General features: G+C 64.3%; 102 protein-coding genes, 7 tRNA genes and 2 pseudogenes (2 of these 111 cut by a window edge). 48 read left to right on the forward strand and 63 right to left on the reverse strand.

What is annotated here, in order from left to right; genetic code table 11:
* Positions 1-1,190, reverse strand: the 5' portion of a protein-coding gene (locus tag ACEN9G_RS01580) for a dockerin (RefSeq protein WP_413340001.1). The gene continues 1,147 nt to the left of window position 1, outside the view; only the first 1,190 of its 2,337 coding nucleotides appear in the window; its start codon is at positions 1,188-1,190; the stop codon falls past the left edge of the window.
* A gap of 186 nt (positions 1,191-1,376) precedes the next feature.
* Here ACEN9G_RS01580 and ACEN9G_RS01585 point away from each other — a divergent pair, with 186 nt between their 5' ends.
* Together ACEN9G_RS01585 and ACEN9G_RS01590 are read left to right on the forward strand one after the other, a co-directional pair.
* The gene (locus ACEN9G_RS01585) at positions 1,377-1,844 is read left to right on the forward strand and encodes a helix-turn-helix domain-containing protein (protein ID WP_413346384.1); all 468 of its coding nucleotides are present in this window, start codon (positions 1,377-1,379) and stop codon (positions 1,842-1,844) included.
* Positions 1,841-2,377, forward strand: coding sequence for an IS630 family transposase (locus ACEN9G_RS01590; RefSeq protein ID WP_483126477.1), 537 nt, complete (start codon positions 1,841-1,843; stop codon positions 2,375-2,377). Before ACEN9G_RS01585 ends, ACEN9G_RS01590 begins: the two co-directional genes overlap by 4 nt.
* A 4-nt stretch (positions 2,378-2,381) precedes the next feature.
* Here the strand turns inward: ACEN9G_RS01590 and ACEN9G_RS01595 are convergent, their stop codons facing one another.
* Entirely contained in the window at positions 2,382-3,485 is a 1,104-nt protein-coding gene (locus tag ACEN9G_RS01595) for a substrate-binding domain-containing protein (protein WP_413343277.1), read from the reverse strand.
* A gap of 788 nt (positions 3,486-4,273) precedes the next feature.
* Here ACEN9G_RS01595 and ACEN9G_RS01600 point away from each other — a divergent pair.
* The gene (locus tag ACEN9G_RS01600) at positions 4,274-5,503 is read left to right on the forward strand and encodes a glycoside hydrolase family 27 protein (protein WP_413343275.1); all 1,230 of its coding nucleotides are present in this window, start codon (positions 4,274-4,276) and stop codon (positions 5,501-5,503) included.
* A gap of 60 nt (positions 5,504-5,563) precedes the next feature.
* Here the strand turns inward: ACEN9G_RS01600 and ACEN9G_RS01605 are convergent, their stop codons facing one another.
* Together ACEN9G_RS01605 and pbpG are read right to left on the reverse strand one after the other, a co-directional pair.
* On the reverse strand, positions 5,564-6,973 hold the full coding sequence (locus tag ACEN9G_RS01605; protein WP_413343273.1) for a DUF389 domain-containing protein: 1,410 nt from the start codon (positions 6,971-6,973) through the stop codon (positions 5,564-5,566).
* A gap of 131 nt (positions 6,974-7,104) precedes the next feature.
* Complete coding sequence (gene pbpG, locus ACEN9G_RS01610; RefSeq protein ID WP_483127612.1) at positions 7,105-8,031, reverse strand: D-alanyl-D-alanine endopeptidase; 927 nt, start codon at positions 8,029-8,031, stop codon at positions 7,105-7,107.
* Positions 8,032-8,273: 242 nt separating this feature from the next.
* Between pbpG and ACEN9G_RS01615 the strand changes: the two genes are divergently transcribed.
* The 3 genes from ACEN9G_RS01615 to ACEN9G_RS01625 are packed head-to-tail and all read left to right on the forward strand — an operon-like array spanning position 8,274 to position 11,397.
* Positions 8,274-9,377, forward strand: coding sequence for a glutamate-cysteine ligase family protein (locus ACEN9G_RS01615; protein ID WP_483127613.1), 1,104 nt, complete (start codon positions 8,274-8,276; stop codon positions 9,375-9,377).
* Positions 9,374-10,036 carry a response regulator transcription factor gene (locus ACEN9G_RS01620; RefSeq protein ID WP_413339939.1) on the forward strand — a complete coding sequence of 221 codons (663 nt, stop codon included), beginning with the start codon at positions 9,374-9,376 and terminating at the stop codon, positions 10,034-10,036. Before ACEN9G_RS01615 ends, ACEN9G_RS01620 begins: the two co-directional genes overlap by 4 nt.
* Entirely contained in the window at positions 10,012-11,397 is a 1,386-nt protein-coding gene (locus ACEN9G_RS01625) for an ATP-binding protein (protein WP_413339941.1), read from the forward strand. Before ACEN9G_RS01620 ends, ACEN9G_RS01625 begins: the two co-directional genes overlap by 25 nt.
* A 177-nt stretch (positions 11,398-11,574) precedes the next feature.
* On the opposite strand, the gene ACEN9G_RS01630 is transcribed toward ACEN9G_RS01625, so the two are convergent.
* Both ACEN9G_RS01630 and ACEN9G_RS01635 read right to left on the reverse strand, forming a co-directional pair.
* Positions 11,575-12,036 carry a DUF305 domain-containing protein gene (locus tag ACEN9G_RS01630; protein WP_413339943.1) on the reverse strand — a complete coding sequence of 154 codons (462 nt, stop codon included), beginning with the start codon at positions 12,034-12,036 and terminating at the stop codon, positions 11,575-11,577.
* Between the two features lie 766 nt (positions 12,037-12,802).
* Positions 12,803-12,958, reverse strand: a pseudogene (locus tag ACEN9G_RS01635) (transposase); the annotation flags it as partial.
* Positions 12,959-13,124: 166 nt separating this feature from the next.
* On the opposite strand from ACEN9G_RS01635, the gene ACEN9G_RS01640 reads away from it, so the two are divergent.
* Genes ACEN9G_RS01640 through ACEN9G_RS01665 form a run of 6 tightly spaced genes read left to right on the forward strand, consistent with a single transcriptional unit; the run spans position 13,125 to position 18,604 of the window.
* Entirely contained in the window at positions 13,125-14,177 is a 1,053-nt protein-coding gene (locus ACEN9G_RS01640; protein WP_413339945.1) for a glycosyltransferase family 2 protein, read from the forward strand.
* Between the two features lie 22 nt (positions 14,178-14,199).
* Positions 14,200-15,192: a hypothetical protein gene (locus ACEN9G_RS01645; RefSeq protein WP_413339947.1), complete on the forward strand. Its 993-nt coding sequence runs from the start codon at positions 14,200-14,202 to the stop codon at positions 15,190-15,192.
* Positions 15,189-15,944, forward strand: a complete 756-nt coding sequence (locus ACEN9G_RS01650) for a hypothetical protein (protein WP_413339948.1) — start codon at positions 15,189-15,191, stop codon at positions 15,942-15,944. The genes ACEN9G_RS01645 and ACEN9G_RS01650 overlap by 4 nt, the downstream gene beginning before the upstream one ends.
* Positions 15,944-17,050 carry a glycosyltransferase family protein gene (locus ACEN9G_RS01655; RefSeq protein WP_413339950.1) on the forward strand — a complete coding sequence of 369 codons (1,107 nt, stop codon included), beginning with the start codon at positions 15,944-15,946 and terminating at the stop codon, positions 17,048-17,050. The genes ACEN9G_RS01650 and ACEN9G_RS01655 overlap by 1 nt, the downstream gene beginning before the upstream one ends.
* On the forward strand, positions 17,047-17,649 hold the full coding sequence (locus tag ACEN9G_RS01660) for a phosphatase PAP2 family protein (protein WP_413339952.1): 603 nt from the start codon (positions 17,047-17,049) through the stop codon (positions 17,647-17,649). The genes ACEN9G_RS01655 and ACEN9G_RS01660 overlap by 4 nt, the downstream gene beginning before the upstream one ends.
* Positions 17,636-18,604 (forward strand): fatty acid desaturase family protein, encoded by a 969-nt coding sequence (locus tag ACEN9G_RS01665; RefSeq protein WP_413339954.1) that lies wholly within the window; start codon positions 17,636-17,638, stop codon positions 18,602-18,604. The genes ACEN9G_RS01660 and ACEN9G_RS01665 overlap by 14 nt, the downstream gene beginning before the upstream one ends.
* 69 nt (positions 18,605-18,673) lie before the next feature.
* Here ACEN9G_RS01665 and ACEN9G_RS01670 read toward each other — a convergent pair whose 3' ends face one another.
* Positions 18,674-20,941, reverse strand: coding sequence for a hypothetical protein (locus tag ACEN9G_RS01670; protein ID WP_413339955.1), 2,268 nt, complete (start codon positions 20,939-20,941; stop codon positions 18,674-18,676).
* Positions 20,942-21,133: 192 nt separating this feature from the next.
* On the reverse strand, positions 21,134-21,499 hold the full coding sequence (locus ACEN9G_RS01675) for a hypothetical protein (protein WP_483127614.1): 366 nt from the start codon (positions 21,497-21,499) through the stop codon (positions 21,134-21,136).
* 174 nt (positions 21,500-21,673) lie between these two features.
* Between ACEN9G_RS01675 and ACEN9G_RS01680 the strand changes: the two genes are divergently transcribed.
* Positions 21,674-22,851, forward strand: a protein-coding gene (locus ACEN9G_RS01680; RefSeq protein WP_483126690.1) for an IS3 family transposase whose coding sequence is annotated in 2 segments (ribosomal slippage) — positions 21,674-21,941 and positions 21,941-22,851 — 1,179 coding nt in all. Because the reading frame shifts where the segments join, the coding sequence is not laid out codon by codon here.
* A gap of 12 nt (positions 22,852-22,863) precedes the next feature.
* Here the strand turns inward: ACEN9G_RS01680 and ACEN9G_RS01685 are convergent.
* Together ACEN9G_RS01685 and ACEN9G_RS01690 are read right to left on the reverse strand one after the other, a co-directional pair.
* Positions 22,864-23,400 (reverse strand): IS630 family transposase, encoded by a 537-nt coding sequence (locus ACEN9G_RS01685; protein ID WP_483127615.1) that lies wholly within the window; start codon positions 23,398-23,400, stop codon positions 22,864-22,866.
* Entirely contained in the window at positions 23,397-23,864 is a 468-nt protein-coding gene (locus ACEN9G_RS01690; protein ID WP_483127616.1) for a helix-turn-helix domain-containing protein, read from the reverse strand. Before ACEN9G_RS01690 ends, ACEN9G_RS01685 begins: the two co-directional genes overlap by 4 nt.
* Before the next feature lie 394 nt (positions 23,865-24,258).
* Between ACEN9G_RS01690 and ACEN9G_RS01695 the strand changes: the two are divergent.
* Positions 24,259-24,489: pseudogene (locus ACEN9G_RS01695) on the forward strand (transposase); the annotation flags it as partial.
* Between the two features lie 238 nt (positions 24,490-24,727).
* On the opposite strand, the gene ACEN9G_RS01700 reads toward ACEN9G_RS01695, so the two are convergent.
* From ACEN9G_RS01700 to cysS, 7 genes are all read right to left on the reverse strand, one after another.
* Entirely contained in the window at positions 24,728-25,234 is a 507-nt protein-coding gene (locus tag ACEN9G_RS01700) for a tyrosine-type recombinase/integrase (RefSeq protein WP_413344359.1), read from the reverse strand.
* A 167-nt stretch (positions 25,235-25,401) separates the two neighbouring features.
* A tRNA-Ser gene (locus tag ACEN9G_RS01705) sits at positions 25,402-25,495 on the reverse strand.
* Between the two features lie 97 nt (positions 25,496-25,592).
* Complete coding sequence (locus ACEN9G_RS01710; protein WP_413344361.1) at positions 25,593-26,840, reverse strand: aspartate kinase; 1,248 nt, start codon at positions 26,838-26,840, stop codon at positions 25,593-25,595.
* A gap of 127 nt (positions 26,841-26,967) precedes the next feature.
* Positions 26,968-28,389: a tRNA lysidine(34) synthetase TilS gene (gene tilS, locus ACEN9G_RS01715; RefSeq protein ID WP_483127617.1), complete on the reverse strand. Its 1,422-nt coding sequence runs from the start codon at positions 28,387-28,389 to the stop codon at positions 26,968-26,970.
* The gene (locus ACEN9G_RS01720; RefSeq protein WP_413341593.1) at positions 28,386-29,363 is read right to left on the reverse strand and encodes an acetyl-CoA carboxylase carboxyltransferase subunit alpha; all 978 of its coding nucleotides are present in this window, start codon (positions 29,361-29,363) and stop codon (positions 28,386-28,388) included. The genes tilS and ACEN9G_RS01720 overlap by 4 nt, the downstream gene beginning before the upstream one ends.
* Positions 29,364-29,424: 61 nt before the next feature.
* Positions 29,425-30,093, reverse strand: a complete 669-nt coding sequence (locus tag ACEN9G_RS01725; RefSeq protein ID WP_413341595.1) for a DNA-3-methyladenine glycosylase family protein — start codon at positions 30,091-30,093, stop codon at positions 29,425-29,427.
* 20 nt (positions 30,094-30,113) lie between these two features.
* Positions 30,114-31,511: a cysteine--tRNA ligase gene (gene cysS / locus ACEN9G_RS01730; protein ID WP_413341597.1), complete on the reverse strand. Its 1,398-nt coding sequence runs from the start codon at positions 31,509-31,511 to the stop codon at positions 30,114-30,116.
* Positions 31,512-31,759: 248 nt separating this feature from the next.
* Between cysS and ACEN9G_RS01735 the strand changes: the two genes are divergently transcribed.
* From ACEN9G_RS01735 to ACEN9G_RS01770, 8 genes are all read left to right on the forward strand, one after another.
* Complete coding sequence (locus ACEN9G_RS01735) at positions 31,760-32,362, forward strand: peptidylprolyl isomerase (protein WP_413341599.1); 603 nt, start codon at positions 31,760-31,762, stop codon at positions 32,360-32,362.
* Between the two features lie 31 nt (positions 32,363-32,393).
* Positions 32,394-32,888 carry a peptidylprolyl isomerase gene (locus ACEN9G_RS01740; RefSeq protein WP_413341601.1) on the forward strand — a complete coding sequence of 165 codons (495 nt, stop codon included), beginning with the start codon at positions 32,394-32,396 and terminating at the stop codon, positions 32,886-32,888.
* A 59-nt stretch (positions 32,889-32,947) separates the two neighbouring features.
* The gene (locus ACEN9G_RS01745) at positions 32,948-33,700 is read left to right on the forward strand and encodes a UDP-2,3-diacylglucosamine diphosphatase (protein WP_413341603.1); all 753 of its coding nucleotides are present in this window, start codon (positions 32,948-32,950) and stop codon (positions 33,698-33,700) included.
* 140 nt (positions 33,701-33,840) lie between these two features.
* On the forward strand, positions 33,841-34,206 hold the full coding sequence (locus tag ACEN9G_RS01750; RefSeq protein ID WP_413341605.1) for a GntR family transcriptional regulator: 366 nt from the start codon (positions 33,841-33,843) through the stop codon (positions 34,204-34,206).
* On the forward strand, positions 34,203-35,072 hold the full coding sequence (locus tag ACEN9G_RS01755) for an ABC transporter ATP-binding protein (protein ID WP_413341607.1): 870 nt from the start codon (positions 34,203-34,205) through the stop codon (positions 35,070-35,072). The genes ACEN9G_RS01750 and ACEN9G_RS01755 overlap by 4 nt, the downstream gene beginning before the upstream one ends.
* Positions 35,069-36,061: a hypothetical protein gene (locus tag ACEN9G_RS01760; RefSeq protein WP_413341609.1), complete on the forward strand. Its 993-nt coding sequence runs from the start codon at positions 35,069-35,071 to the stop codon at positions 36,059-36,061. The genes ACEN9G_RS01755 and ACEN9G_RS01760 overlap by 4 nt, the downstream gene beginning before the upstream one ends.
* A gap of 4 nt (positions 36,062-36,065) precedes the next feature.
* Positions 36,066-36,824, forward strand: a complete 759-nt coding sequence (locus ACEN9G_RS01765) for a hypothetical protein (RefSeq protein WP_413341611.1) — start codon at positions 36,066-36,068, stop codon at positions 36,822-36,824.
* Positions 36,821-37,600 carry a hypothetical protein gene (locus tag ACEN9G_RS01770; RefSeq protein WP_483127618.1) on the forward strand — a complete coding sequence of 260 codons (780 nt, stop codon included), beginning with the start codon at positions 36,821-36,823 and terminating at the stop codon, positions 37,598-37,600. The genes ACEN9G_RS01765 and ACEN9G_RS01770 overlap by 4 nt, the downstream gene beginning before the upstream one ends.
* Here ACEN9G_RS01770 and ACEN9G_RS01775 read toward each other — a convergent pair.
* From ACEN9G_RS01775 to rnr, 4 genes are all read right to left on the reverse strand, one after another.
* Positions 37,560-38,249: a YceH family protein gene (locus ACEN9G_RS01775; protein WP_483127619.1), complete on the reverse strand. Its 690-nt coding sequence runs from the start codon at positions 38,247-38,249 to the stop codon at positions 37,560-37,562. The genes ACEN9G_RS01770 and ACEN9G_RS01775 overlap by 41 nt on opposite strands.
* Before the next feature lie 10 nt (positions 38,250-38,259).
* On the reverse strand, positions 38,260-38,997 hold the full coding sequence (gene cysE / locus ACEN9G_RS01780) for a serine O-acetyltransferase (RefSeq protein WP_413343588.1): 738 nt from the start codon (positions 38,995-38,997) through the stop codon (positions 38,260-38,262).
* A gap of 212 nt (positions 38,998-39,209) precedes the next feature.
* Positions 39,210-39,956: a 23S rRNA (guanosine(2251)-2'-O)-methyltransferase RlmB gene (rlmB, locus tag ACEN9G_RS01785; RefSeq protein ID WP_413343587.1), complete on the reverse strand. Its 747-nt coding sequence runs from the start codon at positions 39,954-39,956 to the stop codon at positions 39,210-39,212.
* A 3-nt stretch (positions 39,957-39,959) separates the two neighbouring features.
* Positions 39,960-42,524 (reverse strand): ribonuclease R, encoded by a 2,565-nt coding sequence (gene rnr, locus ACEN9G_RS01790; RefSeq protein WP_413343585.1) that lies wholly within the window; start codon positions 42,522-42,524, stop codon positions 39,960-39,962.
* A 342-nt stretch (positions 42,525-42,866) separates the two neighbouring features.
* On the opposite strand from rnr, the gene ACEN9G_RS01795 reads away from it, so the two are divergent.
* The 4 genes from ACEN9G_RS01795 (at position 42,867) to ACEN9G_RS01810 (ending at position 43,312) form a co-directional block, all read left to right on the forward strand.
* Positions 42,867-42,951, forward strand: a tRNA-Leu gene (locus ACEN9G_RS01795).
* Positions 42,952-42,980: 29 nt separating this feature from the next.
* Positions 42,981-43,065, forward strand: a tRNA-Leu gene (locus tag ACEN9G_RS01800).
* Positions 43,066-43,104: 39 nt separating this feature from the next.
* Positions 43,105-43,189 (forward strand) — tRNA-Leu (locus tag ACEN9G_RS01805).
* 38 nt (positions 43,190-43,227) lie between these two features.
* A tRNA-Leu gene (locus tag ACEN9G_RS01810) sits at positions 43,228-43,312 on the forward strand.
* Positions 43,313-43,394: 82 nt separating this feature from the next.
* Here ACEN9G_RS01810 and ACEN9G_RS01815 read toward each other — a convergent pair.
* Both ACEN9G_RS01815 and cueR read right to left on the reverse strand, forming a co-directional pair.
* Positions 43,395-44,291, reverse strand: a complete 897-nt coding sequence (locus ACEN9G_RS01815; protein WP_495605517.1) for an alpha/beta hydrolase — start codon at positions 44,289-44,291, stop codon at positions 43,395-43,397.
* 37 nt (positions 44,292-44,328) lie between these two features.
* A complete protein-coding gene (cueR, locus tag ACEN9G_RS01820) occupies positions 44,329-44,733 on the reverse strand; it encodes a Cu(I)-responsive transcriptional regulator (protein ID WP_413337947.1) in 405 nt (134 codons plus the stop codon).
* An 82-nt stretch (positions 44,734-44,815) separates the two neighbouring features.
* On the opposite strand from cueR, the gene ACEN9G_RS01825 reads away from it, so the two are divergent.
* Both ACEN9G_RS01825 and phaP read left to right on the forward strand, forming a co-directional pair.
* Complete coding sequence (locus ACEN9G_RS01825; RefSeq protein WP_413337949.1) at positions 44,816-45,019, forward strand: hypothetical protein; 204 nt, start codon at positions 44,816-44,818, stop codon at positions 45,017-45,019.
* A 59-nt stretch (positions 45,020-45,078) separates the two neighbouring features.
* Positions 45,079-45,636 carry a TIGR01841 family phasin gene (gene phaP, locus ACEN9G_RS01830; RefSeq protein WP_056128124.1) on the forward strand — a complete coding sequence of 186 codons (558 nt, stop codon included), beginning with the start codon at positions 45,079-45,081 and terminating at the stop codon, positions 45,634-45,636.
* Position 45,637: 1 nt separating this feature from the next.
* Here the strand turns inward: phaP and tssA are convergent, their stop codons facing one another.
* The 8 genes from tssA to ACEN9G_RS01870 all read right to left on the reverse strand — a co-directional run bounded on the left by tssA (position 45,638) and on the right by ACEN9G_RS01870 (position 53,122).
* The gene (gene tssA / locus ACEN9G_RS01835) at positions 45,638-46,618 is read right to left on the reverse strand and encodes a type VI secretion system protein TssA (RefSeq protein ID WP_413337951.1); all 981 of its coding nucleotides are present in this window, start codon (positions 46,616-46,618) and stop codon (positions 45,638-45,640) included.
* Between the two features lie 10 nt (positions 46,619-46,628).
* On the reverse strand, positions 46,629-49,268 hold the full coding sequence (gene tssH / locus ACEN9G_RS01840) for a type VI secretion system ATPase TssH (RefSeq protein WP_413337953.1): 2,640 nt from the start codon (positions 49,266-49,268) through the stop codon (positions 46,629-46,631).
* Positions 49,253-49,750, reverse strand: a complete 498-nt coding sequence (gene tssE / locus ACEN9G_RS01845) for a type VI secretion system baseplate subunit TssE (protein WP_413337955.1) — start codon at positions 49,748-49,750, stop codon at positions 49,253-49,255. The genes tssH and tssE overlap by 16 nt, the downstream gene beginning before the upstream one ends.
* A gap of 81 nt (positions 49,751-49,831) precedes the next feature.
* Positions 49,832-50,323 (reverse strand): Hcp family type VI secretion system effector, encoded by a 492-nt coding sequence (locus ACEN9G_RS01850; RefSeq protein WP_371762614.1) that lies wholly within the window; start codon positions 50,321-50,323, stop codon positions 49,832-49,834.
* Between the two features lie 30 nt (positions 50,324-50,353).
* Positions 50,354-51,847 (reverse strand): type VI secretion system contractile sheath large subunit, encoded by a 1,494-nt coding sequence (tssC, locus tag ACEN9G_RS01855; RefSeq protein ID WP_413337957.1) that lies wholly within the window; start codon positions 51,845-51,847, stop codon positions 50,354-50,356.
* Entirely contained in the window at positions 51,844-52,359 is a 516-nt protein-coding gene (gene tssB, locus ACEN9G_RS01860; protein ID WP_413337959.1) for a type VI secretion system contractile sheath small subunit, read from the reverse strand. The genes tssC and tssB overlap by 4 nt, the downstream gene beginning before the upstream one ends.
* A 26-nt stretch (positions 52,360-52,385) precedes the next feature.
* Complete coding sequence (locus tag ACEN9G_RS01865) at positions 52,386-52,979, reverse strand: tetratricopeptide repeat protein (RefSeq protein ID WP_413337961.1); 594 nt, start codon at positions 52,977-52,979, stop codon at positions 52,386-52,388.
* 20 nt (positions 52,980-52,999) lie between these two features.
* Positions 53,000-53,122, reverse strand: a complete 123-nt coding sequence (locus ACEN9G_RS01870; RefSeq protein WP_413337963.1) for a hypothetical protein — start codon at positions 53,120-53,122, stop codon at positions 53,000-53,002.
* 55 nt (positions 53,123-53,177) lie between these two features.
* Between ACEN9G_RS01870 and tssJ the strand changes: the two genes are divergently transcribed.
* From tssJ to icmH, 3 genes are read left to right on the forward strand one after another with little or no spacing between them, the layout of a single operon-like run.
* Complete coding sequence (gene tssJ / locus ACEN9G_RS01875) at positions 53,178-53,705, forward strand: type VI secretion system lipoprotein TssJ (RefSeq protein ID WP_413337965.1); 528 nt, start codon at positions 53,178-53,180, stop codon at positions 53,703-53,705.
* Between the two features lie 46 nt (positions 53,706-53,751).
* Positions 53,752-55,098, forward strand: a complete 1,347-nt coding sequence (tssK, locus tag ACEN9G_RS01880; RefSeq protein ID WP_413337967.1) for a type VI secretion system baseplate subunit TssK — start codon at positions 53,752-53,754, stop codon at positions 55,096-55,098.
* Positions 55,095-55,856: a type IVB secretion system protein IcmH/DotU gene (icmH, locus tag ACEN9G_RS01885; RefSeq protein ID WP_413337969.1), complete on the forward strand. Its 762-nt coding sequence runs from the start codon at positions 55,095-55,097 to the stop codon at positions 55,854-55,856. Before tssK ends, icmH begins: the two co-directional genes overlap by 4 nt.
* Here icmH and ACEN9G_RS01890 read toward each other — a convergent pair.
* The 5 genes from ACEN9G_RS01890 to ACEN9G_RS01910 all read right to left on the reverse strand — a co-directional run bounded on the left by ACEN9G_RS01890 (position 55,843) and on the right by ACEN9G_RS01910 (position 63,657).
* Complete coding sequence (locus ACEN9G_RS01890) at positions 55,843-57,123, reverse strand: glycosyltransferase (RefSeq protein WP_413337971.1); 1,281 nt, start codon at positions 57,121-57,123, stop codon at positions 55,843-55,845. The two genes, icmH and ACEN9G_RS01890, sit on opposite strands and share 14 nt — an antisense overlap.
* 68 nt (positions 57,124-57,191) lie before the next feature.
* Entirely contained in the window at positions 57,192-57,977 is a 786-nt protein-coding gene (locus tag ACEN9G_RS01895) for an OmpA family protein (protein ID WP_413337973.1), read from the reverse strand.
* Complete coding sequence (gene tagF, locus ACEN9G_RS01900) at positions 57,977-58,966, reverse strand: type VI secretion system-associated protein TagF (RefSeq protein ID WP_413337974.1); 990 nt, start codon at positions 58,964-58,966, stop codon at positions 57,977-57,979. Before tagF ends, ACEN9G_RS01895 begins: the two co-directional genes overlap by 1 nt.
* Entirely contained in the window at positions 58,963-62,718 is a 3,756-nt protein-coding gene (gene tssM / locus ACEN9G_RS01905) for a type VI secretion system membrane subunit TssM (RefSeq protein ID WP_413337980.1), read from the reverse strand. The genes tagF and tssM overlap by 4 nt, the downstream gene beginning before the upstream one ends.
* Positions 62,719-62,817: 99 nt before the next feature.
* Positions 62,818-63,657 carry a M15 family metallopeptidase gene (locus ACEN9G_RS01910; protein WP_413337976.1) on the reverse strand — a complete coding sequence of 280 codons (840 nt, stop codon included), beginning with the start codon at positions 63,655-63,657 and terminating at the stop codon, positions 62,818-62,820.
* Positions 63,658-63,714: 57 nt separating this feature from the next.
* Here ACEN9G_RS01910 and ACEN9G_RS01915 point away from each other — a divergent pair, with 57 nt between their 5' ends.
* The 3 genes from ACEN9G_RS01915 to ACEN9G_RS01925 all read left to right on the forward strand — a co-directional run bounded on the left by ACEN9G_RS01915 (position 63,715) and on the right by ACEN9G_RS01925 (position 68,482).
* Positions 63,715-64,458, forward strand: a complete 744-nt coding sequence (locus ACEN9G_RS01915) for a hypothetical protein (RefSeq protein WP_413337978.1) — start codon at positions 63,715-63,717, stop codon at positions 64,456-64,458.
* Between the two features lie 110 nt (positions 64,459-64,568).
* Positions 64,569-66,224: a VRR-NUC domain-containing protein gene (locus ACEN9G_RS01920; protein ID WP_495605573.1), complete on the forward strand. Its 1,656-nt coding sequence runs from the start codon at positions 64,569-64,571 to the stop codon at positions 66,222-66,224.
* Positions 66,221-68,482 carry an ATP-dependent DNA helicase gene (locus ACEN9G_RS01925; protein ID WP_413344000.1) on the forward strand — a complete coding sequence of 754 codons (2,262 nt, stop codon included), beginning with the start codon at positions 66,221-66,223 and terminating at the stop codon, positions 68,480-68,482. Before ACEN9G_RS01920 ends, ACEN9G_RS01925 begins: the two co-directional genes overlap by 4 nt.
* Positions 68,483-68,581: 99 nt before the next feature.
* Here ACEN9G_RS01925 and ACEN9G_RS01930 read toward each other — a convergent pair whose 3' ends face one another.
* The 7 genes from ACEN9G_RS01930 to ACEN9G_RS01960 form a co-directional block, all read right to left on the reverse strand.
* Positions 68,582-69,325, reverse strand: coding sequence for a LytR/AlgR family response regulator transcription factor (locus ACEN9G_RS01930; RefSeq protein ID WP_413343998.1), 744 nt, complete (start codon positions 69,323-69,325; stop codon positions 68,582-68,584).
* A 3-nt stretch (positions 69,326-69,328) separates the two neighbouring features.
* Positions 69,329-70,429, reverse strand: coding sequence for a sensor histidine kinase (locus ACEN9G_RS01935; RefSeq protein ID WP_483127621.1), 1,101 nt, complete (start codon positions 70,427-70,429; stop codon positions 69,329-69,331).
* An 11-nt stretch (positions 70,430-70,440) separates the two neighbouring features.
* Positions 70,441-71,148 carry a LiaI-LiaF-like domain-containing protein gene (locus tag ACEN9G_RS01940; protein ID WP_413343023.1) on the reverse strand — a complete coding sequence of 236 codons (708 nt, stop codon included), beginning with the start codon at positions 71,146-71,148 and terminating at the stop codon, positions 70,441-70,443.
* Positions 71,138-71,512, reverse strand: a complete 375-nt coding sequence (locus ACEN9G_RS01945; RefSeq protein WP_056128071.1) for a LiaF transmembrane domain-containing protein — start codon at positions 71,510-71,512, stop codon at positions 71,138-71,140. Before ACEN9G_RS01945 ends, ACEN9G_RS01940 begins: the two co-directional genes overlap by 11 nt.
* Before the next feature lie 146 nt (positions 71,513-71,658).
* Positions 71,659-71,823: a hypothetical protein gene (locus ACEN9G_RS01950; RefSeq protein WP_371760607.1), complete on the reverse strand. Its 165-nt coding sequence runs from the start codon at positions 71,821-71,823 to the stop codon at positions 71,659-71,661.
* Between the two features lie 34 nt (positions 71,824-71,857).
* Positions 71,858-72,025: a hypothetical protein gene (locus ACEN9G_RS01955; protein ID WP_371762599.1), complete on the reverse strand. Its 168-nt coding sequence runs from the start codon at positions 72,023-72,025 to the stop codon at positions 71,858-71,860.
* Positions 72,026-72,321: 296 nt separating this feature from the next.
* Entirely contained in the window at positions 72,322-75,270 is a 2,949-nt protein-coding gene (locus ACEN9G_RS01960; RefSeq protein ID WP_413343026.1) for a TonB-dependent receptor, read from the reverse strand.
* A gap of 192 nt (positions 75,271-75,462) precedes the next feature.
* On the opposite strand from ACEN9G_RS01960, the gene ACEN9G_RS01965 reads away from it, so the two are divergent.
* The 11 genes from ACEN9G_RS01965 (at position 75,463) to ACEN9G_RS02015 (ending at position 88,041) form a co-directional block, all read left to right on the forward strand.
* The gene (locus ACEN9G_RS01965; RefSeq protein ID WP_413343028.1) at positions 75,463-76,458 is read left to right on the forward strand and encodes an N-acetylmuramoyl-L-alanine amidase-like domain-containing protein; all 996 of its coding nucleotides are present in this window, start codon (positions 75,463-75,465) and stop codon (positions 76,456-76,458) included.
* A 437-nt stretch (positions 76,459-76,895) separates the two neighbouring features.
* Positions 76,896-78,848: a polysaccharide biosynthesis protein gene (locus ACEN9G_RS01970; RefSeq protein ID WP_483127623.1), complete on the forward strand. Its 1,953-nt coding sequence runs from the start codon at positions 76,896-76,898 to the stop codon at positions 78,846-78,848.
* A 51-nt stretch (positions 78,849-78,899) separates the two neighbouring features.
* A complete protein-coding gene (locus ACEN9G_RS01975) occupies positions 78,900-80,228 on the forward strand; it encodes a nucleotide sugar dehydrogenase (RefSeq protein ID WP_371769869.1) in 1,329 nt (442 codons plus the stop codon).
* An 11-nt stretch (positions 80,229-80,239) separates the two neighbouring features.
* Entirely contained in the window at positions 80,240-81,301 is a 1,062-nt protein-coding gene (locus ACEN9G_RS01980; RefSeq protein WP_413337680.1) for a Gfo/Idh/MocA family protein, read from the forward strand.
* Positions 81,302-81,303: 2 nt separating this feature from the next.
* Positions 81,304-81,912, forward strand: coding sequence for an N-acetyltransferase (locus ACEN9G_RS01985; protein ID WP_413337664.1), 609 nt, complete (start codon positions 81,304-81,306; stop codon positions 81,910-81,912).
* A gap of 31 nt (positions 81,913-81,943) precedes the next feature.
* On the forward strand, positions 81,944-83,083 hold the full coding sequence (locus tag ACEN9G_RS01990) for a DegT/DnrJ/EryC1/StrS family aminotransferase (RefSeq protein WP_413337665.1): 1,140 nt from the start codon (positions 81,944-81,946) through the stop codon (positions 83,081-83,083).
* A 25-nt stretch (positions 83,084-83,108) separates the two neighbouring features.
* Positions 83,109-84,239 (forward strand): glycosyltransferase family 4 protein, encoded by a 1,131-nt coding sequence (locus ACEN9G_RS01995; RefSeq protein ID WP_413337666.1) that lies wholly within the window; start codon positions 83,109-83,111, stop codon positions 84,237-84,239.
* The gene (locus ACEN9G_RS02000; RefSeq protein ID WP_413337667.1) at positions 84,211-84,906 is read left to right on the forward strand and encodes a hypothetical protein; all 696 of its coding nucleotides are present in this window, start codon (positions 84,211-84,213) and stop codon (positions 84,904-84,906) included. The genes ACEN9G_RS01995 and ACEN9G_RS02000 overlap by 29 nt, the downstream gene beginning before the upstream one ends.
* 35 nt (positions 84,907-84,941) lie before the next feature.
* Positions 84,942-85,682, forward strand: a complete 741-nt coding sequence (locus ACEN9G_RS02005) for a polysaccharide deacetylase family protein (RefSeq protein WP_413337668.1) — start codon at positions 84,942-84,944, stop codon at positions 85,680-85,682.
* Between the two features lie 38 nt (positions 85,683-85,720).
* Positions 85,721-86,830: a non-hydrolyzing UDP-N-acetylglucosamine 2-epimerase gene (gene wecB, locus ACEN9G_RS02010; RefSeq protein ID WP_413337669.1), complete on the forward strand. Its 1,110-nt coding sequence runs from the start codon at positions 85,721-85,723 to the stop codon at positions 86,828-86,830.
* Positions 86,831-86,880: 50 nt separating this feature from the next.
* The gene (locus tag ACEN9G_RS02015; RefSeq protein WP_413337670.1) at positions 86,881-88,041 is read left to right on the forward strand and encodes a right-handed parallel beta-helix repeat-containing protein; all 1,161 of its coding nucleotides are present in this window, start codon (positions 86,881-86,883) and stop codon (positions 88,039-88,041) included.
* Here the strand turns inward: ACEN9G_RS02015 and ACEN9G_RS02020 are convergent.
* Genes ACEN9G_RS02020 through ACEN9G_RS02035 form a run of 4 tightly spaced genes read right to left on the reverse strand, consistent with a single transcriptional unit; the run spans position 88,038 to position 91,777 of the window.
* Positions 88,038-88,712 (reverse strand): membrane-associated phospholipid phosphatase, encoded by a 675-nt coding sequence (locus ACEN9G_RS02020; RefSeq protein WP_413337671.1) that lies wholly within the window; start codon positions 88,710-88,712, stop codon positions 88,038-88,040. The genes ACEN9G_RS02015 and ACEN9G_RS02020 overlap by 4 nt on opposite strands.
* A complete protein-coding gene (locus ACEN9G_RS02025; protein ID WP_413337672.1) occupies positions 88,709-89,902 on the reverse strand; it encodes a DegT/DnrJ/EryC1/StrS family aminotransferase in 1,194 nt (397 codons plus the stop codon). The genes ACEN9G_RS02020 and ACEN9G_RS02025 overlap by 4 nt, the downstream gene beginning before the upstream one ends.
* Before the next feature lie 4 nt (positions 89,903-89,906).
* Positions 89,907-90,503: a sugar transferase gene (locus tag ACEN9G_RS02030; protein ID WP_413337673.1), complete on the reverse strand. Its 597-nt coding sequence runs from the start codon at positions 90,501-90,503 to the stop codon at positions 89,907-89,909.
* Between the two features lie 41 nt (positions 90,504-90,544).
* Positions 90,545-91,777, reverse strand: coding sequence for a glycosyltransferase family 4 protein (locus tag ACEN9G_RS02035; protein ID WP_413337674.1), 1,233 nt, complete (start codon positions 91,775-91,777; stop codon positions 90,545-90,547).
* A 275-nt stretch (positions 91,778-92,052) separates the two neighbouring features.
* On the opposite strand from ACEN9G_RS02035, the gene ACEN9G_RS02040 reads away from it, so the two are divergent.
* Positions 92,053-93,252: an acyltransferase family protein gene (locus ACEN9G_RS02040; protein ID WP_413337675.1), complete on the forward strand. Its 1,200-nt coding sequence runs from the start codon at positions 92,053-92,055 to the stop codon at positions 93,250-93,252.
* Between the two features lie 28 nt (positions 93,253-93,280).
* Here ACEN9G_RS02040 and ACEN9G_RS02045 read toward each other — a convergent pair whose 3' ends face one another.
* The 6 genes from ACEN9G_RS02045 to ACEN9G_RS02070 form a co-directional block, all read right to left on the reverse strand.
* Positions 93,281-94,543 (reverse strand): glycosyltransferase, encoded by a 1,263-nt coding sequence (locus ACEN9G_RS02045; RefSeq protein WP_413337676.1) that lies wholly within the window; start codon positions 94,541-94,543, stop codon positions 93,281-93,283.
* A complete protein-coding gene (locus ACEN9G_RS02050) occupies positions 94,544-95,824 on the reverse strand; it encodes a lipopolysaccharide biosynthesis protein (RefSeq protein ID WP_483127624.1) in 1,281 nt (426 codons plus the stop codon).
* A gap of 65 nt (positions 95,825-95,889) precedes the next feature.
* Positions 95,890-98,172, reverse strand: coding sequence for a polysaccharide biosynthesis tyrosine autokinase (locus ACEN9G_RS02055; RefSeq protein WP_413337678.1), 2,283 nt, complete (start codon positions 98,170-98,172; stop codon positions 95,890-95,892).
* Between the two features lie 59 nt (positions 98,173-98,231).
* Positions 98,232-99,206, reverse strand: a complete 975-nt coding sequence (locus tag ACEN9G_RS02060; RefSeq protein WP_229412349.1) for a polysaccharide biosynthesis/export family protein — start codon at positions 99,204-99,206, stop codon at positions 98,232-98,234.
* A gap of 369 nt (positions 99,207-99,575) precedes the next feature.
* Positions 99,576-100,706 carry a right-handed parallel beta-helix repeat-containing protein gene (locus ACEN9G_RS02065; RefSeq protein ID WP_483127625.1) on the reverse strand — a complete coding sequence of 377 codons (1,131 nt, stop codon included), beginning with the start codon at positions 100,704-100,706 and terminating at the stop codon, positions 99,576-99,578.
* 304 nt (positions 100,707-101,010) lie between these two features.
* Positions 101,011-102,876 (reverse strand): cell envelope integrity protein TolA, encoded by a 1,866-nt coding sequence (locus tag ACEN9G_RS02070; protein ID WP_483127626.1) that lies wholly within the window; start codon positions 102,874-102,876, stop codon positions 101,011-101,013.
* A 196-nt stretch (positions 102,877-103,072) separates the two neighbouring features.
* On the opposite strand from ACEN9G_RS02070, the gene ACEN9G_RS02075 reads away from it, so the two are divergent.
* Positions 103,073-104,374 (forward strand): family 1 glycosylhydrolase, encoded by a 1,302-nt coding sequence (locus ACEN9G_RS02075; protein ID WP_413339258.1) that lies wholly within the window; start codon positions 103,073-103,075, stop codon positions 104,372-104,374.
* Between the two features lie 4 nt (positions 104,375-104,378).
* Here the strand turns inward: ACEN9G_RS02075 and ACEN9G_RS02080 are convergent, their stop codons facing one another.
* The 7 genes from ACEN9G_RS02080 to ACEN9G_RS02110 all read right to left on the reverse strand — a co-directional run bounded on the left by ACEN9G_RS02080 (position 104,379) and on the right by ACEN9G_RS02110 (position 110,817).
* Positions 104,379-105,314 carry an MBL fold metallo-hydrolase gene (locus ACEN9G_RS02080; protein WP_413339256.1) on the reverse strand — a complete coding sequence of 312 codons (936 nt, stop codon included), beginning with the start codon at positions 105,312-105,314 and terminating at the stop codon, positions 104,379-104,381.
* Positions 105,315-105,402: 88 nt separating this feature from the next.
* Positions 105,403-105,479: transfer RNA gene (locus ACEN9G_RS02085), tRNA-Arg, on the reverse strand.
* A 52-nt stretch (positions 105,480-105,531) separates the two neighbouring features.
* Positions 105,532-105,608 (reverse strand) — tRNA-Pro (locus ACEN9G_RS02090).
* Between the two features lie 63 nt (positions 105,609-105,671).
* On the reverse strand, positions 105,672-107,012 hold the full coding sequence (glmM, locus tag ACEN9G_RS02095) for a phosphoglucosamine mutase (RefSeq protein ID WP_056127993.1): 1,341 nt from the start codon (positions 107,010-107,012) through the stop codon (positions 105,672-105,674).
* 18 nt (positions 107,013-107,030) lie between these two features.
* Positions 107,031-107,873 (reverse strand): dihydropteroate synthase, encoded by an 843-nt coding sequence (folP, locus tag ACEN9G_RS02100; RefSeq protein ID WP_413339260.1) that lies wholly within the window; start codon positions 107,871-107,873, stop codon positions 107,031-107,033.
* 72 nt (positions 107,874-107,945) lie between these two features.
* Positions 107,946-109,823 (reverse strand): ATP-dependent zinc metalloprotease FtsH, encoded by a 1,878-nt coding sequence (gene ftsH, locus ACEN9G_RS02105; protein WP_413339254.1) that lies wholly within the window; start codon positions 109,821-109,823, stop codon positions 107,946-107,948.
* 346 nt (positions 109,824-110,169) lie between these two features.
* Positions 110,170-110,817 carry an RlmE family RNA methyltransferase gene (locus ACEN9G_RS02110; protein WP_413339252.1) on the reverse strand — a complete coding sequence of 216 codons (648 nt, stop codon included), beginning with the start codon at positions 110,815-110,817 and terminating at the stop codon, positions 110,170-110,172.
* Between the two features lie 43 nt (positions 110,818-110,860).
* Here ACEN9G_RS02110 and yhbY point away from each other — a divergent pair, with 43 nt between their 5' ends.
* Complete coding sequence (yhbY, locus tag ACEN9G_RS02115; protein ID WP_413339250.1) at positions 110,861-111,328, forward strand: ribosome assembly RNA-binding protein YhbY; 468 nt, start codon at positions 110,861-110,863, stop codon at positions 111,326-111,328.
* A 50-nt stretch (positions 111,329-111,378) separates the two neighbouring features.
* On the opposite strand, the gene ACEN9G_RS02120 is transcribed toward yhbY, so the two are convergent.
* From ACEN9G_RS02120 to carB, 3 genes are all read right to left on the reverse strand, one after another.
* Positions 111,379-111,819 carry a DUF4149 domain-containing protein gene (locus tag ACEN9G_RS02120; RefSeq protein WP_413339248.1) on the reverse strand — a complete coding sequence of 147 codons (441 nt, stop codon included), beginning with the start codon at positions 111,817-111,819 and terminating at the stop codon, positions 111,379-111,381.
* A gap of 10 nt (positions 111,820-111,829) precedes the next feature.
* On the reverse strand, positions 111,830-112,303 hold the full coding sequence (gene greA, locus ACEN9G_RS02125; RefSeq protein ID WP_413339246.1) for a transcription elongation factor GreA: 474 nt from the start codon (positions 112,301-112,303) through the stop codon (positions 111,830-111,832).
* A 125-nt stretch (positions 112,304-112,428) separates the two neighbouring features.
* Positions 112,429-112,995, reverse strand: the final stretch of a protein-coding gene (gene carB, locus ACEN9G_RS02130; RefSeq protein ID WP_413339245.1) for a carbamoyl-phosphate synthase large subunit. Its footprint extends 2,664 nt past the window's final position; 567 of the gene's 3,231 nt are visible here — the last part of the coding sequence; its start codon lies beyond the right edge, outside the window — the gene reads right to left on this strand; its stop codon occupies positions 112,429-112,431.

The following is a 112,995-nucleotide window of genomic DNA, read 5'->3' on the forward strand; positions in this document are numbered from 1 at the left end:
ATCCAGCCCCAGAACTGTCCGCCGTAATGCAGCATGCCGCCCGCGATTTCGCGCCAGGTGCCGCCGCCGTTGTCGGACAGCTGGACGACAGGACCGGCGGAGCTCCAGGTCCCGGTCACGGCCAGCGCGATACGGGCCGTCGAGCCGGTGCCGTACACGGACACACCGCCGTAGCCGCCGCCGGTCGTGATGCTGGAGAGCTGGGTCCAGGACTCATTGCCGGCCACGCCACCGAACTTGTAGAGGTAACCGGGACCGCCGGCGCCCTCGCCGGCGTTCTGGTTGAATACCACATAGTACATGCCGTCGCTGGTACGCACCATGTGCGGGACGTAGTAACCGGACACGTTCGACGGGACCGACACCGGCGTCCACGAAAAGCCGCCGTTGACGGACTTGTACAGGGTCGAGGTCAGGCCCGCCACCTGGCCGTAGTCCGGCGCGACGGCGGCATACATGATCCAGGTCGTCTGACCGCCACCCACGTTCGAGTTGTCGAACATGATCTGCTCGACGCCCTTCACGGCGCCGATAGCCTGGATCTGGGCGCCCGTGAGCACGGTGCTCGACAGAGCCGTCTGGGTCCACGTCTGACCCGAGTTCGTGCTTTTCCACAGGCCGGCCGTGCGCGAGGCGTAGAACATCGTCGACGGATTGGTGGGATCGAGCTTCAGGCGTTCGCCGATGGCCCGGCCGCCTTCATTGCCACCCACCGGGAAAGGCAGGTCGTAGTGCGTCCATGTGAGGCCGCGGTTGCTGGAGGCATAGATACGGCCGTTAGACGGGTTGCCGCCGCCGTCTTTCGTATACATGCCGGTAACCAGGTAGACGAGCTGGTCGTTGGCCGGATCGAGGGCGATGCTTTCGACGCCGTGAAACTCGCTCTCGCCCCCGTTGAAACCGATACCGTCGGTAATCGGCGTCCACGACCCGTTCGAATTATTCCAGCGGTAGGCGCCACCGACATCGGTGCGTGCGTACATGAGGCCCGCGGTCGTCGGATGGTAGACGAGGCCGGTGACGTAGCCGCCACCGGCCCACTTCACGCTCGTATAACTGGTGGCCGAGCCGGTGGTGGCGGCGAGGGCCGGTGCGGTGCCGGACGCGCCGGGGGGCGTGCTGCCCCCGCTGCAACCGGCGAGAAGCGCCGCGACCAGCGTTGGGACGATCAAATTATGCTTCCGAAACATATTGTCTCCTCAAATAGGATTGGCTTGACGTTTTCCGGTATCGAACGTAGCTCCGCCGCGCTGGGTGGCGCCACAATCGTTGCGGAAGTCAGCTTCAAATAAAAACGCCTGATTCAAAGCACGTACTAAGTAGTCGCCCAATTTTTGCTGTCAAAGCTAAATTGATCACGCAGCAGGGGTTGGGCGATGAAGCACTTGGAGTTGTCCGAAGACGAGCGGCGCACGCTGCGTGAGATGGGCGTGTTCCACCCGCATCCGCGGACACGGATGCGCGCACAGGGAATTTTGCGGTTGAGTCAGGGATTAACGCTGCAGAAAACGGCGGATGAGTTCGGGGTGCACCTGAACAGCGTCGAGCAGTGGAGGCAACGCTGGAACAAGCTTGGCCTGGCCGGATTGTACGAGGGGCGTCATACCGGTCGACCAAGGAAGTGGACGCCTCAGCAGCAGCAGGCTCTTGGCGAGTTGGCGCATTCCGAGGGCGGAAGCGTGGTTGCACTGCTGCGCCAGATCGAGCAATGCCGAGACCATGCGTCGATCAGCGAAAGCACAGCCAAACGGTATCTCAAGGAGATGAATTTCACGTACAAGCGCTATCGGTACGCTCTAAAAAAAAGCGAAATCAGGTGGCGTTCGAGTACGCCAGAAAAGTGATCAACGCACTGGCCAAGCTCGACCATGAACAACGCTGCGAGCTGCTGTACTTCGACGAATCAGGCTTCAGTCCAAATCCTCCCGTGCAGTACGGCTGGGGCAGGATCGGCGAGACCCGGGCCGTCGAACCGCTCGCGCACCGACAGCGCGTGAATGTGCTTGGAGCCTTGCGTCACGACGGCCAACTGACCTGGAGCACTCAGCAACGGCCGACGACACGCGACGATGTGATCGCATTCTTCGATCGGATTGCACTCCAGCCTTACGCGGTTCCACGCATCGTCTTGATCGACAATGCCGGTATTCACAAGGGCGACCTGATGGAGAAGAAGCGACGCCAGTGGGCCAAACACGGGCTGTATCTGTACTACTTGCCTCCCTATAGCCCGGAGCTCAATCGGATTGAGATCTTGTGGAAGCATGCCAAGCATTTCTGGCGCCGCTTCGTTGCCAGGAACGGCGCAGATTTGCTCGACGAGATTCAATCCTTGATGAGAGGCTTCGGCAGCAAGTTCACGATAAATTTTGCATGACTACTTAGATAGACGTAACGCCGCTGTTCAGCGCCACGTCGGCCTTGCTGCGATCCCCGCTATCCAGGCCGGCCCGGGCGGCACTGAGCCTGAAGCTCAGGATCACGTCGTGCACGCTGCATCCCAGCTCCCGGCGAAACACGGCGTCGAGCGTAGAGCGCGACACGCCCACGTATTGGGCCACCTGTTCGGTCCTGATGCCCTGGCACGCATACTGGCGGATGAAGTGGCGCGCGCGCATCACGTTCGGATGCTTGATCAGCTGGTACTGGCTGGACGCGTGCACGTTGATGCCGGCCGGCGGCACCACGATCGGCGTCTTCGGCGGGCACACCCCGTGCAGCATCTGCCCGATCAGACGGGCGGCCGCGCGCCCGATCTCCTGCGCGTCCTGGATCACGGAACTGAGCGGTATGCGGGTGAGCCTGCGCACCAGCGGGTCGTTGTCGATGCCGATGATCGCCACCTGTTCCGGCACTTCGACGTTGGCGATAATGCAGGCCTGTATGAGCTGGCGTGCACGCGCGTCCGTGACGGCGATGATGCCAACCGGTTTGGGCAAGCTGCGCAACCAGTCAATCTGCCCCTGGACTGCCTCGTCCCACGAATGGACGCTGGTTTCGCAGCCGCGGAATATCTCCGCTTCAAGGCGGTCGCCCTGCATCAGGCTGCGGAAGGCATTCTCGCGCTCCTGCGCCCAGCGGTTTTCCGCGGTGGCGGGAACGCTGAACATGGCGAAACGCTGCAGGCCGACATCGATCAGATGCTGATGTGCCAGTTCGATCAGCTTGATGTTGTCGGTCGCAACGTAGGGTACACCGGCAGGGTAATTCGACGGGTCGGCATAGGAACCGCCAATTGCGACCACCGGTACGCTACAGCGCGACAACGCTTCTGCCACGGCTGGATCGTCAAAGTTGGCGATAACGCCGTCGCCCTGCCAGTGCTCGATGCCCGCAAGGCGCAATCGAAAATCTTCTTCCAGGAAGATATCCCAAGCCGCCCCCGTACTTCCAAAATAGGCGGCAATGCCGGCAATGACTTCGTAATCGAATATCTTGTTCGCGTTGAATAACAGTGCGATCCGCTGTGCTTTCGTCGTGTCCATTTTACTTGTGTGTTTGGAAAACATTTCCGAAACCTCAGCAGGCCGATTCCCAGCATCGGCCGGGTGCCGGGTTCGGGCACCGTGGCGGACGGAAGACGGTCGCGGAATCAGACCCGTGTGCAAAACATAGGCCGTTCCACATGGGCACCGATATCGCTGTCAATCGAATTTCTTGCAAACCGCAGAAATTGCAAGCGATGTTAGCCACAGTAGAAATCGGCCGTGGCGGCCGGCGACATGGAGACTGGCAGGGGATGGGGATGACCACGCCTCGCGCGGCCCTGCAGCGGTTCAGCCGCAGTGTTCAGGCAAGTGGTTCTGACGGAACGCTATCGACGGGCTGTCCCCGCTGCGGCTGCCGGGCGGCTAGCATCCGGAATGACTTCGGCGTACAGCCGAATTCTTCCTTGAACAGCCTATCAAATATGAAACGTTTTTCACTGTGGTTAAGATTGCTTGCAATTTCTGCGGATTGCTAGAAATTCGATTGCCGCCGATATCGTTGTCCACGACGGATTGCCTATGCTTCAGGCTCAGGCCAGGTTCCGCTACCGCCCACGACGCCGGACGCAAAATAAAGCCGGCAGTTACGCTGTCAAGCGTGTGCCTCCTTGATGCCACCTCGCTCTACACGAGTCGGTGAGACGCGAATTTGCGGTTCGATGCACGTTCAAGGCTCACACCAGGCGGCCAAGGCCCGACCTTGCAGTTGCGGCGGTCACGGCAAGCGTGCTGGCCGCCCACACGAACGCAAACTTTCAAACATCCGCATAATGATAGGAATCAAGATGAACACCAAACGCACGGCGCAGCTCGTGTTAGGCGCCTTGCTGGGTGCCGCCGCCTTTGGCAATAGCTGGGCTCAAAAGGCAGAAGGCCTGGCCAGCACCCCGCAAATGGGCTGGAACAGCTGGAACAAATTTGCCTGCGAAATCGACGAGCGCCTGATCCGCGAGACTGCCGATGCCATGGTCAAGCATGGCTTGAAGGACGCCGGCTTCCAGTATGTGAACATTGACGATTGCTGGCAAGGCCAGCGCGACGCCGACGGCAACATCCAGCCCGACCCCAAGCGCTTCCCATCCGGTATGAAGGTGCTGGCAGACTATGTGCACGGCAAGGGACTAAAGCTGGGCATCTACTCGGACGCCGGCGCGACCACCTGCGGCGGCCGTCCCGGCAGCCGCGGCCACGAATATCAGGATGCGCGGACCTACGCCAGCTGGGACATCGATTACGTCAAGTACGACTGGTGTAACACCCCGAGCATGAACGCTGAAGCGGCCTACACCACGATGCGCGACGCGATCGCCAAGGCGGGCCGCCCGATGCTGTTCAGCATATGCGAATGGGGCATGAGCAAGCCGTGGGAGTGGGCCGGCCAGGTCGGCCATTCGTGGCGCACCACACCCGATATCTATAATTGCTTCGACTGCGAATTCAGTCCCGGTCTCTCGACTGGTCTGGGCGTGCTGCGCATCCTCGACAAGCAGGCAAACCTGCGCAAGTTCGCAGGGCCTGGCCACTGGAACGATATGGACATGCTCGAAGTGGGCAACGGCATGAGCGAGGATGAAGACCGCGCCCATCTGTCGATCTGGGCCATGATGGCCTCGCCCCTCATCCTGGGCAACGACCTGCGCTCCATGTCCGAGTCGACCCGCCGCATCCTGACCAACCCCGGCGTGATCGCGGTGAACCAGGACAAGCTGGGTGTGCAGGCGCTGCGCGTCCTCGCCGACGGTCCGCTGGAAGTCTATGCCAAGCCGCTCGACGGCGGCCAGTGGGCGCTGATGTTCCTGAACCGCTCCAACCAGCCTGCCGACGTTCACCACGACTGGAAGAAGCAAGTCCTGATCGATGACCTGAACAACCGGTCAGTCGATTTCAAGCAGACCGTCTACCGCTGGTCCGACCTGTGGAGCAAGAAGACGGGCGACACCAGCGCCAAACTGGAAGCGCGGCTGGCGCCGCACAGCGTGCTGCTGCTGCTCCTGACGGGCCCTGCGAAACCATAATCTCCCCTTCCCCGCCCATCAGGTGCTGTTCCACGACCAGACCGAAGCGACCAACGGGGATCATGGACCTGGCGCGGGGCGTCGTACGGTCTGCGGTCGTCCGGCGACAAGAACCACTCTGGCGTCAGACATGCCGCTTCGCACCTTCAACCACTCGTTGATCCGCTTGACCTCGTCCGCACGCGGCATGCGCCGGCAAGTCGCGCTGAGGAAAGGCACCGGCGCCGCGCCGTCGACGCCGTCCTGAGCGGCCTTGCCCACGAGGACGTCGCCGCACTGCGGGTACTGCGCTTCGAATTCGCGTTTCACCGCGCCGGCCGCCGCCACCCATTCCTGCTGGGCCGCAACCTGGTGGCGCAAGGCTTCGATCGTGGCATCCCTGTCCTGCAGCGCGTCCTGGTTGTTGCGCACGATATCGGCCAGGATGTCGGCCTTCAGGCTGCCGACGTCGATCTTCTGGCTTTCGACGTGCGGCGCCTCGCCCTGGTGCACGAACAGGCGCGCGTTCGTCAGGCCGGCGGATGCCAGCTTCCGCTCGATGGTCTTGATCGCCGTCCTGGCCAGCGGCGTGCCGATCAGGGTGACTTCGATGTCGTGCGTCCCCGGCGCGACGCGGGTCTCCAGCACGTGCACCGACGCCGTATTGAATTCCTTGCGCACGAACTCGCGCGCGCGGCTGCCGAAGACTTCGTTGTCGACGAGGCGCGCCGCGAGCCAGATGCTCGGCAACGCGGTGAGCAGCACGACCGCCAGCAACGCCCGCTTGACGCGGCGCTCCTTGATGGGATCGATGAATTTCCGGTGCGGCAAACGGAGGAAGTCGATGACGATGACGGCCGCGAACGCGATGAACACGCAATTGATCGAGAACAGGTAAAAAGCGCCGCCGAACACCGACCAGTTCGCGTTCGCGAGGCCGTAGCCGGCCGTGCACAGCGGCGGCATCAGCGCCGTCGCGATGGCCACGCCGGGGATCACGTTCGACTTCTCGCGCCGGGTCTGCCCGATGATGCCGGCCAGCCCGCCCGCCAGCGCGATCAGGACGTCCCACAGCGAGGGCGTCGTCCGCGCCAGCAGTTCCGACTGCGCCTCGGCCAGCGGCGTGACGAGGAAATACAGCGTCGAGGTCGACAGGCTGATCGTGGCGGCAATGCCGAGGTTGGCGAGCGCGCGGCGGATCAGCGCGAAGTCGAGGATGCCGATCCCGTAGCCGAACCCGACGATCGGCCCCATCAGCGGCGACACCAGCATGGCGCCGATGATCACGGCAGTGGAGTTGGTGTTCAGGCCGACGGACGCGATCAGGATCGCCAGCATCAGGATCCACAACGTCGCGCCCTGCAACTCCACGCCGGCGCGGATGGCGCGGTCGATCTCGGCGTCGTCCGCCTTGTCGTCGTGGAGGCTGAAACGGTGGGCGATAGCGGCGCGCAGCGATGGCGGCGTGGGTTGGGTGTCGGGTCCGTTCATGAAATCGGCGGGCAACAGAGGATAACCGGAGAATTTTCGCCCACGCGTCGCATTTGTCCAAACATTTCTTGCGGCGATGCATCAAATCGTTGCACGATTGCCGCCCAAGTTCAATCGCTGCGAGTGCGGACTCAGCCGCGTGCCGCGAGCCGGTTTCTGGCCAGCCATGCGCGCACCCGGTTGGCGTCGGCCGCACGGGAAAATTTTCCCTGCGCGTCGAGGAACACCATGACCGTCGGGCGCCCCGCGACAGTGGCGTGCAGGACCATGCAACGGCCGGCCTCGGCGATGTAACCCGTCTTCTGCAGCCGGATCTTCCAGCGCGGGTTTGCCGTCAGCCGGTTCGTGTTGTGGTAGTCGGTATGCTGCCGGCCCTGGCGAATCGTGAAATGCCGGTCCGTCGAATACCGCCGTATGAGCGCATGGCGTTCGGCGGCAACGACGAGACGGGCCAGGTCTTCCGGCGTGGAGACGTTGGCGCTCGACAGGCCGGTCGGTTCCACGAAATGCGTACGCCGCATGCCCAGCGCCCGTGCCTTCGCATTCATGGCCGCGACAAATGCCTTCGTTCCTCCCGGATAGTGCCGCCCGAGCGCCGACGCCGCGCGGTTCTCCGAACTCATCAGTGCAATGTGCAGCATGGCCGAGCGCGACAGGCGCGTACCGACGTGCAGCCGCGACGACGAGTATTTGAGACGGTCGACGTCCGCATCCGTGACGGCCAGCACCTCCGCCATGTCCTGCTTCGCTTCCAGGACGACCAGGGCCGTCATCAGCTTCGTCAGGGAAGCGATGGGCATGACGGCCTGCGCATTCTTCCCATACAGGACGGCCTTCGTCTTCGGGTCGAGGATGAGGACGGCGCTGGACTTCAGCGCCACCATCCTGACCGCCCGCGCCCCCGGCGCCCGATGGCGCCTGTGCGGCCTGGCATGCCGGTGCGTATGTGCCGGTTTCGTCTTGACGACCTTGACGGTGCGCGCAGCGCGCGCCTGGACGCTGGATACCGGCCCTGACAGGAACGCCAGCGCCAGCATGAGAGATGCAAAATATTTCATATCGCCGGATCGGCAGCTGAGGGAACCCGGCAATGGTAGGCAGGCCGACTTAGCAAACCCTTAGCGTCAGGAAATCAATACGGTTCATGTTTACGCCAGGTTCCGGTTACCGGCAGCGCCATCGGTATGCCTCCATACCGCTGCGGCAGGGCGCGTAATGCGACTGCGCCAGCGGCTAAGTATTCGCTAAGTGAGGCCCCCTATCCTTGCGCTCGTCACGCGTTCAGGGAAGGAAGTCGAACATGGCTGGATCGATCCCGCCGCCGCGGTTCGCCGCCGCGCGGCCGGGCAGCATGAGGATCGGACTCGAGTGGATGGTGCTCGACCGCGAGACGTACGATCTGCATCCCGCGGCGCCCGACATCGCGTTCCGGCTGGAAGGGCAGGACGCGGCCTGGGCGGCGACGCCGGACATCGACGCGACGACACTCGACGTGGCCACCTCGGCGCTGGACGGCTACTGCGCGGCGGCGGACGCGCTCGAAGACATGCGGTGCTGCGTGCGGCGGGCCGCCCGCTCGGTCGGGGCCGCGGTCGCGGGCGGCGGCACCCATCCGGTCCGGACAGGCGGCAGGCAACGCAACCATGCCGCGGGCTTCGGCATGCACGTCCAGATCGGTGCGCCGAGCGCCGACGAGGCGGTGCGCATCGGCGCCTGGCTGAATCAGCGCGCGCCACTGTTCATCGCGCTTTCCGCAAGCTCGCCGTACTGGCGTGGGCAGGACTCGGGCTTTTGCAGCGCACGCAACAACGTGGCCGGTAGGTTCCAGGGCAGCGGCATGATGCCGCCCGCGCTGCGCAGCTGGCAGGATGTCGTGCAGCATGTCGCGCGTCTCGCGCGATACGGCCTCGCCACGCGCGTCGAGGACGTCGACTGGGACGTCCGTCCGGATCCCGGGAATGGGGCGGTCGAGCTGCGCGCGCTCGACGCGCCTTTGCGTCCGGCCTATGCCGTGGCCCTCGCGTGCTACGCGCGCGAGTTGTGCGTCGAAGTCGCGGAACGCCCCGGCAGCTGGCCCTGCCGGCGGGCCGCCGACGTGTATCCATGGAACCGCTTCAACGCCACGCGGCGCGGCGTGCTGGGCGCGTGGATCGACCCGTGCACGCGGAAGAAACACAGCATAGCTCACGTGGTGCGAGACGACCTCGCCCGCCTGGCGGCACGCTCGGACGATCCGGACTTCCCGGCCGCGTGCGTATTGATCGATGAGCTGCTGCATAATGGTGGACAGGCACGCTGGCTGACCGCGCACATGGCCGCCGGCGCCCGGCCGGATGACCTGGCGCGGCTGGCGAGCACGATGTTCGACAGCCCGGTGGTGCCCGCATGGAAAGTGGAACGATGAGAGTATTGCTGGTGGAAGACGATCCCATGATCGGCAGCGTCGTGCAGCACGCGCTGCGCGACGCCAGCTACGCGGCCGACTGGGTATGCGACGGCGAAGCGGCGCTGACGGCGCTGCTGGTGCATGAGTACGCGCTGGTCCTGCTGGACCTGAACCTGCCCCGCATGGACGGCATGGAGGTGCTGCGCCGCATCCGCGCGGCGCACAACGGCGTTCCGGTGCTGGTGCTGACGGCGCGCGAAACGACGGAAGACCGCGTGGCCGGCCTCGACGGCGGCGCGGACGACTATCTCGTCAAGCCGTTCGCGATGAGCGAACTGCTGGCGCGCATGCGCGCGCTGAGCCGCCGCGCCGAGGGTACGGGCAGCACCGTGCTGGGCAACGGCATCGTCGAACTCGATCCCGCGACCCACGAGGCGCGCGCCGGCACGGCGACCGTGCGCCTGACGGCGCGCGAATTCCCCCTGCTGCAGGCGCTGCTCGTACGACCAGGCGCCATCCTCTCCCGCCTGGAACTCGAACACAGGGTCTACGGTTGGAACGAAGAGGTCGAGAGCAACGCGATCGAGTTCCTGATCCATTCGATCCGCAAGAAGCTGGGCAGCGACATCATCAAGAACGTCCGGGGCGTTGGATGGATGGTCGCGAAGGGCCGTTGACGGCGTCGTTGCGCTTCAGGCTGTCGCTGTGGATCTCGGCGGCCATCCTGATCGGCGCCGCCGTCGCCGGCCTCTACTCCTACATGGCCGCCACCGCCGAGGCGCACCGCGGCCAGGACACGCAGCTGCGCCAGGTCGGCTACCTCATCAGCAGACTGGACGCCGTGCCGACATCGCCGATGGCGCGCGAAAACGTGGGCGACGTCGATTTCGACGCCCGCCTGGTCGTGCGTTTCATCGACGCGCCCGGCACGCGCATTCCCGAACCGGAAAGGCCCCCGCGTTTCGGCCCGTCCCTGCCCGACGGGTTGCAGACGGTTGCCATCGGCGACGAAACCTGGCGCGTCTTCGTCCGCACCAACGCGAAAGGCGTACGCGTCGCCGTCGCGCAGCAGACGGCGGTCCGCGACGCCGCGGCCCGCTCGAGCGCCCTGCGCACCGTGATGCCCATCCTGTTCCTCGGTCCGGTCCTCATCCTGCTGGCGGCGCTGCTGGTGCGTACGATGTTCCTGCCCCTGCAAAGGCTGGCCGTACAGCTCGGCAAGCGCCGCGGCCACGACTTGCGGGAACTGGACCGGACGCCGCTCCCGTCCGAGGTGTGGCCTTTCGTCAGCGAGATCAACAAGCTGATCGCCCGCACCGCGCGCGCGCTGGCGCTGCAGCGGCGCTTCATCGCGGACGCGGCGCATGAACTGCGTTCGCCGATGACGGCCATGTCGCTGCAGGCGGAACGCCTGGCGGCGACCGAGATGCCGTGCGAGGCGCGCGCCAGGCTCGACGCGCTGTCGGCGGGCCTGGCACGCACGCGCATCCTGCTCGACCAGTTGCTGACGCTGGCACGCTCCCAGGAGGGCGGCGGCGAGCCGTTGACGCAGGTACCGTTGCAGAAGGCGATCCAGGAAGCCTTCGAGGACCTCGTGCCGCTGGCGGAGGCCAAGGCGATCGATCTCGGAATGGTAGGCGATGCCGATGCGTCGGTTACGGGGCGCGCCATGGACATCCGGATCCTCGTCAAGAATCTCGTCGACAATGCGATCCGCTACACGCCGGAGGGCGGACGCATCGACATCCGCGTGACCGCCGCGAGCGACCGCATCGTTCTCGACGTCGACGACACGGGACCGGGCATCGTCCCCGCCGAGCGCGAGCGCGTGTTCGATCCGTTCTACCGCGTGCTCGGCAGCGGCGAGATCGGTTCGGGCCTGGGGCTCGCGATCACGGCATCGATCGTCGACCGGATCGGCGCGACGATCTCCCTGCTCGACCGGCCGGACGGCGAGCGGGGGCTGCGCGCCCGCGTGATTTTCCCCGCCGGTGTGCATGGCCAGGCAGGTCCTCGACGTACCACTTCATCAGCATGACCATCGCCGCGGCCGTCACCGGTGCGGGCCGCCATCACGCTCGACATAACAAGCGAAGATCAGGCGCAATTTGGGCCGTCGCGCCCATCTTGCCGCACTCTTCCGCGCAGCGCCGGCACGCGACGGCCAGACGTTACGTCGCCCAGCGCCGTTATCCGGGCCGATTCTGCAAAACGCTCAGTGTTGCGGCCCTCTACGTTCGATATCGGCAATCAACGCCTCCGTCTCCGCAATTTCCTTGCGCTGTGTAGCGGCGATGCCATCGGTCAGTTCGCGCACGCGGGCATCGCGCATTCGGACGCGTTCGCTCGTCATGATCGCAATCGAATGGGGCGGAATCATCGCCCGCATGTAGGAAACGTCGTCGACCGTCGCCTGGCTGCGCACGAACCACAGCGACACTGCAAAGATCACGCAGGCACCCACGAAGATGGCTACATTGCACCGCCTGTCCTCGTACATGCCCAGTATGAAACCCAGCATCACGATTGCCATCGCCGCACCCATCACCAGTGCCATCCCCGCCCGAGTCTGGCTAAAGTGGACATGCGCGATTTCGTAGGTATTCAAATACATCAGGTCAAACATGACGAGCGTGGAACAAGCAATCATCCAGCCAAAGCGGGTATAAGTAGCCATGTATCCCTCCAGATAAAATTGGGCAAATATTCTTGCTTTCAATGCATGCAAGGATAATAGGGTGAATCGCCGGTTGGTGGCGTACGGGAGTCTCAGCTTATGCGTCGGCCGGACATGGAGTCGCCCCCCGGCTCTTCCGCAGAATGCATCGTCCGCTACGTCAGGTCTGTCATATTTACCGTCCACACGAGCTCGTCGAACCAGTACTCCAGGGTAACGTTGTACCGCGCCGCGGCAGAGCTCCGGTTCCACTCTTAAACACAGGCAGATTCAAGTTCAGCGACCGCATCGGACACGATCGTTCCCGATTACAGGCTTCGTATTGGCTGTGAAGTCCGGGCCCCAGAAACACAAAAGACCCGCAGTTCTCGGAGCTTGCGGGTCTCATGAACGTTAAAGATCACTCAAAACAATTGTCCTGGCGGAGGCGTAAGGGTTCGACTACATCCTGGAGGACCACGCACGCGCAAGCATGTGCGTAGCTTCGAATCTCACCCGCAGGGCACGCGGGCGCCGTGCTCGTCTGTTCTATTCCGGAAATCGGGATTGGGGCCGCCAGTGTAACTGACGGGTGCCCTCCCACACGACCCCGGCATGCGGGTCCGCACCGGGCGGTTCGAGAAGTTGGGATCACGTGAGTCGTGGCATGCCAAGACGATCAAAATAGGCTATCGTCAGTATCCGGTTCAAAGCTTGCGCACTGTTGCGCCACCAGCGTCGGCTGCTGGCTGCGACAACCCGGGCCACATCGGTACTGGCGCCGAGAGACCGCTGTTCCTTGATTGCGAAGTTGACGGCGCCAAGTATAGAACGTTTGCTCTGTGATGCCGCTCTCGCGGGTCAGCTCTGACACCAGCCTGTTCTGTGGCGTCATCATCTGCCGCAGGAGCACTTCTTTCCGTTCTGCTGAATACCGCCTCACACGATCTCTCTTGCCCGTCCCCGAAACGTTTTACTTCATCAGATGACGCGACAATTATTCCGACACCGGGGGACGACGCAGATCAAAGGTTACGCCATCCGCCCTTGCCGCCCGGAATATGTTGCACTAATGTGCAATATTCCATAGGAAACGACGAGGAGTTGGGATGCACGGAAGCGAGACCCCGGTTGAAGCAGTCCGTTCTATCGCATCGAGAACTGCACTCATCCTTGAAACGAACAACCTGCGCGGCGGCGGCAATGTCGAAGAGGCGCTGGCGAGCCTGAAACGTATCGTGGCCCGCCTAGCGCTGCAAACCGTCGCACCTGCCACGCTGGCACAGTGGATCATTACGCACGACGGTATCGATGCTGCCGCGCGTGCCGAAATCGTCCGGCTCGCGGGCCGGATTATCGACTTCGTCCCCATCGACGCCAGCGACAGCTATTACGAAGCCAAGAACGCCGGCTTCGACTACGCTGACCCCGAGCGCTGCGATTACGTGGCATTCTGTGACGCTGACTGCAATCCTGCAACGCGGTGGCTCGAGCACCTGCTTCTCCCGTTCACGGCACCTGCAGAGGATGCCCCGCTTGTCGTCGCCGGCCGTACGAGCTACTCGTCAAGCGCATTCGGCGTCGCGCTGACGTCCATCGACTTCATGTACTTCCCAAGTACGCTGGGAACTGGCGCGACCAGCAATTTCTACGCGAACAACGTCGCATTCCGGCGCGAGGTCTTCGACAAGTATCGCTACCAGGAATTGCCGGGCGTCTATCGCGCCCACTGCCAGGTCATGGGCATACGTCTGCTCGCCGACGGCATCAAGCTGCATTATGCCGTGCACGCACACACCGAGCACCGGCTACCCGACACGCGTCGCGAGCTGTTCAAATTGCGGTGGATTCGTGGGGAGGACAGCGTCAGCCTAACGCCCTACCTGGTGCGTTCGCAGCTGCCCAGCTCGTTCCAATGGCTCGCGCGCAGCGGCCCGATCGGTCCGGGGTGCGTCATGGCCGCCCGCCTGTTCTACAGCCTGAAGGCCCTCAACCGCCAGGATCTGCCGCCCTTGCGCGGGCTGCAGCGCCCGCTGAGCGTGTTGTTGCTGCTGGGCTTGTCGGCAATCGATACATGCGGCGCAATCACGCGCTCCCTCGTTGCCATATTTTCGCCAGCGCCGGACCGAAAGCTCGAAGCGCTGTCTTATCACCGTCACTAATCCATCGACCATGGGGATGAGCATGAACGAATTTTGCAGGGTGGCCTCGCGCGCAGCGATTGCTACGCTCTTGCTGTATGGCGTGAACGTCGCCGCCGCCCCGATCGAACTGAGCGGGCGCGGGGTATACCATTTCGCGTCCGCCAGCGGTTGTCCGGCTGGCGGCGACGCTGCGGAAAACGCCGACTGCAACCGCATCGCGGTCGACCTCCCGGCGGCAAAAGCGGAGGTTGATACGACGAGTCGACAGATTCGCTTTTCGAGCGGGCCGGTCGGCAAGGACATCGTCGTCGGCGACGTGCTGCTGCAAGGAAGCGGCATCGCGACGGACGGGCAGCGCGTGCCGTTGAGCCTACATGTGCTGGTACGGCGCAAGGGCGAGCAATGGGAGATGGAGACGTATGTCCATGCGCCCGTCGAAGGCAACTTCTCCCAAGTGTCGATGGACGCGTACGAGATCGTCGTGCGGGACGGCCCGCATGCGCACACGATCATGGCCCCGGCGGAAGTCGGCAAACTGTTTGCGGACCCGTCGTTGAGAAAACGGCTGGCACGTTCGGTCGTCTCGGTCAGGTCCAGCGACAGCGGCGATCCGGAGACGGCCGGGATCACGGTCGGATTAGGCTTTGGAAAGGTGTCGAAGTCTCTCCTGCGGGCAGGCTTCAAAGCGACCGGCACAAGCAGCCCCGTCGGGGTGGACCAGGCTTTCCGGAGCGGAAACTGGGAAATCAAGCTCGACGCACTGAGTAGCCACATTCCGCGCTGGGTCGTGCAGCGCGAGCTGTTTCTGTTCGGCCTGGAAAACCAGCCCGTTTTGCGCGCAGTGCAGGACAGCGGCTTCAAGAAGCATGATGCGCTCGCGTTTGGGGCCCGCGATGGCAAGGGCTACCTCCGCTTCAATGGCCGCGAAACGCCCTTCGACGGTGCAGTCCGTTCGGGGCACGCCTTCATGCAGGAAAGCTTCATGGGGCTGATCCTCGCCTGGCAGCGCGACCAGAGCCTGCCGAAGTCATGACTCTCCCGCGCCTCGCTGGCGACAGCCCGGCCGGTCTGGCGAACGTCGCGGACGCCCTTGCGGCCCCGCCTGCGACGCATGGCTGGCCAGCGCTACAGGCTTGGCTCGTCGATCGTATCAAGCGGCGCGCGCTGCACCACCTGCACGCGAGTGCGCTGGGCGAGCGGCTATTGCTGAGCATGTACCTCGATGCCGAAGAGGCGTCTCTGGACATCCTGCGCGGCCAATTACATCTCGACGGGGATGGCCAGATGACCCGCCAGATCACCCAGCACCTCGAGGAAGAAGACATCCATACGGTCCTGTACGCCGCGGCGCTGGACGCCCGGGGTCCGCGCCTTTCTTCTCGTCGCGTTCCGGCCGGGCTAAGCCGGCGCAAGCTTGACCGCTGGGGCCGGGTGGCGCGGAAGCACGCGCCGTCGTTCGCCCACGGGTCCGTCGTCCTGTCCTACGCAACGGTGCTGTGCGCGGAACAGATGGCCGTGCGCATTCTGCAGCGCCACTGCGAAGCGATCGGTGCCGGACACGCCCTGTACCCGCTGTTTTCCCAAGTATTGGCGGACGAACGCCGACACGTACGCCTGTGTGCCCATACGCTGCACCGCCTTGTGGCGCCCGCCGAGATGCCGTGCCTGGCACGGGTCCTGGCCGAAGTGCGGAAGATCGAGACCGGATTCGCCATTTCAGGTGCAATCGCCCTGTATGCGGCAGGCCTGGCCTTGCGCATCGCGCCTGGGAACGGTCCCCGGTAATGCCGCGCATTCTGTACCTTGCCACGGCCGATGCGCGCGGCCACTTGATGCGGGCGCAACTGCTTGTGCATGCGTTGCGCCAAGCCGGCGCGGACGTCGACGTGATGACGACCTCGCACGCTGGCTGCGCATTCCTGCGCGGATTCGGCATACAGGCGCGCATCCTGTCGCATGACTACGCGATGCAGTTCGACCCCCGCCAGAACATGCTGCGCCAGGCATCGAACCGCAATGTGGCCGGCTATATGGCGAATCCGACGAAGATACTGCGCGATATCTGGCGGCTACAACGCGCGCTGCGCGCCAACGACCTCCTGATCAACGACTCGTTCCACCCTACCGCAATCGTCATGGGCATGCTGCCACCATGGCGCAGCAAGGTCGTGCACGTGTATGGCGGGAGTCTGCGCGAGGCTGTCCTCGGCAATTTCGATGGCATCGGCCCCGCGTTTTTCGGCCCCTTGTTCCGGCGCTGCGTCGGCTGGCAGATCGACGCGGCGCGAGCGCGCTTCGAGCACGATTTCGCGTATGCCCTGGGCGACGCTGTCGACGTCCGCGATCATCGGCTGCCGACACCTGTCGCGATCGCCGGGCCGCAGCCCCGCTTGGGCCGGGCAGAGGCGGCCGTCTACCTCAACCCGCATTTCCGCGACACCGCCCTCGCTGATGCCTTGTGCGCCGGAATTGCAGACGTAGGCCTGTCGGCACATCGCGTCGGCGAGGGCTATGCCGCAAGCCGTGACTGGCTGAGCGTCGACCCCGACTGGGCCACGCATGCGGCCCATGCTGACGTGATCGTGTCCGCGCCAGGCATGGCGGCACTGTCGGTGGCTACGGTTTATGGCCGGCCGATCGTGCTCGTGCTCACGGACCAGCCCGAACAGGCCAGCAATGCGAGACGCGCCATGCAACTGCGCATCCGGCACCGGACAGTTACGTGGCGCGGTGACGCACTCGACTTTCAGCGCCAGGTCGCTGCGGCGGTGGCCGTCCTGGCAGCCGGCGCGCCCGTATCGGCCACGCTGGCGTCCGGCGTCGCACAGGCGCAAGCCCGGGTCGACGCGTGGACCGACCGCCTTCTCGCGCTGTGCGCGACGCCGGCATGACGCAGCCTACGCGGCAGGCATTGACCGCCTTCGGCGGCATGGCCATCGGACTGGCCATGTTCGTGATCATCGAGCGCCTGGTAGTGCCGCGCTATGACTTTGCCACGCCGGCGGACAGCGCGATTCCATTCGTTCCTCTGACCTGGCCGATCTACATGCTGTTCTTCCCGTTTATCATCGCAATGTCGGCGCTCGCCCGAGAGCGGGACTTCGACAGCTTCAGGTGCGCGGCTACCATGGCGTTCCTCCTGAGTTTCGTCTGCTTCGTGTGGTTCCCGGAGGAGATTCCCCGCCCCGACCAGGCGACGATCGACAACGCGTTCCTGCGCCAGCGCCTCGCACGGCTGTGGATGATGGACCTGGCATCGAACGGCTGTCCGAGCCTGCACGTCAGCATTACGTGCCTTGCGTGCCGGATGGTCTGGCCGACCCCGCATCGCTGGTACGTCGCCGCGACGGGTGTCCTCATCTGCCTGTCGACGCTGACATTGAAGCAGCACACCCTTGCGGACGTGGCCGGTGGCCTGTCGATGGCGCTGCTGTGCGCCGGGCTCACGGCAAGGCTGAAACGACAGGAGGTGTTCCATGGCGCCACGTGAGGCAAATTCCAGCGGTACCGAAGTACGGGGCCGCTTCATTCCCGACGCCCTTCTTTATCGTTCGCGGCCATGGCGCGGACTGGCCGCGCTGGCAGCTGACTGGGCGTTGATCGCGGCCGCGTTCTCGGCCGCGCTCCTGTGGCCGTCCCTGCCGACCTACGTGCTCGCCGCCATCGTGATAGGACGCACGCAACTCGCGCTGGCGGTAATGATGCATGAAAGCGCCCACGGCCTGCTGCTTCCGTCGCAAGCGGCTAACGACGCCGTCGGGCAGGCGTTCGCCGCCGGACCGTTGTGCCTGTCGCTCAAGACCTACCGGGCCGGCCACTTGAAGCATCACCATGCGCCGATGCGGTTCGATGACCCGGTGGCGATCATCTTCGGCGTCAACGACTACCCGATCGGGCGGCGCGAGCTGATCCTGCGGTTGGTCGGCGACCTGTTCGGGGTCGGCAATCTCGTGACCGCAAGAAAATTCATGCGCGGCGATTTCCGGGGCTTGGTGCCTGCCTTCGACAACTGCGCGCGCCATAAGGCGTGGGAACTGTCTACGATGCTGGCCAGTAATGGCCTGATCCTGGGCGCGCTGGCTGCGTGTGGCCATGCATGGTTGTATCTCGGCCTTTGGACCCTACCGTCGCTGACCTTGCTGCAGTTCTTCGGACGCATCCGCGCCATCATGGAACATGCAGGGCTGCCGGAATGCGAAGACCAAAGCCGCAACGCCAGGACGATCGTCCGCCCATCCTGGCAAACCTTCCTGTTCGGCCCGCACGGGATTCATTACCATATTGAACATCACCTATTCGTGCGCATCCCCTTCCATGGTTTGGGCAGGGTGCATCGGCAGTTGGTCGACCAGGGACTGCTGCCGGAGGCGAATCTGTACCCTGGATATCTTGGGGTCTTGCGCGATGTAAGTTCAACGCCGAGCGAGGAGCGCCAGAGCAAGTGATTACGCCAACCTGATGGTTGGAGTTCCCAACGCCAGGCCCGCGACATTCTGTTGCTGCACCGCGTCGGGTCACTTCCAGATGCGCCACCATGGTCGGCTGGCGCGGAGCCGCCGTTCGCATTCCGCTAAATCGTGCAGTGCATAGGTGCGCTCCTCGCGCCCCCATTCGTCGCAAGGGTAAGTCTGAGTGAGTGCTTGTCGGTACAGAGCTAGGGCACGCTCTAGTTGGCCGGCCCGGCCGAGGCAGCTGGCTGCCATGCGTGTGGCCATTGGCCGGTCGGCGGCGCACAGTTCGAAGAGCACCGCCTCCAGCCTCGCCAGCGCGTCGGCTTCCTGGCTGTAGCCCATGTAGTAAAGGGCAACGCTCATGGTGTCCCAGTAATCGCCAGCATGCTCGGATCGTTCATCCTCGCCAAGCGAGTCCCACCATTCGTCCAATCGCTGCAACCAGACAGCAATCTCCGCCCCCCGTTCCTGGCGATGCAGGCATTTGGCCAAGTCATAGATGTAGCGAGCTGGCGAGTGGCGCGAATAGCCACATTCGGCCGCGAAGTGCCAGAGTTTCTCCGCGGCGTCGATGGCGCCAGGGTCATCTTGCAGCAAGAACAGGCAGTGCATCACCCCGTCGTAGTGTTCGGCGAAAGCGCTCGCTGCGATGCCCTTTCGGTGCAGTGCGATCGCGGCGTGGGAATCCGATGTGTTGATGCGGTAGTGTATCGCCAGGTTATTGCACAGCATGGAGTAGACATGCACGTCCGCATCGCGGTACATGCCCTGTCCGGTCGCGAAAAAATGTTCGAACTGCGCCGCGCCGCGCTCGTAGTAACGCGCTGCCAGTGCGTCCACCGCCTGTTTCGGCCAGCCGCTGCCGAGCGCCAGCTCGTCGCGCGTGTCGTATTGCAGTTCGACGCCGATGTGATAGCACCACCCAGCGCAGGCCACCTCCACGAACGGCATCTGCAGAGCGCGCTCGACGCCATGGAGCCGCATGCGGCATTCCCAGATTTTCGGCACCACTTGAGACGACGCCAGCTCGGGGTTGCGTGCCGCCGACTCCAGCAGCGGCAGGGCGGCAGCGTAGTCTTGCGCATTATCGATCAGGTACAAACCTTGGACGGCGTCGATGGCAGATAGCGCCAAATCCGCCGCGCGCGCCAGCCGCATGTGGGTTTCGAAGAACTCGGTCGGGTCTTCCTGGCCAACGACCCACCTGGTTGCGTCGACGATGCTGGCCCAGGCCAGCGCCAGGGGCCAGTATGGGCTGCCGCTCGCCCCAGTATCGGCCAGCTGCGCGAGCGCGACCCGGCAGGCGTGATCGAGCGATATGGCCCGTTCGTTGAACGCGCATTCGAATGCCAGTTCGGCTGCTTGGCTCTGCTGGCCAGCTTCGAGCAGCCAGTCGAGTACGAGTGCGCTGAATGCATCATCGTCGTCACAGGAAAGCGCGTAACGACCAGCGCGTGCCGCATCCAGCGCCTCCGCAAGTGCTCCTTGCTGATACAGTGCGCGCGCCTGCACACGCGCTGCGCGAATGGCGATGTCGCGACGTCGGGGCAGCGGCAACGTGAAAGCGCCCGCCAGTGCATGTACTCGTTCCACGATGGCAGCTACGCCCTGCGGCATCAACGTCACAAGGCTGTCGCCCAAATACAGCCAGTCCTCCGCATCCAGATCTTGCTCGGGCCCGGCCTCCTGGAATGCATGCATGGCCTCGGCGGCTGCGGCCAGCGCCTGTACGCTTGCGCCTTCGCGCGAGTAGCTGTGCGCACGCCAGAGTTCCGCACGACCCTTGTCGTATGCGCGGTAGGGCGAGCGCGTCGCCTGCGCGCACTGGTAAGCATGGCGCCCTTCGATGCAGCGCCGCTCCAGTTCAAAGAGGCCCGCGCGGACGGCGAGCGAGCCGAGATAGCTCCATGCCTCCTGCGACTGCGCGTCGTGCGGCATGCTGCGCAGCAGTGCGTAGGCTGCCTCTGCGTGGAGAAGCACGCGCGCCGGGTTGTCGCTCAGCACCTCGACCCGGGTCAGGGCAAGCGTCAGTTGCGTGTCGTCGTACTCGTCACCCGGCACGGCGGCCAGCACGGCCTGTCCGTCCTGGTCCAGCACCTGCAAGGCGGCATCCGGCTCGCCTGCGCGGCTCCAAAGATTGGCAAGCCGGCGCACGCTCTCGATCGTGTCGGCGCGGTACTGGTGGCGCTGCATGGCAGAGCGTAAGTTGCCTCGAATGATAGGCGGCGCCAGTTCGCTCTGGAGCTGCTGCTCGAGTGCCTCTTCGGTTTCGTCGAGGAATGCTTCCAGCGCGCTGGCGCTAAGGGTAGAAGGCGTCATGTGGATGGGCATGGGTGCTCACTAGAGTCAGCTACGGACGGGTGCCGCAGCACTGAAGGTATGCAGGTGCATGTCATGATTGGCACATAGAGAAGATTGCCAAGTCATTACCAGACGGCAGTGCCCCAGCCGGGCTGAAACCCGCCGCCGGGACAGCCGGGCGGCCATGCAATGTGTCTAGAGGCCAACCGCAGTCCCCCTGTATTAGTCCCCCGATGCGTGCTCCGGCCGCAACTCGAGCACGAACCGGCCGTGTTCGATCGACAGGAAGCGCCGAGTATCGGGTGCGTCGCCGAGCCAACTGAAGCGGATTACGTCGTGCTTGGCATCCACATCGAGCGCGGCACGGGGCGTGCCCTCCTCCGCCCCGGGAATCCGGGGTTCGAATGACTCGAGGCAACTGCTGATGAGGAGGTTATCGCTTTGCCTTAGCGTGCGCCCACTGCTGGTGATCAACAACAGCCTGTGCTCTTCGCCCGCGCCGCAGTAGCCCTGCCCCATTGACAGCGGTCTGGACATCTCCTGAGTCAGCACGACGTAGTAGTGAAGGCCGTCCCGATCGACTACCATGAGCTGCTCGGCCGTGTAAACCCGCTGCAACTGGTCGGCAAGTGTCCGCTCTACCTTGTAGAGGTCATGTCTTGATCCGCCGCGCGCGGTTATTCCGCGGTGACTAAGTATGTAGTGGTCTAATTTGCCCGGACACCTCGATAGGTGGACAATCCACCATCCGAGGAGTTTTACATGACAAGGCAGCGCCGAAAATTCGATACCAGTCTGAAGCTGGAAGTCGTCCGTATGATTAAAGAGCAGGGCTTGAGCGTCCAGCATGTTAGCGAGAGCATGAGCATCGGCCCGAGCGCGGTACGCCGCTGGGTAAAGCAATACGAGGATGAGCAGGCGGGGCAACCAGGCATCGGCAAGCCGCTCACGCCAGAGCAGCAGCGCATTCGTCAGCTTGAGCAGGAAAACCGTCAGCTGCGGGGGGACGTGGAGATATTAAAGAAGGCATCGGCCTTCTTTGCCCGCGAACTGAAATGAGTTACCGACTCATCGACGAGCTGCAAAAGAAGGCCCTCAGCGTTGCCCAGTGCTGCCGGGTGATGGGAGTGAGCCGTTCTGGTTTTTACGAGGCCCGGCGACGTGCCGCCCAGCCCGCCGTGTGCAAGGCCAGCGTGCATGTGCGGGCCGCTTTCGCGGCAAGCCATCAAAGCTACGGCAGCCGCAGGATCGTGGCCGCCCTGGCCAACGACGGGCTGCAAATCGGCCGCCATAAAGTGCGGCGGCTGATGCGGCAAGCTGAGCTGAAACCCGTCTGGAAGCGTAAATTCATTCACACAACCGACAGCAAACATGCCTTGCCGGTAGCCGCCAATGTGCTGGGTCGTCGGTTTAATCCGGTGGCACCGAACGTGGCCTACGCCTCCGATATCACGTATATCCGAACTGGCGCCGGCTGGCTTTATTTGGCGGTCGTGCTCGATCTGTTTTCGCGTCGGGTGGTGGGCTGGGCCATGGCGCCAAGCATGCCTGCCAGCCTGGTGTGCGAGGCCCTGAACATGGCCATCGGGCACCGGCAACCGGCGCCGGGCCTGGTGGTCCATTCCGATCGCGGCAGCCAGTACGCGAGCGCCGAATACCAAGCTTTGCTGGCCAAGCACGGCTATATCTGCAGCATGAGCCGGAAGGGAAATTGCTGGGACAATGCGGTCGCCGAACGCTTCTTTCTGAACCTGAAAATGGAACGGGTCTGGCAACGCCAGTATGCCAATCATGCCGAAGCCAGAATCGACATCGCGGCCTACATCGTGGGCTTCTACAACTGCGAACGGCTGAACTCCGTTCTGGGCAACCTGCCGCCCACCGTCTTCGAGCGGAACATGGCAGCAAAAGAATCTATCGTGGTGTCCGAAATTACTTGACCACTACAGTAGTCATGCAAAATTTATCGTGAACTTGCTGCCGAAGCCACTCATCAAGGATTGAATCTCGTCGAGCAAATCTGCGCCGTTCCTGGCAACGAAGCGGCACCAGAAATGCTTGGCATGCTTCCACAAGATCTCGATCCGATTGAGCTCCGGGCTATAGGGAGGCAAGTAGTACAGATACAGCCCGTGTTTGGCCCACTGGCGTCGCTTCTTCTCCATCAGGTCGCCCTTGTGAATACCGGCATTGTCGATCAAGACGATGCGTGGAACCGCGTAAGGCTGGAGCGCAATCCGATCGAAGAATGCGATCACATCGTCGCGTGTCGTCGGCCGTTGCTGAGTGCTCCAGGTCAGTTGGCCGTCGTGACGCAAGGCTCCAAGCACATTCACGCGCTGTCGGTGCGCGAGCGGTTCGACGGCCCGGGTCTCGCCGATCCTGCCCCAGCCGTACTGCACGGGTGGATTTGGACTGAAGCCTGATTCGTCGAAGTACAGCAGCTCGCAGCGTTGTTCATGGTCGAGCTTGGCCAGTGCGTTGATCACTTTTCTGGCGTGCTCGAACGCCACCTGATTTCGCTTTTTTTTAGAGCGTACCGATAGCGCTTGTACGTGAAATTCATCTCCTTGAGATACCGTTTGGCTGTGCTTTCGCTGATCGACGCATGGTCTCGGCATTGCTCGATGTGGCGCAGCAGTGCAACCACGCTTCCGCCCTCGGAATGCGCCAACTCGCCAAGAGCCTGCTGCTGCTGAGGCGTCCACTTCCTTGGTCGACCGGTATGACGCCCCTCGTACAATCCGGCCAGGCCAAGCTTGTTCCAGCGTTGCCTCCACTGCTCGACGCTGTTCAGATGCACCCCGAACTCATCCGCCGTTTTCTGCAGCGTTAATCCCTGACTCAACCGCAAAATTCCCTGTGCGCGCATCCGTGTCCGCGGATGCGGGTGGAACACGCCCATCTCACGCAGCGTGCGCCGCTCGTCTTCGGACAACTCCAAGTGCTTCATCGCCCAACCCCTGCTGCGTGATCAATTTAGCTTTGACAGCAAAAATTGGGCGACTACTTAGTCTGGAACACGATACTGGCGTCCGCGCGTGCGAGGGTCAATAAAGCAGGCGCGCCGTGGACCTCGGCCGCGTGCACCGCAACTATCACTGCAAGAGAAATTAGCCTGGTTCTCATGGGGTTCTGGGCGTTCTCAAAAGGCTACCCGCGCATTGAGCAGAGACGAATGGCGCGCGATGAAAAGGTCGGCTGGCCTCATGGCCGGGTTCGGCGGAGGTACTGGCGAGCTTGACATGATTGCACTCATTGACGTTGCGATAAAGCAATATGGTTAGCCGAAAGAGTGATGCTCGGCTTTGTGTTGTTGCGCAAGGCGAGCCGAAGAGATTGACTAGCGGGTGCAAGCCTCTCTTGAGCGTCCGATCGAAGGCGACTGGCCCTACATCGGGATTGACGCCACTTGCGTGAAATCGCGCCAAGCGGGTCGGGTGGCTTCCGTGGCGGTGATAATCGCTGCGGCGGTCAACACCGATGACGTCCGTGAAATTCTCGGAGTGGCAACTGGCCCGTCGGGAGCCGAATCATTCTGGACTGATTTCCTGCGCGCTATCGTCGGTGTCCAGGGGCATAGGAATCCGCTAAAGGATCCATTTGTATACAGCTTAGGCGTTTTATCTTGAATAGATAAAACGCCTAAAATCGATACAATGTCCAAAACGGCCGGTGCCCGTTCGGGCTTGCTCGCCGTGGCGCGCCACGAAGGCTCCAACGGCGCAACGCATTACAGAGCTCAACGGGCTCCGCCGGACTTGCCGAGTGAACCGCCTCGGCTAATGTTTCGACCCTCTGGGCCTCGATTCCAGCCTACTGTTTATTTCCCTCCAAAGCCAGCCAGAAGACCTGATCGAGCACATCAGGCGCTTGCACCTTGTTGATCGGCAGGTGTCCGAAGGCCGGAAAGATATCGGACTCGAAGCGCCGCAGGATTTCCTCCGCGGTCTGCGGTTGCCACTTGATGGTCATGGTTCGGTGCCACTGGCGCGCAACGTGCTCGAAAGTATTCTGCTCGGCCAACCGTGTCTGGCGCGCCCGCTCGACCCTGGTGTGAGCCGGGTCGGCGCCCGCAGCCAGCAACTGACGCGCCTCATCGCGCTTGGCTCGAGCACCCACGAGCGAAACGTCCGGAAAGGCTCCGAAACTCAGCCTGTTCTCTTTGCCATCCGCCTGCCGGAATTTCATACGCCAGAGCTTGCCGCCGCTGGGCATGACTTCAAGGTACAAACCGCCTCCATCGGCAAGCTTGTAGGGTTTGTCCTTTGCCTTGGCGTTGCGCACCTGCAGTTGGGTGAGCGGCTGTACCTGTTTGGGCATTTTGGGGGCATCCTGTCCGATCGTGGCACGGACATGCCCCGAAAAATGCCCCCAAAGACGCTAGCTTTTCGGGGACCTCACTGGACAGTATTAGGCAACAAAAAACCCGCCGTCTCTATGAGAACAGCGGGTTCTTTGATGTCCTTAAACCTGCAAGGACTATGTTCTGGCGGAGGCGGTGGGATTCGAACCCACGATACAGGTTTAAGCCCGTATGCTTCCTTAGCAGGGAAGTGCCTTCGGCCACTCGGCCACGCCTCCAGTCAGCTTCAACGTTTATGCGTCAGCGCTGAGTGCACGCATATTAATGGCCACACCCTTTTTGGTCAAGGAAGCACGGCCATTTTTTTGAAAAAAGTTAAGCTTGCTCCAGGTTAAACGCCTTGTGCAGGGCGCGCACGGCCAGCTCCATGTACTTCTCGTCGATCAGGACGGAGATCTTGATCTCCGACGTCGAGATCATCATGATGTTGATGCCCTCTTCCGACAGCGTACGGAACATCTGCGACGCGACGCCCACGTGGCTGCGCATGCCCACGCCCACGGCCGAGACCTTCGAGACCTTGGCATCGCCCAGGATCCTGTCGGCGCCGATTTCGGCCTTCACGCCTTCCAGGACGCCCATGGCGCGCTGGTAATCGTTGCGCGACACGGTGAACGTGAAGTCGGTCTTACCGTCGACCGACTGGTTCTGTATGATCATGTCGACCTCGATATTGGCCTCCGAGATCGGCCCGAGGATGTGGAAGGCGACGCCCGGCTTGTCGGGCACGCCCAGGACGGTGATTTTGGCTTCATCGCGGTGGAAGGCGATGCCCGAGATGACGGCTTGTTCCATGTTGCTTTCTTCCTCAAACGAAATCAGGGTACCCGAGTTGGCTTCTTCTTCGAGCGACATCAGGGGGTCGGTCAGCGACGACAGCACGCGTGTCGGCACGCGGTAGTTGCCGGCAAATTCCACGGAGCGGGTCTGCAGGACTTTCGAGCCCAGCGACGCCAGTTCCAGCATTTCTTCGAACGTGATCTTCGACAGGCGGCGCGCTTCGCTCACGACCCGCGGGTCGGTCGTGTAGACGCCGTCGACGTCCGTGTAGATCAGGCATTCGTCGGCCTTCAGTGCGGCCGCGATCGCGACGGCGGAGGTGTCCGAACCACCACGGCCCAGCGTGGAGATATTACCCTCCTCATCCATGCCCTGGAAACCGGTGATGATGACGATCCTGCCGGCGTCCAGGTCGGCGCGCACGCGGGTGTCGTCGATCGACTGGATACGGGCCTTCGTGAAGGCCGAGTCCGTCTTGATGCCCACCTGCCAGCCCGTGTACGACACGGCATCCTTGCCGCGTGCCAGCAGTGCCATGGCCAGCAGGCCGACCGACACCTGTTCGCCGGTCGATGCAATCATGTCCAGTTCACGCGGGTCCGGCTGCGACATAATCTCTTTCGCCAGGCCGATCAGACGGTTGGTTTCACCGGACATTGCCGAGGGGACGACAACGACTTGATGGCCGGCGTCGTGCCATTTGGCGACGCGGGCCGCGACGTTCTTGATGCGTTCCGTCGAACCCATCGACGTACCGCCATATTTGTGGACTATTAAGGCCATGACTGAAGGGATTTCCGCTTGTAAAAAATCAAATGAGCCTTTTACTCTACATGCTGCGGCGCGGAATCACAAGCCGTCAGGATGCGAAATCTATACCAAATAGGAATATGGTAATACGGAAAGGGTATTAACGCGGGATGGCTGGCGTCGCGCTTTCCCAACGCAGCGCGACGCGCTCCGGGCCCTCGGTCACGTGCCGGCAATCCATGCCGAGCCCCGCCGCGAACAGCAGGTCGAAGGCGGCAATCACGATGGGCAGGCGCCCCCGTTCCCAGGCCGGGATGCCGCTCGCCTGGTAATGCATCTTGAGGCTGCGGCTGGGACGGTTGTGCGCCAGGCGCAGCCGTTCGCCGCCCTTGCGGAAATCGATCTCGAGTCCCTGCTCGCGCAGCCAGGCCGGATCGAACCCGCGTTCGGCCATATCGAAATGCAGCACGCCGCCGTAATCGGGAAACGCAATGGATGCCTCGCCGTTCCAGCGGAACGGCTGGGCGTGCTTGTCGATGATGCCGGCGTCCTCGGGATCGCGCATCCCGGCGAGGTCCGGCAGGCGCGGCACGAGATACAAATGGTCGCGGTGGCGGCGCACGTCGACGTCCGGGTGTTCGACGAGCAATTGCGCGTCCTCGCGCGCGGACAGGATCTGCGCCACCATTTGCGCCAGCCAGGCCGTCGACGGCATCGCGAGGCGGCGCACGGTGAACCAGTGGCGCAGCAGGTTGTCGATGCGGTCGCGGCTCAGCGCGCGCACGCGGACGAGGTCGAGACCATCGCCGGCCAGGCAGGCCCGCAGGTCCTGTTCGCCCAGCTCGTCCAGCAGGCGCTGGGCCGAGCGCGTGTGGGCGCTGCTGCGCGCCACGCGTTGCTGGTAGCCGGGAAACGCGGCGGCCAACGCCGGCATCACCTGGTGGCGCAGCGCGTTGCGGGCATAGCGCGGATCGGTATTGGATTCGTCTTCGACCCACGTGATGCCCCGCTCGCGCGCGACCTGTTCGAGGTCGGCGCGCGCGACACCCAGCAGCGGGCGCGCCATGGCCAGGCGTTCGTCGCCCAGCAGGCCGGGCGCGCGGTTGGCGGGATCCATGCCGGACAGGCCGGCCGGACCGGAACCGCGCAGCAATTGCAACAGCACCGTTTCGACCTGGTCGTCGAGGTGATGGGCCGTCAGCAGCACGCCGGCGCCATGGGCCCGGCACATCTCGCCGAGCGCCGCGTAGCGCAGCTTGCGCGCGGCAGCCTCGATGCCGCTCTTCCCTTTCGCGACGACGACAGCGCGCCAGTCGAACGGGATGCCCAGCGCAGCGGCGGCGGCCGCGCAATGGTCGCGCCAGGCGTCGGCATTCGGGCTCAGCCCATGGTGGACGTGGAAGGCGCGGGCGTTCAGGCCGTGCGCGTGCACGAGGTGCAGCAGCACCATCGAATCGAGGCCGCCGCTGAGGGCGACCGCGACGGGCGGCATGGCATCGGGAAGGTATGCTTCGCGCAGGGCCGCGATGGCCTGCCCGAACTGGGCGACAATCACGGCCGCCCCCTGCGTACGACGGCTCACTCTTCGCGCGGCGTCGTTTCCTTGAACTTGCCGTAGGCCAGCAGCTTGGCGTGGCGGGCATCCAGCAGTTCCCTGGTCTTCATGCCCTGGAACTGGCGCAGCGTGTCGGCCAGCGCGCGCTTGAGCATCTGGGCCATCTGGGCCGGGTCGCGGTGGGCGCCGCCCAGCGGTTCGTTGACGATCTTGTCGATCAGGCCCATCGCCTTCAGGCGGTGCGCCGTCAGGCCGAGGGCGTCGGCCGCGTCCGCCGCTCGCTCAGACGTCTTCCACAGGATCGACGCGCAGCCTTCCGGCGAAATCACGGAATACGTCGCGTACTGCAGCATCAGCACGGCGTCGCCGACGGCGATCGCCAGCGCGCCGCCCGAGCCGCCTTCGCCGATGATCGTGGCGATCAGCGGCACTTTCAGCTCGGCCATCACGTACAGGTTGTGGCCGATGGCTTCCGACTGGCCGCGCTCTTCCGCGTCGATGCCGGGGAAGGCGCCGGGGGTGTCCACGAACGTGAAGATCGGCAGGTTGAATTTCTCGGCCACCTTCATCAGGCGCATGGCCTTGCGGTAGCCTTCCGGACGCGGCATGCCGAAGTTGCGCATCGCGCGTTCCTTCGTGTCGCGGCCCTTCTGGTGGCCGATGACCATGCAGGACTGGCCGTTGAAGCGGGCCAGGCCGCCGATGATCGACTGGTCGTCGGCGAAGGTACGGTCGCCGTGCAGCTCATGGAAATCGGTGAAGATCGCGTTCACATAATCCATCGTGTACGGACGCTGCGGATGGCGGGCGATCTGGGAAACCTGCCAAGGGGTCAGCTTGGCATAGATGTCTTTCGTCAGTTGCTGGCTCTTCTTGGCCAGGCGGTCGATTTCTTCCGAGATGTCGACGGCGGAATCGTCCTGCACGAAGCGCAGCTCTTCGATTTTCGAATCGAGCTCGGCAATCGGCTGCTCGAAACTGAGGAAAGTTGTTTTACTCATTGTACCTCCGGGTGTGTTCGTGGCCGCGGAAGATCATCCGCGCGGCGGCAAGGGCGCTATTCTATACCGGAACCGGATCCAGGCTACGCCACAAATACCATGTGGCAACTGTTCGCCAGGGTTCCCAATTGGCGGCGACCTCGCGCGCATCGCTGCGCGAAACCGGCTCGCCGGAGAAGTAATTCTGGCTGATGCCCTGGATCAGGCCGGGATCGTCCAGGGGCAGGACGTTCGGTCTGAGCAGATTAAATATCAAAAACATCTCGGCTGTCCAGCGCGTGATGCCGCGGATCTGGACCAGCTCGGCGATGACGGCTTCGTCATCCATCTGCGACCATTGGTCGGCATGGACGCGCTTCGCCTTGAAGTGATCGGCCAGGTCGAGGATGTATTCCGTCTTCCGTTTCGACAGGCCGCAGCCCGCCAGTTCTTCCGCGCCGGCCTTGATGACCTGCGACGGCGTCATCTTCGGGCACAGCGTGCGCAGCTTCATCCAGGCGGTCTCGGCGGCCTTGACCGTCACCTGCTGGCCGACGATGGAGCGGGCCAGCGTGGTGAACGGGTCGGGATGGCCACGCAGGTGCATATCGCCGAATTGCGGGATCAGCTTGTTCATGATGCGGTCCCGACGCATGAGCTCGGCCTTCGCCTCCGCCCAGTACGGTGGGACGGAAGGCTGAACGTCCGGCGGCGCCGGGACGGCGCCCGCGAGGTCCTTGGAAAGTGCCATGCTCGTGCGCGGAGGGCCGGTCAGGCGCGACGCCAGTTGGTGCTGCCGTCCGGCTTGTCCTCGAGCACGACGCCGCCCGCGGTCAGCTCGGCGCGGATCGCGTCCGCCTCGGCGAAATTGCGCGCCTTCTTGGCGGCGGCGCGGCGCGCGATCGCGTCGACGATCGCAGCCTCAGTCAGGCCACCCTCGCCCGGCGTGCCGGCCTGCAGGAAGGCTTGCGGGCTGCGTTCGAGCAGGCCCAGCACGGCGGCCAGCGCCTTCAGCTGGCGCGCGGCCGCGACGGATTTGCTCTTGTTGACTTCCGTGGCCAGGTCGAACAGCTCGGCCACCGCCAGCGGCGTATTGAAATCGTCGTCCATCGCGTCGCGGAAGCGCTGCGCATGGGCTTCGTCCCAGTCGACGCTGACCGGCTCGCTGCCGAGGTCCACCTCGGACAAGGCCGTGTACAGGCGCGTCAGCGCGCCCTTCGCGTCGTCGATATGGACGTCCGAGTAATTCAGTGGGCTGCGGTAGTGGGCACGCAGGATGAAGAAGCGGATGACTTCGGCATCGTATTTCTTGAGGACGTCGCGGATCGTGAAGAAATTACCCAGCGACTTGGACATCTTCTCGTTGTCGACGCGCACGAAGCCATTGTGGATCCAGTAGTTCGCCATCGGCGGGCCGAACGCGCCTTCCGACTGGGCGATCTCGTTCTCGTGGTGCGGGAACTGCAGGTCGGCGCCGCCGCCGTGGATGTCGAAGTGTTCGCCCAGCATGGCGCACGACATGGCCGAGCACTCGATGTGCCAGCCCGGACGACCTTTACCCCATTTCGAATCCCATTTGGCTTCGTCGGGCTCGGATTCCTTGGCGGCCTTCCACAGCACGAAGTCGAGCGGATCGCGCTTGCCCGTGTTCACGTCCACGCGTTCGCCGGCGCGCAGGTCGTCCAGCGACTTGCCGGACAGCTTGCCGTAGCCCGGAAAATTCCGCACGGCATAGTTCACGTCGCCGTCCTCGCCCCGGTAGGCGAGTTCCTTCGTTTCCAGCTTTTCGATAATCGACAGCATGTGCGGCACGTACTCCGTCGCGCGCGGCGCGAAATCCGGCGGCAGGATGCCCAAGGCAGCAGTGTCTTCGTCCATCGCCTTGATGAAACGGGTCGTGAGCGACGTCATCGTTTCATTGTTCTCGACGGCGCGCTTGATGATCTTGTCGTCGATATCCGTGATGTTGCGGACGTATTTGACCTCGTAGCCCGATGCCTTGAGCCAGCGGTAGATGACGTCGAACGCCATCATCATCCGGCCGTGACCGACGTGGCAGTAATCGTAAACCGTCATCCCGCACACGTACATGTTGACCTTGCCGGACTGGAGGGGAACGAATACCTGCTTGTCACGCGCGAGCGTGTTGTAGATCTTGAGTTGGCTCATCGGATGTTTGCTAGAGGGTTGGAGCATGACGCTCGAAACGCAGCCTTGCGGCAGTGCCGTGACGTGGCAGGCGCGTCGGGAGTGTCAGGACAGCGAATCTTGGGAACCTTGTTCTTTTTGATAGAATCGGCAGTCCGTCGCAAAGTATAGCATTGATAAAATCCCGACTGGCCGCATATGCCATAGGTTTATTTTTCTGCAAAACCCTTGACAGCACTTTGCGCTATATCCACCGAGAGGAAGCTACGATGCACGTCCTGAAATCGCCCGGCGCCCGCTTTACTGCCCGCTTTGTCGCAGGTGTGGCCGCCCTGACCCTGTCCGCAGCCGCGTTCGCCGCCGACCCGCAAGTCTCGCTGAAAACGTCGATGGGCGAGATCGTGCTGGAGCTGAACCAGGAAAAAGCACCCATCACCGTGGACAATTTCCTCAAGTACGTCAAAGCCGGCTTCTACAAGGGCACGATCTTCCACCGCGTGATCGACGGCTTCATGATCCAGGCCGGCGGCATGGATGCCCAGTTCCATGGACGCAAGACGAACAAACCGATCAGGAACGAGTCCAACAACGGCCTGTCGAACGAAAAGTATTCCGTCGCCATGGCGCGCGAATCGAATCCGGACTCGGCCACTTCGCAATTCTTCATCAACGTGGTCGACAATCCCGGGCTCGATTATCCGAACATGCAGGGCTCGGGCTACACCGTATTCGGCAAGGTCGTGAAGGGCCAGGACGTCGTCGACAAGATCAAGGCCGTCGTCGTGGACGACATCCGGGGCCTCGAAAACGTGCCGGTCACGCCCGTCACGATCCAGTCCGCGACCCTCCTCAAGGGCGATAAAGTAAAATAACGAACTCGCAACTCCAACGATAGGAAAAAACATGACCACCGTACTCATGACCACCAACAAGGGCAACATCAAGGTCGAACTGGACGCCGACAAGGCACCGAAGACCGTTGCCAACTTCCTGGACTACGTGAACAAGGGTCACTTCTCGAACACGATCTTCCATCGCGTGATCAAGGACTTCATGATCCAGGGCGGCGGTTTCGAGCCGGGCATGAAGCAAAAGCCGACCGAGCAGACCGTCGAGAACGAAGCGAAGAACGGCCTCAAGAACGACAAGTACACGATCGCCATGGCCCGCACGATGGCCCCGCACTCGGCATCGGCCCAGTTCTTCATCAACACCAAGAACAATGACTTCCTGAACTACCCGGGCCAGGACGGCTGGGGCTATGCCGTGTTCGGCAAGGTCGTCGAAGGCCAGGACATCGTCGACCAGATCAACAACGTCAAGACGAGCCGTGCCGGCATGCACTCGGACGTACCGGCTGACGACGTCGTCATCGAAAAAATCGAAGTCGTCCAGTAATCTGAACAGGCAGGCATGACGCGCGGGCGCCCTGCTCCGGCGATTGATCCTGGTAGCACATGACCGCGCGCACGCTCGCACTCTTCATTTCCGACCTGCACCTGCAGGCATCCCACCCGCGTACGGCCGAAGCCTTTTTCCGCTTCCTGGCCGAACGTGCGGCGCATGCCGAGCGGCTTTATCTGCTCGGCGACATCTTCGAATACTGGGCCGGCGACGATGACCTCGACGACCCGTTCAACCGCAGCGTCGCCACCGCGCTGCGCCGCGTGAGCGATGGCGGCACGGCCGTCTACTGGCTCGGCGGCAACCGCGACTTCCTCGTCGGCACCGGCTTCGCCGAGGCGGCCGGCCTCACCCTGCTGCCCGAACCGCACGTGGCGACCATCGGCGGTTGCCAGGTCGTCCTCGTGCACGGCGACGCCCAGTGCACGGACGACGTCAAGTACATGGCCTTCCGCGCCCAGGTGCGCGACCCGGCATGGCAGAGCCAGTTCCTCGCCATGCCGCTGGCGCAGCGCAAGGCGATCATCGCCGGCCTGCGCGAAGGCAGCCGCGCGGCGCACGGCGAAAAATCGTACGAGATCATGGACGTCACCCCGGCCGCTGTCGCCGCGCTGCATGCGGACACGGGTACGGACATCATCATCCACGGCCACACCCACCGGCCTGCCCTGCACGAGGCCGGCGGCAAGCGGCGCTATGTGCTGCCCGACTGGGAACTCGACGCGGATCCCGTCCGCGGCGGCTGGATCGCAATCGACGAGGACGGACGCATCCTGCGCTTCGACCTCGACGGACAAACAATCTAACCCCTCTCAATCCTGCTAGGTCACCCTCGTATTGACCGCTGCCGACATGGTGTTATACTTCACTACAACACCACGACTCTACATCACCAACATGGAGGCAGGCATGACATGGACTGCACCGCGACGCAAGGAGGCCGGCAATGACGATCGGCTGGAATGACAACTCTCCAATCTACCGGCAGTTGAAGGACAGGGTGATCGGTATGATGCTCGATGGCGCCCTGAAGGCCGGGGATCCGCTCCCCTCCGTGCGCCAGATCGCAGCGGAATACCAGCTGAATCCGATCACGGTCTCGAAGGCTTACCAGGAACTGGTCGACGACAACTTAGTAGAAAAACGAAGGGGGATCGGTATGTACGTCACGGAAGGCGCGAGCGAGAAACTGCTCGCCAGCGAAAGGGAGCGCTTCCTGCGCGAGGAATGGCCGGCGATGCTGGAGCGAATCCGCCGCCTCGGCCTCAACATCGATCAATTGCTGCGTGAACCGGCCGGAGGCGACAAATGAGCGCCGTAATCGAAGCGAAAAACCTGACGAAGCGCTACGGCAAGCGCACGGCGGTGAACGGCATCGACTTCACCATCCCCGCCGGCCGCATCGTCGGCCTGATCGGTCCGAACGGCTCGGGCAAGACCACCACCCTGAAGGCCGCGCTCGGTCTGATCCCGTTCGAGGGCCAGTTGTCCGTGCTGGGCCTCGACCCGCGCACCCACCGCGACGAGCTGATGCAGGACGTCTGCTTCATCGCCGACGTCGCGATCCTGCCGCGCTGGCTGCGCGTGCGCGACGCCATCGACTTCGTGGCCGGCGTGCACCCGCGCTTCAACCGGGAGAAAGCGGAACGCTATATCGCGAACACGAAGCTGCAGCCGGGCATGAAGGTCAAGGAAATGTCCAAGGGCATGATCGTGCAACTGCACCTGGCCCTCGTGATGGCCATCGATGCGAAGCTGCTCGTGCTCGACGAGCCCACGCTGGGCCTCGACATCATCTACCGCAAGCAGTTCTACCAGAACCTGCTGGAGGACTATTTTGACGAGCACAAGACGATCGTCATCACGACGCACCAGGTCGAGGAAGTCGAGCACATCCTGACCGACCTGATGTTCATCCGCGACGGCCGCATCGTGCTGGCCGCATCGATGGAAGAGATCGGCGAGCGCTATGTCGAAGTGATGGTGCCGCAGGAAAAACTGAGCGCCGCCAACGCGCTGCAGCCGCTCGACCGCCGCACCGTGTTCGGCAAGGCCGTGATGCTGTTCGATGCCGGCCCCGGCGGCGCGTCGCGCCAGCAGCTGGCCGCGCTCGGCGAAACCCGTAATCCCTCCGTCGCCGATTTGTTCGTCGCGACCATGAAAGGAACCTACGCATGAACTCGAACACCATGAAATGGCTGCTCAGGCGCGAGTTCTGGGAGCATAAAGGCTCGATGTTCTGGGCACCGCTGATCGTCGGCTCGCTGCTCGTCGTGCTGCTGGGCTGCACGATCACCTACGGCATCATGCAGCACGGCATTCCCGCGCACGTGACGGTCAACGGCCAGACGCTGGATCACGCCCGCCTCGACCAGATCCTGCCCGAGGAAGCGAAGCTGGTGGTCGCGAAGATCGCCACCGGCATGTACCTGGGCGCATCGGCGCCGCTGTTTGCGATCCTGGTCGGCGTCGTGTTCTTCTACTGCCTCGGTGCACTGTACGACGAGCGCCGCGACCGCAGCATCCTGTTCTGGAAGTCGCTGCCCGTGTCCGATCCGATGACGGTGCTGTCGAAGGCCGCCATGGCGACGGTCGTCGCGCCCGCGATCACGCTCGTGCTGGCCGTCGCCACCTCGCTGGCGCTGCTCGTCATCGCCTGCCTGGCGCTCAGTACGCAGGGCCTGAACCTGTTCGCGTCGCTGCTGGCGTCGTCCGATCTGTACCTGTCGCCGCTGCGCCTCGCCGCACTGCTGCCGGTGTACGTCGTATGGGCGCTGCCGACCGTAGGCTGGCTGATCCTCGTGTCCAGCTGGGCGAAATCGAAGCCGTTCCTGTGGGCCGTCGGCGTGCCGGTCGTCGCGCTCGTCATCATCAAGTGGATCAACGCGGCGCTCGAGAATTTCTCCGGCCAGACGCTGCTGCTGTCGCACTACGCGAGCGACGTCGTCGCCCGCATCCTCGGCGGCATCGTGCCCGGCATCTGGTTCACGTTCCAGCCAGCCCTGCAGACCGGAGTGCGCCCGACCGAGAACGGCGTCGACATGAGCGGGCTCGTGTCCCAGTCGTACCTGTCGCTGGCCGGGATCGATGCCTGGATCGGCGTCGCGATGGGCGTCCTGATGCTGTATGCCGCCATCCGCATGCGCCGCTGGCGCGACGAAGGCTGAGGCCGTGCGCCCCGCCCTCGTCGCCCTCGCCCTGCTGTCCGCGTCGGCTTACGCGCAGGACATCGAGCCGGGCGCAAACCCGAGCGCAAACGGCGAAGGCGTAGTGCACGTGAATGCGATCAAGAATCCGGAGATGCATTCCTACCGCGCCATCGCCGCCGGCCTCGACACCTTCGACGCGCAGCACGCGCTGGCGCCCGCCGTCCCGCAACTGCGGTTCGCCGTACGCAAGCGTGGCGGCGCCCTTCTGGAAGGCGACCTGCCGACGGCGAAGCTGACCGCCGACGCGTTTACTCTGGCACTGCCGGTCGGCACGGACGCGCTGTTCGACGTCCCGCGCAGCCAGCCGGCGTGGGATGCGGACGCGGAGCTGGTGCTGAGCCGCAAGCGCAAGGACGTCCGGGTCTGGCCCTACGTGCGCACGCCCGGCCTGGCCGACAACCAGCGCCGCCTGGGCGACCTGCGGCTCGAATGCCAGGTCTTCGTCACCGTCGCCAAGAAGGAGGCGCCGTTCTGGGTCGTCGCGCTGGCCAACACCGTGTTCCTGACCGGCGACTGGTGCAGCTTCTTCAAGGACCAGGACCGCACATGGTCCGTGAACGTGGAATCGCCGCTCGCGTCCGCCATGCTGCGCGAAGGCGAGCGCACGCTGCCGCTGAAGGTGAAGGGTCGCCAGTTCGAGCTGCCGCTGTATGACGCCGGCTGGGGCAACGATGCCGTCGTCGACCTCGCGTTCGTCGCGCCCGAAGGAGCCACGCCATGAGAACCAGGCCTGTCGCGTTATTGTTCGCGCTCGCTTGCATCCTGCCGGCTGCACACGCCGACGAGCCCGTGCCATCGGTCCAGGTGAAGGGCATCGCGGATCCGGAAATGCGCTCGTACCGCAGCGTCGTGGCCGGCCTCGACGCGTTCGACGCGCATCGCGCGCTGGCGCCGCACGCCCTGCTCCGCTTCCGCATGCGCCACGCGGAAGGCGCGCCGGCGAACGCGGGCGACGGCCTGCGGCTGCGGCTCGCGAGCGACGACGGGAGCTTCCAGGAAGACGTCCCCATCGATGCCGTCGGCCTGCTCACGGTCGGCCGCAACCAGGCCGCCTACGATGCCGACGCCACGTTCATCCTGAACCAGAAGAACGGTTTGTACACGGGACATCCGGAGGTGCGCACGGCAGGCCTGCCGGACAACGTCCGCCGGCTCGGCGACCTGCGCCTGGAGTGCCGCGTCACCATCGCCATCGTCAAGGACCAGATGCCGTTCATGGCGAAGGCTGCCATCAACACGCTGATGCTGACGTCGGACTGGTGCGCCAAGAAGGATTTCAACTACGGCACGCTGGCGCCGCGGCCGGGCGGGCGTGCGGTGCTGCGCGACGGCGAACGGTCGCGCACGCTGGAAACGCAGGGCTGGAACATGATGGTGCCGATCGGCGACACGGGCTGGCCGGACGACGCCCTCGTGCAATTCGACGCGGGTGCAGACGAGCCCGCGCCCGCGAGCACTACTCGAACTGCTGGCGAAACGCCGCGAACTGCGCCTTGAGTTCGTCGACTTCGCTGCGCAGCGCGGCCACTTCCTGCTCCAGCTGCGCCACGCGGGTGCCCGTCGAGCCGCCGGCCGCGCCGGCGGCTGCGCCAGCGCCCGCATCCACGCGCGCGACGTCGATAGCCCCGCCGAGCAATTGCCCGTAGCGGGATTCCTTCGTCCCGGGCGCCCGTTCGAGCCGGACGACGAGCGGTGGGTACTTGTCGATGAGGAATTGCAGCGCGCTTTCCACCTCGGCCACCGATTTGAAATCGTGCAGGCGGCCCGTGCGGCTGCGGATTTCGCCCGCCGTCTGCAGGCCGCGCAGCATCAGCACGGCCAGCACGGCGACCTTGTCCTGCTCGAGCGTCCACTTGATGCGCATGCGGTGCTCGTACTTGATGACGCGCGCGCCGGCCTGGGCGATGCCGTTCACGAGCTTGCGCTGCATGAGGCGCTGCAGGGTGTCGTGGACGACGTCTTCCGACAACTGCATCACGGGGTCGCGGCTGGACAGCTGGTTGCAGCCGTTCATCACCGCATTCAGCGACATGGGGTAATTGTCGGGCGTCAGCGCCTCTTTTTCGGCGAGGACGCCCAGTACGCGGATTTCATTGGGGTCGAGGTCGGATGCCGGGTCGAAGCTGCCCGGGATATCGTCTTGCATCGGTGGTCCTTTAATCTACGAGCCGGTTCAGTTGTGCCTGGTCGAGTTTATCACTCTCGTCGGGGGTATGGCAGCGGATGCCGGCCGCCTTCATCGTCGCGCACATGCGCTCGATCTGCTCGTCCTGCTGGGCCACGTGGTTGATCAGGTTGCGCAGTGCCTTCGACAGCGGATCGTCGCCGTTCGGCGTGACGCCGTACGCGGCGAACATCTGCGCGCTGCGCGTCTGATCTTCCTTGCGCACGATGTGGGCCGGGTTGCCGACGGCCGTCGCGCCGGCCGGAACCGGCTTGACGACGACGGCGTTCGAGCCCACCTTCGCGTATTCGCCGACCGTGAACGCGCCGAGCACCTGCGCGCCGGCCCCCACGATCACGCCGCGCTCCAGCGTCGGATGGCGCTTCGTGCCCGCGACCAGGGTCGTGCCGCCCAGGGTGACGCCCTGGTAGATCGTGCAATCGTCGCCGACGACGGCGGTCTCGCCGATCACGACGCCGAAGCCGTGGTCGATGAAGACGCGGCGGCCGATCGTCGCCCCGGGGTGGATTTCGATGCCCGTGAGAACGCGCGCGAAATACGAGATGAACCTGCCCAGCCAGCGGAAGTTGGCGCGCCAACAAGCATGCGCCCAGCGGTGCATGACGACGGCATGCAGGCCCGGGTAGCAGGTGAGCACTTCCCATGCGTTACGTGCCGCAGGGTCGCGTTCGATGATGCTCTGGATATCTTCGCGCAGGTTGGAAAACATAGTCGTGATTCGTGCAAGTGAAGCAGCATGGTAGCTTATCCGCGCCGTACTTGCTTATGAGGGAATCAATTTTGGAGAGACGTCGTTCCCGCGAAAGCGGGAACCCATGCCGAGTATCAGAAATCGTAATTTCTGATAATAAGATTGGCCCGTAATGTCAGGACTTCGGCCGCTCAGTATGGGTCCCCGCCTGCGCGGGGACGACGGTGGGATTAATGCGGCTCGCGCGCCAGGCGCTGGCGGCGGGCCTCGTACAGGCAGACGCCCGAGGCCACGGAGACGTTCAGGCTCTCGACCGAGCCGAACATGGGAATGGAAACGAGGATGTCGCAGGTCTCGCGGGTCAGGCGGCGCATGCCCTCGCCTTCCGAGCCCATCACGAGCGCCGTCGGGCCCGTGAAATCGCCTTCGTACAAACCCTTGTCGGCATCGTCGGACGTGCCGATCAGCCAGATGCCCCGCTCCTTCAGGTCGCGCATCGTGCGCGCCAGGTTCGTCACGGTGATATACGGCACGGTCTCGGCGGCACCGCTGGCGACCTTGGCCGCCGTCGCGTTCAGGCCGACGGAGCGGTCCTTCGGAGCGATGACGGCATGCGCGCCGACGCCGTCCGCCACGCGCAGGCAGGCGCCCAGGTTGTGCGGGTCGGTGATGCCGTCGAGGATCAGCAGCAGCGGCGGCCCTTCCACGGCATCGAGCAATTCGTCCAGGTTGCGCGCCAGCGACAGCTGGCTCGCGAACGCGATCACGCCCTGGTGACGGCGGGTGCCGACGATCTTGTCGAGGCGCTCGGCGTCGACGGGCATCACGCGCACGCCGGCCGATTTCGCGTTGGCGATCAGGTCCTGCATGCGGCGGTCCTGGCGGCCGGCATCGACGAAGATCTCTTCCACGCTGGCGGCCTCGTGGCGGAGGCGCGAGGTCACGGCGTGGAAGCCGAAAATCATTTTATTTTTCATGCGTTACTTCTTCTTCCTGGTTTTGGAGGCGCTCTTGGTGGGAGCGCTTTTATTCGCCGCGGTCTTCTTGGACGCGGTCTGGTTTGCCGCGGCCGCTTTTGCGGCCGGCGATCCATTCCTGTTGCCGCGTCGGCTGCGCGTGGGCGGCACGAACACGACGTCTTCTTCGCTCTCGTCGGTGGCACCGAACGTCGATGCGGCCGGCTCGGCCGGCGTCGTGCGGGCTTCCTGCTGCGACACCGGTACGGCGCTCCCCTTCGCCTTGCGGCGACGCGGCGGCTTCGGTTCGCGGGCGTCCAGCGCAGCGGCGCGGGCGCGTTCCAGCGGCGCCGGCGCTGCCTCGCTCGGCTGGGCCAGCACGAGGTCGATCTTGCGCGATTCCAGGTCGACACGCGCGACCTGTACCGTCACACGGCCCGTCAGCTGGTACACCTGGCCCGTGCGTTCGCCGCGCAGTTCGTGGCGGGCTTCGTCGTACTGGAAGTAATCGGTACCGAGACCCGTGACGTGCACGAGGCCTTCGACGAACAACTGGTCGAGCTGGACGAAGATGCCGAACGGCGTCACGCCCGAGATCACGCCCGTAAATTCCTCGCCGAGTTTGTCCTTCATGTAGTAGCACTTGAGCCAGTTCTCGACGTCGCGCGACGCCTCGTCGGCACGGCGTTCGTTGGCCGAGCAGTGCACGCCCAGCGCATCCCAGATCGTCAGGTCCTTCGGATCCTTCTGCTTGCCTTCGGCCTTGTCCTTCGTTGCCTGCTTGCGCACCGCTTTCGACACGGTGGTGTTCAGCTTGGACAGGTCGATGCCGGTCGGCTCGTACTTCTTCCCCTTCAGCACGGCCTTGATGGCGCGGTGCGTCAGCAGGTCGGGGTAGCGGCGGATCGGGCTCGTGAAGTGCGCATAGGCTTCGTACGCGAGGCCGAAGTGGCCGACGTTGTCCGGGCTGTAGACGGCCTGCTGCATCGAGCGCAGCAGCATGGTCTGCAGCAGGGTCGCGTCCGGACGCTCCTTGATGCGCGTCATCAGTTCGGCGTAATCGCGCGCCTGCGGCGTCGTGCCGCCGCCCAGGTTCAGGCCCACCTGCTTCAGGAAGGTGCGCAGCTGGTTCAGCTTTTCCTCGGTCGGCACGGCGTGGATGCGGAACGTGCTCGGCTGGTCGTGGCGGATCAGGAAGTCGGCGGCGCACACGTTGGCGGCCAGCATGCATTCCTCGATCAGGCGGTGCGCGTCATTGCGCGTGCGCGGCAGGATCTTCTCGATCTTGCCCATCGCATTGCAGACGATATACGTTTCCGTCGTCTCGAAATCGATGGCGCCCCGCTCCTGGCGCGCCTTCAGCAGCGAGCGGAACACCTCGTTCAGGTTCAGCAGGTGCGGCACGATGCCGGGACGGCGGCCCGCTTCCGGTCCGCTCGTGTTGCCCAGGATAGCGGCGACCTCGTCATAGGTCAGGCGCGCCGCCGAGTGCATCACGGCCGGATAGAACTGGTAGGCCTTCACTTCGCCGTCGGTCGTCACGACCATGTCGCACACGAGCGTGAGGCGGTCGACGGCCGGGTTCAGCGAGCACAGGCCGTTCGACAGCTTTTCCGGCAGCATCGGGATCACGCGGCGCGGGAAATACACGGACGTCGAACGCTCGATCGCGTCGCCATCGAGCGCATCGTTCGGCTTGACGTAGTGGCTGACGTCGGCAATGGCGACGAGCAGGCGGTAGCCCTTCGCGCGGCCGATCTTGACGGGTTCGCAGTAGACGGCATCGTCGAAGTCGCGCGCATCCGCGCCGTCGATGGTGACGAGCGGCACGTCGCGCAGGTCGACGCGGTCTGCCAGGTCGGCGTCGCGCACCTCGTTCGGCAATTTATTGGCCTGCTTGATGGCGGCCGGCGAAAAGATGTGCGGCACGCCGAACTTGCGCACGGCGATCTCGATCTCCATGCCCGGGTCGTCCAGTTCGCCAAGTACTTCGACGATCCTGCCGGTGGGCTGGCGGAAGCGCGACGGCTGCTCGAGGAGTTCGACGCTGACGACCTGGCCGGCCTTGGCCTTGCCGGGCGCGCCGGACACGAGGATGTCCTGGCCGATGCGCTGGTCTTCCGGCGCGACGACCCAGACGCCGTTCTCGTTCAGCAGGCGGCCGATGACGTGGGTGTTGGCGCGTTCCGTGACTTCGACGATCGTGCCTTCGGCGCGGCCGCGGCGGTCGGTGCCGACGACGCGGGCCAGCACGCGGTCGCCGTGCAGGACCTTCTGCATTTCCTTATCGGGCAGGAACAGGTCTTCACCGCCCTCGTCGGGGATGACGAAGCCGAAGCCGTCGCGGTGCGCGCTGATGCGGCCGGAAATGAAACTCGAGTGGTCCGTGAGCGCATATTCGCCCGCCGGATTGGCGCGCAACTGGCCGTCGCGCTCCATCGCATTCAAGCGGCGCGACAGCACGCCCTCCGCTTCCGGGTTGACTTGCAGGGCTCGGGCCAGGGCGCCGCTGTCGAGCGGCCCCTTGGCCTCACGGAACACGCCGAGGATTTCCTCGCGGCTTGGGATGGTATGAGTTGGGTGCTTCAAATTTGTATTCTTTATCTTCTCAGTGGTGGCGCCGTCCGTTTGACAGCGCGGATCTCGTTACATTGACACGCAGGCACGCGTAGTGTAACGGAGGACCGGCAAATTCGCCTAACGTCGCCCGTGAACCGTGCAGGGAATGTCCGGTTCGGAGGGTCTTTGACATTTGCCATCCATCCGCTATACTCTCGGTCTCTTCGGAAACGGCCCAGCCGGAAACGAAGGCGCTGCGCAGGCGGTGCGCGCCAGGATCGAACGAAAGTTGGTCTAGCGCAAAACGGCAAAGCCTGATATCGTAGCGGAATTCGACGGCAACGTCGAGCAATGCAAGCAAAGCGGTCCAATGCCCACGTGGCGGAATTGGTAGACGCGCATGGTTCAGGTCCATGTGCCGCGAGGTGTGGGGGTTCGAGTCCCTCCGTGGGCACCAGCTGGCGAGCATTGATGGTTGTTTTGTATGCCCACGTGGCGGAATTGGTAGACGCGCATGGTTCAGGTCCATGTGCCGCGAGGTGTGGGGGTTCGAGTCCCTCCGTGGGCACCAAAAGCTACCGTTGTTGTTGTACGTTTTGATGTTTTGCATGCCCACGTGGCGGAATTGGTAGACGCGCATGGTTCAGGTCCATGTGCCGCGAGGTGTGGGGGTTCGAGTCCCTCCGTGGGCACCAAAAGCTACCGCTGTTGTTGTACGTTTGATGTTTTGCATGCCCACGTGGCGGAATTGGTAGACGCGCATGGTTCAGGTCCATGTGCCGCGAGGTGTGGGGGTTCGAGTCCCTCCGTGGGCACCAAAAGCTACCCGGTCTTCGAGACCACCAGGATACTGGCGCAAAACGCCGCAATCTTTGCAAAAGGATTGCGGCGTTTTGCGTTTCAGCGTTCGTCCGCGACCGATACCGGATCCAGATGCGCCGCCAGGAACGCGCCGATGCGCCGCTCGTATTCCTCGCGCGCGTACGCATGCAGGTTCACGTGCGCGGCGCCCTCCACCACCCACAGCGCTTTCGGCTGCGCGGCGGCCTCGTACAACCGCTGCGTTTCGGCCAGGGTCGTGTGCAAATCGGCACTGCCGGACGCGATCAGCACCGGTGCCTTCACCTGTCCCACGAATTTGATCGGGTGCAGCGCATCCGGCTGGATGCCGAGGCGCAGCGGCAGCTGCCACAGCAGCAGCACGGACAGCGGCCCGCCCACCGGCCCCAGCCGCATGCGCAAGCGGTTGGCGACGGCTTCCTCGATCGTCGGATACATCGATTCCAGCACAACGGCATCGACGGGAGGGCAATCGCGGCACAGCACGAGCGACGCCGCGCCGAGCGACACGCCGATCACGCCGATGCGCTGCCCCGGCGCCCGCCGCCGCAACTCCTCGAGCGCGGCCCGCACGCCATCCGCCTCGCGCAGGCCGAACGTGACGCAGGAGGCCGTGCTGGCGCCCTGGCCCGGCAAGTCGATCAGCAGGACGGCATAGCCCTGGCCGTTCAGGAAACGGGCGCGATCGGCCATGTCGCGGCGGTCGCCGTGGATCCCGTGCAGCAGCAGGACGGCGCCGCGGCCCCGCCCCGGCAGCCACGAACCGATGACGCGCTGGTCCGGGGCCGCGCGCAGCACCACGTCCTCGAAGCCCGGGCCGGCCAGCGCCACGGGCCGCGACTCGACCGCGATCAACTTGGAACCGATCGCCCACACGATGACGGCGCCCACCAGCAGGAGGGCGGCGAGTGCGATCAGGCAGGCGGAGAGCGGCAGGCGGAGCGGCATGTCAGCCATTAGACCGCAATGCCGGCCTCCGGTCCAGCCGGCTCGTTCAGTGGGCCGCCAGATCGTCGAGGATGGGGCAGTCGGAGCGGGCGTCGCCATGGCAGGAGCCGGCCAGCGTGGCGAGGGTCCGCTTCATCGCTTCCAGTTCCGCGATCTTGCGGTCCAGCGCGGCTACGTGTTCGAGCGCCAGGCGGCGCACGTCGGCGCTGGCCCGGTGCTTGTCGCGCCACAGCGCCAGCAGGTCCGCGATCTGGTCGAGCGAAAAACCCAGGGCGCGGCCGCGATGGATGAATTGCAGCATGCGCACGTCGGCGTCGCCATACAGCCGGTAGCCCGCCTCCGTGCGCCGCGCCGGCGGCAACAGGCCAATCGATTCGTAATGACGCACCATCTTCGCCGTCACGCCGGACGCCTTCGCCGCCTCGCCGATGTTGAAATATGTGTCGTTCATGGCGCCAGCATACACCTTCCCACGATGGGAAGCTCAAAGGGCCGCTTGACTTGTCGCGCCAAGCGGTTAAGCTCGGCGAACCATGAAGAAGATTGTCCTCATCCTGTTCGCCATCGCCCTGGCCGGCCCCGTCGTCCTGAACGCGGCCCCGGCGCCGTGGTATCACTGGCGCAGCAAGAGCACGGGCACGATCGTCTGCTCGCAGACGCCGCTCGGCGAAGGCTGGGCGCGCGCCGACGGGCCGTATCGTGACGCCCGTTGCGAAAAACCATTGCCTGCTAAATAATCCACTAGAGGAGCTTGCAACAAGAAGGTCGCCGTAGTCCCCTAACCGAGGAGAAATCGATGTTCAACAACCCCGAGCAATTCGCAAACGCCACCAAGACCCTGTTCGATCTGCAGATGCAGACTTTTAATGCCCTGGCCACCAAGGCCGTGCAGGGCGTCGAGCAGGTGGTGGCGCTGAATCTGGCGACCGCCAAGCAATCGATGGAAAACACGCTGGAGGCCAGCCGCCAGTTCAGCCAGGCACCGGACCCGAAGACGGCCATCGATGCCCTGCAGGCGCGCGTGCAGCCGGGCGTGACGGAAGCGACGGCCTATGGCGAACAGCTCAAGCAGATCATCGGCGACATCAAGAGCGAATTCGAGCAGGCCGCCGATACCCACCTGGCCGAAGCGAAGAACACGCTGTCCGCGCTGATCTACGACGTCACGCAAAACGTCAAGCCGGGCCAGGAAAACGCGGTGGAAATCATCAAGGCCGCGATCGAGAATGCGTTCAAGGGCTACGAGCAGGTGACGCAGTCGACACGCGATGCCATGCGCCGCGTCGAGGAGGAGGTCGCGCGCGCGACCGAGCGGTTGAAAGCCGCCCAGTCGCAAGCGCCCACGTCGCACTGAATCAGGACGGCCGCGGCCCGACGCCCAGCATCTCTTCGATCTGGGCGAACGCGGCGTCGTCCTTCACCACCGACCGCAGCCACACGTGCAGCGGTTGCTCGCCCCAGTGCGCGGCCTTGTCGGCCAGGTAGGCGACGGGGCTGTGCGGCTCCGTGCGGCGGAAATAATCCGCCACCGCGCGCAGCTGGGCCAGTGCGTGGGCGCGCGATTGCAACGGCCCGGCCGCCACCGGCGATTGCGCCGGCGCCGCGACGACGACATCGGCCGCGCCGGGGACCGGCACCGCCTCCTTCAATGCGGGCTTGATGAACAGGACGAGGCCCTCCAGTCCCGAGCGTGCGGCGCTGAAACTGGGACCGTCCGCACCGACGACCGCGTCGACACTCTTTTCCAGCCGGTCGAGCGCACCCGCGCAATGCTCGCATTCGCGCATCAGGTTCGCGTAGAACGTTTGCGACGTGCGCTGGCGCGCGCCTTCCAGCTTCGCCAGCGAATCTCCGCCCTGCATGCGCGCGGCGTCGAAGTCGCGCTGGGCGTGACCGTCCGCGCCGTCGGTGAGCGGCACGGCGCGCAGCCACGGCGCGATGCGCGCCGCCAGCCAGGACAGGTTGCCGATGCGGCGCTCGACGCCGTCCTCGTCCGGCAGCGGATGCAGGCCGTCCCAGTAACGCTCGCACAGCATGGCGATCAGCAGCAGGCTGTCGGCCAGCGCGCGCACGCCGGCCGTCTGCACGCTGGCCTCGGCCAGCCACACGGCCAGCTGCAGATCCTTGCTGCGCTGTTCGATCAGCCGGACACACTCCCGGCCCACGAACTTCCAGTCCGCCTCCTTCAGTTCCGTGACCCAGGCGCCCTGCTCCAGCGACGGATCGTCGGCCTGGCGCGCACGCACGATGGCGTCGATCTCGCTGGAAAATGCGAGGTCGTCGCCGCAGGGCTTGTCCGCGCTGACGGGCGCGAGCAGCCGTTCCAGGTTCAGCATGGTGCCCTCCTCACGCCGGTTCGACGGCGTATTTGATCTTGCCCGCCTTCGTCGCGCCGACCTTTACCTTGCCGATCGCGCCGCCTTCCGCCATGCGCGCCAGCACGGCATCCGCGATCTCGGGCAGCAGCGTGCCGTTCAGGATCGTGTCGACATTGCGCGCGCCCGAATCGACCTCCGTGCAGCGCGCCAGCACGGCCGCCACGAGCGCATCGTCGTATTCGAAGCGGGCGTTGTGGTTGACGGCCACACGCTGCTTGATGCGGTCCAGCTTCAATCGGATGATGTTGGCGAGGACGGCGTCGTCGATCGGATAGAACGGCACCACCGTCAGGCGGCCCAGGAACGCGGGCTTGAAATGCTTCATGAGGGCGGGCCGGATCAGTTCCGCCAGCTGGTCCGGCGTGGGCCGCTCGTTCGGCGCCTTGTTCAGGCAGGCCTGCATGATCTGGCTCGACGCCGCGTTCGACGTCAGGATGATGATCGTGTTGCGGAAGTCGATCTGGCGGCCCTCCGCGTCGTCCAGCACACCCTTGTCGAAGACCTGGAAGAACAGCTCGAGCACGTCGGCATGCGCCTTCTCGACTTCATCGAGCAGCACGACGCTGTACGGATTGCGCCGCACGGCTTCCGTCAGGACGCCGCCCTCGCCATAGCCGACATAACCCGGCGGCGAGCCTTTCAGGCCGGAGACGCTGTGCGCTTCCTGGTATTCGCTCATGTTGATGGTGACGAGTTTCCGTTCGCCGCCGTACAGCAGGTCCGCGAGCGCGAGCGCCGTCTCCGTCTTGCCGACGCCGGAGGTGCCGACGAACAGGAACACGCCCTTCGGCTTGTTCGGATCCTCCAGGTTCGCACGCGCCGTGCGCACGCGCTGGGCTACGATCCCGCTCGCGTGGCCCTGGCCGAGTATCCGCTCGTCCAACAGGCCCCGCAGATTCATCACGGTGCGGATCTCGTCCTTCACCATGCGCCCGAGCGGGATCCCGGTCCACGCGGCGACGATGGCGGCCACCGTCTGGCCGTCGACCTGCACGGGCACGAGCGGCGTCTCGCCCTGCAGCGCATGCAGCTCCGCGATCTTCGCGCGCAGGGCGGGACTGTCGCCCTGCCCCGTTTCCAGCCGCGCGCGCATCGCGTGGATCTCGGCGCACAACGCCAGCTCGGCATCCCAGCGCGCGCGCAGGCGGTCCTGTTCTTCCAGCGCCTGTACGCGCTCAGCGTGCAGCGCGGCCAGCGCGGTGCCGTGGTCCGCGCCCGCACTTTCCTCGCGCACGAGCGCCTGGATGCGCGCGTCCAGGCGCTCCACCGCGCGCGCGCAATCCTCCAGCACGGCGGGCGTCGCCTTCTGCCCCAGCGCGACCTTGGCGCAAGCCGTATCGAGCACGCTGACGGCCTTGTCCGGCAGCTGGCGCCCGCTGATGTAGCGGTGCGACAGCCGGACGGCTTCCACGATCGCCTCGTCGTAGATGCGCACGCCGAAGTGCGCCTCCATCAGCGGCGCCATCGCGCGCAGCATCGCACTAGCCGTCTCCTCGCTCGGTTCCTCGACCTTCACGACCTGGAACCGGCGCGCCAGCGCGGCATCCTTCTCGAAGTATTTCTTGTACTCGCTCCACGTCGTGGCGGCCACGGTACGCAGCTCGCCCCGCGCCAGAGCAGGCTTCAGCAGGTTGGCCGCGTCGTTCTGGCCGGCCGTGCCGCCCGCGCCGATCATCGTGTGCGCCTCGTCGATGAACAGGATGATCGGATGCAGGCTTTTCTTCACCTCGTCGATCACGTTCTTCAGGCGGTTCTCGAACTCGCCCTTGACGCTCGCGCCGGCCTGCAGCAGGCCCAGGTCCAGCGTATGGATCTCGACGCTTCGCAGGACATCGGGCACGTCGCCCTGCGCGATGCGCAGCGCGAGGCCTTCGACGACGGCCGTCTTGCCCACGCCCGCCTCGCCCGTCAGGATCGGATTGTTCTGGCGCCGGCGCATCAGGATGTCGATCACTTGCCGGATCTCCGCATCGCGCCCGATCACGGGATCGAGCTTGCCCTCGCGCGCGCGCGCCGTGAGGCAGGTCGTGTACTGGTCGAGCGCGGGCGTCTTGCCGGGCGCGCTCCCCTGCAGTTCGGTGACCGGGTCCGCGGACGGCGCCGGGGTGGCGGCCAGCACGGCCGGCGCTTCGTCGGAACCGTGCGTCAGCTTGTCGAAATCGTGTTTCAGGCGGTCGAGCGGGAAGCCGGCGAAGTGGCGCGATGCGCGCTGGGCCAGTTGCGCGAGGCCCGGCTCCGTCAGCAGCGCGAGCAGCAGGTGGCCGCTGCGGATGTGCTGCGGCTGGCCCGATGCACCGAGTGACGCGATCAGCCACGCATGCTCGAACAGCACGGGCAGGTGGCGCGAGAACACGGGCGTGCGCGCGCTGCCCGACGGCAGGCGCTCCACTTCCTTGCGCAGGTCGGATTCGAGGCCGGCCAGGCTGACGTCGGCCGCGCGCGCCACCACCACGAGGTCGCTCCCGGGCTGCTCCAGCAGCGCGAGGAACAGGTGCTCGATGTCGACTTCGTACTGGCCGAGCCCCACGCAGATGCCGGCCGCGCGCGTGGCGGCCGAGCGCGTGACGTCGTTCAGCTTGGCGATCAGGGTCTTCAGGTTGATATCCATGTCGAGGTCCTTTGTGGAGTTGACGCGGCAGCCTTGCAGATCGCGTAGTTCAGCGAGGACGGCTGCAGCACGGCGTTGAAATTGACGGGAACGACAGCCGCGCCGGGGCCGGCGTGCAGGGTCGCGTTGATCACGAAATTCAGGCGGTTGACGCCGCCCTGCTCCGAAGCCAGGGCCGCGCTGACGTTTTTCAGGCGCGGTTCGTGGCGCTCGATGGCGTCCTTCAGAAAGGCGCAGATCGCGGCCCGGTCCTCGCTGCTCGACAGGCAGAACGCGGCGAAGTCGGTCAGGCCATAGTTCAGGACCGAGGCGCGCGCCAGCGGCCAGGCGTCGAATGCTCCGGGCGGCAGGCCGGCGCGGGCATTCAGCAGCGCTTCCAGGTCGCGCGCGATGCTGTCCCTGAGCTGCTCGCCCGCTGGTCGGCCGGGGTGGGCCCGCTCGCCCATCAGGCGCTCGAGCAGGCCGGGAAGATAGGCGGTCATCGCGGCTCCCGTACAAAGACGCAGTAAAAAAACCGCGGCCCGGGGGCCGCGGAAGACGCGGGGTAAGTCAGGAATGCCTGTTCAGACGACCCGGTTGGTGGCGAGATCCCAGCCGCCCGACGTGTTGCCGCCGGCGCCGCCGCCGATCTTCTGCTGGGTGTACTTCCATTTGATCTTCGAGAATTTCAGGCCGACTTTCTCGTGCAGGAAATCGCCTTCCGCGACCGTCGGCTTGACGGAGCCGATCAGCACGTTCTCGATCTCGATCTCGAAGTACTTGACGCGTTCGCCCTGCCCGTCGGCGCGCATGAATTCGAATTTCGCCTTCGGGATCGTCTTGCCCGACGAGCAGGTCTGCAGCAGCAGCGGCGAAGACAGGTCGGCCAGCTTGGCGATCTCGATCTCCTCGTGCTCGCAGCGCTCGGCCGTATGGCCGCCGCCCGTCGACGCCGTGGCGGACTTCGGCTGGGTCACGCCCCAGTTGACCGCCTTGCACTCGATCCAGTCCTTGTGCTTGTCGTCGGCCGATTCGCCCTTGATGCCGTCGATTTGCAGGTATACGTCAATTGCCATGTTCTACTCCAGTTCAAGTTGTTGAAAGAATCAGTTCTTGGTCGATTGCGGCAACTCCGCGACCAATCGGAGCGAAACGGACAATTCGTCGAGCTGGAAATGGGGCCGCAGGAACGACACGGCCCGGTACACGCCCGGCCGCCCGGGCACCTCGGCCACCTGTACGCTCGCCTCGCGCAGCGGGAATTGCGCCTTCTGTTCCTGGCTCGCGTTGTCGTCCAGGAGGACGTATTGCGTCAGCCAGCGGTTCAGGTAATCCTCGACGTTCGATGCGGCGGCGAAGCTGCCGATCTTGTCGCGCATCATGGCCTTCATGTAGTGGGCGATGCGCGACACGGCGAAAATGTATTGCAGCTGCGACGACAGCAGCGCGTTGGCATTGGCCGCCTCGTTCGCGTACTTGCGCGCCTTCTGCGCCGACTGCGCGCCGAAGAACGCCGCGTACGACGTGTTCTTGCAGTGCACGAGCGAGATGAAGCCCAGGTCCGACAATTCCTTCTCGCGCCGGTCCGTGATCGCCAGCTCGGTCGGGCATTTCAGCGCGATCTCGCCCTCGTCCGTCTTGAACGTGTGCGTGGGCAGGTTTTCCACGAGGCCGCCGCCTTCGACGCCGCGGATCGCGGCGCACCAGCCATAATCCTCGAACGCCTTGGTCAGCTTGGTCGCGAAGGCATACGCGGCGTTGCACCACAGGTATTTCTGGTGGTCGGTGCCGTCCACCTCCTCGACGAAATTGAAGCCTTCCGTGGCGGTGCCGTCGGCCGGGTTGTACGGCAGGCGGCCCAGAAAGCGCGGCAACGTGAGGCCGACGTAGCGCGCGTCTTCCGATTCGCGGAACGCCTTCCATTTCGCGTATTCGACGGTATCGAACACCTTGGCCAGGTCGCGCGGCTTGCCCAGGTCGCCGAAGCTCTCGATACCGAACAGTTCCGGCCCGGCGGACGTGATGAACGGCGCATGACTGGCGGCGGCCACGTGCGACATCTGCTCGAGAAAATAGATGTCCTCGGGCTGGCGCGTGATCTCGAAGTCGCCGATCAGGGTGCCGTACGGCGCGCCGCCGAAGCTGCCGAATTCTTCTTCGTAGACTTTCTTGAACAGCGTGCTCTGGTCGAATTCCAGCGCCGACTGGAAGTCCTTCACCAGCTCGCGCTTGCTCGCATTGAGCATGCGCACCTGCAGGCCGTTGCTCGTCGCCGTGTTCTGGACGAGGTAGTGCAGTCCGGTCCAGCTGCGTTCCAGCTTCTGGAATTCCGGCGCGTGCATGATCGCGGACAACTGGGCCGAGATCATCCGGTCCAGCTCCGCCAGGCGCGCATCGATCGTGGCCGACAGATTCGTCGACACGACCATCGTGCCCTCCATCACCTGGCTGACGAGCTCGGAGATGATGTCGCGCGCCCGTTCGTGTTCGCTGCTCGATTTCGCCACCCGGCTCTGTTCGACGATCTGGTCGAGCAGGGACATGTCCAGTTCAGGCGCCGCTGCCTGCGCCACGTTCGCCGTATCGAGGATCGCGCTCATGCTTCCTCCTTGCCGCCCTTGCCGCCCTTGCGGAGACTGCCGAGTTTTTCCGTATTCGACAGCACGTCGCTGAGCAGGTCTTCCAATTTGTCGTTGCCGGCCAGCTTGTTGCGCAGGTCGGCCAGCTTGCCGCGCGCTTCCAGCAGGCCCTTCAACGGTGCCACCTGCTGCACGACGGCCTCGGGACGGAAGTCGTCCATCTGCTTGAACTGCAGCTGCACGGCGAATTCGCCGCCTTCCGGCGACAGGTGGTTCTCCACGCGGAAGCTCGTCGCGGGGGCCACGCCGCCCAGCACTTCGTCGAAATTGTCGGCGTCGACGTTGACGAAATTGCGGTCCTTCAGGCGCTTCCTGGCCGCATCGGGGTCCGAGCCGAAGTCGCCCAGCACGCCGACCACGAACGGCAATTCCTTGTTTTCGATCGAATCGCCGATCTCGACGTCGTACGTCATCTGCACGCGCGGCGCGCGCACCTTCTGCAGGCGTTTCTGCACGCTTTCATTCTTTGCCATGTCGACTCCAGTGGGCTGTGGACGGATTATTTGAGCGCGCCGAACGGATCGCTCGATGCGGTGGTACGGGCAGTGGACGCGGCACCGACGGCCTTCTTGATCGTCTCCTTCACGCGCGGCGCCGCAGGACGGTTGTTCGGCACCAGCACGTCTTCGTTGAGGCTCGTGCGCAGCAGCTTGGCCAGGTCCTGCGCCTCCGTGCGGACATTGCCGGTGAGGTTGTTTTTCTGGCTCAGGTCGGACAGCGCCTTGCTCGTCACGCGCAGGCCGCTGACAGCGACGATGCTGTTGGCCAGCGTATCGTCCGGGTCGCGCTCGAGCGCTTCCAGCGCGTCGACGATCGCCTCGCCATAGTTGGTACTGTCGAAATGCATCTGGGCCATCCGCACCCACGGCGTCTTGTCGGTCGGGAAGGCGGTGCCGGCATTCTTCAGGATCGCGTACGCCTTGTCGTTCTGGCCCGCGAGCACGGCGGCATCCACTTCGGCCATCGCGCTCGCCATCGTCGGCGCCGCCTTGGCCGCATGGCTTGCTGCCGGCGCGGTACTGGCACAGGCCGACAACAACATGACACATGTGATGGGCACCGCCGCAAGCGGCATCAGGCGTTCGAAGGTCATCTGGCTCTCCCGGGTTGAAATCAGACGCCATTATTGGTGAACGGTTTCTCGGGAGAATTGCGTGCCATCAACGCAGGTTTGCCGCCGCATTGCGCCGCGTCGAAGAGGCTGTTGCGCGGGTATTGCGCCTGCTCAGGGTGCATGGCGGGCGATCCCGTTAAATCGTCGTGTTCTCTTTATCAGATGCAAGGAGCAACGATGAAACGAACGTGGATCGTGTTGTGCGCCGCCGGTCTGCTCGGCGGTTGTGCCGGCGGCACGCTCGGGCTGCGCAAGCCGGCGCCCGTACCGGAATCCCAGCAGCCACCGCGCAACGTCGTCATGCACCTGCACGCGGCGCCGCGTCTGAACGTCGACGCGCGCGGCCAGTCGCTGGCGCTGCTCGTCAGGATCTACAAGCTGCGCCAGCGCGGCGCGTTCGACCAGGCGCCCTACGCTGCGTTCCTGTCGCCGCAGACGGAGCGCGAGGCCCTCGGCGCCGACCTCGTCGAGGCCAGGGAAGTCACGCTGGTGCCGGGCCAGCGCCTCGACATCACCGACAGGCTCGCGCGCGACACGCCCTGGCTCGGCGTCGCCGCCCTGTTTCACGCGCCGTCAGGCAATGCGTGGCGCACCGTCATCCCGGCCGCGGATGCCGAAGGCGCCGGCGTGACCATCGGCCTGCATGCCTGTGCGTTGTCGGCCGGCAATGCCGCCAAGCCTTTGTCTCTTGTCCACTGTCAATAAGCGCAGCAACGTTTCCAGCAAGCTAGAGATTTGCGAAGGGAGGCTCATGAACATTCCGGCGAAGGTTTTATGGGGCGAAGGGCTGTTCCTGCGTCCCCAGCACTTCCAGCAACAGGACCGCTACCATGAAGCGCGCCTGAACGAGACAGCCAGCGCCCTGCATCCCTATTGCTGGGGCGTGCGCCGGCTGGCCATCGATGCCGATGCCCTCAAGGCGGACACGTTGCGCGTGACCGAACTGGCGCTGATCTTCCCGGACGGCGACCTCGTGCGCGCACCGGACCAGGATCCGCTGCCGCCCCAGGTTCGCCTGGACGAGCTGCCGCCCGACGTCCAGACGATCACGTTTCACGCGGCCCTGCCCGTGTTGAAGCCGCACGGCGACAATTGCGCCGAGCGGGGCGCGACCCGGCCCGACGCCCGTTTCGGCCAGCGCGAGCACGACACGCAAGACCTCTTCAGCCAGGCCGCGCCTGCCCCGGTGGCCTACCTGACCCGCACGGTGCGGCTCGTGTCCGAACTCGATGCGCTCGACGCCTACGACAGCTTTCCGCTCGTGCGCCTGCAGCGCGTGGCGATGGGCGGCTTCGAGATCGACCAGGCATTCACGCCGCCCAGCCTGTCGATCGCGGGCGCACATGGCCTGCACGGGCGCCTCGTGCGCCTGATGGAAAAACTGCTCGCCAAGGTGAATGCGCTGTACGGCCATTACCGCGAACCGGGCCGCCACGTCGTCGAACTGCGCGGCGGCGATGTCGCGTCGTTCTGGCTGCTGCACACGGTCAGCACCGGCTACGCGGCGCTGACGCATTACCTCGCCCACCGGGAACTGCATCCGGAGCGCCTGTTCCAGGAGCTCCTGTCGCTGGCCGGCGGGCTGATGACGTTTTCGCGCACGGCCCGGCTGGAAGACCTGCCGGCCTATGCCCACCAGGATCCCGGACCGGCCTTCGCCCGCCTGGACGGCATCCTGCGCGAACTGCTCGACACCGTGATCTCGTCGCGCTACTTCGCGATCGCGCTGTCGAACGACCGTCCCTCGTACCACCTGGGCGCGCTCGACTCCGGCAAGATCAATGTCCAGACGACCTTGTACCTGGGCGTGGCCGCCGACCTGCCGGCGCTGCAGCTCGTCGACATCGTCCCGCTGCGCTTCAAGATCGGCGCCCCCGAAGACGTCGACAAGCTGGTACTGACCGCCATGCCCGGCGTGAAGCTGGCGCATGCGGCCCAGGTGCCCAGCGCGCTCCCCGTACGCCCGGACATGGTGTATTTCGTGCTCGACAACCGCGGCGTGCTGTACGACAGCATGCTCAAGGCGCAGGCCATCTCGATCTATGTCCCGAACGGTATCCGTGACCTCAAACTCGAACTGATTGCGATCGCAGCATGAACCATCCCGTCGAACGGCGCACCGCGCCCTCCCCACGCGGCGCCGCCGGCACCGCCCCCGCCTCCCTCGTCGACCTGATGTACGAGGGTTTCTATGCCCTGTTCCTTCTGAAAAGCGGTTGCGGCCCGCATGAGCAGGCCGCGTTCGCCGACCGCATGACGGGCTTCCTCGGCGAAGTCGACCGCAGCGCCAAGGCCCTCGGCATTCCGGCCGACGACGTGACGGCCGCCAAATATGCGTTCTGCGCGGCCGTCGACGAGATCATCCTCGGTTCCGAGTACGCCATCCGCGAAGCGTGGGAAACCCGTCCGCTGCAGCTGCGCCTGTTCGGCGACCAGCTCGCCGGCGAACATTTCTTCCAGCGCCTGGAAGACTTGCGCGCCAAGGGCAGCGCGCACCTGCAGGCGCTCGAGGTGTATCACCTGTGCCTGCTCCTCGGCTTCCAGGGCCGCTTCGCGCTGGACGGCCGCGACAAGCTGAACTACCTGGCGGCGCGCCTGGGCGACGAAATCGCCCGCATGCGCGGCAAGAGCCGCACGTTCGCACCGCATGCGGAACGGCCCGACCAGGTCGTCCACAAGCTCGGGAGCGACACGTCGCTGTGGGTCCTGTGCGGCGTGTTTGCGCTGGCCGGCCTGGGCGCCTACCTGGGCTATCGCAGTGCGCTTGGGCGCGAGACGGATCGCGCGCTCGCCAGCTACAACGACCTCGTCAAGCTGCCGCCGCGGTCGGCCAGTGTGACGATCACGCTACCGTGACGTCCTGGTCCGCGAACGCCTGCGTGACGAGCGCGACAGCCGCGTCGACGCCATGCTCGTGCTTCATCGCACCGGCGATGTCCGCGGCCCGCGCCGCCATCTCAGGTGACGCCAGCACGCGACGGAGCCGACTCGCCAGTGCCGGCGCCGTGACATTGCGGCGCCTGGCCGGCCGGCCCGCGATGCCCAGGCGGCGCAGCTCCCTGCCCCAATGCTCCTGCTCGCTGATGTTGGCGACGACGACCGACGGCTTCCCCGCGCGCATGACCGACTGCGTCGTTCCCGCGCCGCCATGGTGCACGACGGCGTGGCAATGCGGGAAGATGGCGTGGTGCGGGGCTGCGGCGATGTATAGGATGTCGCCGTCGGACTGGAAGCCGCACGCCGCCGCGGAGGGTGCCTGGATAATGGAGCGGCATCCGGCCTGGCGCGCCGCGTCCGTCAGCAGACGCAAGGCTTTCGTCTGTCCCGTCGGGTCGCGCGGCATCCAGCTGCCGAACGTCATGTAGACGGGTGCGTCACCGGCCGCAAGGAATCCGGCCAGGCCGGGCGGGATGTCCCCTTCCATCGCCAGGTTCGGCGTATCGAGGAAACCGCAGACGCGGACGGACTGGGGCCAGTCCGGATGCGCGCGGCAAATCGTGGCACTGACTGCGGCCAGCGTCAGATGGTGCGACAACCAGACCTGCGTGACGACGTCCCGCACCGGCGGCAAGCCGAGCCGGCTGCGCAACCGGTCGGGATAATGCTTCAACGTGCGGTTGAGCAGCGTACGGGTCAGCCACCAGAGCACGCGGTGGATGTATTTGCCGGCGCGAGACCCGGTCAATGGATGGTCGAAGTCGCTGGGGATCGCCGCGTGCGACAGCAAGACGCTGACATACGGCCGTCCCGCCGCCTCCGCCGCGGTCTGTAACGGGTGCATGAAGTAATGGCCGATCAGCACGTCGGACTCGGCGCACAGGCGGCGCGCGGCGTCGAACATGGCGTCTTCGACCGGGTCCAGGCACAACCGCAGGATGGTGGCCATCTGCGTCATCGGATTGCGGATGGCGTACGCCGTCCGGCCGACGGTTTCCTGCTGTTCCGGTGTGAGCACGGGCGACGCCACCACGCTGATCTTCACCCCGTTCGCCGACGTCACGCTTTCGTAAGCACCACTGTCGACACAGGTGATCACGAGGTGCACGTCATTGCCCGCCGCCTGCAGCCCCTCCGCGAGCGCCAGGAAGGGCCGGATATCCCCGTGGCTGCCCCACGTTTGCATGCCGATTTTCATACGCCCAATTGCAAGGATATTAACCTTGCAAATATACAATAAAAGTACGTGGGCGATTATTGGACGACCTTGAATTCGATGCGGCGGTTGCGTGCGCGCCCCTCCGGCGTACGGTTGTCGGCCACAGGCCGATCCGGGCCTTCGCCGGACACGGCGACCATGTCGGGCTTGACGCCGCGTCCGACGACGTACGCCTTGACGGCCTCCGCGCGCGCCTGGCTGAGCGATAAATTGCCCGCGCGCGAACCGGCATTATCCGTATGACCGATGACTTCGACCCGCTTGTCCTTCAGGCGCAACAGCGCCACGCTCATCTGGTCGAGAATGGCCTTGCCGGAATCCGTCAATGTGGCCTGGCCCGATTCGAATTCGATGATGCGGTTGGCGAGTGCCGCATCCAGCATGCCCTGCTCCGAGGCCGCCACGCGCAGGCCGTTGTTGACCGTGTAGCCCGGATCGAGGGCGAGCGCGATGTCGCTGGCGATCTGCGTGCGCTGGGCTTCGCTCGCGACGTCGCCGCGCAGGCTGACGCTCGTGCCGTCGACCTGCAGCTGGCCGCGGCTGATCAGCTTCAGGTTCGGGCCGATCAGCTTGCCGACATGGTCGTTCCAGTTCGCCGGCATCGACACCCGGCCGACCGCGAGCTGGTCCACGATCCGGTCCGCGCCGTACACCGCGCGCAGGCGGGCCAGCAAGGCGGCCTTGCTCGCGTCGTCGGCGACCGTGCCGGACACGACGATGGGTGCCGTGGCCTGGGCCTGGACCTGCGCCTGGGTCTGCGCGCTGACGGGCACGCTTGTGACGGCCAAGCTGGCCGCGTAAAGGATCAATGTCTTCGGCATCACGGCGCGGCTCCGATAAAGGTTTTCAGGAACAGTTCGTGCGCGAGCCGCAGCGGCAACGCCGGCTGCTCGAGGTAGCTGGCCAGCGCACGCACGTCGACGTCCAGGCCGAGCTGCTCGTCGATCCAGGCATTGTCCGCGAGGTGCACCTGCTGGTCGGCGGCGACGATCGGATCGATCAGGGCATGCAGCGTACCGGCCGCCGCCCCGCCGAAGCCGACGACGAGCGCCGGATGCTCGCGCACGCGGGTGACGAACAGCACGAGGTCGAAGCCGCTGCGCCGGATGAACGGCAGTACCAGTTCCAGCCAGAAGGCGGCCGCCGCATAGCGTCGGGAACCTTCACGCGGCAGCGGCAGCACGAGGCTCTTGTGCAGGCTGGCGGGACGGCTGTGCATCACGGGCTGCAGCAGCAGGCCGAGCCCGAGGATCATCCGGTTGACCTCCAGTTCCAGCTGCGCCGTCAGTTCGCCGACGGTGGACAGGGCCAGATAGCTGTCCAGCGCGACGTCGTGTTCGCCCAACGCCACGGGCGCGTCCGCGATCGCCTGCAGGTGGGCGCTCGGGTCGGTGCTGCCCAGTATTTGCGGCGCCATGCCCTCGAGGTAATCCCACAACGGCGCGAACGCGAGCGGGCAGCGCGCGACGAAGCCGGCGGGGTCGGGCAGGTCGACGGTCCGCATCATCAGGAACGGGAAGCGGCGCCCCGAGCGGTCGTGGCTGGCGACGAGGTGGCCGGCCACGGCATGGCGCCGGTCCGGCCCCACGAATGCGAAGCTGGCCGGGGCCATCGCATCGTAATTCAGCTTCCAGCGCGCATCGGACGGCAGCCGCGTCATGACCTGCGCGATCCAGTCGTCCAGCATGCCGATCACGGGCTGGTCGTCGGCCAGCTTCACGAAGTCGCTGTGCGCCGGGATCTTGCCGAAATAGCCGATGCGGCTCACGGCGGGCGCGCGCTGGGCGGCCCGGTTCGGGGCGCGGTTCACTGCGCCGCTCCTGCAAGCGTCGGGCCGGTGCCGCTGGCGCCGACCGCACCTGCGCGGCCGACGATGGCGTCGGGCAGGCGCAGGCCGCGGAAGCCCTGGCCGGCCTGGGCGTTCCCGGCGGACATGTCCGTGCTGCTGACGCGCTTCAGGTTGACGGCCACCGAGACGTTGCCTGCATTCCAGCGCAGTTCGTGCGTACCCGCATCGAGGCGCTTCTTGGCCGCCGCCTCGATCATCTTCTGCAGCCCGAACTCGCCCGCCTCGTTGAACAGTTCGACCGTGCGGCCGTCGAACGTCACGGCGCTGATCTTCGCACCGCTGCTGCCCTGCGGGCCGGGATGCACCATGTTGACCCAGGCCGGCGGCGTGTTCCGGTAGCGCAGTTGCTGGCCGTCGATCTCGATCGTGTATTCGGTGACGCCGGGCGCGGTCAGCGGCAGCAGCTGGAATACGGTCTGCGGGCCGCCGCCGGCCGCCACGCCATTGGCCGATAACGGCGCCACCCAGCCGGGGAAGCCACTGACCGCCTGCGGCGCCAGCGTGATGCCGATGTCGGCCCAGGTGCGGCTGCTGAGAACGTCGCCGCGGCGCACGACCAGCGGCCCCATCGTCGTGCCCACGAATTTGGCGACGACGCCGTCCGGACCGAACACCTGGCCGATCTCGGCCGGCGTGGCCTGGATCTGGGCCGACGGCGCGAACGGATACTTGGCCGCCAGCGTCTTCTGGAACGGCTCGACGACCTGGGCCTGCCACGTCTTGTTGATCTCCGATTCCGAGGGCAGCACGATCATCGCGAACGTCTGCACGAGCGGCCGCACGAGAAGCGGGCGCAGCATCTGCTTCTGGGTATCCGTCATCCCCGTCAGCATCTGTTCGTCGACGTACTTCAGTGCTTCGGCCAGCTCGGAACCAGTGCCCTCCAGCGTCTGCTGCATCAGCTGCCTGGCGCCGGGGCCGGGATCGCCCTGGTTCTTCAACTGGTTCAGGCGGCTGCGCAGCTTCGACAACGCATCGAGGTAGCCGGTCATCAGCGACGCATCTTTTTCCTTGACGCCGACCAGGCGCGCGACGCCGGCGAATTCGCGGCCGACCGGGCCGGCCGCCTGCACGCCCCCTACCGGCAGCGGGCCCATCGCATCGGCCACCTGGCGCGCCTCGCTCGGTGCCTGCCGCAGCACCACTTCGCGGAACCAGCCTGCGAGCCCCCGCTTGAGCTTGACGGTGTCGACGCGGGCCTGCGTGGGGTCGTCCCAGGACGTCTGTTCGTGGACAGTCTTGAGCACTTTCGCCAAGGGCGACGTCAACGGATCGCCGAGGCGGTTCATCGCCTGCACGCTGGCGTCGAAACCATTGAGGTCGGCGATCGTCACGCCCTGCACGAACTTGCTCCATTCGCGCGCATAGTCGGTCTTGTACATCTCGACGAGGGCTTTCTGGATCTGCTCCGGGCTGCCCTCCAGCGTGAGATCGTCCTTGGCGACGCTTTTCAATACCCAGTCGCTGCTCTGCAGTTCGCGGATCGACGCTTCGCGGATCGCGCCCTGCACGAATTTTTCCCACGCGTCGCGGGTGTACGCGCCGCTGACGGCGTAACTGCCGACGACCAGCGCCTGGTCCTGTTCGCCGACGATGCGGGCCACCGTCACGCCCGGGAACCGCGTCGACGCGCGGGTGCGGATATCGGCATACACGCGCTCGCGCGCGGGCGTGCCGCGCACGACGCGGCGCAGGTTCTCGCGAGCGGTGTCGAGCAGGCTGAGCTTGGGTGTGATCTGGGGCCACGCCTGGTCGTCGATATGGGCCAGCACGAAGGTCAACTGGCGCTCGGCGCTGCGGATCATCTGCTCGCGCGGCATAGTGCCCCGGTTCGCTTCGAGCCAGCCGCGCCAGAAGCGCGTCAGCTGGTCGTTCAGATGACCGGGTTCGGCATGGCTCTTGTCCGCCAGCATCAGGTAAGTCTTGAGTGCGTTATAGGCGTCGCCGACGTTCGTGGCCGATACGTCCTGGTAGGGCTGGCCGGGTTTGGCGGCCGGCGTCGCCCGCACGTTCGGGTCGAGCTGCGAGGCGTTCGCGTTCATCTCCGTCAACAGGTTCTCCAGCGCCCCCGCCACCGGCTGCACCATGACTTCGCGCACGCCGGCGAAATACTCGTCGCGCAGCTTGCGCTCCAGCGCCTCGCCCTGGTACAGGCCGAACGCCAGCGCCCACGGACGGTCCTGGCGATACTTGTCGAGCTGCTCGATACGGTCCTGCAGGATGTCGAGCCCTTCCAGCCGCGATTGCAGATCGGTCCGGCCGGCCTGCAGCTTCATGACCTTGTCCAGGTCGGCCCTGACGTTCGCGACCAGCTGCCGGTTCCCCATGTACGACCAGCTCCAGCCGCCCAGCGCACAGCCGAGCAGCAGGGTGGCGGCGAAGAACGCGCCGATCTTCACGCGTGTGGCGGCCGGGCTCGTATAGCGCTTGACCAGGTCGCGGTCGGCGAAGATCACCTTGCGGAACAGCTGCAGCAGGAAAAAGCCCGACTGCTCCGCGCCAGGCGCGGCGTCGTCGCCCGCTTTCTCGCCCAACGGGCGCAGCTGCAGGTCGAACCGTCCCGCGACGCGCCGTGCCGACTGGTTCTCCACGCTGCCCTCCTGCAGGGCGCTCGTGAAATAAAAGCCGCGGAACACGGGTTTGAACTGCCACGTGTTTTCCTCGAACAGCGTAGCGAGGAAGGCCCGCAACTGGGGCTTGAGCGCGGCAAATTCGAGCGGGAACGTAAACACGCCAGGGCGCAGCGCGGTGCTGCGGTTGCCCGCCATGCTGGCCACGCTCATCTCCTTGAGGCCGTCGTGCAATTCATCGAAATGCTGGTCGAAGAATGCCAGCACGTCCTGCGGCGTGCTGCGCCGGTTGTAGCGCAGGGTCGCGCCCCAGACGCGCTCGCGCTCGGTCAGTTCGCAGCCGTGGAAAAAATCGGCAAAGCCGGCGATCAGGTCGGCCTTCGTGAAGATCACGTACACGGGCGCGTGGACGCCCAGCCTTTCGGTCAGTTCCTGCACGCGCGTGCGCAGGCTCTTGGCCAGTTCGATCGAGGTCTCGGGACTCCCGCCAGCCAGCTCGGCAACGCTGACGGCGATCAGGATGCCGTTGATCGGCGCACGGGACCGGTATTTGCGCAGCAGGTCGAGGAAGCTGAACCACTCGGCGCGGTCCGCCTCGAATACGGAATAGCGCCCGGCCGTGTCGAGCAGGATGCCATCAGTCGTGAAGAACCAGTCGCAGTTGCGCGTGCCCCCGACGCCCTGCACCGCCTTGCTGCCGGGGATCGGGAACGTCAGCCCGGAATGCTTGATCGCGCTGCTCTTGCCGGCCGCGGGGTTCCCGATGATCATGTACCAAGGCAACTCGTACAGCGCCGCGGCGCCGCGCGTCAGGCCCAGCTTGGAAGTCTTGATCGTGTTGATGGCTTCCAGCATGCCCTTGCGCAGCACGGCCGCGTCGTTGCGCGCCGCCTGGGCCTTGCCGTCGGTCTCCGCGCCGGTCAGGATCGCTTCGCCCAGCCGGCTGGCCGCGCGCTTGCGCAGCCAGGCCCGGATGAGCCAGGCGATCCCTCCCGCACACAGGAGGAGCAGGCCCAGCAGTGCGGCCCAGATGAGGGCCACGTCGAGGGAATCCGCGCCCAGCAGCACGAGTGCTGCAAGCACGCCGATGCCGATCACGGCCAAAACGCGTCTGTCGGTGAGGAACTGCCAGAGTCGGGCCATCATGTTCGTTCGGAAGGTTGGTGAATACCATCGGCAATACTGGCACTATTTCCTTGTCGAAAATTTGAGGTGAGACAACGCTCCGGGAACCATCCGCCATCAGCGCCGCATCACCCCGCGCATCCGCAACTCCGCATGGCCGAAGTCCATCATCGTCCAGCGCCCACCCCAGGTCAGGCCCAGCGATTCGGCGACCTCGCCGTAGAGCTGATAGCCACGCATGGCCCAGGGGTCTTTTTCCGAGATCACGAGTTTGCCGTCCCGCCAGAACGCACAGTCCGCCGCCAGCCCATACTGGTGCCAGCTCTGGAATGCACGTGCGTTCGTCACCTGTGAACCCATGCCGGCCAGCATGTCCTGACGGGCCGGACTGCGATACCCCTCCAGCAAGGCCATCTCGTAACCGTATTTCTCCTTCATGATCTTGAACACCAACAGCAGGCGCTGGCTGAACTCCGGCCGCAGCAGCCCCCAGTTGCGACTGGCGTCCACCAGCATCGGACGCACCAGTTCCACTTCGCGCGTGCCGAACGCGAGCGGCGGCAATGCAGCCGGCGGCACCAGCTGCTCGCCCTTCAGCAACGCGGCCACCTGGGCATCGACGACGGTGTCGGTGGGCTCGTAGTCGGGCAGCATGTCGGGCCGGCGCATCAGCAACGCGAGCAGCGTCGGAATCAGCACGAGCGGCACGCCGACGGCGAACCACGCCCAGTGCCGCCGCAGCAGCCTGCGGCCGTCGTAACACACGCCGCGCGCGCCCGACCAGGACGCCCGCAGCGTGGCATTACCGCTGCGCTGCCAGCCCCCGACGCGCCATTGGAAGCGGCGTTGCAGCATGCCAAGCACCTGCAGCACCGAGGCCCGTCCGCCCGGGAACAGGGCGAGCCAAATGACGCTGCAAGCCAGGCAAAAGTACAAGAATGCGAGGAAGATCAGCATCGGCTTCTCCCGTTTGTTTCTAATTGGAATTAGTTTTCCAATCTTAGGAGTAATGCGGTGCGCCCTACAGATGAAAATCAACCCGGCTCCAGACGTCCCAACCTGATGTCGTCGTCGCGCCGGGCGACCAGCGAAATCAATATCCTTGCCATGCTCGACGGCCAGGCACCCGGGCGCCGGCTCCGCGCCCTGCCGGCCATCGTCTGGTACGGCGCCGCCGGTGTGCTGGCGTGCTCCCTGCTCGTCGTCATCGCGTGGCTCGTCCGCGGCGCGACGCCGGCGCGCGACAGCACGCCCGTCGACGTGCCAGGCACGCGCGCCACGCTGGCTGCGGACAGTCCGGTGTCCATGCCGGCGCCCACTACGTACGCGACACCTGAGGCAGCCGTCCCAGCGCGCGGCGCCGTCATCATCGATCTGCCCCAGCCTGCCACCGCCATCGCAGCGTCCGACGTGGCCGGACGTGCCCCGGCCAGTACGACGGCGCACCATCCGTCTGCCCCGTCGCGCCATCCGGTCACGCGTCCCGCCACGCCGGCCGTTCCTCATGCACGGCCGCATCCTGAGTCCCGGACGACCGCATCCCGGGAGCTGGCCCATGCGGACCCGGGGCCGCCGCGCCAGAAGCGGACCGCGAGCGCCTCCAGGACGACGCCGTCGACGGCCGGGGTCGATACGGACGTCGCCCTGATCTCGGCCATCCTCCAGCACACCGGCACCCGTAAGGAGGCGGCCGATGGCGCGGGAACCGCGGCGTGCGCCGACAAGCCGTGTGGCCCACGCATGCCACCTCGACAATAGAGCCGCCTGCGCGGAAAACCACGCCGCGGGCTGTAACGACAGCAAAACTGCTGGGCCATCGTCGCCGGCACCGTTATACTGTACAAAAGTACAGTTGGCGCGGTATGACGATGATCAGAGTCCTGGAAAACGAGTTTTATTATCTGGATAATTTCCAGCGCGTGCTGGACTGGATCGCCGAGCGCTACCCCGACCTCCTCATCGACGAGGAACACGCGTTCATCGCCGCCTTCCCGCAGTTGCCGCAACCGGCCCGCGCCCTGTTCGTGCGGATGGTGATGCGCAAGGGCACCCTGTTCCGGGCCAGCAAGCTCAACTACGCGGAGATCGGCTGCCCGCGCGCAGCGGCGGAGGCGCTGCTGCCCAGCGGCTGGATCGAGTCCGATCCGGTCCTGGCGCTCGATGAGTTATTCGACCTGCTGTCCAAGCCGGAACTGGCCGAGGCGTTCCGCCTGACGGGCGCGCAGAAGAGCGCGCGCAAGGCCGACCAGCTCGAAGCGCTGCGCGCAGATCCCGCGCACGAGGTAGGGCGCCCGTTCTCGCATTGGCACCGGCGTTGCGACGACCTCACATTGCGCCTGCTCGTGCAACCGCTGTGCGACCGCCTGCGCCTCATCTTCTTCGGCAACCTCTCGCAGGACTGGACGGAGTTCGTGCTGTCCGACCTCGGTCTGTTCCGCTACGAGCGCGTCGAATTCTCGCCGGCGTCGCGCGGCTTCCGGGCCCGCCACGACATCGACCACTACCTGCAGCTGCACGCGTGCAAGGAACGCTACTACGCGGGCGAGGCGGCGCTGGACGTGCTGGCCGACCTGCCCCGCCATGCGTTCGGCAACGACTGGCTCGACAGCCGGCGCGAACGTCTGCTGTTCCAGCTCGGCCAACTGCTCGAAAAAGAGCGGGACTGGGACAATGCGTATGCCGTGTACGCGGATTGCCGCTATCCGGGTGCGCGCGGCCGTGCGATCCGCGTGCTGGAAAAGCACGAGAAATTCGACGCAGCCTTTGCGTTGTTCGAGACGGCCCAGCAAGCCCCGGAAAGCGAGGCGGAGCGCCAGCACCTGCTGCGCCTGGGCCCGCGCCTGGCACGCAAGCTGGGCCACCCGAAGGGCCCGCCGCGCCGCGCGACGCCGGCCGCGCGGCTCGAGCTGAGCCTGCCGCTGCCGGGCGGCGAATGGCGCGTCGAAGGCGTGGTGCTGGCGCATCTGGCGCGCGCCGACGCGCCCGTCTTCTACGTCGAGAACACGCTGGCCAACACACTGTTCGGCCTGTTGTGCTGGCGCGCGATCTTCGCGGCCATCCCGGGCGCGTTCTTCCACCCGTTCCACCGCGGTCCGGCCGACCTGTTCGCGGCCGACTTCTACCAGCGCCGCAAGGACGACTTCGAGGCCTGCCTCGCCCTGCTGGACGACGGCCGCCACCGCGCCGCCATCCTCGCGACGTACGACGAGAAGGCAGGCCTGCAATCGCCGTTCGTCGCGTGGGACTGGCTCGATCGCGGCATCATCGAACTGGCGCTGGACTGCATCCCGGCGGCGCACCTGACACTGTGGTTCCGCCGCATCCTGCAGGACGTGAAGGAAAACCGCACGGGCTTCCCCGACCTGGTCCAGTTCTGGCCTGAAGAAAAGCGCTACAACATGATCGAGGTGAAGGGCCCGGGCGACCGCCTGCAGGACAACCAGCTGCGCTGGATCGATTACTGCGCCGAGCACGGCATGCCGATCACGGTGTGCTACCTGCAATGGGAGCAGGCCGCCGCATGAACGACGCACGCTACGTCGTGTCCGTGCGTGCCCTGTGCGAATTCACGGCCAAGCAGGGCGACCTCGACCTGCGCTTCACGCCGTCGCCCACGGCGCAGGAAGGCATCGCGGGCCATGCCGTCGTGGCATCCCGCCGCGACGACAACTACCGCAGCGAAGTGACGCTGGCAGGCGACTGGGGCCCGCTGCACGTGCGCGGGCGGGCCGACGGCTACGACCCCGACCGCAACCTGATCGAAGAGGTCAAGACGTACCGCGGCCAGTTCGCGCGCATCCCCGACAACCATCTGCGCCTGGCCTGGGCCCAGCTGCGCGTCTATGGACACCTGATGTGCGAGGAGCTCGGAATGGACGACGTCAACCTGGCGCTCGTCTACTTCGACATCGGCACCCAGCAGGAAACCGTGCTGCGCGAGACCCGCACCCGCGCCGACCTCGCCGCGCTGTTCGAAGACCAGTGCCGCCGCTTCGTCGCCTGGGCCGAACAGGAACTCGCGCACCGCGGCGCGCGCGACGCCGCGTTGACGGCGCTGCGTTTTCCGCACGCTGACTTCCGTCCCGGCCAGCGCCAGCTCGCGGAAGCCATCTTCCGCGCCAATGCCGGCAAGCGCAGCCTGCTCGCGCAGGCCCCGACCGGCATCGGCAAGACCGTCGGCACCCTGTTCCCGGTGCTGAAAGCGGCGCCCGGCCAGGGGCTCGACAAGGTGTTCTTCCTGGCCGCGAAGACGCCGGGACGCCAGCTCGCGCTGGACGCCGCAGCGACACTCAAATCCGGTGGCACGCTGCCATTGCGCGTGCTCGAACTGAGCGCGCGCGACAAGGCCTGCGAGCACCCGGACAAAGCCTGCCATGGCGATTCGTGCCCGCTTGCCCAGGGCTTCTACGACCGCCTGCCCGCCGCGCGCGACGCGGCGGCGAACGCGGACATGCTCGACCGCGCCGCGCTGCGCGAAATCGGTCTCGCGCATGACGTCTGCCCGTACTACCTGGGCAGCGAGATGGTGCGCTGGAGCGACGTCGTCGTGGGCGACTACAACTACTGGTTCGACGGCGGCGCGATGCTGTACGCGCTGGCGCTGGAACGCGGCTGGAAGGTCAGCGTGCTCGCGGACGAGGCGCACAACCTCGTATCCCGCGCACGTTCGATGTACACGGCGACGTTGCAACGCGCGGACCTGCGCGCGGCACGGGCCGTCGCACCGCCGGCGCTGCACAAGCCGCTCGACAAGGTCAAGCGCGCGTGGACGGACGCGAGCAAGTCCGCGCCCCTGCCCTACCAGGTGCTGGACGGCCTGCCCGACAAATTCCTGAACGCGCTGCAGGGCGCGGCCAGCGCCATCACGGAGCACATGGCGGCCTTCCCCGTACCGCTCGAACCGGAACTGCAGGATTTTTATTTCGGCGCGCTGCAGTTCGGCCGGCTCGCGGAATCGTTCGGCGCGCATTCGCTGTTCGACGTCACGCGCGAGGACGAGCGCAACACGACCCTCTGCATCCGCAACGTCGTCCCCGCATCTTTCCTTGGTCCGCGCTTCGCGTACGCCCATTCGACGACGCTGTTCTCCGCGACCCTGAGCCCCTGGCATTATTTCGCCGACCTGCTCGGCATGCCGGCAGACACCGCGTGGATCGACGTCGACTCCCCGTTCACCGCGAGCCAGCTGGACGTGCACGTCGCGCACGGCATCTCGACGCGCTACCAGGCCCGGGCCAGTTCGCTCGCGCCGATCGCGACCCTGATGGCGGACCAGTACCGCGAACAACCCGGCAACTACCTCGCGTTCTTTTCCAGCTTCGACTATCTGCAGCAGGTGGCGGACCGCTTCGAGCGCGACCATCCCGACATCCCCGCATGGAGACAGGCGCGCCGCATGAGCGAACCGGAACGTGCGGACTTCCTCGCGCGCTTCGTCGCGGGCGGCCGCGGGATCGGCTTCGCGGTGCTGGGCGGCTCGTTCGGCGAAGGCATCGACCTGCCCGGCGAGCGGCTCATCGGCGCCTTCGTCGCGACCCTTGGCCTGCCACAGGTAAACCCCGTCAACGAGCAGCTGCGCCAGCGCATGCAAGCCATGTTCGGCGCAGGCTACGACTACGCCTATCTCTATCCCGGCATGCAGAAGGTCGTGCAGGCGGCGGGCCGCGTGATCCGTACGGAGCAGGACCGCGGCGTCGTATGGCTGATCGACGACCGCTTCGCGCGGCCCGACGTGCGGGCGCTGCTGCCCGCCTGGTGGCACGTCGACAAGGCCGCCTTCTAGCGGCGCATTCAGGGTGGACAGGACCAGGCGCGGCGACGACGACAGTGCGGTTGCACGGCGAGGAGCTGCAACGACGCCATGGCCGCCCTGAATCAGCCGCTAGCGCATCAGGTCGCGGACCTTTTGATAACCGCTGCGGCTGATCGGAATGCGCGCCCCGGACTTCAGCACCGCGCAGTGACCGTCCTTCCCGGTCGGCTCGATGCGCGCGATGGTGCCCAGGTTGACGATGTACGACCGGTGCACGCGCAGGAAGGCCTGCGGATCGAGCTGGCTTTCCAGTTCGGCCATGCGCTGGTTCTTCAGCCACTGGCGGCCCTCCGAGCAGATGGCCACGTAATCGTCCTGGGCCTCGATGTAGTCGATGCGCGCGACGGGGATGACCTGCACGCGCGCGCCGTCGCGGATCAGCACGCGCTCGATCGGCTGGTGGCGCGCCCGCGCATCGCTCACGAGCGCGCGCATCGCCGCCTCCCCCTCGGTCGCGGGCGCGGCGACGCGTTCGCGCGCATGCGCCAGCGCCTGCGCGAGGCGTTCGCGCGTGAACGGTTTCAGCAGGTAGTCGAGCGCGTGGACGTCGAAGGCCCGCAACGCGAACTGGTCGTACGCGGTGACGAACACGTAGTGCGTCTTCGCGCCGGCCAGCTCGACGACTTCGAAGCCGTCCAGCTTGGGCATCTGGATGTCGAGGAACACGAGATCGGGCGCCAGCTCCGCGATGGCCTTCACGGCCTCGAAGCCGTTGGCGCATTCGCCGACGATCTCCACGTCGGGGTGTAGCCCGAGATGCTCGCGCAGCACGGCGCGCGCCAGGGGTTCGTCGTCCACGATGATCACGCGCATGCGTCAGGTCCTTTCGAGTTCGGGTTGGGGTTCGTCGGCCGTCGCCGCCGGCAGTGCGAGCTCCACGATGAAGCGGCCGTCGCGCCGCATCCAGTGCGCGCTCGCCTCATGCCCATGGTCCGCCGCGAGGCGCTGGCGCACGTTGACGAGGCCCAGGCCCGTGCCGCGTGCCGAAGCGGCACCGTCGACGCTGTCGGGGTCGACGTCGTTCTCCACGCGGATGCGCAGGATCGATCCGGCGCGCGTCGCTTCGATGCGCACGAGGCCGGGCTCGATCATCTGGCCGATGCCGTGCTTGATCGCGTTCTCCACGAGCGGTTGCAGCAGCATCGGCGCCAGCAGGCACTGGCCGGCGGCGGGATCGATGGCGGCATCGAAGCGCAGCCGGTCGCCGTAGCGCACCTGCTCGATGCCGACGAAATGCCGCACGAGCTGCAGTTCCTGGTCGAGCGTCACCTTGCGGTCGGCGCGCAGGCCCAGCGTGTGCCGGAAGAACTCGGCCAGCTGCACGGTCATGGCACGTGCGGCCGCCGGGTCGAGCGACGTCAGCGCGCTGATCGAATTCAGGCTGTTGAACAGGAAGTGTGGATCGACCTGGGCGCGCAGCATGCGCAGCTCCGCATCCTGGGCCATCAGCTTCATCTCCAGGCGCTGCGTCTCGAGCTGGCGCACGCGTTCGGTCTCGATCAGCAGGTAATTCACGGCGGCCGCCAGGCCGTACAGGATCAGGCCGAGGCCGAACATCGAGGCCAGCACGGGGCCGCTCGCGACGGGCTCGTAAGCGTCCGGCGCCAGCGCGGCCAGCAGGCTGTTCCAAACCGCGCCCATGCCGCACCACAGCGCGGACACGCAGGCCGCCGTCATGCCCACGCCGGCGGCGATGGCGAGCGGACGGCGCCGTCCCAGCGGGTACGCGCGGCACACGTAGTAGGCGGAAAAGCCCGCCGCGTACGCGAACCAGAGCGCCAGCGGCACGGCGAACAGCACGCTCGCCCCCCAGCCCGCGCCGCTGACGGCCAGCATGGCCGCCAGCAGCAGGCCCAGCATCAGCCAGGCCAGCAGGTAGAGCGCCGTCGCGCGCCAGCTCGCAAAAATACCTTGCACTGGCCGCGCCTTTAGTTGCGCACTTCCACGCCGCCCATGATGGCGTAGCCGGTGATGACGAGGCGCTTGCTGGCGTCGGGCGGCCGGGCCGTCTTTTCCGCGAAGCCGCCCATCACGGGCGTGCCGTTCAGGACGACGGTCCAGTCGGGCGGAACCTTGATGTTGATGCCGCCCCAGACCGTGAAGATGTTGATCACGGCTTCCTTGACGATGGACGCGTCGCGCAGGTCGAGCGCGCAGCCGCCCATCACGGCCGTGATCTCGCCGCCGCGGAAGTCCTGCGTGCTGACGCGCCGCTCGAAACCGCCCAGCACGGCGACGATGTCGACGACGTTGTCCGGACTCGCGCCTGCGGCAACGTCATCGCGCGCCACCCGCCCCGGGCCCAGCGAGCGGTACAGCACGAGACCGCCGAGCGCGATCATCACGAGCGGCCACAGCGTGCCCCAGCTGATGGTGAAGTAGCCCATGCGGCTGACGATCATCAGGAGGCCGACCGCGATCAGCACGCCGCCCATGTAATTGCCGCTGCGGCCGCTGCGCGTCCCGTTGCCGAACAGCGCGACGCAGCCGGCCACGATGAAGGCGAGCGGCCAGAACCCGATCGCATGGCGGAAATTCAGGATATCGAGGTTATCGAGCAGGAACAGGACGCCCATGCCCACGACGAGCAGGCCCAGCACGACCTGGCTCGACGCGCGGTTCGTGTTATTTTCCATGGCCGTCCCCTCCCTTCTGGCCGAAGCGGCGCTCGGCGATCGGCCGGATCGCCATCGTGATGCCGCTGATGATGATGAACAGGGGCCAGCTGTTGCCGAACGTGAGGCCCCACAGGCCCTCGAGCACGGCGAACAGCCACAGGCCGATGAAGACGGTCCACAGGCCGTTGGAGAATTCGCGGGCGCTCGGGTAGCCGATGGTCTGGTTGATGCCCACGACGACCAGCAGCAGCGGCGCATAATGCCACAGCGAGCGGACGTCGAACACATCCATCTGGTCCAGCAGGAAGGCCACGCCCAGCCCCACCAGGACCAGGCCCCACAACACCTGGCGCCGCAGGTGGTAGGAAGCTTCGCTATTCATGTTTCCTCCGTTGTGATCGAATGTCGACACGATAACGGAGGTCGGCGCGCGGGTGGAAGTGCTTTTCGGCCAATGGCGGCGCTTTGCCGGTGAATGGCGAAGGGCCCGCCATGTCGCCATGGCGGGCCCTTCGGAAAGCGGATGAATCAGGCCGCGGCTTGCGGACGCTGCCCCTTCTGCTGGTTGCGGTACCTGGCGCGGGCAGCGGCAATCTTGAGGGCTTCGCGCGCGACGTTCATCTTGTGGATCTCCTCGCGCTCTTTCTTGCCGCGGTGCTGGGCCACGTGTTTGCTGCCGATCTTGGCGGTCATGATGCTTCTCCTGTTCGGTGACGGTGAAACTGGTTCAGGAGCGGGAGGCGCCGATCCGGTCGTCCGACGGCATCAGCATGCCCCACCCCAGCTGGCGCCGGATTTCTTCCGGCGTCGGCGGCGGTTTCGGGTCTTTCGAACGCCGCTCGAGGTACTCGCGCACGAGATGCTTGGGGGGGTGGTTCGTCGTCGTCGTGGTCATGGCAACCTCCGCTTCCGTTGAAGCCGGCGCGCTTGCCGCCGGCTTCGAAATTGGTGCCGGTCCTCGAGGCGACCGGCTGACCTGTCGAGGTGGTTGGCCACCTGCGGAAGATCGCTTGGTGCCTCACTCGACGCCTCCATCGTAGCGAGTCCGCCCGGGTCGTAACCGTTAGATGCCGCACACTGTGCGTCCCCATGAGTTCCAGTCCTACAGGCCACCTTCAAAGAGGCCTACGCGGCGTCGAGAAATGCAACAAAAAGGGGGCCGCGGCCCCCTTGCATCCGCTGGCGACGACGTCAGAAACGGTATTTCAGGTTCACGTAGAACTGGCGGCCGCTGACGTCCAGCTTCTGCTGCTCCTCCTCGCTGTAACGATAGTAGGCGCGCTTCACGTTCGTCAGGTTCGTCGCGTCGAACGTGAGCAGCAACTGCGGCGTGAGGTTGACGCTGGCGTTGAAGGCCAGCGTCGTCACCGGCGCGGCCATCGTCGGCGCGGTCGGCATCATGACACCATTGACGCTGTACAGGCCCTGGCTGTTGGCCGTCGGCGCGGGCGCCGTGGAGCTGTTCACGTATTCGCTGCGGTAGTTCGCGACGAGGCGCAGCGACACCTTGTCGTTCTCGAAATAGCCGCCCAGGTTCGCGGCCCATTCGGACGCGCCGACCATCGGCCGGCCGTCGTCGACCTTCGTATGTGCGCGGCTGATGTTGCTGGTGAAGCCGAAGCCCGTCGTGCCGAACGGCTGTTCGTACGACAGTTCGAGGCCGGCGATGTGCGCCCCCTGCTGCTCCGACGTCTGGACCGTGTACGTCTTCATCGCCTGCGCGGCGGAATCCCACAGGTCGATCGTGGCGCCGCCCGTGGTGCCGGTCTTCGCATAGCCCTGGATGCGCGAGTAGAACAGGTCCACGCCCACCATCGAGCGGCGCGAGAAATACCACGCCCACGACGCATCGAGGTTGTCCGACGTGAGCGGCTTGATGTCCGGGTTCGGCCCCGTCACGCGGCATCCCTGCGCATCGCACGTCGGCGAGCCGAAGCCGGCGCCGAGCAGGTTGTAGTTCTGGCGGCCCACCGTGCGGCTCGCGCCGAAACGCAGGATCTGGTCCTTCGTCAGCTCGTAGCGCATGTTCATGCTGGGCAGCCAGTTGTTGAAGCGGCGGTCCGTCTTGATGAAATAGTAGGTGTTGCCCGTGTTGTTCTTGAAGGGCTCGTTGTCGTAGACCGGCTGCAGGTCGCCCGACGTCGTGATCGCATCCGGATAGGCCGCGCACGGAATCGCCGGCTGGCCGGGTGCGGCACGCAGGCAGACGCCGGCCGGAATCGGCGTCGGGATGTCGGCGTTGATACGCGTCTGCACGAAGCGCAGGCCCACGTTGCCGGACCAGCGCTCGCCTTCCAGGTTGGCCATCACATAGGCCGCGCCCTGGCGTTCGCGCATGTGCAGTTCGGATGCGATGCGGCGCTCGTACTGGTCGCTCGTCGCCTTGGTCGCGCCCTGGAAATACGCCATCAGCACCGCCGGGTCGAACGTGTAGCCCGTGTTGTCCCAGCCGGCCGGGCCGTCGAGACCCGCGCCGAAGTCGGGCGGCCACGGAATCGTGCCGGTCGGCGCGCCGATCGTGATGTCGCGGTTGTGATAGGCCGGGTAGCGGCGCGCGCTCTCGCGGTGGTGGTCGGCGTAGCGCACGCCGCCTTCGACCGACTGGACCCAGCCCTTGTCGACGCGCCATTCGCCGTCGACCTGGCCGCTCGTCTCGCGGTCCGTCGTCTTCAGGCCGGAGATCGTACGCACCACCAGTTGGTCCGGCTTGGCGCCGGTGCCGTAGTACTTCACGTACGGCGCGTTGTCGACGCCGGCCAGCGCGTACGACACGCCCGTGCCGAAGCTCGCATAGGTCAGGCCCTGGTCGTAGTCCGTCTTGCCGACGCCGCGCGTCGTCGACAGCAGCGTCTTCAGCGTGAGGTCCTGGTTCACGCGCCACTTGCCGTCCAGGTCGAGGAAGGAGCTGGTGGCCCGCGCACCCTGCCGATAAAAGCCTTCCGAGTTGCCGATGTATTGCGGTGGGGTCCCGTCCGCAAACATGATGTCGGCGCTTTTCAGCACGCGCAGCTGGTCGCCGTACATCGTCGTCTCGGTGACGATGACGGGATTGCGGATCGACGCGAACACCTGCTGGCCCTGGGCGCCCACGGTGTTCGGCGCAGTCGCGCCGGTGGCGCCGTCGGCGAGCGACGCTTTACCGAGCAGCATGCTGTAGATGGCGCCGGCCTTCAGGCGGCCGTAGTTCGGTGCCTTCAAGGTGGAAGTAAAGCCTGTGACGGTGACGTCGACGTCCTGGTTCGGCTTGAACTCCAGCGAGAACATGCCGCCCTTGCGGTCGCGCACGCCCTCGACGAATTCCGTGCTCATCGAACCGGGCAGGCGCACGCCGTTCAGGTCCGCGGCCTTGTAGCCGCTGCCGGCCAGCGACGCGTCCGTGATGCCCTTCATGGTGGTCGTGTTGATGACGTCCCAACCGCTGCTCGTGCCGTATGCGAGGCGCGACGCGGAATCGCGCCGGATGTAGCGCTTTTCCGCGAAGCCCTGCAGGATGAAGCCGAACGTGCCCGCCTCGTTCTTCCAGTTCACGGACGCGTTCAGGTCGGGCGCCGTCTTGCCCGGCAGGGTCGCGTAGCTGGCGCCGACGCTGGCCACGCCCGACAGGCGCTCCTTCTGCGCCAGGGGTTTGCGCGTCGTGACATTGATGGTGCCCGCAAGGCCGCCATCGACGATGTTCGCCTGCGACGTCTTGTACACGATGGCCTGGTTCAGGACCGACGACGGCATCAGGGACAGGCTCGTGGACCGGCTGCTCGATGCCTGGTCGGCGATGTACCAGTCGCCGCTGCTGACCGTGTGGCCGTTGAACACGATGAGCGACATGTCCGGATTGGTGCCGCGCATCGCCACCTTTTCCGCTTCGTCGTAGTCGGTGCGCACCGCCACCCCGGGCAGGCGCTGCAGCGAATCGGCGAGGTTCTTGTCGGGCATCTTGCCCACGTCCTCGGCCGTGATCACTTCGACGTTGGCGGTGGCGTCGCGCTTGACGGCCAGCGACTTCGCCATCGACGCGCGGATGCCCGTCACTTCGACCGTCTGCATCTGCGTGCTGCCGGCGTCGTTCTGGGCCAGCGCGGGCGTGCCTGCCACGCCCAGCCATGCCAATGCGACAGCGGCCGCGAGCGGCTTCTGTTTCAACATTTCTCTCTCCTCTGTAGTCATCGTCGGGACCGGTGTTTCCCGGTCTCGCGCCCAGTATTGACTGATGACACAGCGGTTGGATAATGATTACTGTTGAAGAATCTATAACTAAAAGGAATGCTCGGACTGCAATTGTTTTTGACGGCACCGTGCGGCCGGGTTAGCGTAGCGTTTTATCCATCGAGACCCGTCATGCCTCCTGTCCGCGCGCTGCCCGCGCTCCTGCTTTCCATACTCGTTGCCGGCTGCGCGACGCCGCCCGCCGCCACACCGGTTGCCGCGCCGGCCGCCGCCGAACCCAGCCCGACCGCGCAGGCTGCGGCCACGGAGCCGCTCGAGACGATCCTGGGCAAGCCACTGTTCCGCATGCATCCCGTCGAAGCTGGCCGCTACATCGCCTGGGTGCACGAGGCCGAGCCCGACCTGCGCAAGCGCATCGCCGTTATCGGCCGCAAGAACCTCGGCCAGCCGTACCGCCTGAACCTGCTGGGCGAATTTCCGTACCAGGTCCATGACGACCTGCCGATGTTCAGCCTGGATTACAGCGACTGCGTCGTGTTCGCGGAGCACACCTACGCGATGGCCCTGTCGCAGTCGTGGGAAGAATTCTTCTGGATGCTGCAGCGCATCCGCTACCGCGACGGCGTCGTCGGCGTGGCCACGCGCAACCACTACACGGAGATGGACTGGAACGTGGCGAACCGCTGGCTCGTGACGGACATCAGCGCCGACCTGGCCGGCCCGGATGGCCCGGCGTACACGATGACGATCGACCGCGCCCGCTTCCTCAAGACGCGCCACCACACGGACGCCAGCATTCCCGTCGAGACGAGCCGCCAGGCTTACGTGCCGAAGGACCGCGTGACGACCATCGCCGGCCAGCTGCGCGAAGGCGATCTCGTCAACGTGATCTCGACACGCGACGGCCAGTACTGGGCGTCGCACGTGGGGCTCGTCGTGCTCGGGCCGGACGGCGAGCGCCACTTCCTCCATTCCTCCGAGCCGCAGGTGCGCGAGGAAACGTTCGAGTCCTACATGGCCCGCGCCGCCGCGCGCGAGGAACGCAACCGCCAGGCGGGCAAGAACGGCCAGGTGCTCGCCGGCTTCAAGTTCCTGCGCCTGAACGACGACATCGTGGTGCCGCCGATGGCACCGCAGCCGCGCCCGGGCCGTCCTGCCGGCGCCTGAATCCCGCCTCCGCGGCGTCCATCACGCGTGATGGACGCCCCTCTTTCATCCCTCTTCATTTGCTGCCTTCCGCCTGGCAGCCAGCCCCGTATTACATTTCGAATCGTCGCGAATTCCAATTCGAACATAAAGGGAAATATTCTTTGAATTAATTTCCCAATGTAACCGTTTATGGATTCCGATAAGAATTCCCTATTGTCGGTTGAGCATGGTCAAATCTTTATCGATGTGTATCGAGATAATAAATAGACCTACTCATCAGAATAACAAACGACAATTTATCCACCAATAAATATAAGTTTCAATTCGCTTTTCCGGGATGCCAGTGCTTGTTTCAAACTTTGGAAGTTTGCATTCATCAACTCACGCAACGCTTCAGAATCATGCCCAAGCTCAACCAAGTATTCGTTCGCCGAATCTGCTCCCGGATGGTGTCCATGCACCGCACGTCGAAAATCGCGCTGATGATCACGGCCGATCTGATCGCACTGCCGTTTTGTTTCCTGGGCGCGATGCTCCTGCGCGGCGGCGATTTGAAACTCGCCTCCCATTTCGGGCCGGGTTCTTATGTTCTCGTAGCAATCGTCACGATAGCGGCGTTTTCCATTTCGGATCTTTATCGCGCAGTGATTCGTTTCATCGACCAGCGTCTATTGAGCGCGACAGGCCTGGCATTGGCGATTGCCGTTCTTTGCGCATACACCATCACGTTTTCGGTGAACGAAGCAAATTTTCCACGCAGTGCTTTGGCCATTTATTGGTTTATCGCTTTTTCATATGTCGTGGCATCGCGCATCGGAGTGCGCAATCTGCTGCGCAACCTGAACGGGAACCAGCGCGGCACGTCGGAGGTGGTGGCAATCTACGGCGCCGGCGAATCCGGGGCGCAGCTGGCCCAAACGATGCGCAACAGTGACGAATATCGCCCTGTCTGCTTTTTCGATGACAAACGCGCGCTCAGTGAACGCACGATCGGCGGCCTCCGCGTTTTTCACACCGATCGTCTGGTGGAAACGGTCAATGCAATGGGCATCCGCTCGATCGTGATCGCCATCCCGGCCGTGGCCCCCGGCCGCCTGCGCGACATCATGCAGCGGCTGGCCCAGGCCGGTATCACGACCAAGATCCTGAGCCGTCTCGTCGACCTTGGCGACGACAAGGTCACGCCGCGCGAGAGCATCCGCGACCTGAAGTTCGAAGACCTTCTCGGCCGCGCGCCCGTGCCGCCGCGCCTCGACCTGTTTGCGCTCTGCGTACGCGCAAAAAACGTCATGGTCACGGGCGCAGGCGGCTCCATCGGCAGCGAACTCTGCCGCCAGATCGCCACCTTGAGGCCAAGCCGGCTGCATCTGCTCGACCACTCCGAATTTGCCTTGTACACGGTCCGCCAGGAGATGGCCAATCGCTTTCCCGACGTCCCCGTGGACGCGCATCTCGGCTCGGTCTGTAATACGGACCTGATCGAACGCATCCTGCGCGACAACCGCGTCGACACCATCTACCACGCCGCCGCGTACAAGCACGTTCCTCTTGTGGAAACGAATATCGTCGAAGGCCTGCGCAACAACGTGATGGGCGCCCAGGTGATCGCCACACAGGCGGCAAGGCACGGCGTCGAAACCTGCGTGCTGATTTCGAGCGACAAGGCGGTGCGTCCGACCAACATCATGGGCGCCAGCAAGCGCATCGCAGAACTCATCTTTCAGGCAGCGGCCGCGCGACCCGGCGCGGACACGACGTTCTGCATGGTTCGCTTCGGGAATGTGCTGGGGTCGTCGGGTTCGGTGATTCCGCTGTTCCAGCGTCAGATCGCACGGGGCGGCCCGGTCACCATCACGCACCCCGACGTGTCGCGCTACTTCATGCTGATTCCCGAGGCGGCCCAGCTGGTGATCCAGGCAGGGGCGATGGCAAAGGGCGGCGACGTGTTCGTGCTCGACATGGGCGAGCCAGTACGTATCCTGGACCTCGCACGGACGCTGATCGCGTTGTCCGGCCTGACCGAGAAGACGCCGCAGAGTCCGGGCGGGGATGTCGAGATCAACTATGTCGGCCTCTTCCCCGGCGAGAAGCTGCACGAGGAATTGCTGACCGACGGCGTCGTATTCCCGAGCGAACATCCGCGCATCATGCGCATGAAAGAGAACGCCTTGCGGCCGAGCGTGCTGGACACCTTCATCAACTGCCTCATGATGGCCTGCGACACGCATGAACGCGGCCTGATCGAAGGCATGGTCAAGGCCATCGTGACCGAGTACAACCCCGGCCGGCACGCCGAAGGGGCTGCACCGGTCCCCGTCCCGGCACCGGCCGTGGCCGCGGCGGCACCCATCGCTGCGCCGCAGGAACGGCTGGCCCTGATCAAGAAATTCGTGCCGTTCCGGATCTAGGCGCGGCAACCGGAACGCCCCTTTTACCCAACCAGTTCGGCGAGGATCCACATGCGTGACGAAAGCAAACCGGCTTATCTCGAACAGCTCACCGCCCGTCTGAGTGAGCGCACTGCCCTCATTGGCATTATCGGCCTGGGCTACGTGGGCCTGCCACTGACGCTACGCTATGCCGAAGCCGGCTTCCGCGTACTCGGGATCGACATCGACGGCAGCAAGGTCGAACGCCTCAACAGGGGTGAAAGCTACATCAACCACGTCCCTGCTGCCGACATCGCGCGTGCGCGCAGCCAGGGCTTCGAAGCGACCACCGATTTCACCCGCGCGGGCGAGCCGGATGCCTTGATCATCTGCGTGCCGACGCCGCTCAACCCGTATCGCGAACCCGACCTGTCTTTCGTACTGGAGACGACGGAAGCCCTGCTGCCGTTCATGCGGCCAGGCCAGGTACTGTCGCTGGAAAGCACCACATACCCGGGCACGACTGAAGAGGAACTCAAGCCGCGCCTCGAATCGCGCAGCTTCGTGATCGGACGCGACATCTTTCTCGTCTTTTCTCCCGAACGCGAAGACCCGGGCAATCCCGACTTTCACACCCGTACGATACCCAAGGTCTGCGGCGGCGTGACGCCGGCCTGTCTCGAAGCCGGAGTCGCCCTGTACAGCGCGGCCATCGACCGTGTCGTCCCGGTCAGTTCGACCCGCGCGGCGGAGCTGACCAAGCTGCTCGAGAACATCCACCGTGCCGTCAACATCGGTCTCGTCAACGAGATGAAGATCATCGCCGACCGCATGAAGATCGACATCCACGAAGTCATCCGCGCAGCCGCAACGAAACCGTTCGGCTTCACTCCCTATTACCCCGGCCCCGGCCTCGGTGGGCACTGTATCCCGATCGACCCGTTCTACCTGACGTGGAAAGCGCGCGAATACGGGCTGCACACGCGTTTCATCGAGCTCGCCGGCGAAATCAACAGCGACATGCCCCACTGGGTCGTCAGCAAGCTCACGGATGCGCTCAACCAGCGCGGAAAAGCCGTGATGGGAAGCCGCGTGCTGGTGCTGGGCATCGCCTACAAAAAAGACGTCGAGGACATGCGTGAATCGCCTTCGGTCGAACTGATGGAAATCCTGCGCGACAAAGGCGCCGTCGTCGACTATGCCGACCCACACGTGCCCGTCTTTCCACGCATGCGCGAACACCACTTCGACCTGAAAAGCGTCGAACTCACCCCGCAGCGCATCGCATCCTATGACGTCGTACTCCTGGCCACGGCACACTCCGCCTTCGACTATGACCTCGTACGGCAATACGCCAGCCTCATCGTCGACACGCGCGGCGTCTACCTCGCCGCGCTACCCAACGTCGTGAAAGCCTGAGGACCGTCATGATGCGCCACTATCCTGCTCCCATCCAGGACCGCAAGATCCGCTTCGCGCTGGTCGGCTGCGGCCGCATCGCCAACAATCACTTCGAGGCCCTGCGCAAACACCAGGACCGCGCCGAGCTGGTCGGCATATGCGACGTCGACCCGCGTGCGCTCGACCGCGCGGTCGGACTGACCGGCGCCGAAGGCTACGCCAGCCTCCACGAGATGCTGCGCCGCGCCGACGCCGACATCGTCGTCGTCACCACGCCCTCGGGCCTGCACCCCGAGCAGTCGATCCAGATCGCCAACAGCGGCCGCCACGTGATGACGGAAAAGCCGATGGCGACCCGCTGGGAGGACGGCAAGCGCATGGTGGCCGCGGCCGACGCCGCCGGCGTACGCCTGTTCGTGGTCAAGCAGAACCGCCGCAACGCCACCCTGCAGCTTCTCAAGCTGGCCGTCGACAAGAAGCGCTTCGGCCGCATCTACATGGTCAACCTGAACGTGTTCTGGACCCGCCCGCCCGAGTACTACCACAGCGCCAAATGGCGCGGCACCTGGGAATTCGACGGCGGCGCCTTCATGAACCAGGCCAGCCACTATGTCGACCTGATCGACTGGATCGTCGGCCCGGTCGAGAGCCTGCAGGCCTATACCGCCACCCTGGCGCGCGACATCGAGGTCGAGGACACCGGGGTGCTCAGCCTGCGCTGGCGCAACGGCGCCCTGGGTTCGATGAACGTCACCATGCTGACCTACCCGCGCAACCTCGAAGGGTCGATCACTATCCTGGGCGAGCACGGCACGGTGCGCATCGGCGGGGTGGCCGTGAACGAGATTCAGCAATGGGAATTCGCCACGCCCGATCCCGACGACGACAGGGTGCGCGACGCCAGCTATGAAACCACCTCGGTCTACGGATTTGGCCACCCGCTGTACTACGACAACGTGATCAAGGTGCTGCGCGGCGAAGCGGAGCCCGAGACCGACGGACGCGAAGGGCTGAAGTCGCTCGAAGTGCTGATCGCCGCCTATAAATCGGCGCGCGACGGCAAGCGCGTGGCCCTGCCGCTGGAGTACTGATCATGAATGCTCCCATCGACAGCAGGGACGTCCACCCGAGCGCGATCGTCGACGACGGCGCTGTGCTCGGGCCCGGCACCCGGGTCTGGCACTTCGCGCATATCTGCGGCGGCGCCCGCATCGGCGCCGGCTGCTCGCTCGGCCAGAATGTCTTCGTGGGTAATGACGTCGTCATCGGCGACCGCGTCAAGATCCAGAACAACGTCTCCGTCTACGACGCCGTGACGCTCGAGGCCGAGGTGTTCTGCGGCCCCAGCATGGTGTTCACGAACGTCTACAACCCGCGTTCCGGCATCGTCCGCAAGGATCAATACCGGCGCACGCTGGTCAGGCGCGGCGCCAGCGTCGGCGCCAATGCCACCATCGTCTGTGGCGTGACGATCGGCGCCTACGCATTCATCGGCGCCGGCGCCGTGGTCAAGCACGACGTGCCCGACTTCGCCTTGATGGCCGGCGTGCCGGCGCGCCAGGTCGGCTGGATCAGCCGTTTCGGCGAACGCCTGCCGCTGCCCACGGCCGGCAACGGCGAGGCGGTCTGCCCGCACACCGGCGAATCGTATGCCCTTGTCGACGGCGTCTGCAGCCTCGTTTCCGCCCCCTCCCGACTCTGAACCGCCCCGACTCGCGAACGGATCGACTACCATGGAATTCATCGACCTCAAGTCCCAATACCAGGCATCGCGCGACCTGATCAACGGCCGCATCCAGGCCGTCCTCGACCATGGCCAGTACATCATGGGTCCCGAAGTGGCCGAACTCGAGGCGCGCCTGGCCCAGTTTACGGGCGCCCGCCACTGCATCACCGTGGCCTCGGGCACGGAAGCGCTGCTGATTGCGTTGATGGCGCTCGGCGTGGGCCGCGGCGACGAAGTGATCACCACCCCGTTCACGTTCATTGCCACCGCCGAGGCCATCGTGCTGCTCGGCGCGATCCCGGTGTTCGTGGATATCGATCCGGTCACCTGCAATCTCGCCCCGGCGCTGATCGAAGAGAAGATCACGGCGCGCACCCGGGCGATCATCCCCGTGTCGCTGTACGGGCAGCCGGCCGACATGGACGAGATCAACGCGATTGCCGTGCGCTACGGCCTTACCGTCATCGAGGATGCCGCCCAGAGCTTCGGCGCCACCTACCGCGGCAGGCAGAGCTGCAACCTTTCCGGCATCGGCTGCACCAGCTTCTTTCCCAGCAAACCGCTCGGCTGCTATGGTGACGGGGGCGCCCTGTTCACCAGTGACGACGAGCTGGCCAAGGCCATGCGTGAAATCCGCGTGCACGGCCAGTCGAAGCGCTACGTGCACACGCGCATCGGCGTCGGCGGCCGCATGGACACCCTGCAGTGCGCGATCGTGCTGGCCAAGCTGGAGCTGTTCGATTGGGAACTGCAGCAGCGCCAGCGCGCCGCCTCCGCCTACGATGCGCTATTGCTCGGCAAGGACATGGGGGTTCGTCCGGTCGGCCGGCGGGACGACCGGACCAGCGTCTACGCCCAGTACACGGTGGTCGTGGAACAGCGCGATGCGCTGCAGGCGGCGCTGCACCGGGCCGCAATTCCGACCGCCATCCATTATCCCGTCCCCATCCACCGCCAGCCTGCCTATGCATCGCCGGGCGCGGCGGACGCTTGCCCCGTTGCCGTCGAGATGGCCGGAAAAGTGATGAGCCTGCCGATGGGCCCGTACCTGTCGACGGCGAGTGCGCAACACGTTGCAACGGTATTGCTGGACGCGGCCGACATCAGCCGGCGCAGCAGCGCTGAACCCGTGGCATTGCCGGAGTAGGCCGTTCACCAAAGGATGCCCCACAATGTGCAAGGTCGTTCATCTCACGTCTGCCCATCCTCGCAACGACACGCGTATCTTCATCAAGCAGTGTCGGACCCTGGTCGCGCACGGGTATGACGTGACGCTGGTCGTCGCCGACGGTCTGGGCGACGACCAGCTGGACGGGGTAGCGATCGCCGACGTCGGCCTCCCGGGTGGCCGCGTCAAGCGCATCCTGCGGACCACGCGCCGCGTCGGCGACAAGGCAATTGCGCTCGATGCCGATATCTATCAACTGCACGATCCCGAGCTGTTCCCCGTGGGATTGCGGCTCAAGCGGCGCGGCAAGAAGGTGATCTTCGATTCGCATGAAGACGTTGCGCGCCAACTGCTGGGCAAGCCCTACCTGGGACCGCTCTCGCGCAGGCTGCTGTCCTCCGCCTATCTGGCCGTGGAGCGTCACGCCTGCTCGCGCTTCGACGGGATCATCACGGCAACTCCTTTTATTAGAGAAAATTTTCTCAAGATTCATCCTCTGACTGTCGATGTGAACAATTTCCCCATGGAGGGGGAACTCGACGGTGACGGTCCCTGGGAAAACAAGGAGGCCGAGGTCTGCTATGTCGGCGGTATCGGCAGCATTCGCGGCATCCGCGAGCTGGTCCAGGCGGGCGAATTGCTGGCCTCGGCGGCGCGGGTGAACCTGGTGGGGACATTTTCCGAGCCTTCGGTCGAGGCGGAAGTGAAGGCGAGCCCTGGATGGCGCCGCGTGAATGCCCATGGGTTCCTCGACCGCCAGGGCGTGCGCGACGTGTTGAAACGTTCGATCGCAGGCATCGTGACGTTCCATCCGCTGCCGAACCACCTGGATTCCCACCCGACCAAGATGTTCGAGTACATGTCGTCCGGTATTCCCGTGATCGCCTCGAATTTCCCGCTCTGGCGCGACATCATCGAAGGCAATCGATGCGGGATCTGCGTCGACCCGCTCGATCCCGAAGCGATCGCAGCCGCGATAGATTACATCGTGACCCATCCTCAGGCCGCGAGGGCGATGGGCGAAAACGGCCGCCGAGCCGTGCTGGAAAAGTACAACTGGACTGTCGAGGCAAACAGGCTCACCGACTTCTACGGAGCGATATCCCATGACAAGCAAGCTGTCGCAGCTGTTTAACCTGGCCCTCGACATCAGCAAGCTTCCTGTCGCACGCCTCGAATTCCGCCTGGACCTGAACCCGGATAGCGTACGGCGCATGCACGCCCATTTCACGAAGCCTCACCCGAGGTACCGGATCTTCCAGAATAAATCGTTAGGTGCGGCGCTCGTCGACCTGAAGCGCTTTGCGGACCCCGACGAGTATATGGCGAACATGAAAGGGCGTAACTCGGCGGGATACTACGCCAGGAAAGCCAGGTCGCGTGGTTACTCGGTCGTCGAGATCGACAGGAACGTGTTCGTCGAGGACATCCATGAAATCAACACCTCGCTCGATCAGCGCCAGGGCCGACCGATGGCCGACGCATACCGGCAAAAACAGACGCACTTCAGCCCGGAGAAGAACTACAAATATTTCGGTGTGTTGAACTCCGCCGGGAAATTGACAGCCTACAGTGATATTGGGTTTTTCGGCAATTTCGTCGCCTTCGACCGCCTGCTTGGCCTGCGCAACAATGACGGCGCCATGCACCTGATGGTAACGGAAATTATCTGCCGGATGATCGAAAGCCACGCCTACGGCTACCTCATGTATGACACGTTCTTTGGTGCCAGTCCCGGGCTCAAGACCTTCAAGACGATGCTCGGTTTCGAACCCTATCGCGCAAAATATTCACTCCAATGACTCCATTACTAAGGCGTATCTATAGCGATTACGGGATGCCGTCGCGCCTGCGTACGCACGAAAAACTGATTTGTGCCGCCAGGGATGCCGGCTACCTCCAGACCTCGATCCGGGATTTCCTCGACCGTACGCGGGCCGGCGTTTCGGCGACCTCGACATTCATCGTGCATCGGCACGACATCGATACGGACCTGCGCACGACCAGGAAATTATTTGAGATGGAAAAGAAGTATGGCGTCAAGGCGAGCTACTACTTCAGATTGTCCACGCTTGACTTTGGCCTGATGCGTGAAATCGAAGATTACGGCAGCGAGGCCAGCTACCACTACGAAGAAGTGGCCTCTTTCGCCAAGAAGAACAAGATCAAGGATCCTGCCCTCGTGCGCGACCGACTCCCGGAAATCAGGCATGTCTTCCGCAAGAACTTCCAGTGGCTCGAACAGCAGCTTGGAAAAAAGCTCCGCACCGTTGCCGGCCATGGGGACTTCGCGAACCGCCGCCTGAAGGTGAACAATACGGAAATCCTCGCGGACCAGCAGTTGCGCGAAGACTGTGGCATCGAGTGCGAGGCCTACGACCGCAACCTGCTCGACCATATCGACATGTATATCGTGGACCGGCCGCCTCCACAATATTACTGGCCGACCTCGCCCCTGAACGTGGTCTCCGCACACCGCAGCCTGTGCCTCGTGACCCACCCGCGGCAATTCGAAACGAACTGGAAGGAAAACACCAAGGACAATCTTTTCCGCTTTTATGAAGCTGTGACGTGGTAAGCGGCACCCCGCATTCAACCGGTAAGCAAAGAAAGCCCATGAATACAAAGAAAATCGTCACAGTGATCGGCGCTCGCCCCCAATTCATCAAGGCGAGTGCGGTCTCGGCCGTCCTTGCCGAATCCGGCCAGCTTCGCGAGACCGTCGTACACACCGGCCAGCACTTCGACGCCAACATGTCGGATGTATTTTTTGCCGAGCTGGGCATGAAGCCGCCCGCTTATCAGTGCGGGATCCACGGCGGCACCCATGGCGACATGACTGGACGCATGTTGATCGACATTGAAAATATATTGCTGCTGGAGACGCCCGATGCCGTCCTGGTATATGGCGATACCAATTCCACACTTGCAGCATCATTGGCGGCGGTCAAGCTACATATCCCGGTCGCGCATGTCGAAGCGGGTCTGCGTTCATTCAACATGAGATCGCCGGAAGAGGTCAACCGTATCCTTACGGACCGGGTATCGCGCTGGCTCTTCACGCCGAACCATAAGGCGGGCGTGCATTTACTGAACGAAGGCGCCAGTGCCGATCGTATTCATCAAGTCGGCGACGTCATGCTCGATGTCGCGCTTCGGCATGGCGCACGGGTCACGCCCGACGGGGGTGTACTGGGGCGGCTGCGGGAAGAGCACGGTATCCGGGCAGGCGAGTATTGCCTGGCCACCATACACCGGGCAGAGAACACCGACGATCCCGTCAGGCTGACAACGATAGTCGACGCCCTTTCACGTTTCGCCAGCGATATCAACGTGGTACTGCCCCTGCACCCCCGTACGCGCAGCACTCTCGCGAAACAGGGCAAATTGAAGGCCTTGCAAAACGCGGTGATCGTGCTTGATCCACTGGGCTATCTGCCGATGGTGCAACTGGAGAAATACGCTGCGATCATCGCTACCGATTCCGGTGGCGTCCAGAAGGAAGCCTTCTTCTATGGTGTTCCCTGCGTGACCTTACGGGATGAGACCGAGTGGACGGAGTTGGTGGACGCTGGATGGAACCGGCTGGCGCCACCAGTCGACGTCGCTTCCGTGCTGCATTCCCTGCAAGCCAGCCTTGGACTTACCGGCCAAGACATTGCCCCTTATGGCGTGGGCGACGCGGCGGCGCGGATCGTGAAACGTCTATCGGACGAGCTTGCCTGAACCACCGACGCTGTACCAGCGCGCCGTCGGCGGACACCACGGAGGTACGCATGAGAGAGTCAACACCCTACGAAAAGCCACGCCATGTGCCGAACCGTCACGAAGCCCGGGCCGGCGGCGAGGTGCAGCTTCAAGTGGCTGCGCACGTGGTTTCAATCATCAGCCTGGCTGCCCTGCTCGCCTCCTGTGCCGACACCAGACAGCTGTATGTGGCCCCCCATGGTGCCGACTCGAACCCTGGAACGAAAGACGCGCCCTTCCTGACGATCGGACGAGCAGATGCCGCCGCCGCTCCCGGCTACACGATCCATGTGGCGCCCGGCGAGTACAGGGTCTCCGCGCCACGCGCGGACAGCGCAGGCATCAGCACGCTGCGCAGCGGTACCTCCTCCGCTCGGCTCAAATTCGTATCAGACGTCAAATGGGGCGCAAAAATCATTGTGGTGGGAACCGGCATCGCCTGGCATTCAAAAGGCAGCCATGTCGATATCGAAGGTTTCGACATCAGCGGCACCGGGCGGCACGGCATACTAGCAGACGGCACGAATCTCACGATCGCGAATAACTTCATTCACGAGCTGACGGTCAGCGGCGGATGCACCGGTAATGGCGGCGCCGCGATCGATACCAACGGTGGTGACGGCAAGGTATTGATCAAAGGGAACGTGGTCAGGAATATTGGCCAATCGATGATTGGTAAGTGCAACACGGTGCAGGGGATCTACATCGCCAACCCGAAGAATACGGTCGTCGACAACATCGTGTCCGGTGTTGCGCTGGCAGGCATTCAACAGTGGCATGGCGCCACGGATTCAACCATTGTGCACAACACAGTCTTCGGCTGCAAAATCGGCATACTCATCGGCGGCGGAGACGCCGGCACCTTGCCGAACGGTTCAGAAAACAATTACGTCGCAAACAATATCGTCTACGACAACATCACCTACGGCATTATCGAAGCCGGCAAGGTCGGCGCGAACAACCGCTATGTCGATAACCTGGTGTATTTGAGCGGAACCAGTGTGCGCGCGGCCGGCCACATCAGCGGCACCATCTCAGCTGATCCCGAATTCGTGAATTATCAGGCTGACGGCACTGGCGATTATCGTTTGCGGAAAAGCTCGCCAGCCATCCGCAAATACGCCACCGCTTCTTCCCACGAAACGCGAGCAGAGCTCGGGGCATACAGCATTGGGGCTGCCGGACATTAACCCGGACTGTGCAAGCCCACTTTCGACGCACCTTGCAGAGCTCGCGGTTGCCGAGCGGCACATGCGTCCACACCGCCGGTCCATCGATAAGGCTGGTCACGCCCAGAGAAATAGAGCGCGACGTCGACCAGCCGGTGGTTGATCGTGGAGGGCTTCAAACTGCAGATAAAAAAGAAAGCAAGCAAGCTCATCGCCACGGTCTGGCGATTTGCACCGGGTGCCGGCAGTGTCGCCGACAGACGTACAAACACACGGCCGGCAGCGACGCCGAGCACCAGGCTCGCAAGAACCTCCGAAGCCGTGTGGAACCTGAAAAGAATGAGCAGTACGCCGAGACCAATGCTGAGCGCCACACCGACCGCGAATCCGCGTTCGCGCCAGCGGTCAGGGGCGCCCTGCAGAAGGACGAACAACAGAACGGGCAGTACCGCCGCGGTCCGCCACGCGTGACCGCTGAGCGCCTTGAAACCAAGCGAAGGCACATGCAGTCCCCACCCGAGGAAGGCAATCTTGGACAGGGCCACCAACCCCAGGCCTGCGGCAAAGATCAGGCACCAGCATGACGCCAGCTTCCACGCCCGGCCGCAGATGAGCCAGACAGCGATCGCACCCGCCGTTGGCACCATCACCGCCGTATGGCCAATATCGATGACATGCATCCACGCCATCATGGACTCGTCGGCAATGCTGCGCCTTCCGCCATGGTCATGACTTCCCGGATGACCCGGCAGGTCTTCTGCATATCCTGCTCGCTCAGCGACGGGTGCACGAGGAACATCAGGCTTGTCTCGCCCAACGCCTTCGCGACCGGCAACCGGTACGTCGGGCGGTAGCCTGTGTTATCGAAGGCCTTCTCCAGATAGAGTTCGGAACACGTGCCTTGAACGCACGGGACACCTCTTGCAGAGATTTCCTCGATGATCCGGTCACGCGTCCAGCCGCCTGCCAGTTTCTCGGGTTCCACGAACACGTAGAACTTGTAGAAAGCGTGCTGCACGTCAGCCGGCACGACGGGTACCCGCAATGCCGCAAATTCCCGGCATGTAGCAGCGATCCTCGATGCATTCGCCTGCCGCCGGGTCGTCCACATGGGCATGTGCTGGAGCTGGATACGCCCGATAACAGCCTGGATTTCCAACATCCGCCAATTGGTACCAAAGGACTCGTGTACCCACCGGTAGCCAGGGGGGTGCTGACGTTCGTACATGGCCTCCCACGACTTGCCATGATCCTTGTACGACCACATGGTGGTCCACCATTGGCGGGAATTGGTGGTCACCATGCCGCCCTCCCCGCCCGTGGTCATGATCTTGTCCTGGCAGAACGACCAGGCACCGATGTGGCCGATGCCGCCCACCATCCGGCCCTTGTAGCGCGCGCCGTGGGCCTGGGCACAATCCTCGATCACGAAGATGCCGCGTTCCTCGGCAAGCTCCATGACAGGGTCCATGTCACACGGCCAGCCCGCCAGGTGTACGCAGATGATGGCCCTGGTACGTGGTGTCAGCACGGCCCGGATGGTCTCGGCCGTAATATTCTGGCTGTCCCGGTCCACATCAGCGAACACGGGAACCGCGCCCGCATTGACGATGCAACTCGCGGAAGCCAGGAAGGTCCTGGGCGTCACGATCACTTCGTCGCCCGGCGATATGCGGAGTGCCTTGAGAGCCACGTCCAGCGCGAGCGTACCGTTCGACAGCGCGACGGCGTACCGGGTCCCGACCCAAGCCGCAAATTCCTTTTCGAACTCCCGGCATTCCGTGCCCGTCCAATAATTGACCTTGTTCGACAGGATGACATTCTTGACAGCGGTTGCTTCCTCGAGTGAGAAGCTTGGCCAGGTAGCGCATGAAGTACTCATGACCTTATCCGAAAATGGTGTAAAAAATATAGCGCAGATCGCGCAGCAGGGAATAATTATTGAAATACTCCAGGTTTATTTTCACCTTGTCGGGCCAGATGATCCGGTCGTTATACGTCTCTGGATCATCGACCGACGCCAATATGGCCTCCTCATCCTTGTACTTGATGGATGCCGGACCGGTAATTCCTGGCCGCAATGAGAGAATGATGCGGTCCTCACCCTGCAGACGGTCTGCATACCCAGGCACATCCGGCCTGGGACCGACAAAGCTCATGCTTCCAGCCAGAACATTAAACAGCTGAGGCAATTCATCAAGTTTATATTTCCTGAGAATGCGACCGGATTGCGAAATCGAAGCGAGATTTCTTGATGCGATGGGACTGCGCCGGGTGTCGCCCGGATACATGGTCTTGATTTTGCAAACGCGGATGATGCGACCATGGCGCCCAATGCGCTTTTGTATAAAAAAACCATTGCTTCGGGTTTCAATCGCAGCGACCAACCAACATAAGAGTATGACTGGCGCGAGCAACAGCAACCCCGCAAGCGATGCAACGATATCAAATGCTCTTTTAAATAAAATGTCGGCTTTTGACATTTCATTCACCTCATCGATCGGCAATACGCATGGCCTGTCTTTCAGGCACTGCAGGCAACCAGGAAACGTTCGCTCAGGATTGGATAAACATGGTTGTCCATGACAAAACGCTTGCCGCACAGCCCCATGGCTTGACGCTCGCCGGGACTCAAAGCCAGCAGATTCCGGATGCCTTGCGCCGCGACTGCCGGATTTTCCGGTGCGACCGTCAATCCGCAGCCTGCGTCGCCGACCGGATCGTTACCCGCGTCGACGGCATGCAATACCGGGCGGGCAGCCATCATGTAATCCATCAGTTTGTTTGGCGCAATACCGAAGCGGTAGAGAGATTGGCGTTGCCAGCCGATATACGCGATGTCGAAGCGTTGAAGCAGGGCCGGAATCTGCTCCTTGGCAATCGGATCGATGAAACGAACGTTTTGCAACTGCTCTGCCTGCGCCCGGCGCTGCAAGCCCGCTTTTTCCGGACCGCCTCCGACCAGCACAAAAACCACTTTGTCGTCGCGCATGAGTGCTGCGGCATCAAGCAAGGTGTGCAGCGAGTTCGATACGCCATGCGTGCCTGCGTAGCCAACCACGAAGTTTCCTGCATCCCTGATAGCGGAAAGTGCCACCTCGACGCTTGCCTGGAGTTCGGCGCCACCTGTCGTCCACTCCCGCGGATCGACGCCATTCGGGACGATGTGTAATCTGTCACGCGTTACCCCGCGGGATTCCACGTAGTCATGCACTTTCGGAAGCATTGATACGACCGTGTCCGCATGACGATAGGCATAATCCTCTGCTGCTTGCACCAGCATGATGAAGGGATGCCATTTCGACATCCGCCCCAGTTCCATTGGCGTCATCGGCCATAAGTCATGTATTTCGAAGACGAGTTTCGCACCGGCCAATTTTGCTATCCGGCGCGCGGGCCAAATGTCCATTGGATAGGTGCTCGACGCAATGACCACATCCGGTTTGAACGATGCGGCAATTCGCTTGCTCTCGAAATACAAATGGCTGACGAAGGATGCCATATTGCGCACCCGTCCAATGCCGTTACCGCAATACGCGGGCGTCTCAAGCCACGTGTATTGAATACCGTCGATGGTTTCGTTCAGGCGGTTTTGGCCTGCGAGCCGAGGCTGCCGGCTTCGGATGTGAGATTGGGAAGCAGCAACAATCTGCACATTGTGCCCCATGCGCACCCATTCTCGTGCCAGGTAATACGGCCGATACTCCATGCCATAGTACGGCGAACCCGCATAATGATTGACGTAGAGAATATGCATCGTTTCGACACCTGGCAATCCAGCACGACGATCGAACAACAGGTGCGATTATCATATTTTTAAGACCGCACAAACTGATTAACATCAATCGTAACTAATCCGACTATTTACCGAATTTTTCTTCTATTCCATTGAGCGAACTTAAAAAGTCGGCGTCGGAGTATTTTCTCGTGTTTTGATGTGATTTAGCTTTATGCAGCATCAATAACGCTGGTGCCGGCATCGATATCGTCCAATAGAGAACCGGTCGCATAGCTCCCAAAAGGAAATGAATCATGGCAATCAACAAAATGCCGAGGATCACATTCCAGGCACACAGTCAGGCCGGCGACGACTGCTGGCATTCGGTCGTGATTTCGCTGTTGCGCGGCCTGGCGGCTATCGAGGTTGCCGCCGCGCACCTGCGCGCGGATGTGTACCCGAGCTTGCGTACGGTCGTGGATCCATCGATCTGGTTCAAAGGATTTACGTTCGCTACCGGCTTTGCGCACCATGCGGTACTGGTGTTTTTCGTCATCAGTGGCTGGCTGGTGGGGGGCAGCCTGCTGGACAAGATCCGGCAGCCCGATGCGATTGCCGGCTATGGGATCGACCGTGTAACACGTCTGTGGACGGTGCTGGTGCCGACCTTCGTGTTGACACTGCTGTTCGGCTTCGCCACCGGGATCGTGGATGCGCAAGACATCGATTTTCATCCTGCCAACGAATACTCCGCCGTGGTGTTCGGCGCCAACCTGGTCGGCCTGCAAACCATCGCCGTGCCTGCGTTCGGCGGCAACTTCCCGCTCTGGAGCCTCGCCAACGAGACCTGGTATTACATCCTGTTCCCGCTCCTGGTCGTGCTGTTGCGCGCACCTGGCCGCGCCCTGCGCGTAGCGTGCGGTGCCACGCTTCTCGTGCTGGCAGCCCTGTTGCCCGCCGCGATCGTCGGCTACTTCGGGATTTGGTTGCTGGGCGTGGCATTTTCGCGGATCAGGATCGAGTGCAGCACCGGGCAGCGCACGGGCTGGCTGATACTGGTCGCCGCACTGTGGGCGTATTACCGACTGACTGGCGACATGAACGCGTTCACCCTTGCCAACCTGCTGCCGGATCTCGGGTGCAGCCTGGTATTCCTGGTGCTTTTGTCGAGCCTGCAATTCAAGGCCGCCGCAACGTCCAGGCTGCGGCCGCGCCTGAGCAGGATCGGCACCTTCTTCGCGGAATTCTCCTTCAGCCTCTATGTTGTGCACGTGCCGCTGATCGGCCTGCTGCAGCATTGGACATTGAAGCGCTGGGGGCTGCGCGAGCTGTCGCCGCACGAGCCGCTGCACTTCGCGATCTATCTGGCCATGCTTGCCACATTGCTTGTGGGTGCCTATTTATCATACCGGCTGTTCGAATCGCACACTTACCAGATTCGGCGGCTGCTCAAGCGCATGCTGCTGCAGCGCCCTGCCCGCACGCCCGTCGCACCGACCTTTCGCGCCGATTGAAGCCTGCGGACGGCTCGGCGCGCGCATTTCAGGGACGGGACGCGATGTCGACCAGGGATTGGCCAAACTGCGGGTAGTTGTGGGCGGCGCTATATTTTTCCTGCCAATCGGCGCGCGCACGCGTCCGGTAGGCCACAGCCGACGCCCTGTCCCGGAAGCGCGCCAGCGCACTGGCGATGGTCGCGACGTCCGGATCGGCCGGGATCAGGATGCCATTGCTTTCATTGACGATTTCGCTGTTGCCGCCAACGTCGGTTGCCACCATCGGAATGCCGACCGAACTCGCCTCCATGAGACTGACAGGGATCCCTTCGCTCGAACTGACGTTGATGAATACATCAAAGGTTTGCTCCCGGTACAGCTTCATCACGTCTTCCTGCGCAAGATAGCCCGTGAACACGACCTCGGCGCGCCTTCCCCCCAGCTTCGACTGGGCGTATGCCTGGAGCTCCTCGAACAGCCCGCCGTCCCCGATATGGGTCCACCGGACACTCAGCGATGGGGCTGCCTCCAGCAGGTGCGCAATCGCATCGACGATGAGATGCAGGCGCTTCTCCTCCACGACGAAGGAACACGAGACGACGGAGAGCGCTTCCTCGTGCGGCTGCGCATTCTTGAACCCGGGGTCATCCACGCCGAGGCGCGCGGTGAAGCACTTGCGTGCCGCCGCAGGATGCTCGCGCGCCACGTAGGCCCGGCCATGGTCGGAGATGCTGAAGACAGCGTCGATCCCGGCCAGCACCCCCTGCCGCAAGCCTGCATACCCACCGCTGCGCTTGTCCTCGTACAGGTCGCCGCGATGGGCTCGCGACACCACCTTGAGCGAGGGCTGGTAAACATTCCGGAAACGGATCGCTCCAGCGATTTCCGGGAACATCCAGTAAAAATAAACGATGTCGATTTTCTTGTTCGCGTACTGAACCTGCTCGACCAGAAAACGCTCGAACAGGCGGGCGCGGTACAGGGCGCGCGCCAATTCCTTTACGTTCTCCCAGCGGTGCGCGCCGCGCATGACACGCCGCGCATCGTCGAGCCACGCGTAGCGCCACAGTCCTCCCAAGAATGAGCTGACCACGATGAAGCGTCGCTGCATGCCCCAACGCGCATTCGCGTAGTCGAGGTTGACCGGTAGCGAGGTCGGGCGCGGCGCGGCGTCCCGCGAGTAGAAACCCGGCACGAGTTCGACGTGCACGAAACACTGGGCAAGATATTCCAGCTCGGCCTTGATGAAGGCTTCATTCCGGCCGTAAGGGTAAGATGTGGTCACCACCAGTATGCGTTCCTGTTTCATTCACTCGTCTCCATCGACAAAGGTCTCGACATCGGTGCGCGCGCCACTCGCCTCTGCCCGCTTCGCGGCCATGATCTTCCTGTACATGACCACGGTATAAAGGGCAGTGATCGAAAATGCGACCGTCGACGCGAGTGCCGCACCGCTCGTTCCCATGACTGGAATGGCGAGGATGCCGCAGATGGCATTGATCACCAGGCACAAGATAGCGCCTTGGATATTCACTCTTTGAAATCCCATCCCGGCAAGGGCATTCGAGATGATGCTCATATAGCTCCAGGTGACGATCCCCGGCAGCAGGATGATGAACGGTGCGACACTGCCCCGGAAATCCTTGCCGAATGCGAGCGGGATCGCGAATGACGAGATGGCGGCAGCGGCCAGCGCGCCGGCCAACGTCACCTGCACGACCAGTCTCGCCACTTTCGTCACCATGGCTTCCAGCGCCTCCGGCGACCTGCTGTTGGCGGCCGACTCCGGGTACACGATCGACGACGCGGCGCCCGAGAACAGCCACAGCATCTCCGCCAGCTGTACCGCCAATGCGTAGAATCCAGTCGCGGTCGCGCCCAACATGAAGCTGACGAGATACAACGCGAGCCTGTAGTTAAGAAAGGTGATGACATTGCTGACGTGAGCGCGCAGCCCGAACGCAACCGCAGCGCGCAACCGGTACTGGCCGGTGGCGCCAGGCGCGATTTTCCCGAGCCGCGCTTCGCTCATCAGCCAGAGCGACAGTTGGCCGATGATGTGGCACGTCACGACGGCCGCCACGCTGACGCTGCCGGTCAGACCCAATAAGGCAACCGCGGCGAAAAAAATGAACGGGTGGATCAACAGCGTTCTGTTGTAGGTGCGATAGTCGCGCTGGCCGCGGATCATCGACGATGACCATCCTGCCAGCAGCAGCAGCGGGAACAGGAGACTGGCATACAAGGCCAGGCCTTTGTGTATGCCGGGAAGGTAACGGGCGATTCGTTGCTCGCTGCCGGCCGCCAGTACCAGCGCGACGACTACCCATAGCAGGGCTGCAAGAAGCCAGTTCGCGGCGCGCATCTGCCGCGGATTGCCGGAACCGGAGCTCAGGTGGTACACGTGGCTCGCGCCCATGCCGAGGTTGAGAAATGCGTACAGCGCCTGGGGCAGCAGCATCGCCGTGGCCAGCACCCCGTTACCCGCCGGCCCGAGCAGCCGCGCGGTGATGCACATCCCGGCAAAGTACAAGGAACCTGACAGGATCTGGCGGGCGACGGTCGCGCCTATGGTGGCAGACAGGTTCAAGTGCGAATCCGGGGATCGCCCCAATGAGAACGCTGCAAACAGGCTTCGCATCATGGTCTTCATCGCTAGGCCGAGTAGCCCAGCTGCGCCGCATCGTCGATGTACTGCGTACGACCGGCGCCAATTCGCAAGGCCATGTCGTTGAACAGCACCCCGCGCGGCGAAAGGCCTGCATGGTTCAGACGCTTGATCGATTCCGTGATCTCGGCGTCGGTCGTGACGCGCGCGCGCGTGAGGAGGAATATGGCACCGGCGTGATTGCCGATGATGAGGGCGTCGGAGGCCAGCAGGACCGGCGGCGTGTCGATCAGCACCAGGTCGTAGTTGGCGCCGGCGGCTTCGAGTAACGTGCTGAAATTCACGTGCAGCAAAAAGTCCGAGCGGTTCGGCGGCAACGGGCCCGTCGGGATGAAGTCGAGATTCTCGAAGACCTCGTGGTGCACGACGTCTTCGATCCGCATCGATCCATTGATGGCCTTGGACAATCCCTGGTCGCGACTGACGCCGAAGTAGCGGTGCAGGTGGCCGCTGCGGAAGTCCGCATCGATCAGCAACACCCGCTTGCCGCTGGCCGCCATCACGGCTGCGAAGTTCGTCAGCACGAAGGACCTGCCGAGGCCGTGGGTCGGCCCGGCGAACATGACGATGTTGTTCCTGAAGTGGGGCATCGCGAACTGCAGGGCAGCCCGGAAGCTGCGCAGGCTTTCCACGGCGGCGTCCCCGGGAATGACACGGGCCAGCAGAGGCAAGGGCTCCATGCCGCCCCGCGCCTTGTGCATCAGCTTGTCCTGGTTGCTGCTGTGCGGGATCGTGGCATAGACCACACGGGCATGCAGCAAGCGCTCGATCTTCTGCGGATCGTCGATGCCGCCCTTCATCGCATTGCGTGCAAACGCGATCATGGTGCCGAGTAAGAGCCCCGTGACCACCGCGAGCGCGACGATCAAGGGACGGTTCGGCTTGAGCGGCTTTTCGGGCGGCACCGGCTCATCGACCATGCGCACGTTGCTCACCCGGCCCACCGAAATCAGTCGCAACTGCTGGGCCGTGTTCGACAGTGCCGTGTACAGGTCCGTGCTGACCTTGATGTCCCGGGTCAGTCGCGCTTCTTCCTGCTCCAGTGCCGGCAAGGCCTTGATGCGCGCGTTGACGTCATCGATTTCCGTCTGGGCTTCCTTGCGCTGGCGATTGATGGTCGCGATGATCGGATGGTCTTCCGTGAAGCGTCCCAGCAATTCGGTTTTTTTCTGGATCAGGTCGAGGCTGCGGGTGCGCGTCGCTGCCGCCTGCGCGAGCATTTCCTTGGCCTCTTCCTGCAGGTCCACGGTGCCGTGGGTGTTGCGGAATTGGTTGTAGCGGTCTTCGGCCTGCTCGAGCTGGCGCTTGAGGATCGGCAGTTGCTGGTTCAGGAAGGCCAGCGACTTTTCCGCTTCCTCGGTCTTGCGCGCCAGATTCTGGCGCATGTACTCGCGCCCGATCTCGCGCAGGACCGCGTAGGTGCGCTGGGCATTCTCGCCCTGCAGCTTGACCTCGATCACGCCGGACTGCTTGCCCTGTTCCGAGATCACGAGGGCGCTCTGGATCGCCTGGATCATGGCCACCCTCGAGATGCGGCGCAGGCGGAAACGCGCGCCGGCCTTCGCCTGGATCCGATCGACCTTCAGCTCGATCGTCCCCTCTGGCGTCGGCACGCGGTAGCGCTGACCGACGATGCCGTCGAAAACGGTGCGCTGCCCGCCGCCGGAAAAACGAAAGCGCCCGCTCCCCAGTGACGTCAGTGCGAACTCGCGGCCCAGCCAGGTCTCGGGTACCTCGAAAAGCGAAACTTCGGCCCTTTCCCCACCCCAGACATAGCCACCGTAGCCGAACAGTCCCGGTTCGGACAGCGCGCCGCTGTTCTGGTTGGCGAACCAGAATCCGGCGACAGGGAAATACTTCGGCTGCGTGTCGATGTACAGCTGCAGGTTGTCGATCGCGCGCGATACGACCATCCGCGAGCGCAGCAACTCCATCTCGGCGATGGCTGCCTTCTTGGTCTCGAACAGAGACGACGCTTCGCTGAGGATGTTCTTCGTGGCGTTCGGGCTTTCCTCCTCGACGTGGATCAGCAGGTCCGCTTCGAACACCGGCATCGCAAGCAGCGCGTACAGTACGGCTGCCAGCGTGATGAGGGCCGTGATTCCGCCGATCAGCCAGCGGCTGTCATAGAGTGTGTGCAGGTGGCTCTTGAGGTCGAAAGGCGGGTCGTCTGCCCCACCCGCTGTCGCGCGCGGATCGAAAGGGACGCTGACGATAGGCGGCGTATGGACCACAGGTGTCAGGGAATGCGACTCGCCGAGGGTGCTCATGGTCATGCTCCTGCAGGGTTCCGTGTGCGTGATCAAGCGTGCGTTCGTGTGCGCGGGTTTCAGGGCCGCGTGGTGGCGCTGACGGCCGACGTCAGTGCGCCCGGAAACAGGAGGCTCAGGTTCCGGTTCCAGTTAGCCAGGGGCGTCGCTGCCACGTAGACGATGTCCTTGGGCTGCAATTCGAAGCCTTCGGCCAGCGCCAGCGAACTGGCCTCGCGGGCGTCGAGCCGGAACACGCGGGTCCGGCCGGACGTCTTGCGCACCACGTAGACCTGCCGCGCGTCGCCGCTCAGCGGACTGATGCCGCCGCTCTCGCCGAGCGCCTCGTTCAGGGTGAGGCGCCCATCGTGCATCGTCAGCGCCTTGGGCGTGATGACCTCGCCGGAAACGAAGACCTTGCTTTCGTCTCGCGATTGCACGCGGACCACGTCGCCCGGCTTGAGCATGACCAGTCCGGGATTGATGCCCTTCTGCACGAGGTCGCGCAGGTTGACGCGGTAGCGCTGCTGGCTGCGCTCGAGGACGATCCTGCTCTGGTCGGCGGTGGGCAGCAGGCCGCCGGCACGGTTGAGCGCCTCGACGAGGGTCATCGGGATGTCGTTGATGGCTTGCAGGCCGGGGGCCTTGACCTCGCCGTCGATGTACACGCGCTTGCTGCGGTAGGACTGGACCCGCAACGTGACGTTCGGGCCCGCAAGATACCTGGAAAGTTTCTTCGTCAGGACCGCGCGGGCCTCCTCCTCGGTCAGGCCCTCGACGGGCACGAGGCCGATGAGCGGAAACTGGATGCGCCCGAGATGGTCGACCACGAAACCCGGCGGCGCCGCGTTCGCTCCGCTGGGATCGGGTGCGCCAGGGGACGCGTTTACGGCAGTCCCGGCCAGTTCAGGGTGGTCCCAGACCACGATGGACAGCACGTCGCCGCTGCCGATCGCGTAGGGCGCCGGATTCTGCACGAGCAGCTCGTCCAGGCCCTGGTTGGCCACGTCCTGATGCTGCTGCCGTTCCACGGTGATCAGTTGTTCCGTGATCATTTCTGTCGGCGGCGCGGGTTCGTCGGTCCCCGCTTTGTCCTGCGAGCGGAACTGGATAACGGGGGCGCATCCGCCTAAGGCGAGCGCCAGCAAGGCGGCCGCCATACATTGCGTAGAGGAAGCTCTCATGATTTGCCTGTCGGAATGTGCTGCCAACCCCTGGCGATCCGAGTCAGGGTAAGCCCGCTACCCGGAATGGCTTTGGCGCACGTCAAACGGCAGGCTCAGGTCAGCATTAACGCCAGCGGCAACAGTTTGCCCGCGAGTGTGCGTATATGCGGCGCGGAAATAAAAATACCCGCATCGAACTTCGATGCGGGTATCGTTCTCGCTAGTGCGAGATGATCAGATCAGCGTCAGCCGGTGCGATCAGTACTCGTAAGCGCCGACATCGACTGCCGCGCCACGCGGACGGGCCACGCCTGCGAAATCGATCGTCGGTGCCTTGGCCGACGTGCCGCGGTCGATTGCGGGCGAGCTGCTGTACACGCGGTAGTCGCCGGTGCCGTTCGCCAGGTAATTCCTGAACAGCGGATCCGACGAAATCGAACCGGTCACATACCCCTTCACTTTCCAGCTGGTGCCGCTGCGTGCGACCAGGTTGTTGGCATAACGGTTGTTACCGCCCATCTTGCCCATTTCGATCACGCCGTAAGCACGGTTGTCGTAGACGATATTGTTGGCGACGTAGTTGTTGGCCGAGCCGGTCGTGGTGCCGGCGTCGCCCTGGCCCAGCAGGATACCGATCTTGTTGTGGAACGACGTGTTGTTGACGATCGTCGACGCGGTGGCGCCGTGCCATTGCTGGATACCGGCCATTGCGACGCCCGAGACAATATTGTTCGTGACGACGTTGTTGGCATTGGCGATATAGATGCCCTGGATCGTGTTGCATGCACCGATATAGCGATAACCGATGTTACGAACCACGTTGCGGTCGATGAGGACGTTACCGACCGGACCATACGTGTCGATCGCCGCGCCGCCGCTGCCGTTGCAGCCGCCGCTGACCGTCAGATCGTGGATGTAGTTGTTCTTGAACGTCAGGTACGCCCCCGAAGCCAGGAGACCGTGACGGCCCGAGCCGGTGATCTGGAAGCCGTCGATATCGACATAGCTGCCGCGCGAGTCCCACGTGATGCCGGTGCCCGACACGACGATCTTGGCGCCCCACTTCACATCCGACACGAAGCGGATACGCGCGCTCGAGGTGCCGCTCTTCCGGGTCACGATGCCGGCATTGCTCAGGGAAGGTGCCGACACATAATATGTACCAGCGGCAACGTGGACCGTCGATCCAGCACTTGCCAGTGCGTCCGCACGCGTGATCGTCTTCACTGGCGCTGCCTGCGTGCCTGGGTTGGAATCGGAGCCCGTGGGCGATACGTAGATGTTAGTGGCTGCAACAGCGCTCCCGCCGACTGCCAGCAACGCGACAGCGCCAAAGCACGACAACAGGTTGATACGAACGTTCGGAACAAGCTTGACTGCGTTTTGCATTTAACTGCCTCAACAAGTGAAAGGAGTAGCTTTGAGGCGTGGAAACTTCCTAAGTTCAATGAATTTGCAGAAAAATTTTTTAGGAGTAACAAACAATACAAAGAAATTTCCCCTGCGAAAAATTTCTTAGGAGGATATTCATTTGTTGTTTGCTATCCCGTGACGCAGGCGTGGGACGGTCGCTGAAGGGCCGGACGGTGGGAATGCTGGACGAGCGACATGAACGCTGAAACATGTCGCATGCTTCAGCGTTCGAATGAGAACAGGATTGATCGCGGCTCTGTGGCCGCGCCGACCACGGGGGTCAGCGCATCTCTTCCATCAGCCGCAGGGCACCCGCGAAACGCCACACGCGGCGCAGTTCGATCACATCGTAGTTCGCCGCGACGTTCGGCGGAAACGCCGAGTAACGCGCGTTCAGGCGCACGATGCGGCGCACGAAGTCGTCGATGTCGGCTCGGCCGCTGGAGCGCAGGATGGTCACGTCCTCGACACTGCCGTCGCTCCGGATGGCCACGCTGACGACGGGATCCGTGCGCACCACGTCGGCCGACAGTTGGGCGTCGCTCAGAACGGCGTTACGCTCGATTTTCTGGCGCACGCTGTCCATGTACATGCGCAGCGGAATGTCGTGGCGCGCCGCCTCGGCCAGGGCGCGCCGAACGGCACGTGCCGCGTCCTCGGCGGGCTGCACGGCCCGCGGCACGGGTTTCAGGATATCGATGCCGCGCATCATCTCGCGCGCACGCGAGGCCAGGTCGCTGCCCAGCGCGCCGCGCGGGAGCGTGCCGTTGCCGCGCCCGGCGCCATCGCCGCTGCCGCCGTCCGCGCCTGCGCGCGCGGGGCCCGGCGCCGCGGCGTCGGGAACGGCACGCTCGCGTGCCTGGCGGGCCTGCTCCTGGGCCAGTCGGGCGTTCTCTTCCGCCTGACGGCGTGCCGCCTGTTCGGCCTGGGCATGTTCCTGGCGCGACCTTTCTTCAGCAAGCTGGCGGGCCCGTTCCTGATCCGCCAGCTGCTGCCGGACGGTCTTCTCCGCGCGGCGTTGCTCGGCCAACTGCTGCGCGCGCGCCTGCTCGGCTTGCTCGATACGCTGCTGCTCGGCCAATTGCTGCGCCCGCACCTGCTCGGCTTGCTGGATACGCTGCTGTTCGGCCAGCTGTTGTGCCCGCTCCTGCTCGGCTTGCCGGATACGCTGCTGTTCGGCTAGCTGTTGTGCCCGCTCCTGCTCGGCTTGCCGGATACGCTGCTGTTCAGCCAGCTGTTGTGCCGTTTCCTGCTCCGCCTGCCGGATACGCTGCTCCTCGGCGAGCTGCTGCGCCCGCTCCTGCTCGGCCTGCTGAAGGCGGCGCTGCTCCGCCAGGCGCCGCTCTTCCTCTTCCTGGCGTACCCTCGCCTGCGCTTCCTCGGCCGTGCGCTGCCCCGCCAGCGCCGTCTCGTATTGCGCGGATTGCTCGGCGAGACGCTGGCGCTGCTGCTCGGCCTCGGCCTGCAGCCTGTCCTCGGCCTCGGCCCGCAGGCGGGCTTCGTCCGCTTCGAGCCGCAGCGCCCGCTCCTGCTCGCGTTCTTCCGCCTGGCGGGCGCGCTCGGCCCGTGCGGATTCTTGCGCCATCGCATCGTCCTCGACGGGTGCATCGGCCTCGGCCGGCGGCTCGGCGCGGGCCACCGGGTCCGGCACGGGATCGGGCTCGACAGCCGGCAGCGGCACGTCGAACGTGTTGTCCTGATGGGTTTCCTGAGCGATCACCCGCGTGTGCAATCCATCGGCCACGCGCGTGGCAGGCGGTTTGCGGCGGCGTTTGACGACGCGCCGCGGCGGCGGCGCGGGCGTGGGTGCCGGTGCCTTGGGCGCCGGTACCGGCACGACGGGATCGACGACCGTGAAACCGTGGCGCGCTGTGGCCGGCTGCTTCGGTGGAAAGGGCAGCGGCGCCGCTGCCGCGGGCGCAGGTGCGGCTGCGGCGGGCGGCAACGCAGGTACCGGCGGCGGTGGCACGGGCGACGGGGCCGGCGCAGGCACCGCTGGCGTCGTCAGCCGGACCGATATCGGACCGCCGGGTCCCGGCCGTAATCCGGGAATGCCGAACTGCAGGGACAGTACGAGGGCATGCAGCAGCAGGGAAACCAGCACGCCCATTGCCAGCCTGCGCTCGGACGCATCATTGGATAGCACAGGTCGTGCCGCAGTGGCATTGGGCATGCTGGTCGTGTCGCGTCAGGAGATGAAGAAATGAAATGTTGCTGTATTGATAGCACAGCTTACACGCGACAGTAAAGGGGGCGCGCACAAATGGGGGCGCGCACGGTTCGGAACGCTGTTTGCAATCCCGGCTACAATGAATTGGACCGATCAGCAGCCAGAGGTTCGCATGTCGCCAGGATTTATTTTCGCTACGGGTATCGAAAACAGCATCCCCACGATCGACAACGGTCGTGTGCGCATGGACGAGATGGAAAAGTGCGGCCACTACAAATACTGGCGCACGGACTTCGACCTCGTGCAGGAACTCGGCTTGAAAGTCCTGCGCTACGGGCCGCCCTTGCACAAGACGTGGCTCGGGCCCAAGCGCTACGACTGGGAATTCGCCGACCTGGCGCTCAACGACCTGCGCCAGCGCAACATCGCATCGATCGTCGACCTGTGCCACTTCGGCGTGCCCGACTGGATCGGCAACTTCCAGAATCCGGATTTTCCCGAATTGTTCGCCGAGTATGCCGGCACCTTCGCGCGGCGCTACCCATGGCTGCAGTTGTACACGCCGATCAACGAGATGTCGATCTGCGCCCTCTTCTCCGCCCTGTACGGCTGGTGGAACGAGCAGTTGACGACGGACCGCGGCTTCGTCACGGCGACGAAGAACCTCGTCAAGGCGAACATCCTGGCCATGCATGCGATCCTGCAAGTGCGTCCGGACGCCCTGTTCGTGCAAAGCGAATCGACGGAATACTTTCACGCCGAAAGCCCGTCCGCCATCGGCCCCGCCGAGCTGTACAACTCCCGCCGCTTCCTGTCGCTGGACCTGAATTACGGCCGCCGCGTCGATTCCGAAATGTACGAATACATGATGGATAACGGCATGACGCGCGAGGAGTATCACTTCTTCCTGAACAATAATCTGAAGCACCACTGCATCATGGGCAACGATTATTACCAGACCAACGAGCACTATGTGTCGGCGGACGGGCTCACGCGGGCGGCGGGAGAGATCTTCGGCTATGCGGTCATCACGCACCAGTACTACAACCGCTACCGGCTGCCCGTGATGCACACGGAAACGAACTTGTGCGAAGGGCCGCGCGGCGACGAGGCCGTGCACTGGCTGCGCAAGGAGTGGGCGAACGTCCTGCGCGTGCGCAACAACGGCGTGCCGCTCGTCGGGTTCACCTGGTATTCGTTGACGGACCAGGTCGACTGGGACACGGCCCTGCGCGAGAACAACGGCAACGTCAATGCGCTGGGCCTGTTCGATCTCGACCGCAAGATCCGTCCCGTCGGCATCGCCTACAAGGAGCTCGTGCGCGCGTGGATGGAAGTGCTGCCGACGCAAAGCGTCTGCCTGCAGGTGCCGATCGTGATGCCGCACGAATTCCAGCGCCATGTGCCGCCGCCGAGCGGCTGGCCATTCGACGACGACGCAACCCTGGCGCCGCGCACCGAAGAGCGCGAGTAATCGATTAGTGTTCGCTGGGCCCGAACGTGTAGGTACCGCCGTGCGCCAGGTAGACGACCTGCTGGTCGAGTCCGGCCGCCTTCACTTCCCGTGCGAAGTCCGACAGCGGCGACTTGAACACATCGTAATCGTCGTAATGGATGGGAATCGCCTTTTTCGGCTGGACGATCTGCATCAGGGTCACGCCGTCCTTGCCGTCCATCGTGACCTTGAAGACACCCAGGATGCGCGTGCCGCCCAGGTGCAGCAGGGCCAGGTCGACACCGGGAAACCGCTGCGGGATCGCCTTCAGGTCGTCGTAGATCAACGTATCGCCGCTTACATACATGCGATAGGCCGGGGCCGCCGTGTTCGGGCCGAAGTCGAGGACCGATCCCATCACCGAGGGCAGCAGCGCCTGCATGCCCGCCTTGCCGTGGCGGCCCGGGGCCGCCGTGATGCGCAGCCGGGCCTCGCCTTTTTCGACGTCGATCCGGTCCCACGTCGACAGGCCGAACGTGCGCTGGAAGCCCATGTCCTTGAGCTTGTTCGCCGCCGCCTTGGTCGTAATAATGGGAATGTTCTTGTCGAGTTTTTCCTGCACGAGCTTGTCGAAGTGATCCTCGTGCAAGTGCGACAGCACGACGAGATCGATCGGCGGCAACTGTTCGAGAGTCAGGGCTGGATTCGTGAGGCGTTCGGACGTGATGCCGTAGCCGAGGTGCACGTGGTCGCCCTTGTGCAGGAAATTCGGATCCGTCAGGATCGTGAAGCCCTGGTAGCGGATCAGCACCGTCGCGGTGCCGATGAACTGGACGGTGCCGTTCGCTTCAGCGGGCGCGCCCGCCGGTGGCAGCCTGAGTGCGAGCTTGGCGGATTCGGGCGCCTTCGTTTGCGCGAGTGCGACCGCCCAACCCGACAGGAACATCACCATCGTCAACACCACCCGGACCATCACCATGTCGCCTCCTTGCCGTTGTCGAGTCAAGGCTAGCATGGGGGTTTGCACGCCGGCGTTCGCTAGCCTGCAGTCAACGAAAGGATGGGGATGGCCTGCCCAGCTGGGTTCGAACCAGCGACCCTCAGCTTAGAAGGCTGATGCTCTATCCAACTGAGCTATGGGCAGTATGGCTTCATAAATGAAAACGGGCCGTCGAGGACAGCCCGTTTGCAAACGGTGGTCGGAGTACAAGGATTCGAACCTTGGACCCCCTGCTCCCAAAGCAGGTGCGCTACCGGGCTGCGCTACACTCCGATTGGGACGATCATACCCCGCCGGGAGGGAGGCGTCAATGAAGGGGCTCGCCCCGGCGGATGGTCAGACTTCGAAGCGCGCGGCGATGCGCTTGGCCATCGACTCGGCCAGTTCCGCGTTCTTCGCCTCCACCATGACACGCACGAGCGGTTCCGTGCCGGACGGGCGGATCAGCACGCGGCCATTGTCGCCCAGTTCGCGCTCGACGTTTTCCTTCTCCGCCACGACGGCCGCGTTCTTCGTCCAGTCCGTACCCGGCTGCACGCGCACGTTGATCAGGGTCTGCGGATACAGCGTCAGGTCGCTGCAGCACTCGGCCAGGCCCTGGCCGGAACGCTTGAGCGCGGTCAGGACCTGCAGTGCCGACACGATGCCGTCGCCGGTCGTGTGCTTGTCCAGTGCCAACAGGTGGCCCGAGCCTTCGCCGCCCAGCAGCCAGCCGCGGTCCTGCATCATTTCCAGCACGTAGCGGTCGCCGACCTTCGCGCGCGCAAAACCGATGCCCATGTCCTTGAACGCCACTTCGAGCGCCATATTGGTCATCAGGGTGCCGACGGCACCGGCCACCGGACCGGTCGCCATGCGCGCGCGCACCATCACGTACAGCAGCTCGTCGCCGTTGTACAGGCGGCCTTTGGCGTCGCACATGATCAAACGGTCGGCGTCGCCGTCCAGCGCGATGCCGAGGTCGGCCTCGTGCTCGACCACCGCGGCCGCCATCGCCTTCGGGGCCGTCGCGCCGACGCCGTCGTTGATGTTGAAGCCGTCCGGCTTGGTGCCCAGCTCGATGACTTCGGCGCCCAGTTCATGGAACACGTGCGGCGCAATGTTGTAGGCGGCGCCGTGGGCGCAGTCGACGACGATTTTCAGGCCGCGCAGGTCGAGCTCGTTCGGGAACGTGCTCTTGCAGAATTCGATGTAACGGCCCTGCGCGTCGCGCAGGCGCGTGGCCCGGCCCAGCTTTTCCGACGACACGCAGCCCATCGGCTGGTCGATCATCTCCTCGATTTCGAGCTCGACGGCATCGGGCAGCTTGGTGCCATGGCCGGAGAAGAACTTGATGCCGTTGTCCTGGAAAGGATTGTGCGAGGCCGAAATCACGACGCCGGCCTGCAGGCGCAGTGCGCGCGTCAGGTACGCGATGGCCGGGGTCGGCATCGGACCGGCCAGCATCACGTCGACGCCGGCTGCCGAGAAACCGGCTTCCAGCGCCGCTTCCAGCATGTAGCCGGAAATGCGCGTGTCCTTGCCGATCAGGACCGTGGGACGTTCGCTGGTGCCGGCCTTGTCCTTGGCCAGCACCTTGCCGGCGGCATAGCCCAGCCGCATCACGAAGTCAGGGGTGATGGGCGACTTGCCCACCAGGCCGCGTACGCCATCGGTACCGAAATATTTGCGTGCCATTAATTAAATTCTCTTCATCTATTGATTATTCGTAGTGGCCGCTTGCCAGACCTTCAGCGCGTCCACCGTCTCTGCCACATCATGGACCCGCACGATCCGGGCGCCCTGCGCTACCGCAGCGAGCGCACCGGCCAGGCTGCCGGCCAGCCGCTGCTCGACGCTGCGGCCCGTCACGGCGCCGATCATCGATTTGCGCGACAGGCCCGCCAATACGGGCAGGCCCAGTTCGCTTTCCATGCGGTTTATGCTCCGGAGCAAAGCATAATTATGCTCGACACTCTTCCCAAAACCAAATCCGGGATCAATCGTGATGCGTTCGCGTGCCACACCCGCCGCCAGCAGCGCATCGATCCGCTCGCGCAGGAAGGCGATCACGTCGGCCACGACGTCGACGTATTCGGGCTGTGCCTGCATGTCCTGCGGGGTGCCCTGCATATGCATTACGCACAGCCCGCAATCGCTGTCCTTCACGGCCTCGATCGCGCCGGGCGCCCGGAAGCCGTTGATGTCGTTGATCATGTCGGCGCCCGCGATGATCGCCTCGCGCATCACCTCGGGCTTGCAGGTATCGATCGACAGCGGATAACCCAGTTCGCGCAACGCGTAGATCGCCGGCATGACGCGGCGCAGTTCTTCGTCGATGGAGACGCTGGGCGAGCCCGGCCGCGTGGATTCGCCGCCGATGTCGATGATGTCGACGCCGTCCTTGATCATCTGTTCGGCCCGCTCCACGGCGAATTCGAGGCCCTGGTAGCGGCCGCCGTCGGAAAAGGAATCGGGGGTGACGTTGAGGATGCCCATGACCAGGGGGCGCTGGGCGAGGTTATAGCCGAAACGGCCGCACTGCAGATATTGACGCATGACGAAAACCAACGGAATGAAGAATAAAAAAGCACCCGCTCGGGGTGCCTTTTCGAGGAGAGACCGCGCTGGTCAGGCCGGGGCGGTCGCGTTCGGGGCGACGCCGCTGTCGCTCGGAGGCGTGCGCTTGGTCAGGACCACCGACTTCGGCGGGCGCGGCTCGCGGCCGGCCATGATGTCGTTGATCTGGTCGGCATCGATGGTTTCCCATTCGAGCAGCGCCTTCGTCATCACTTCGACCTTGTCGCGGTTTTCTTCCAGCAGGCGACGGGCCAGCGTGTACTGCATGTCGAGGATGTTGCGAATCTCGGCATCGACCTTTTGCTGCGTCGCTTCGGAGATCGTCTTCACGGAGCCGCCGAAGAAGCCTTCGTTCGGATCATCCTCGTAGACCATCACGCCCATGCTTTCCGACATGCCGAAACGGGTCACCATCGAGCGGGCCAGCTTGGTCGCGCGGGCGAAGTCGTTCGATGCGCCGGTCGACATCTGGCCGACGAAGATCTCCTCGGCGATACGGCCGCCGAACAGGATCGAGATCTCTTCCAGCATCTTGTCCTTGTAGCCGGACAGGCTGTCGTGCTCCGGCAACTGCCAGGTCAGGCCGAGGGCATAGCCGCGCGGCATGATCGTGACCTTGTGCACCGGGTCCGCCTTCGGCAGCAGCTTGGCGATCACCGCGTGGCCCGACTCGTGGTACGCGGTATTGCGGCGCTCTTCCTCGCGCATGACCATCGACTTGCGCTCCGGACCCATGAAGATCTTGTCCTTCGCGTCTTCGAAGTCGCTCATCTCGACCAGGCGCTTGCTGCGGCGCGCGGCGAACAGCGCGGCTTCGTTGACCAGGTTGGCCAGGTCGGCGCCGGAGAAGCCCGGGGTGCCGCGCGCCAGGATGTCGGCCTTCACGTCGGTGCCGATCGGCACTTTGCGCATGTGCACGTTGAGGATCTGTTCGCGGCCGCGGATGTCCGGCAGGCCCACCATCACCTGGCGGTCGAAACGGCCCGGACGCAGCAGCGCCTTGTCCAGCACGTCGGCACGGTTGGTCGCGGCGATCACGATCACGCCCGACGATGCCTCGAAGCCGTCCATCTCGACCAGCAGCTGGTTCAGCGTCTGTTCGCGCTCGTCGTTGCCGCCGCCCATGCCGGCGCCACGGTGGCGGCCGACGGCGTCGATCTCGTCGATGAAGATGATGCACGGCGAGTGTTTTTTCGCGTTCTCGAACATGTCGCGCACGCGGGACGCACCCACGCCGACGAACATCTCGACGAAGTCCGAACCGGAGATCGAGAAGAACGGGACCTTGGCTTCGCCGGCGATGGCGCGGGCCAGCAGCGTCTTACCGGTACCCGGGGGACCGACCATCAGCACGCCGCGCGGGATGCGGCCGCCCAGTTTCTGGAACTTGGTCGGATCCTTCAGGAAGTCGACGATCTCGCCCACTTCTTCCTTCGCTTCGTCGCAGCCGGCGACGTCGGCGAACGTGACGGTGTTGTTCGTCTCGTCCATCATGCGCGCCTTCGACTTGCCGAACGAGAACGCCCCGCCCTTGCCGCCGCCCTGCATCTGGCGCATGAAGAACACCCAGACACCGATCAGGAGCAGCATCGGGAACCAGGAAATGAAGACTTGCTGGAGGAACGACGGCTCCTCGGGCGGCTTGACGTCGAAGCGCACGTTGTTGTCGCGCAGGTCGCCGATCAGGCCGCGGTCGAGCATGGTCGCGGTGGTGCGGACCTTGCTGTCGTCGGTGCGGGTCGCGGTGATGCTCGAACCTTCGATCACGACGTCCTTGATGCGTTTCGCCTTGACGTCATCGAGCAGCTCGGAATAAGCAATGGTCTTGCTGCCGCCCGCGACGCTGTGGTTGTCGAACTGCTTGAACAGCATGAACAACAGCAGCGCGACGACCACCCAGATGGCGGATTTGGAAAACATATTATTCACGAAGACTCCTCTGATGCGAACGCATCTTTTCCCATTTTTTCAAAGGCAGATTTTACCGCAATAAGCAGCCCGTGCCACGCACGACCGCCATAGTGCCTTCGGGGACGTTGAAAAACCTGCTGCGCGTTGCACTGTCGTGCTGCGATGCTCGCTGTACTCTCGTACAGCTGCGCTTCTCACACAACATTGCGGCCGCTCGCGACGGTTTTTCAAGGTTCCCTTTTCTCCACTATAGCCGGTTTTTATTTCCGTTGCGCAGCCATCATGCACACAGACGTGGCTGTCCTTTGCTGATGTGCGGTTGTACTGCAGGAAATCAAGGGCGTTTCCGTCGATTTTCGCAATTTCAGGCGGCCGGATTTTTCAGCCCACGCCCCAGCAGGAAAATTTCCGAGGATTTGTCGCGGCTGGCCTTCGGTTTGATCTGTTTGACGACCTTGAATTCGGTGCGGAACTTCTCCAGGACCTGGGTGAACCCCATGTCCTTGAAGCATTTCACCAACAATGCCCCTGAAGGTTTGAGGTGCATTTGAGAGAACTCAATAGCGAGATCGATCAAATCCTCCATGCGCGCCGCATCCGCCGACGGAATACCGGAGAGATTCGGCGCCATGTCGGACAGCACGAGGTCGGCCATGCGGCCTTCGAGAACGCCCGCCAGCTCGTCGAGCACCTCCTGCTCGCGGAAATCGCCCTGGATGAAATGCATGTCGGCGATCGGCTCCATCGGCAGGATGTCCAGGCCGATCATCGTGCCCTTGATGCCGCCCTCGTCGCCGCCGGCCAGCTTGCGCCGCGTGTACTGGCCCCAGCTGCCGGGCGTGCAGCCGAGGTCGACGATCACCTGGCCCGCCTTGATGAGCTTTTCGCTTTCGTCGATTTCCTTCAGCTTGTAGGCCGCACGAGCCCGATAGCCCTCTTTCTGTGCCAATTTGACATACGGATCGTTGATGTGATCGTGGATCCAGTTTTTATTGAATTTGTTCTTGGCCATTCGCGTAAAATACTGCTTTTAATAGGTATCTCAAAATAACATCATGATCAAACTTACACCGGTCGAGCGTGCAGCGCTGCGTGCGGAAGCCCACGGTCTCAATCCTGTCGTCATGATCGGCGCAGACGGCCTGACCGAGGCCGTCATGAAGGAAGTCTCGTCCAGCCTCGACGCACACGGCCTCATCAAGGTACGCGTGTTCGGCGACGACCGTGAAGAGCGCATCGCGATCTACGAACGCATCTGCGCGGAACTCGACGCCGCGCCGGTCCAGCACATCGGCAAGCTGCTCGTGCTGTACCGCCCGAAGAAGGATGACGTCAAGGAACGTTCGACGAAGGCCGGCAAGGGCCTGCGCGAAGTTACCATCGTCAAGCCGAGCCCGAGCGGCACCAAGAAGCCGACCGTAACCAAGGTCCTGCTGAAAGGTAACGAGCGCGTCACGCAAGGCGGCAACATCAAACGGGCCAAGCCACGTCAGGCCAGCACCAAGAAGACGGCCCTGAAATAAGCCGTGTTCACCAAAAATTAACCGGGGCCGCTACCCCGGTTTTTTATGCCTCAGCGGGCCTTCACAACAAGAAGCGCGCCAAGGATGCTCTCGGCCAGGTACAACACCTGCGACACCCCATGCAGCGCCGCGAATGTCCCCCACTGCGGCGACGCCCGCACGCCGGCCGGCCCGGCCGCTGCGCGGATCGCCGCCATCATCGGCTGCAGGCCCAGGTAGACGACGAGGCTGCATGCCAGCATGCCGACGATCAGTGCATACAGCCAGCGCTTGCGCCGCGCGTCGACATCCGCCGCACGCGACGTCAGCAGCGCCAGCAGCGCGGCGAGCGCAATCGCCAGCCAGGCCGAGCGCGTCAGCATGACGCCGACGACATTGCCGGCCTGCGTGCTGTCGAGCACGGCAAAGGCGCTCGGCGCGGCCAGGTAGCTGACGGCCCACACGCTGCCGGCCCACAGGGCGGCAAGCAGCACGCGCGCACTGGCAAGCATCGTGGCGAACTTAGACGTAACGGACTTCCAGGATTTCGTATTCGCGCGGACCGGACGGGGCCTGCACTTCGACCACGTCGCCGGCGTATTTGCCGATCAGCGCGCGCGCGATCGGCGACGTGACGGAGACCTTGTTCTCCTTGAGGTCGGCCTCGTCCATGCCGACGATCTGGTAGGTGACCTTCTGGCCGTTGTCGAGGTCTTCGAGGTCGACGGTCGAGGCGAACACCACGCGGCCTTCCGCATCCAGCGTGGCCGGGTCGATGATCTGCGCGGTGGACAGTTTCTGTTCCAGCTCGGCGATGCGGCCCTCGACGAAGGCCTGGCGCTCCTTGGCGGCGTCGTATTCGGCGTTTTCCGACAGGTCGCCATGCGAGCGCGCCTCGGCGATCGCATCGATCACGTTGCGGCGTTCCTTGGTCTTGAGCTGGTGCAGCTCTTCCTTCAACTTCTCGGCGCCGAATTTGGTCAATGGAGTGTTCATCGTATTCTGTTCTCAGTGTTTGCGGACGTACCAAGTGAAAACCACAGAGCCGCACGGCGCAAGCCGCGCGAACTCTGTGGTCTTGGGTACTGCTAAGCGGTGCTGCTATGTTACCGCATCGCCGCTTAGTTTAAGGTTTTATGCAGGCCTTGTAAATCGTACACCCGCAACTCGTCCAGGTGACGCATGCCCTGCACGGCCGCCTCGGCGCCGGCGATGGTCGTATAGGTGACCACGCGCGCCTGCAGTGCCGACGTACGGATCGTACGCGAGTCGGCGATGGCGCTGCGCTTCTCTTCGACCGTGTTCACCACCATCGCGATCTCGTGGTTCTTGATCATGTCGACGATGTGCGGACGGCCTTCGATCACCTTGTTGACCGGGGTGACCGGGATGCCGGCGGCGGCGATGACGGCCGCGGTGCCCTTCGTCGCGACGAGCGAGAAGCCCAGTTCGACGAGGTCGCGCGCCACTTTCACGGTGCGCGGCTTGTCCGAACCCTTCACCGACAGGAACACGCGGCCAGTCGTCGGCAAGGTGATGCCGGCGGCCAGCTGCGACTTGACGAACGCTTCGCCGAACGTCGTGCCCACGCCCATCACTTCGCCCGTCGACTTCATCTCGGGGCCGAGGATCGTGTCGACGCCCGGGAATTTCACGAACGGGAACACGGCTTCCTTCACGCTGTAGAA

It is taken from the genome of Massilia sp. Masssp94 (assembly GCF_059491305.1).

Excerpts from the sequence above, each read along its gene's own strand:
- ACEN9G_RS01710 (WP_413344361.1), bottom strand. The coding sequence starts at position 26,840 with ATGGCCTTAATAGTCCACAAATATGGCGGTACGTCGATGGGTTCGACG.
- ACEN9G_RS01645 (WP_413339947.1), top strand. The coding sequence starts at position 14,200 with ATGAACGAATTTTGCAGGGTGGCCTCGCGCGCAGCGATTGCTACGCTC.
- ACEN9G_RS01930 (WP_413343998.1), bottom strand. The coding sequence starts at position 69,325 with ATGCGCGTGATCATCGTGGACGACGAACCCCTGGCGCGCGCCGTGCTG.
- yhbY (WP_413339250.1), top strand. The coding sequence starts at position 110,861 with ATGATCAAACTTACACCGGTCGAGCGTGCAGCGCTGCGTGCGGAAGCC.
- ACEN9G_RS02030 (WP_413337673.1), bottom strand. The coding sequence starts at position 90,503 with ATGTCAAAAGCCGACATTTTATTTAAAAGAGCATTTGATATCGTTGCA.
- tssH (WP_413337953.1), bottom strand. The coding sequence starts at position 49,268 with ATGGATATCAACCTGAAGACCCTGATCGCCAAGCTGAACGACGTCACG.
- ACEN9G_RS01625 (WP_413339941.1), top strand. The coding sequence starts at position 10,012 with ATGGATGGTCGCGAAGGGCCGTTGACGGCGTCGTTGCGCTTCAGGCTG.
- ACEN9G_RS01690 (WP_483127616.1), bottom strand. The coding sequence starts at position 23,864 with ATGAAGCACTTGGAGTTGTCCGAAGACGAGCGGCGCACGCTGCGTGAG.
- ACEN9G_RS02015 (WP_413337670.1), top strand. The coding sequence starts at position 86,881 with ATGAGAGAGTCAACACCCTACGAAAAGCCACGCCATGTGCCGAACCGT.
- ACEN9G_RS01910 (WP_413337976.1), bottom strand. The coding sequence starts at position 63,657 with ATGCTGATCTTCCTCGCATTCTTGTACTTTTGCCTGGCTTGCAGCGTC.
- ACEN9G_RS01850 (WP_371762614.1), bottom strand. The coding sequence starts at position 50,323 with ATGGCAATTGACGTATACCTGCAAATCGACGGCATCAAGGGCGAATCG.
- ACEN9G_RS01970 (WP_483127623.1), top strand. The coding sequence starts at position 76,896 with ATGCACCGCACGTCGAAAATCGCGCTGATGATCACGGCCGATCTGATC.
- ACEN9G_RS01725 (WP_413341595.1), bottom strand. The coding sequence starts at position 30,093 with ATGGCACTTTCCAAGGACCTCGCGGGCGCCGTCCCGGCGCCGCCGGAC.
- ACEN9G_RS01670 (WP_413339955.1), bottom strand. The coding sequence starts at position 20,941 with ATGCCCATCCACATGACGCCTTCTACCCTTAGCGCCAGCGCGCTGGAA.
- ACEN9G_RS02075 (WP_413339258.1), top strand. The coding sequence starts at position 103,073 with ATGTCGCCAGGATTTATTTTCGCTACGGGTATCGAAAACAGCATCCCC.
- cysS (WP_413341597.1), bottom strand. The coding sequence starts at position 31,511 with ATGAGCCAACTCAAGATCTACAACACGCTCGCGCGTGACAAGCAGGTA.
- tssC (WP_413337957.1), bottom strand. The coding sequence starts at position 51,847 with ATGAGCGCGATCCTCGATACGGCGAACGTGGCGCAGGCAGCGGCGCCT.
- cueR (WP_413337947.1), bottom strand. The coding sequence starts at position 44,733 with ATGAACGACACATATTTCAACATCGGCGAGGCGGCGAAGGCGTCCGGC.
- folP (WP_413339260.1), bottom strand. The coding sequence starts at position 107,873 with ATGCGTCAATATCTGCAGTGCGGCCGTTTCGGCTATAACCTCGCCCAG.
- ACEN9G_RS01745 (WP_413341603.1), top strand. The coding sequence starts at position 32,948 with ATGACCGCGCGCACGCTCGCACTCTTCATTTCCGACCTGCACCTGCAG.
- cysE (WP_413343588.1), bottom strand. The coding sequence starts at position 38,997 with ATGTTTTCCAACCTGCGCGAAGATATCCAGAGCATCATCGAACGCGAC.
- ACEN9G_RS02035 (WP_413337674.1), bottom strand. The coding sequence starts at position 91,777 with ATGCATATTCTCTACGTCAATCATTATGCGGGTTCGCCGTACTATGGC.
- ACEN9G_RS01895 (WP_413337973.1), bottom strand. The coding sequence starts at position 57,977 with ATGCCGAAGACATTGATCCTTTACGCGGCCAGCTTGGCCGTCACAAGC.
- tssA (WP_413337951.1), bottom strand. The coding sequence starts at position 46,618 with ATGCTGAACCTGGAACGGCTGCTCGCGCCCGTCAGCGCGGACAAGCCC.
- ACEN9G_RS01815 (WP_495605517.1), bottom strand. The coding sequence starts at position 44,291 with ATGGCTGACATGCCGCTCCGCCTGCCGCTCTCCGCCTGCCTGATCGCA.
- ACEN9G_RS01655 (WP_413339950.1), top strand. The coding sequence starts at position 15,944 with ATGCCGCGCATTCTGTACCTTGCCACGGCCGATGCGCGCGGCCACTTG.
- ACEN9G_RS01620 (WP_413339939.1), top strand. The coding sequence starts at position 9,374 with ATGAGAGTATTGCTGGTGGAAGACGATCCCATGATCGGCAGCGTCGTG.
- ACEN9G_RS01775 (WP_483127619.1), bottom strand. The coding sequence starts at position 38,249 with ATGCAAGACGATATCCCGGGCAGCTTCGACCCGGCATCCGACCTCGAC.
- ACEN9G_RS02055 (WP_413337678.1), bottom strand. The coding sequence starts at position 98,172 with ATGAGCACCCTCGGCGAGTCGCATTCCCTGACACCTGTGGTCCATACG.
- tssB (WP_413337959.1), bottom strand. The coding sequence starts at position 52,359 with ATGGCAAAGAATGAAAGCGTGCAGAAACGCCTGCAGAAGGTGCGCGCG.
- ACEN9G_RS02045 (WP_413337676.1), bottom strand. The coding sequence starts at position 94,543 with ATGAAACAGGAACGCATACTGGTGGTGACCACATCTTACCCTTACGGC.
- ACEN9G_RS01660 (WP_413339952.1), top strand. The coding sequence starts at position 17,047 with ATGACGCAGCCTACGCGGCAGGCATTGACCGCCTTCGGCGGCATGGCC.
- ACEN9G_RS02060 (WP_229412349.1), bottom strand. The coding sequence starts at position 99,206 with ATGATCACGGAACAACTGATCACCGTGGAACGGCAGCAGCATCAGGAC.
- ACEN9G_RS01665 (WP_413339954.1), top strand. The coding sequence starts at position 17,636 with ATGGCGCCACGTGAGGCAAATTCCAGCGGTACCGAAGTACGGGGCCGC.
- ACEN9G_RS01980 (WP_413337680.1), top strand. The coding sequence starts at position 80,240 with ATGCGCCACTATCCTGCTCCCATCCAGGACCGCAAGATCCGCTTCGCG.
- ACEN9G_RS01750 (WP_413341605.1), top strand. The coding sequence starts at position 33,841 with ATGACGATCGGCTGGAATGACAACTCTCCAATCTACCGGCAGTTGAAG.
- tssE (WP_413337955.1), bottom strand. The coding sequence starts at position 49,750 with ATGACCGCCTATCTTCCCGGCCTGCTCGAGCGCCTGATGGGCGAGCGG.
- ACEN9G_RS01985 (WP_413337664.1), top strand. The coding sequence starts at position 81,304 with ATGAATGCTCCCATCGACAGCAGGGACGTCCACCCGAGCGCGATCGTC.
- pbpG (WP_483127612.1), bottom strand. The coding sequence starts at position 8,031 with ATGAAATATTTTGCATCTCTCATGCTGGCGCTGGCGTTCCTGTCAGGG.
- ACEN9G_RS02005 (WP_413337668.1), top strand. The coding sequence starts at position 84,942 with ATGCCGTCGCGCCTGCGTACGCACGAAAAACTGATTTGTGCCGCCAGG.
- ACEN9G_RS01615 (WP_483127613.1), top strand. The coding sequence starts at position 8,274 with ATGGCTGGATCGATCCCGCCGCCGCGGTTCGCCGCCGCGCGGCCGGGC.
- ACEN9G_RS02040 (WP_413337675.1), top strand. The coding sequence starts at position 92,053 with ATGGCAATCAACAAAATGCCGAGGATCACATTCCAGGCACACAGTCAG.
- ACEN9G_RS01650 (WP_413339948.1), top strand. The coding sequence starts at position 15,189 with ATGACTCTCCCGCGCCTCGCTGGCGACAGCCCGGCCGGTCTGGCGAAC.
- tssJ (WP_413337965.1), top strand. The coding sequence starts at position 53,178 with ATGAAACGAACGTGGATCGTGTTGTGCGCCGCCGGTCTGCTCGGCGGT.
- wecB (WP_413337669.1), top strand. The coding sequence starts at position 85,721 with ATGAATACAAAGAAAATCGTCACAGTGATCGGCGCTCGCCCCCAATTC.
- tssK (WP_413337967.1), top strand. The coding sequence starts at position 53,752 with ATGAACATTCCGGCGAAGGTTTTATGGGGCGAAGGGCTGTTCCTGCGT.
- ACEN9G_RS01955 (WP_371762599.1), bottom strand. The coding sequence starts at position 72,025 with ATGACCACGACGACGACGAACCACCCCCCCAAGCATCTCGTGCGCGAG.
- ACEN9G_RS01735 (WP_413341599.1), top strand. The coding sequence starts at position 31,760 with ATGCACGTCCTGAAATCGCCCGGCGCCCGCTTTACTGCCCGCTTTGTC.
- ACEN9G_RS01600 (WP_413343275.1), top strand. The coding sequence starts at position 4,274 with ATGAACACCAAACGCACGGCGCAGCTCGTGTTAGGCGCCTTGCTGGGT.
- ACEN9G_RS02110 (WP_413339252.1), bottom strand. The coding sequence starts at position 110,817 with ATGGCCAAGAACAAATTCAATAAAAACTGGATCCACGATCACATCAAC.
- ACEN9G_RS01925 (WP_413344000.1), top strand. The coding sequence starts at position 66,221 with ATGAACGACGCACGCTACGTCGTGTCCGTGCGTGCCCTGTGCGAATTC.
- ACEN9G_RS01720 (WP_413341593.1), bottom strand. The coding sequence starts at position 29,363 with ATGAGTAAAACAACTTTCCTCAGTTTCGAGCAGCCGATTGCCGAGCTC.
- ACEN9G_RS01965 (WP_413343028.1), top strand. The coding sequence starts at position 75,463 with ATGCCTCCTGTCCGCGCGCTGCCCGCGCTCCTGCTTTCCATACTCGTT.
- ACEN9G_RS01595 (WP_413343277.1), bottom strand. The coding sequence starts at position 3,485 with ATGGACACGACGAAAGCACAGCGGATCGCACTGTTATTCAACGCGAAC.
- ACEN9G_RS01675 (WP_483127614.1), bottom strand. The coding sequence starts at position 21,499 with ATGGTAGTCGATCGGGACGGCCTTCACTACTACGTCGTGCTGACTCAG.
- ACEN9G_RS01700 (WP_413344359.1), bottom strand. The coding sequence starts at position 25,234 with ATGCCCAAACAGGTACAGCCGCTCACCCAACTGCAGGTGCGCAACGCC.
- ACEN9G_RS02120 (WP_413339248.1), bottom strand. The coding sequence starts at position 111,819 with ATGCTTGCCAGTGCGCGCGTGCTGCTTGCCGCCCTGTGGGCCGGCAGC.
- ACEN9G_RS02000 (WP_413337667.1), top strand. The coding sequence starts at position 84,211 with ATGACAAGCAAGCTGTCGCAGCTGTTTAACCTGGCCCTCGACATCAGC.
- ACEN9G_RS01760 (WP_413341609.1), top strand. The coding sequence starts at position 35,069 with ATGAACTCGAACACCATGAAATGGCTGCTCAGGCGCGAGTTCTGGGAG.
- ACEN9G_RS01975 (WP_371769869.1), top strand. The coding sequence starts at position 78,900 with ATGCGTGACGAAAGCAAACCGGCTTATCTCGAACAGCTCACCGCCCGT.
- ACEN9G_RS02020 (WP_413337671.1), bottom strand. The coding sequence starts at position 88,712 with ATGATGGCGTGGATGCATGTCATCGATATTGGCCATACGGCGGTGATG.
- ACEN9G_RS01945 (WP_056128071.1), bottom strand. The coding sequence starts at position 71,512 with ATGAATAGCGAAGCTTCCTACCACCTGCGGCGCCAGGTGTTGTGGGGC.
- glmM (WP_056127993.1), bottom strand. The coding sequence starts at position 107,012 with ATGGCACGCAAATATTTCGGTACCGATGGCGTACGCGGCCTGGTGGGC.
- ACEN9G_RS01825 (WP_413337949.1), top strand. The coding sequence starts at position 44,816 with ATGAAGAAGATTGTCCTCATCCTGTTCGCCATCGCCCTGGCCGGCCCC.
- ACEN9G_RS01585 (WP_413346384.1), top strand. The coding sequence starts at position 1,377 with ATGAAGCACTTGGAGTTGTCCGAAGACGAGCGGCGCACGCTGCGTGAG.
- rlmB (WP_413343587.1), bottom strand. The coding sequence starts at position 39,956 with ATGAAAAATAAAATGATTTTCGGCTTCCACGCCGTGACCTCGCGCCTC.
- ACEN9G_RS02065 (WP_483127625.1), bottom strand. The coding sequence starts at position 100,706 with ATGCAAAACGCAGTCAAGCTTGTTCCGAACGTTCGTATCAACCTGTTG.
- tssM (WP_413337980.1), bottom strand. The coding sequence starts at position 62,718 with ATGGCCCGACTCTGGCAGTTCCTCACCGACAGACGCGTTTTGGCCGTG.
- phaP (WP_056128124.1), top strand. The coding sequence starts at position 45,079 with ATGTTCAACAACCCCGAGCAATTCGCAAACGCCACCAAGACCCTGTTC.
- ACEN9G_RS02080 (WP_413339256.1), bottom strand. The coding sequence starts at position 105,314 with ATGGTGATGGTCCGGGTGGTGTTGACGATGGTGATGTTCCTGTCGGGT.
- ACEN9G_RS01960 (WP_413343026.1), bottom strand. The coding sequence starts at position 75,270 with ATGTTGAAACAGAAGCCGCTCGCGGCCGCTGTCGCATTGGCATGGCTG.
- ACEN9G_RS01950 (WP_371760607.1), bottom strand. The coding sequence starts at position 71,823 with ATGACCGCCAAGATCGGCAGCAAACACGTGGCCCAGCACCGCGGCAAG.
- ACEN9G_RS01995 (WP_413337666.1), top strand. The coding sequence starts at position 83,109 with ATGTGCAAGGTCGTTCATCTCACGTCTGCCCATCCTCGCAACGACACG.
- ACEN9G_RS01755 (WP_413341607.1), top strand. The coding sequence starts at position 34,203 with ATGAGCGCCGTAATCGAAGCGAAAAACCTGACGAAGCGCTACGGCAAG.
- icmH (WP_413337969.1), top strand. The coding sequence starts at position 55,095 with ATGAACCATCCCGTCGAACGGCGCACCGCGCCCTCCCCACGCGGCGCC.
- ACEN9G_RS01630 (WP_413339943.1), bottom strand. The coding sequence starts at position 12,036 with ATGGCTACTTATACCCGCTTTGGCTGGATGATTGCTTGTTCCACGCTC.
- ACEN9G_RS01990 (WP_413337665.1), top strand. The coding sequence starts at position 81,944 with ATGGAATTCATCGACCTCAAGTCCCAATACCAGGCATCGCGCGACCTG.
- ACEN9G_RS01920 (WP_495605573.1), top strand. The coding sequence starts at position 64,569 with ATGATCAGAGTCCTGGAAAACGAGTTTTATTATCTGGATAATTTCCAG.
- ACEN9G_RS01640 (WP_413339945.1), top strand. The coding sequence starts at position 13,125 with ATGCACGGAAGCGAGACCCCGGTTGAAGCAGTCCGTTCTATCGCATCG.
- ACEN9G_RS01890 (WP_413337971.1), bottom strand. The coding sequence starts at position 57,123 with ATGCAAACGTGGGGCAGCCACGGGGATATCCGGCCCTTCCTGGCGCTC.
- ACEN9G_RS01870 (WP_413337963.1), bottom strand. The coding sequence starts at position 53,122 with ATGCACCCTGAGCAGGCGCAATACCCGCGCAACAGCCTCTTCGACGCG.
- ACEN9G_RS01740 (WP_413341601.1), top strand. The coding sequence starts at position 32,394 with ATGACCACCGTACTCATGACCACCAACAAGGGCAACATCAAGGTCGAA.
- ACEN9G_RS01940 (WP_413343023.1), bottom strand. The coding sequence starts at position 71,148 with ATGGAAAATAACACGAACCGCGCGTCGAGCCAGGTCGTGCTGGGCCTG.
- ACEN9G_RS01865 (WP_413337961.1), bottom strand. The coding sequence starts at position 52,979 with ATGACCTTCGAACGCCTGATGCCGCTTGCGGCGGTGCCCATCACATGT.
- ACEN9G_RS01605 (WP_413343273.1), bottom strand. The coding sequence starts at position 6,973 with ATGAACGGACCCGACACCCAACCCACGCCGCCATCGCTGCGCGCCGCT.
- ACEN9G_RS01770 (WP_483127618.1), top strand. The coding sequence starts at position 36,821 with ATGAGAACCAGGCCTGTCGCGTTATTGTTCGCGCTCGCTTGCATCCTG.
- ACEN9G_RS02025 (WP_413337672.1), bottom strand. The coding sequence starts at position 89,902 with ATGAGTACTTCATGCGCTACCTGGCCAAGCTTCTCACTCGAGGAAGCA.
- greA (WP_413339246.1), bottom strand. The coding sequence starts at position 112,303 with ATGAACACTCCATTGACCAAATTCGGCGCCGAGAAGTTGAAGGAAGAG.